This window comes from Ideonella alba, from assembly GCF_018069875.1.
GTDB lineage: Bacteria > Pseudomonadota > Gammaproteobacteria > Burkholderiales > Burkholderiaceae_C > Ideonella > Ideonella alba.
In genome coordinates this window covers 113,023-224,847 of sequence record NZ_JAGQDF010000006.1, presented here as the reverse complement: position 1 = coordinate 224,847, position 111,825 = coordinate 113,023, and the positions used below count along the sequence as shown (strand labels likewise).

General features: G+C 70.9%; 103 protein-coding genes and 1 tRNA gene (2 of these 104 cut by a window edge). 62 read left to right on the top strand and 42 right to left on the bottom strand.

The genetic code is table 11. The features are described from left to right. Window positions 1–176: the beginning of an ABC1 kinase family protein gene (locus KAK07_RS12615; protein ID WP_210854707.1), read on the bottom strand. The gene continues 1,522 nt to the left of window position 1, outside the view; only the first 176 of its 1,698 coding nucleotides appear in the window; it begins with the start codon at window positions 174–176; the stop codon falls past the left edge of the window. Window positions 177–274: 98 nt separating this feature from the next. Between KAK07_RS12615 and KAK07_RS12610 the strand changes: the two genes are divergently transcribed. Continuing rightward, window positions 275–2,116, top strand: coding sequence for a sensor histidine kinase (locus tag KAK07_RS12610; RefSeq protein ID WP_210861095.1), 1,842 nt, complete (start codon window positions 275–277; stop codon window positions 2,114–2,116). Here the strand turns inward: KAK07_RS12610 and lspA are convergent. The 7 genes from lspA to KAK07_RS12575 form a co-directional block, all read right to left on the bottom strand. After that, complete coding sequence (gene lspA, locus KAK07_RS12605) at window positions 2,093–2,608, bottom strand: signal peptidase II (RefSeq protein WP_210861093.1); 516 nt, start codon at window positions 2,606–2,608, stop codon at window positions 2,093–2,095. The two genes, KAK07_RS12610 and lspA, sit on opposite strands and share 24 nt — an antisense overlap. Then, window positions 2,608–5,541 carry an isoleucine--tRNA ligase gene (ileS, locus tag KAK07_RS12600; protein ID WP_210861091.1) on the bottom strand — a complete coding sequence of 978 codons (2,934 nt, stop codon included), beginning with the start codon at window positions 5,539–5,541 and terminating at the stop codon, window positions 2,608–2,610. Before ileS ends, lspA begins: the two co-directional genes overlap by 1 nt. A gap of 203 nt (window positions 5,542–5,744) precedes the next feature. Then, entirely contained in the window at window positions 5,745–6,719 is a 975-nt protein-coding gene (locus KAK07_RS12595) for a bifunctional riboflavin kinase/FAD synthetase (RefSeq protein ID WP_210861089.1), read from the bottom strand. A gap of 8 nt (window positions 6,720–6,727) precedes the next feature. Further along, complete coding sequence (locus KAK07_RS12590) at window positions 6,728–8,524, bottom strand: ATP-binding protein (RefSeq protein ID WP_210861088.1); 1,797 nt, start codon at window positions 8,522–8,524, stop codon at window positions 6,728–6,730. Next, window positions 8,525–9,226 carry a pseudouridine synthase gene (locus KAK07_RS12585; RefSeq protein WP_210861086.1) on the bottom strand — a complete coding sequence of 234 codons (702 nt, stop codon included), beginning with the start codon at window positions 9,224–9,226 and terminating at the stop codon, window positions 8,525–8,527. Between the two features lie 98 nt (window positions 9,227–9,324). Next, a complete protein-coding gene (locus tag KAK07_RS12580; RefSeq protein ID WP_210861084.1) occupies window positions 9,325–10,458 on the bottom strand; it encodes an acyl-CoA dehydrogenase family protein in 1,134 nt (377 codons plus the stop codon). 1 nt (window position 10,459) lies between these two features. Beyond that, complete coding sequence (locus KAK07_RS12575) at window positions 10,460–11,653, bottom strand: acyl-CoA dehydrogenase family protein (protein ID WP_210861082.1); 1,194 nt, start codon at window positions 11,651–11,653, stop codon at window positions 10,460–10,462. Window positions 11,654–11,844: 191 nt separating this feature from the next. Between KAK07_RS12575 and KAK07_RS12570 the strand changes: the two genes are divergently transcribed. After that, window positions 11,845–12,672: an HDOD domain-containing protein gene (locus KAK07_RS12570; RefSeq protein WP_210861080.1), complete on the top strand. Its 828-nt coding sequence runs from the start codon at window positions 11,845–11,847 to the stop codon at window positions 12,670–12,672. A 24-nt stretch (window positions 12,673–12,696) separates the two neighbouring features. Here the strand turns inward: KAK07_RS12570 and KAK07_RS12565 are convergent, their stop codons facing one another. Further along, window positions 12,697–13,584 (bottom strand): hypothetical protein, encoded by an 888-nt coding sequence (locus KAK07_RS12565; protein WP_210861078.1) that lies wholly within the window; start codon window positions 13,582–13,584, stop codon window positions 12,697–12,699. Window positions 13,585–13,587: 3 nt separating this feature from the next. Next, entirely contained in the window at window positions 13,588–14,082 is a 495-nt protein-coding gene (locus KAK07_RS12560; RefSeq protein WP_210854696.1) for a YajQ family cyclic di-GMP-binding protein, read from the bottom strand. A gap of 41 nt (window positions 14,083–14,123) precedes the next feature. On the opposite strand from KAK07_RS12560, the gene murB reads away from it, so the two are divergent. Then, on the top strand, window positions 14,124–15,140 hold the full coding sequence (gene murB, locus KAK07_RS12555; RefSeq protein ID WP_210861076.1) for a UDP-N-acetylmuramate dehydrogenase: 1,017 nt from the start codon (window positions 14,124–14,126) through the stop codon (window positions 15,138–15,140). A 1-nt stretch (window position 15,141) separates the two neighbouring features. Here the strand turns inward: murB and KAK07_RS12550 are convergent, their stop codons facing one another. Then, window positions 15,142–17,433, bottom strand: a complete 2,292-nt coding sequence (locus tag KAK07_RS12550; protein ID WP_210861075.1) for an ATP-binding protein — start codon at window positions 17,431–17,433, stop codon at window positions 15,142–15,144. A gap of 216 nt (window positions 17,434–17,649) precedes the next feature. On the opposite strand from KAK07_RS12550, the gene KAK07_RS12545 reads away from it, so the two are divergent. Continuing rightward, window positions 17,650–19,365 carry a long-chain fatty acid--CoA ligase gene (locus KAK07_RS12545; protein WP_210861073.1) on the top strand — a complete coding sequence of 572 codons (1,716 nt, stop codon included), beginning with the start codon at window positions 17,650–17,652 and terminating at the stop codon, window positions 19,363–19,365. Here KAK07_RS12545 and KAK07_RS12540 read toward each other — a convergent pair whose 3' ends face one another. Genes KAK07_RS12540 through dapC form a run of 7 tightly spaced genes read right to left on the bottom strand, consistent with a single transcriptional unit; the run spans window position 19,366 to window position 27,333 of the window. Beyond that, window positions 19,366–19,956 (bottom strand): GNAT family N-acetyltransferase, encoded by a 591-nt coding sequence (locus KAK07_RS12540; protein WP_210861071.1) that lies wholly within the window; start codon window positions 19,954–19,956, stop codon window positions 19,366–19,368. After that, window positions 19,949–22,018, bottom strand: coding sequence for an ABC-F family ATP-binding cassette domain-containing protein (locus tag KAK07_RS12535; protein ID WP_210861069.1), 2,070 nt, complete (start codon window positions 22,016–22,018; stop codon window positions 19,949–19,951). Before KAK07_RS12535 ends, KAK07_RS12540 begins: the two co-directional genes overlap by 8 nt. Further along, window positions 22,015–22,899, bottom strand: a complete 885-nt coding sequence (prmB, locus tag KAK07_RS12530; protein ID WP_210861067.1) for a 50S ribosomal protein L3 N(5)-glutamine methyltransferase — start codon at window positions 22,897–22,899, stop codon at window positions 22,015–22,017. The genes KAK07_RS12535 and prmB overlap by 4 nt, the downstream gene beginning before the upstream one ends. Then, window positions 22,896–24,041 carry a succinyl-diaminopimelate desuccinylase gene (dapE, locus tag KAK07_RS12525; RefSeq protein WP_210861066.1) on the bottom strand — a complete coding sequence of 382 codons (1,146 nt, stop codon included), beginning with the start codon at window positions 24,039–24,041 and terminating at the stop codon, window positions 22,896–22,898. The genes prmB and dapE overlap by 4 nt, the downstream gene beginning before the upstream one ends. Before the next feature lie 10 nt (window positions 24,042–24,051). Further along, window positions 24,052–25,239 (bottom strand): PilT/PilU family type 4a pilus ATPase, encoded by a 1,188-nt coding sequence (locus tag KAK07_RS12520; protein WP_247661175.1) that lies wholly within the window; start codon window positions 25,237–25,239, stop codon window positions 24,052–24,054. A gap of 44 nt (window positions 25,240–25,283) precedes the next feature. Continuing rightward, window positions 25,284–26,114: a 2,3,4,5-tetrahydropyridine-2,6-dicarboxylate N-succinyltransferase gene (gene dapD / locus KAK07_RS12515; RefSeq protein ID WP_210854688.1), complete on the bottom strand. Its 831-nt coding sequence runs from the start codon at window positions 26,112–26,114 to the stop codon at window positions 25,284–25,286. A gap of 25 nt (window positions 26,115–26,139) precedes the next feature. Next, the gene (gene dapC / locus KAK07_RS12510; protein WP_210861063.1) at window positions 26,140–27,333 is read right to left on the bottom strand and encodes a succinyldiaminopimelate transaminase; all 1,194 of its coding nucleotides are present in this window, start codon (window positions 27,331–27,333) and stop codon (window positions 26,140–26,142) included. Between the two features lie 331 nt (window positions 27,334–27,664). Between dapC and KAK07_RS12505 the strand changes: the two genes are divergently transcribed. The 3 genes from KAK07_RS12505 (at window position 27,665) to KAK07_RS12495 (ending at window position 31,001) form a co-directional block, all read left to right on the top strand. Further along, window positions 27,665–28,735 (top strand): 6-phosphofructokinase, encoded by a 1,071-nt coding sequence (locus KAK07_RS12505; RefSeq protein ID WP_210854686.1) that lies wholly within the window; start codon window positions 27,665–27,667, stop codon window positions 28,733–28,735. Window positions 28,736–28,850: 115 nt separating this feature from the next. Next, window positions 28,851–29,009, top strand: coding sequence for a DUF3149 domain-containing protein (locus tag KAK07_RS12500; RefSeq protein ID WP_210854685.1), 159 nt, complete (start codon window positions 28,851–28,853; stop codon window positions 29,007–29,009). A gap of 270 nt (window positions 29,010–29,279) precedes the next feature. Continuing rightward, window positions 29,280–31,001 carry a diguanylate cyclase domain-containing protein gene (locus KAK07_RS12495; RefSeq protein WP_210854684.1) on the top strand — a complete coding sequence of 574 codons (1,722 nt, stop codon included), beginning with the start codon at window positions 29,280–29,282 and terminating at the stop codon, window positions 30,999–31,001. A 28-nt stretch (window positions 31,002–31,029) separates the two neighbouring features. Here the strand turns inward: KAK07_RS12495 and KAK07_RS12490 are convergent, their stop codons facing one another. Then, on the bottom strand, window positions 31,030–31,776 hold the full coding sequence (locus KAK07_RS12490; protein WP_210854683.1) for an SDR family NAD(P)-dependent oxidoreductase: 747 nt from the start codon (window positions 31,774–31,776) through the stop codon (window positions 31,030–31,032). A gap of 32 nt (window positions 31,777–31,808) precedes the next feature. Here KAK07_RS12490 and KAK07_RS12485 point away from each other — a divergent pair, with 32 nt between their 5' ends. Next, window positions 31,809–32,561 (top strand): hypothetical protein, encoded by a 753-nt coding sequence (locus tag KAK07_RS12485; RefSeq protein ID WP_210854682.1) that lies wholly within the window; start codon window positions 31,809–31,811, stop codon window positions 32,559–32,561. Window positions 32,562–32,591: 30 nt separating this feature from the next. On the opposite strand, the gene KAK07_RS12480 is transcribed toward KAK07_RS12485, so the two are convergent. Both KAK07_RS12480 and KAK07_RS12475 read right to left on the bottom strand, forming a co-directional pair. After that, window positions 32,592–33,146: a flavin reductase family protein gene (locus KAK07_RS12480; RefSeq protein WP_210854681.1), complete on the bottom strand. Its 555-nt coding sequence runs from the start codon at window positions 33,144–33,146 to the stop codon at window positions 32,592–32,594. A gap of 10 nt (window positions 33,147–33,156) precedes the next feature. Then, window positions 33,157–33,789 carry an RluA family pseudouridine synthase gene (locus KAK07_RS12475; RefSeq protein ID WP_210861061.1) on the bottom strand — a complete coding sequence of 211 codons (633 nt, stop codon included), beginning with the start codon at window positions 33,787–33,789 and terminating at the stop codon, window positions 33,157–33,159. A gap of 38 nt (window positions 33,790–33,827) precedes the next feature. Here KAK07_RS12475 and KAK07_RS12470 point away from each other — a divergent pair, with 38 nt between their 5' ends. From KAK07_RS12470 to KAK07_RS12330, 29 genes are all read left to right on the top strand, one after another. After that, window positions 33,828–34,295 (top strand): YeeE/YedE family protein, encoded by a 468-nt coding sequence (locus KAK07_RS12470; protein ID WP_210861059.1) that lies wholly within the window; start codon window positions 33,828–33,830, stop codon window positions 34,293–34,295. A gap of 2 nt (window positions 34,296–34,297) precedes the next feature. Continuing rightward, on the top strand, window positions 34,298–34,708 hold the full coding sequence (locus tag KAK07_RS12465; RefSeq protein ID WP_210861057.1) for a DUF6691 family protein: 411 nt from the start codon (window positions 34,298–34,300) through the stop codon (window positions 34,706–34,708). 144 nt (window positions 34,709–34,852) lie between these two features. Continuing rightward, a complete protein-coding gene (locus KAK07_RS12460) occupies window positions 34,853–35,647 on the top strand; it encodes an enoyl-CoA hydratase-related protein (protein ID WP_210861055.1) in 795 nt (264 codons plus the stop codon). A gap of 2 nt (window positions 35,648–35,649) precedes the next feature. Further along, window positions 35,650–36,111 carry a hydroxyphenylacetyl-CoA thioesterase PaaI gene (gene paaI, locus KAK07_RS12455; protein WP_210799756.1) on the top strand — a complete coding sequence of 154 codons (462 nt, stop codon included), beginning with the start codon at window positions 35,650–35,652 and terminating at the stop codon, window positions 36,109–36,111. A gap of 26 nt (window positions 36,112–36,137) precedes the next feature. Continuing rightward, window positions 36,138–37,457, top strand: a complete 1,320-nt coding sequence (paaK, locus tag KAK07_RS12450) for a phenylacetate--CoA ligase PaaK (RefSeq protein WP_210861053.1) — start codon at window positions 36,138–36,140, stop codon at window positions 37,455–37,457. A gap of 3 nt (window positions 37,458–37,460) precedes the next feature. Next, a complete protein-coding gene (locus KAK07_RS12445) occupies window positions 37,461–38,126 on the top strand; it encodes a TetR/AcrR family transcriptional regulator (RefSeq protein ID WP_210854675.1) in 666 nt (221 codons plus the stop codon). A gap of 41 nt (window positions 38,127–38,167) precedes the next feature. Then, the gene (locus KAK07_RS12440) at window positions 38,168–39,280 is read left to right on the top strand and encodes an ABC transporter substrate-binding protein (protein ID WP_210861229.1); all 1,113 of its coding nucleotides are present in this window, start codon (window positions 38,168–38,170) and stop codon (window positions 39,278–39,280) included. Window positions 39,281–39,372: 92 nt separating this feature from the next. Further along, window positions 39,373–41,049, top strand: coding sequence for a diguanylate cyclase domain-containing protein (locus KAK07_RS12435; protein WP_210861051.1), 1,677 nt, complete (start codon window positions 39,373–39,375; stop codon window positions 41,047–41,049). Between the two features lie 223 nt (window positions 41,050–41,272). Next, window positions 41,273–42,355: a hydrogenase small subunit gene (locus KAK07_RS12430; protein ID WP_210861043.1), complete on the top strand. Its 1,083-nt coding sequence runs from the start codon at window positions 41,273–41,275 to the stop codon at window positions 42,353–42,355. Between the two features lie 39 nt (window positions 42,356–42,394). Then, on the top strand, window positions 42,395–44,251 hold the full coding sequence (locus KAK07_RS12425) for a nickel-dependent hydrogenase large subunit (protein ID WP_210854672.1): 1,857 nt from the start codon (window positions 42,395–42,397) through the stop codon (window positions 44,249–44,251). A 20-nt stretch (window positions 44,252–44,271) separates the two neighbouring features. Further along, the gene (locus KAK07_RS12420) at window positions 44,272–44,838 is read left to right on the top strand and encodes a HupE/UreJ family protein (RefSeq protein ID WP_210861041.1); all 567 of its coding nucleotides are present in this window, start codon (window positions 44,272–44,274) and stop codon (window positions 44,836–44,838) included. Window positions 44,839–44,866: 28 nt separating this feature from the next. Next, complete coding sequence (gene cybH / locus KAK07_RS12415; RefSeq protein WP_210854670.1) at window positions 44,867–45,598, top strand: Ni/Fe-hydrogenase, b-type cytochrome subunit; 732 nt, start codon at window positions 44,867–44,869, stop codon at window positions 45,596–45,598. Between the two features lie 95 nt (window positions 45,599–45,693). Continuing rightward, complete coding sequence (locus KAK07_RS12410; RefSeq protein WP_310738612.1) at window positions 45,694–46,011, top strand: HigA family addiction module antitoxin; 318 nt, start codon at window positions 45,694–45,696, stop codon at window positions 46,009–46,011. 14 nt (window positions 46,012–46,025) lie between these two features. Beyond that, window positions 46,026–46,709, top strand: coding sequence for a HyaD/HybD family hydrogenase maturation endopeptidase (locus KAK07_RS12405; RefSeq protein ID WP_210854668.1), 684 nt, complete (start codon window positions 46,026–46,028; stop codon window positions 46,707–46,709). Between the two features lie 8 nt (window positions 46,710–46,717). Next, a complete protein-coding gene (locus tag KAK07_RS12400) occupies window positions 46,718–47,020 on the top strand; it encodes a HypC/HybG/HupF family hydrogenase formation chaperone (RefSeq protein WP_310740727.1) in 303 nt (100 codons plus the stop codon). Window positions 47,021–47,031: 11 nt separating this feature from the next. After that, on the top strand, window positions 47,032–47,490 hold the full coding sequence (locus KAK07_RS12395) for a thioredoxin domain-containing protein (protein ID WP_247664347.1): 459 nt from the start codon (window positions 47,032–47,034) through the stop codon (window positions 47,488–47,490). 17 nt (window positions 47,491–47,507) lie between these two features. Further along, window positions 47,508–48,395, top strand: a complete 888-nt coding sequence (locus KAK07_RS12390; protein WP_210861037.1) for a hydrogenase expression/formation protein — start codon at window positions 47,508–47,510, stop codon at window positions 48,393–48,395. Then, entirely contained in the window at window positions 48,392–48,625 is a 234-nt protein-coding gene (locus KAK07_RS12385) for a rubredoxin (protein ID WP_310738611.1), read from the top strand. Before KAK07_RS12390 ends, KAK07_RS12385 begins: the two co-directional genes overlap by 4 nt. Further along, window positions 48,622–49,143, top strand: coding sequence for a [NiFe]-hydrogenase assembly chaperone HybE (hybE, locus tag KAK07_RS12380; RefSeq protein ID WP_210854665.1), 522 nt, complete (start codon window positions 48,622–48,624; stop codon window positions 49,141–49,143). Before KAK07_RS12385 ends, hybE begins: the two co-directional genes overlap by 4 nt. Next, window positions 49,140–50,273 (top strand): hypothetical protein, encoded by a 1,134-nt coding sequence (locus KAK07_RS12375; protein WP_210854664.1) that lies wholly within the window; start codon window positions 49,140–49,142, stop codon window positions 50,271–50,273. Before hybE ends, KAK07_RS12375 begins: the two co-directional genes overlap by 4 nt. Then, the gene (locus KAK07_RS12370) at window positions 50,261–50,644 is read left to right on the top strand and encodes a hydrogenase maturation nickel metallochaperone HypA/HybF (protein ID WP_210854663.1); all 384 of its coding nucleotides are present in this window, start codon (window positions 50,261–50,263) and stop codon (window positions 50,642–50,644) included. The genes KAK07_RS12375 and KAK07_RS12370 overlap by 13 nt, the downstream gene beginning before the upstream one ends. Before the next feature lie 2 nt (window positions 50,645–50,646). Beyond that, window positions 50,647–51,603, top strand: a complete 957-nt coding sequence (gene hypB / locus KAK07_RS12365) for a hydrogenase nickel incorporation protein HypB (protein ID WP_210854662.1) — start codon at window positions 50,647–50,649, stop codon at window positions 51,601–51,603. Further along, a complete protein-coding gene (locus tag KAK07_RS12360) occupies window positions 51,596–52,750 on the top strand; it encodes a Kae1-like domain-containing protein (RefSeq protein ID WP_210854661.1) in 1,155 nt (384 codons plus the stop codon). Before hypB ends, KAK07_RS12360 begins: the two co-directional genes overlap by 8 nt. A gap of 6 nt (window positions 52,751–52,756) precedes the next feature. After that, entirely contained in the window at window positions 52,757–52,996 is a 240-nt protein-coding gene (locus KAK07_RS12355) for a HypC/HybG/HupF family hydrogenase formation chaperone (protein WP_210854660.1), read from the top strand. Further along, complete coding sequence (gene hypD / locus KAK07_RS12350) at window positions 52,993–54,252, top strand: hydrogenase formation protein HypD (RefSeq protein ID WP_210854659.1); 1,260 nt, start codon at window positions 52,993–52,995, stop codon at window positions 54,250–54,252. Before KAK07_RS12355 ends, hypD begins: the two co-directional genes overlap by 4 nt. Further along, window positions 54,249–55,307, top strand: coding sequence for a hydrogenase expression/formation protein HypE (hypE, locus tag KAK07_RS12345; RefSeq protein ID WP_210854658.1), 1,059 nt, complete (start codon window positions 54,249–54,251; stop codon window positions 55,305–55,307). Before hypD ends, hypE begins: the two co-directional genes overlap by 4 nt. 31 nt (window positions 55,308–55,338) lie before the next feature. Continuing rightward, window positions 55,339–55,833 carry a hypothetical protein gene (locus KAK07_RS12340; RefSeq protein WP_210854657.1) on the top strand — a complete coding sequence of 165 codons (495 nt, stop codon included), beginning with the start codon at window positions 55,339–55,341 and terminating at the stop codon, window positions 55,831–55,833. Continuing rightward, a complete protein-coding gene (locus KAK07_RS12335; protein ID WP_210854656.1) occupies window positions 55,833–57,533 on the top strand; it encodes an enoyl-CoA hydratase-related protein in 1,701 nt (566 codons plus the stop codon). Before KAK07_RS12340 ends, KAK07_RS12335 begins: the two co-directional genes overlap by 1 nt. After that, on the top strand, window positions 57,530–59,011 hold the full coding sequence (locus tag KAK07_RS12330; RefSeq protein ID WP_210861035.1) for a sigma-54-dependent transcriptional regulator: 1,482 nt from the start codon (window positions 57,530–57,532) through the stop codon (window positions 59,009–59,011). The genes KAK07_RS12335 and KAK07_RS12330 overlap by 4 nt, the downstream gene beginning before the upstream one ends. On the opposite strand, the gene KAK07_RS12325 is transcribed toward KAK07_RS12330, so the two are convergent. Continuing rightward, complete coding sequence (locus tag KAK07_RS12325) at window positions 59,012–60,400, bottom strand: GGDEF domain-containing protein (RefSeq protein WP_210861033.1); 1,389 nt, start codon at window positions 60,398–60,400, stop codon at window positions 59,012–59,014. 68 nt (window positions 60,401–60,468) lie between these two features. Here KAK07_RS12325 and KAK07_RS12320 point away from each other — a divergent pair, with 68 nt between their 5' ends. The 10 genes from KAK07_RS12320 to KAK07_RS12275 all read left to right on the top strand — a co-directional run bounded on the left by KAK07_RS12320 (window position 60,469) and on the right by KAK07_RS12275 (window position 75,151). Beyond that, window positions 60,469–61,470, top strand: coding sequence for an NADH-quinone oxidoreductase subunit B family protein (locus tag KAK07_RS12320; RefSeq protein ID WP_210854653.1), 1,002 nt, complete (start codon window positions 60,469–60,471; stop codon window positions 61,468–61,470). Then, on the top strand, window positions 61,467–62,942 hold the full coding sequence (locus KAK07_RS12315) for a nickel-dependent hydrogenase large subunit (protein WP_210854652.1): 1,476 nt from the start codon (window positions 61,467–61,469) through the stop codon (window positions 62,940–62,942). Before KAK07_RS12320 ends, KAK07_RS12315 begins: the two co-directional genes overlap by 4 nt. Window positions 62,943–62,993: 51 nt before the next feature. Beyond that, a complete protein-coding gene (locus KAK07_RS12310) occupies window positions 62,994–64,100 on the top strand; it encodes an HD-GYP domain-containing protein (RefSeq protein ID WP_310738610.1) in 1,107 nt (368 codons plus the stop codon). Window positions 64,101–64,106: 6 nt separating this feature from the next. Continuing rightward, window positions 64,107–67,514, top strand: coding sequence for a response regulator (locus KAK07_RS12305; protein ID WP_210854651.1), 3,408 nt, complete (start codon window positions 64,107–64,109; stop codon window positions 67,512–67,514). 11 nt (window positions 67,515–67,525) lie between these two features. After that, entirely contained in the window at window positions 67,526–68,905 is a 1,380-nt protein-coding gene (locus tag KAK07_RS12300; RefSeq protein ID WP_210861031.1) for a sensor histidine kinase, read from the top strand. 363 nt (window positions 68,906–69,268) lie between these two features. Further along, window positions 69,269–70,666 carry a tyrosine-type recombinase/integrase gene (locus KAK07_RS12295; protein ID WP_310740726.1) on the top strand — a complete coding sequence of 466 codons (1,398 nt, stop codon included), beginning with the start codon at window positions 69,269–69,271 and terminating at the stop codon, window positions 70,664–70,666. A gap of 1,353 nt (window positions 70,667–72,019) precedes the next feature. Beyond that, window positions 72,020–72,358: a hypothetical protein gene (locus KAK07_RS12290; protein WP_210861027.1), complete on the top strand. Its 339-nt coding sequence runs from the start codon at window positions 72,020–72,022 to the stop codon at window positions 72,356–72,358. Window positions 72,359–72,497: 139 nt separating this feature from the next. Then, window positions 72,498–73,349, top strand: a complete 852-nt coding sequence (locus tag KAK07_RS12285) for a plasmid recombination protein (RefSeq protein ID WP_210861025.1) — start codon at window positions 72,498–72,500, stop codon at window positions 73,347–73,349. An 88-nt stretch (window positions 73,350–73,437) separates the two neighbouring features. Further along, window positions 73,438–74,145 (top strand): hypothetical protein, encoded by a 708-nt coding sequence (locus KAK07_RS12280; RefSeq protein ID WP_210861024.1) that lies wholly within the window; start codon window positions 73,438–73,440, stop codon window positions 74,143–74,145. A gap of 166 nt (window positions 74,146–74,311) precedes the next feature. Then, on the top strand, window positions 74,312–75,151 hold the full coding sequence (locus tag KAK07_RS12275; RefSeq protein WP_210861022.1) for a DUF3800 domain-containing protein: 840 nt from the start codon (window positions 74,312–74,314) through the stop codon (window positions 75,149–75,151). Between the two features lie 321 nt (window positions 75,152–75,472). Here the strand turns inward: KAK07_RS12275 and KAK07_RS12270 are convergent. From KAK07_RS12270 to prfB, 6 genes are all read right to left on the bottom strand, one after another. Then, window positions 75,473–75,548, bottom strand: a tRNA-Thr gene (locus tag KAK07_RS12270). Between the two features lie 11 nt (window positions 75,549–75,559). Next, the gene (locus KAK07_RS12265; RefSeq protein WP_210854649.1) at window positions 75,560–76,312 is read right to left on the bottom strand and encodes a hypothetical protein; all 753 of its coding nucleotides are present in this window, start codon (window positions 76,310–76,312) and stop codon (window positions 75,560–75,562) included. 59 nt (window positions 76,313–76,371) lie between these two features. Next, window positions 76,372–77,385, bottom strand: coding sequence for a class 1 fructose-bisphosphatase (locus KAK07_RS12260; RefSeq protein WP_210854648.1), 1,014 nt, complete (start codon window positions 77,383–77,385; stop codon window positions 76,372–76,374). Between the two features lie 25 nt (window positions 77,386–77,410). Then, complete coding sequence (pepN, locus tag KAK07_RS12255; RefSeq protein WP_210854647.1) at window positions 77,411–80,086, bottom strand: aminopeptidase N; 2,676 nt, start codon at window positions 80,084–80,086, stop codon at window positions 77,411–77,413. A gap of 5 nt (window positions 80,087–80,091) precedes the next feature. Beyond that, on the bottom strand, window positions 80,092–80,787 hold the full coding sequence (locus KAK07_RS12250; protein ID WP_310738609.1) for an HAD family hydrolase: 696 nt from the start codon (window positions 80,785–80,787) through the stop codon (window positions 80,092–80,094). Next, window positions 80,784–81,888, bottom strand: a protein-coding gene (prfB, locus tag KAK07_RS12245) for a peptide chain release factor 2 (protein ID WP_210854646.1) whose coding sequence is annotated in 2 segments (ribosomal slippage) — window positions 80,784–81,806 and window positions 81,808–81,888 — 1,104 coding nt in all. Because the reading frame shifts where the segments join, the coding sequence is not laid out codon by codon here. The genes KAK07_RS12250 and prfB overlap by 4 nt, the downstream gene beginning before the upstream one ends. 168 nt (window positions 81,889–82,056) lie before the next feature. On the opposite strand from prfB, the gene KAK07_RS25305 reads away from it, so the two are divergent. The 3 genes from KAK07_RS25305 to KAK07_RS12235 are packed head-to-tail and all read left to right on the top strand — an operon-like array spanning window position 82,057 to window position 84,633. Further along, a complete protein-coding gene (locus KAK07_RS25305; RefSeq protein ID WP_247661173.1) occupies window positions 82,057–82,299 on the top strand; it encodes a hypothetical protein in 243 nt (80 codons plus the stop codon). Beyond that, complete coding sequence (locus KAK07_RS25300) at window positions 82,296–82,547, top strand: sodium/substrate symporter small subunit (RefSeq protein ID WP_310738608.1); 252 nt, start codon at window positions 82,296–82,298, stop codon at window positions 82,545–82,547. Before KAK07_RS25305 ends, KAK07_RS25300 begins: the two co-directional genes overlap by 4 nt. Continuing rightward, a complete protein-coding gene (locus KAK07_RS12235) occupies window positions 82,534–84,633 on the top strand; it encodes a sodium:solute symporter family protein (RefSeq protein WP_210854645.1) in 2,100 nt (699 codons plus the stop codon). Before KAK07_RS25300 ends, KAK07_RS12235 begins: the two co-directional genes overlap by 14 nt. Here the strand turns inward: KAK07_RS12235 and KAK07_RS12230 are convergent. Further along, entirely contained in the window at window positions 84,622–85,536 is a 915-nt protein-coding gene (locus tag KAK07_RS12230; protein WP_210854644.1) for a DMT family transporter, read from the bottom strand. The genes KAK07_RS12235 and KAK07_RS12230 overlap by 12 nt on opposite strands. 98 nt (window positions 85,537–85,634) lie before the next feature. On the opposite strand from KAK07_RS12230, the gene KAK07_RS12225 reads away from it, so the two are divergent. Next, window positions 85,635–86,627, top strand: coding sequence for a quinone oxidoreductase family protein (locus tag KAK07_RS12225; RefSeq protein ID WP_210854643.1), 993 nt, complete (start codon window positions 85,635–85,637; stop codon window positions 86,625–86,627). Between the two features lie 2 nt (window positions 86,628–86,629). Here KAK07_RS12225 and KAK07_RS12220 read toward each other — a convergent pair whose 3' ends face one another. From KAK07_RS12220 to KAK07_RS12210, 3 genes are all read right to left on the bottom strand, one after another. Continuing rightward, window positions 86,630–86,905 (bottom strand): GNAT family N-acetyltransferase, encoded by a 276-nt coding sequence (locus KAK07_RS12220; protein ID WP_210854724.1) that lies wholly within the window; start codon window positions 86,903–86,905, stop codon window positions 86,630–86,632. A gap of 5 nt (window positions 86,906–86,910) precedes the next feature. Beyond that, window positions 86,911–88,992: a prolyl oligopeptidase family serine peptidase gene (locus KAK07_RS12215; protein WP_247661172.1), complete on the bottom strand. Its 2,082-nt coding sequence runs from the start codon at window positions 88,990–88,992 to the stop codon at window positions 86,911–86,913. A 142-nt stretch (window positions 88,993–89,134) separates the two neighbouring features. After that, entirely contained in the window at window positions 89,135–89,689 is a 555-nt protein-coding gene (locus tag KAK07_RS12210; protein ID WP_210854641.1) for a YaeQ family protein, read from the bottom strand. A 121-nt stretch (window positions 89,690–89,810) separates the two neighbouring features. Here KAK07_RS12210 and KAK07_RS12205 point away from each other — a divergent pair, with 121 nt between their 5' ends. Further along, window positions 89,811–91,871, top strand: a complete 2,061-nt coding sequence (locus KAK07_RS12205; RefSeq protein WP_210854640.1) for a M3 family metallopeptidase — start codon at window positions 89,811–89,813, stop codon at window positions 91,869–91,871. Here KAK07_RS12205 and KAK07_RS12200 read toward each other — a convergent pair. The 3 genes from KAK07_RS12200 to KAK07_RS12190 all read right to left on the bottom strand — a co-directional run bounded on the left by KAK07_RS12200 (window position 91,790) and on the right by KAK07_RS12190 (window position 95,195). Continuing rightward, entirely contained in the window at window positions 91,790–93,505 is a 1,716-nt protein-coding gene (locus KAK07_RS12200) for a DEAD/DEAH box helicase (RefSeq protein WP_210854639.1), read from the bottom strand. The genes KAK07_RS12205 and KAK07_RS12200 overlap by 82 nt on opposite strands. Window positions 93,506–93,816: 311 nt before the next feature. Next, window positions 93,817–94,719 carry an aminoglycoside phosphotransferase family protein gene (locus KAK07_RS12195; protein ID WP_210854638.1) on the bottom strand — a complete coding sequence of 301 codons (903 nt, stop codon included), beginning with the start codon at window positions 94,717–94,719 and terminating at the stop codon, window positions 93,817–93,819. Then, the gene (locus KAK07_RS12190) at window positions 94,716–95,195 is read right to left on the bottom strand and encodes a retropepsin-like aspartic protease family protein (protein ID WP_210854637.1); all 480 of its coding nucleotides are present in this window, start codon (window positions 95,193–95,195) and stop codon (window positions 94,716–94,718) included. Before KAK07_RS12190 ends, KAK07_RS12195 begins: the two co-directional genes overlap by 4 nt. Before the next feature lie 102 nt (window positions 95,196–95,297). On the opposite strand from KAK07_RS12190, the gene KAK07_RS12185 reads away from it, so the two are divergent. Together KAK07_RS12185 and KAK07_RS12180 are read left to right on the top strand one after the other, a co-directional pair. Continuing rightward, window positions 95,298–97,496, top strand: a complete 2,199-nt coding sequence (locus tag KAK07_RS12185) for a TonB-dependent receptor plug domain-containing protein (protein WP_210854636.1) — start codon at window positions 95,298–95,300, stop codon at window positions 97,494–97,496. 63 nt (window positions 97,497–97,559) lie between these two features. Further along, complete coding sequence (locus tag KAK07_RS12180) at window positions 97,560–99,854, top strand: ATP-binding response regulator (protein ID WP_210861020.1); 2,295 nt, start codon at window positions 97,560–97,562, stop codon at window positions 99,852–99,854. A gap of 12 nt (window positions 99,855–99,866) precedes the next feature. Here the strand turns inward: KAK07_RS12180 and KAK07_RS12175 are convergent, their stop codons facing one another. The 4 genes from KAK07_RS12175 to KAK07_RS12160 are packed head-to-tail and all read right to left on the bottom strand — an operon-like array spanning window position 99,867 to window position 102,578. After that, window positions 99,867–100,502 (bottom strand): response regulator, encoded by a 636-nt coding sequence (locus tag KAK07_RS12175; protein WP_210854634.1) that lies wholly within the window; start codon window positions 100,500–100,502, stop codon window positions 99,867–99,869. Next, window positions 100,502–100,723, bottom strand: a complete 222-nt coding sequence (locus KAK07_RS12170) for an RNA-binding S4 domain-containing protein (protein WP_210799822.1) — start codon at window positions 100,721–100,723, stop codon at window positions 100,502–100,504. Before KAK07_RS12170 ends, KAK07_RS12175 begins: the two co-directional genes overlap by 1 nt. Before the next feature lie 26 nt (window positions 100,724–100,749). Then, the gene (locus KAK07_RS12165) at window positions 100,750–101,322 is read right to left on the bottom strand and encodes a peroxiredoxin (RefSeq protein WP_210854633.1); all 573 of its coding nucleotides are present in this window, start codon (window positions 101,320–101,322) and stop codon (window positions 100,750–100,752) included. A 2-nt stretch (window positions 101,323–101,324) separates the two neighbouring features. Then, entirely contained in the window at window positions 101,325–102,578 is a 1,254-nt protein-coding gene (locus KAK07_RS12160) for a M20/M25/M40 family metallo-hydrolase (protein ID WP_210861018.1), read from the bottom strand. A 78-nt stretch (window positions 102,579–102,656) separates the two neighbouring features. Between KAK07_RS12160 and KAK07_RS12155 the strand changes: the two genes are divergently transcribed. Both KAK07_RS12155 and KAK07_RS12150 read left to right on the top strand, forming a co-directional pair. Further along, the gene (locus KAK07_RS12155; protein WP_210861016.1) at window positions 102,657–103,559 is read left to right on the top strand and encodes a DUF808 domain-containing protein; all 903 of its coding nucleotides are present in this window, start codon (window positions 102,657–102,659) and stop codon (window positions 103,557–103,559) included. Window positions 103,560–103,692: 133 nt separating this feature from the next. Further along, window positions 103,693–103,917, top strand: a complete 225-nt coding sequence (locus tag KAK07_RS12150; RefSeq protein ID WP_310740725.1) for a hypothetical protein — start codon at window positions 103,693–103,695, stop codon at window positions 103,915–103,917. A gap of 10 nt (window positions 103,918–103,927) precedes the next feature. Here the strand turns inward: KAK07_RS12150 and KAK07_RS12145 are convergent, their stop codons facing one another. Beyond that, on the bottom strand, window positions 103,928–104,659 hold the full coding sequence (locus KAK07_RS12145; RefSeq protein ID WP_210861014.1) for an aspartate/glutamate racemase family protein: 732 nt from the start codon (window positions 104,657–104,659) through the stop codon (window positions 103,928–103,930). Window positions 104,660–104,836: 177 nt separating this feature from the next. Between KAK07_RS12145 and KAK07_RS12140 the strand changes: the two genes are divergently transcribed. Genes KAK07_RS12140 through KAK07_RS12120 form a run of 5 tightly spaced genes read left to right on the top strand, consistent with a single transcriptional unit; the run spans window position 104,837 to window position 109,695 of the window. Further along, window positions 104,837–105,859 carry an ABC transporter ATP-binding protein gene (locus KAK07_RS12140; protein WP_210861012.1) on the top strand — a complete coding sequence of 341 codons (1,023 nt, stop codon included), beginning with the start codon at window positions 104,837–104,839 and terminating at the stop codon, window positions 105,857–105,859. Between the two features lie 45 nt (window positions 105,860–105,904). Beyond that, entirely contained in the window at window positions 105,905–107,203 is a 1,299-nt protein-coding gene (locus KAK07_RS12135) for an ABC transporter substrate-binding protein (RefSeq protein WP_210854628.1), read from the top strand. 13 nt (window positions 107,204–107,216) lie between these two features. Beyond that, window positions 107,217–108,113 carry an ABC transporter permease gene (locus KAK07_RS12130; RefSeq protein ID WP_210861010.1) on the top strand — a complete coding sequence of 299 codons (897 nt, stop codon included), beginning with the start codon at window positions 107,217–107,219 and terminating at the stop codon, window positions 108,111–108,113. A gap of 2 nt (window positions 108,114–108,115) precedes the next feature. Continuing rightward, on the top strand, window positions 108,116–108,994 hold the full coding sequence (locus KAK07_RS12125; protein WP_210861008.1) for an ABC transporter permease: 879 nt from the start codon (window positions 108,116–108,118) through the stop codon (window positions 108,992–108,994). Further along, on the top strand, window positions 108,976–109,695 hold the full coding sequence (locus KAK07_RS12120) for a GntR family transcriptional regulator (RefSeq protein WP_310740724.1): 720 nt from the start codon (window positions 108,976–108,978) through the stop codon (window positions 109,693–109,695). The genes KAK07_RS12125 and KAK07_RS12120 overlap by 19 nt, the downstream gene beginning before the upstream one ends. Window positions 109,696–109,726: 31 nt before the next feature. On the opposite strand, the gene rarD is transcribed toward KAK07_RS12120, so the two are convergent. Continuing rightward, window positions 109,727–110,569 carry an EamA family transporter RarD gene (rarD, locus tag KAK07_RS12115; RefSeq protein WP_210861006.1) on the bottom strand — a complete coding sequence of 281 codons (843 nt, stop codon included), beginning with the start codon at window positions 110,567–110,569 and terminating at the stop codon, window positions 109,727–109,729. A gap of 37 nt (window positions 110,570–110,606) precedes the next feature. Next, window positions 110,607–111,323, bottom strand: coding sequence for a pseudouridine synthase (locus KAK07_RS12110; protein WP_310740723.1), 717 nt, complete (start codon window positions 111,321–111,323; stop codon window positions 110,607–110,609). A 137-nt stretch (window positions 111,324–111,460) separates the two neighbouring features. Between KAK07_RS12110 and KAK07_RS12105 the strand changes: the two genes are divergently transcribed. Further along, on the top strand, window positions 111,461–111,825 hold the 5' portion of the coding sequence (locus tag KAK07_RS12105; RefSeq protein ID WP_210854623.1) for a hypothetical protein. 16 nt of this gene lie beyond the right edge of the window; 365 of the gene's 381 nt are visible here — the first part of the coding sequence; its start codon is at window positions 111,461–111,463; its stop codon lies off the right edge, out of view.

The following is a 111,825-nucleotide window of genomic DNA, read 5'->3' as shown; positions in this document are numbered from 1 at the left end:
GGCAGCCGGGCCAGCTCGGCGGTGCGCTCCAGGCGCATGTGGTGGCCGGCTTTCTCCAGGGCCTCGGTCCAGCCCATGCGCTGGACCAGATCGCCCAGGCCGTGGCGGGTGAGCACCCCCACGATGTCCACCAGGCGACCCAGGTCGCGGGCGGAGACCAGTGCGTCGATCAGCATGGGCCCAGTCTAAGGCAACGCTGAACAAGTCCCACGCGGCGTGCGCACCGAAGCGGCTACCATCGCGGCGCCGCTGCGCCGCGTGCCCCTGCCGCTCCATGCTTCAACGTCTGCTCTTCCGCTCGCTGCTGCGCCTGGCGCTGGCCCTGGCCGGGCTGGGCACGCTGCTGCCGTGTGCCGCCGAGCCGGTGCGCGAGATCGACCACGCCTGGGCCCGGCTGCAGCCCGATGGCGCGGCGGTGGTGGAGGGTGAGCGCGACCTGGGCCGGCGCTGGGACCTGGACTTTCCGGGCCTGGGCGGGCGGGCGCTCTACCGCGTGGTGCTGCCGCCGCGCACCCGCGACGACATGGCCCTGCTGTTCTCGCGCCTGGGCAACCAGGCGGAGATCCGTCTCAATGGGGTGACGCTGCGTCGCCTGGGCGTGCTGGACGATCCGACCTACGACGCGTCGAAGGCGCCGCAACTGCTGCAACTGCCGGCCGCGCTGCTGAGGGCCGACGGACCCAACGAGCTGATGATCGAGGTGAGCATCCAGCGCCAGCGCTGGGGTGGCCTGTCGGTCATGCACTACGGCCCCGAGGCCGAGGTGCGGCCGATGTTCGACCGGCTGCAGGACTGGCGGCAGACCTCGTCCACCGTGTTCGCTGCCAGCCTGGCCATCATGGGCGGGCTGGCCACGCTGCTGTGGTGGCGCCAGCGCGACGCGCTGTACGGCGTGTTCGCGCTGTCGGCCTGGCTGGGCATGGTGCGCAACATCGACCAGATCCAGCCCGAGCCCTGGCTGCCCTGGCCTGTGTGGGGCGCACTGGTGGCCGCCAGCTATGCGGCGCACCTGGCGCTGATCTGCCAGTTCACGCTGATGGCGCTGGGCCGGCTGACAAGGGCCATGACCTGGGGCGTGTGGGGCGTGCTGGGCAGCGCGGCGCTGCTGGCCGCGGCCTCGTTCGCCTGGGCCGAGCCGCTGCTGTGGACGCTGGGTCTGGCGGCGCTGGTGCCGCTGGGCGTGGTGACGGTGATCATCGTCGCGCAGGAGGCCTGGACCAGCCGCCGCACGATCGCGCTGGTGCTGGCCGCGGCCGGCGTGCTGGCGGTGGTGGCGGGCGTGCACGACCTGCTGTGGGTGCGCAGCGTGCACTCCACCGGCCTGCGCCTGACCTGGATGACCCATGTGGTGTTCTGCTTCGCGCTGATCATGGCCGGCCTGGTGGCCGACCGCTTCAGCCGCAGCGTGGCCGCGCTGCGCGCCTCCAGCGACGAGCTGGCCGCGCGCGTGCGCCAGCGCGAGGCCGAACTGCGCAGCGCCTTCGACGCGCTGGAGGTGCAGCAGCGCCAGCGCGCCGTGGCCGAGGAGCGCCAGCGCATCATGCGTGAGCTGCACGACGGCGTGGGCGCCCACCTGGTGGGCCTGATGCACCTGGTGCAGCGGCCGCAGGTCGACCGCGGCGAGGTGGAGCAACTGGCCCGCACCGCGCTGGACGACATGCGCGTGGCGGTGGATTCGCTGCAGGGCGCCGAGGGCGACCTCACCACCGTGCTGGCGATGCTGCGCCATCGCCTGGAGCCACGCCTGAAGGCTGCCGGCCTGAGCCTGGCCTGGGAGATGGGCGACCTCCCCGAGACCGATGGCCTGTCGCCGCAGAGCGTGCTGCACGTGCAGCGCATCGTGCTGGAGGCGGTGACCAACGTCATCCGCCATGCGCAGGCGCACAGCGTGACGATCCGTGCAGAGACCGACCTGCTGGGCGCGGTGGTGCTCAGCGTGGTGGACGACGGTGTCGGGCCCGGCCGCGCCGAAGGCGGCCTGGGCGTGCGCAACATGCGCAGCCGCGCCCAGGCGCTGGGCGCGCAGCTCGACATCGAGCCGGCCTCGCCCGCCGGCACCCGGGTGCGGCTGCGCTGGCCGCGGCCGGCGAACTCAGCTGCGCCGCACGCGCCGTAGCTCGTCCAGCACCAGCAGCACGGCACCCAGCGTGATCGCGCTGTCGGCCAGGTTGAAGGCCGGGAAGTAGCCCTGCGTGAACATCGGCGCCAGCCAGCTCCAGTGGAACTGCAGGAAGTCGATCACATACCCATGCCACAGGCGGTCGATCACATTGCCCACCGCCCCGCCCAGGATCAGGCTGATCGCCAGGCAGAACAGCGTCTGGCCGGCATGCTGGCGCAGCAGGAAGATGATCACCACCGCCGCCACCGTGCCCAGGCCGGTGAAGAACCAGCGCTGCCAGCCTGACGCGTCGGACAGGAAGCTGAAGGCGGCACCGTGGTTGTGCGCCCGCACCACATCGAAGAAGGACGTGACGGTGTGCACCTCGCCCAGCGCGAAGTTGCCGACGATCAGCACCTTGGTGAACTGGTCGAGCAGCAGCACCACGCCGGCCAGGCCCAGCCAGCCGAACAGGCCGGCGCCACCGCCCGCAGAGCGCCGCGCCATCAGGCCACCGAGCGGGCTTCGCCCGCGCCGTGCAGGTTGCTGACGCAGCGGCCGCAGAGGGTGGGGTGCGCAGCGTCGGCGCCCACGTCCTCGCGGTAGTGCCAGCAGCGCTCGCACTTGGCGGCGCTGGCCGGCGTGACGCGGATCGCCAGTTCAGCACCATCGACGACCGTGACGGCCGAGGTGATGGTGACGAACTTCAGGTCCTCGCCCAGCGAGCGCAGCAGCGCGGCGTCGTCGGCGCCGGCGGTGATGGTCAGCGTGGCCTGCAGCGAAGCGCCCACCTGGCCGGCGGTGCGCACCGCCTCGATCTCCTTGTTGGCCGCGTCGCGGATGGCGCGGACGCGCGCCCACTTGGCCAGCAGCGCCTCGTCGGGCGTGGTGAACTTCCAGAAGGTCTCGAAGAAGATCGAGCCCTGGTTGGCCGCGCCGGCCAGCACCGGCCAGGCCTCCTCGGCGGTGAAGCTCAGGAACGGCGCCATCCAGCGCAGCATCGCCTGGGTGATCTGCCACAGCGCCGTCTGTGCGCTGCGCCGCGCCAGGCTCTTGGGCGCGGTGGTGTACAGGCGGTCCTTCAGCACGTCCAGGTAGAAGGCGCCCAGATCCTCGGAGCAGAAGACCTGCAGCTTGGCCACCACCGGGTGGAACTCGTAGATGTCGAAGTGGCGCAGGATCTCGGCCTGCAGCTCGGCCGCGCGGTCCAGCGCCCAGCGGTCGATCTCCAGCAACTGCGCGGGCGGCACGGCGTCCACCGCGGGGTCGAAATCCGAGGTGTTCGCCAGCAGGAAGCGCAGCGTGTTGCGGATGCGGCGGTAGCCGTCCACCACGCGGGCCAGGATCTTGTCGTCGATGTTGAGGTCGCCCGAGTAATCGGTGCTGGCCACCCACAGGCGCAGGATCTCGGCGCCGAGCTTGTCGGTCACCTGCTGCGGCACCACGGTGTTGCCCAGGCTCTTGCTCATCTTGCGGCCCTGGCCGTCGGTGGCAAAGCCGTGCGTGAGCAGGCCCTTGTAGGGCGCGCGGTCATAGATGGCGCAGCCCAGCAGCAGCGAGCTGTGGAACCAGCCGCGGTGCTGGTCGTGGCCTTCCAGGTAGAGGTCGGCCTCGGGGCCCTGGGCATGGAAGGCGCCGTTGGGGTAGGCCTGGGCGTGGCTGCCACGCAGCACGTGCCAGAAGGTGCTGCCCGAATCGAACCACACCTCCAGGATGTCGGTGCTCTTGACGTAGTGCTGCGCGTCCTCGGCCCCCAGCACCTCTTCAGCGGTGGTGCGGCTCCAGGCCTCGATGCCGCCGCGCTCGACGATGTCGGCGGCCTGGTCCAGGATCTCCATCGTGCGCGGGTGCAGCTCGCCGGTGGCCTGGTGCAGGAAGAAGGGCAGCGGCACGCCCCAGCTGCGCTGGCGCGAGATGCACCAGTCGGGCCGGTTGGCGATCATGTCGCGCAGGCGGGCCTTGCCGTTCTCGGGGTAGAAGGCCGTGTGGTCGATCGCGTCCAGCGCCAGCTGGCGCAGCGTGCGCGGCGCCTTGTCCTTGGTGAACACGCCCTCGCCCTCGTCCATGCGGACGAACCACTGCGCCGCGGCGCGGTAGATCACCGGCGTCTTGTGGCGCCAGCAGTGCGGGTAGCTGTGGGTGATGCGCTGGGTGGCGAACAGGCGATCGCTCTGCGCCAGCACCTCCAGGATGCGCGGCACGGCCTTCCAGATGTGCTCGCCGCCGAAGAAGGGCAGCTCGTCCACATAGACGCCATGGCCCTGCACCGGGTTGAGGATGTCGTCGTAGGCCAGGCCGTGGGCCACGCAGCTGTTGAAGTCGTCCACGCCATAGGCCGGCGCCGAGTGGACGATGCCGGTGCCGTCGCTGGCGGTGACGTAGTCGGCCAGGTACAGCGGGCTCAGGCGCCGGTAGCTGTACTTGCCGCCCTGATCGGCCGTGACGGTGTCGTGCAGCGGGTGGCGGAACACCAGGCCTTTGAGCGCTTCGCCCTTCGCAGTGGCGATGACCGTGCCCTCCAGGCCGTAGCGCTGCAGGCAGGCCTCGACCAGCGACTCGGCCAGCAGCAGCACGCCGCGCGGCGTGTCGACCAGCGCGTAGCTCAGCTCGGGGTGGGCGTTGAGCGCCTGGTTGGCCGGGATGGTCCAGGCGGTGGTGGTCCAGATCAGCACGAAGGCCTTCTTGGCGCCCGAAGCCAAGGACTCCGGCATCGCGGCCAGGCCAAAGGCGCGCGCCAGCGCCGCCGGGTCGTCGGCCTCGAAGGCCACGTCCAGCGTGTCGCTCTGCTTGTCGGCGTACTCGATCTCGAACTCGGCCAGCGAGCTGCCGCAGTCGAAGCACCAGTAGACCGGCTTGAGGCCGCGGTAGACGAAGCCGCGCTCGATCACGCGCTTGAAGGCGCGGATCTGCCCGGCCTCGTTGGCCGGGTCCATCGTGCGGTAGGGCCGCTCCCAGTCGCCCAGCACGCCCAGGCGCTTGAAGTCGGCGCGCTGCTGCTCGATCTGCTCGGTGGCGTAGGCCCGGCTCCTGGCCTGCATGTCGTCACGCGTGAGCTTGCGGCCGTGCAGCTTCTCGATCGCGTTCTCGATCGGCAGGCCGTGGCAGTCCCAGCCGGGGATGTACTGGGCATCGAAGCCGGCCAGCTGGCGCGACTTGACGATCATGTCCTTGAGCACCTTGTTCAGCGCATGGCCGATGTGCAGCTGGCCGTTGGCATAGGGCGGGCCATCGTGCAGCACGAACAGCGGTGCGCCGCGGCGGGCCACGCGCAGGCGCTGGTACAGGCCGCCGGCATCGCCAGCCTGGTTCCAGTCGGCCACCCAGCCCGGTTCGCGCTTGGGCAGGTCGCCGCGCATCGGGAACGGGGTGTCGGGCATGTTCAGCGTGGCGCGGTAGGCGCCGCCGTCGGCGTCACGCTTGGGGGAGGTCTTGTCGTTCATGGCGGGGGGCGGCACGCGGCGGGCGCGCGCTGGGCGGAAACGGGGAGGGCACCGGCGGCCGCCGGCGGGGCAGGGCGCGGCCGCGGGCCACGCGCAGGGCATCAGCCGCGGCGAATTCGGTCGCGCGTGGTCTGGCGGCGCGTGCAGGCGTGCACGCACGGCAGGTGGCGGGAGGCGAGCTTCGGGCCCATGGTGGCCCGATTCTACCGCCCGGGGCCGCCGGCGCGGGCGAACCAGTCGCGCGCGTCGGCCACGTCCTTGGCAATGCCCGCCTGCAGCGCTTCGAGCGAGGGGTAGCGCAGCTCATCGTGCAGCTTGTGCAGCAGGTCGACCTGCAGGATGCGGGCATAGCCGCCATCGATGGCCACGCCGGCCGGCCACTCCAGGCAGTGCACTTCCAGCAGCACCCGGCCGGCGTCCTCCACCGTGGGCCGCACGCCCAGGCTGGCCACGCCGGGCAGCGGCTTGTCGGCCAGGCCATGCACCTGCACGACGAAGATGCCCTGGGCCGCCGGCAGCCGCGAGGGGAAGCGCAGGTTCAGCGTGCGAAAGCCCAGGTCGCGGCCCAGCTTGCGGCCATGCACCACATGGCCGGTGATGGCGTAGGGCCGGCCCAGCAGCCGGGCAGCGCGGGTCATGTCGCCGGCGGCCAGGGCCTCACGCACGGCCGAGCTGGACACGCGCAGGCCATGCACCTCGTAGCTCATCATCCGTGCCACGTCAAAGCCCAGGCGGCTGCCCTCGGCATCCAGCAGCGCGTAATCACCGGCACGCTTGGCACCAAAGCGGAAATCGTCGCCCACCAGCACGTAGCGGGTGTTCAGGCGGCGCACCAGCACGTCCTCGATGAAGGCCAGCGGCGGCATGCTGGCCAGCGCTTCGTCGAAGCGCAGCAGCACCACCTCGTCAACGCCGCAGCGCTCCAGCTCCTGCAGCTTGTCGCGCAGCGTGGCGATGCGCCGCGGTGCCAGCTCGGGCTGCCCGGCGCGGGCGGCGAACCAGTCGCGCGGGTGCGGCTCGAAGCTCATCACCACGCTGCGCAGGCCGCGGTGGCGCGCCTCGTTGTTGAGCAGGGCCAGCATGGCCTGGTGACCGCGGTGCACGCCGTCGAAGTTGCCGATGGTCAGCGCGCAGCCGGCGCCGGCGGGGTCAGGGATGTGGCCGCGGTGGACTCGCATGCCGCGGATTATCCCCGGCGCAGGTGGCGCGCCACGACCAGCGCAAGGCGCTCGCGGGTGAAGGGCTTGGAGAGGTAGTCGTCCATGCCGGCGGCCAGGCAGACCTCGCGGTCACCGGCCACCGCATTGGCGGTGAGGGCCACCACGGGCACCCGCAGCAGGCGGTTGGCCAGCTCGATCTGGCGCCAGCGCCGGGTGGCTTCCCAGCCGTCGAGCTGCGGCATCTGGCAGTCCATCAGCACCAGGTGGGGCCGTTGCTGCTGCAGCGCCTGCAGGGCCTGGACGCCGTCGCGGGCTTCGCGCACCGTCAGGCCCAGGCTCTCCAGCATGCCGCGGGCCACCAGGGCGTTGACCTCGTTGTCCTCGACCAGCAGCACCTCGCCGCGCAGCAGGCTGGGCGCCTGCGGGTCGGTGACATCGACCGGCGTCTGGCCGTCCACCGGCGGTGCGTCCAGCGTGAAGTGGAACTGCGCGCCCTGGCCGGGGCGGCTGCTGGCGACCAGGTTGCCGCCCATCGCGCGCGCCAGCTGCCGCGAGATGGTCAGGCCCAGGCCGGTGCCCGCGGCGCGGCCGTCCTCGCCGCGCTCGAAAGGGTCGAAGATGCGCTCCAGCAGCGCCGGTGCGATGCCGCGGCCGCTGTCGCTGACGGTGAACTGCAGCTGGTCGCCGCGCTGGCTCAGTGTGACGCGGACCTCGCCCTGGTCGGTGAACTTGAGCGCATTGCCGACCAGGTTGTGCAGCACCTGGCGCACCCGGGGCGCGTCGAGCATCAGGCACGCCGACACGCCGGGCTCGATGCTGCACAGCAGGCGTAGGCCACGTGCCGCAGCGATCGGCTGCAGCAGGCCGGTGACCTCGTGCACCAGCAGCGCCGGCTCGGCCGGCTCCGGGTGCAGCTCGAAGCGGCCGAACTCGATGCGTGAGACGTCCAGCAGGTCCTCGATCAGCGTCAGCAGGTGGCCGGCCGACTGCTGCACCACCTGCAGCCGTTCGCGGCGCGCGGGCTGGGGCTCGGCGTCCATCAGCAGCTCGGTCATGCCCATGATGCCGTTGAGGGGCGTGCGCAGCTCGTGGCTGACGGTGGCCAGGAAGCGGCTCTTGGCGCGGCTGGCCTCTTCCACGCGGCGCAGCGCGGTCTCGCGTTCGTCGGCGATGGCGGCGTTCTCGAAGCGCAGGCGCAGCAGTTCGGTCTTGTGCACATAGGCCCGGCGCGACTCGCCCAGCAGCACCGCGAAATAGATGAAGATGCCACCGGTCATCAGCCAGGTCACATCACCGCGGTCCTGCCACAGCTCATGGGCGACGATGGGCAGCAGCACGCCGCTGAGGTAGAGCACCACATGGCTGGCGTGGCTGGTCAGCGTGAAGACGCCGATGGCCGCCACGCCCACCAGACCGGCCAGCAGCGAGCCGTCGAGCATCAGGTTGTTCGAGGGCACGAACAGCGGCCAGGCCAGGCCCCAGGTCAGGCCGTCGACCACCACGCCGGCCAGGTGGCGGTGGTGCCACACGCGGGGCTGGGCGCGGCGGTCGGGCGAGCGCATGTACAGCCAGGCGTCCAGCGCGCGCAGACCGATGATCAGGGTCTTGGCCAGCAGCCAGCCGCCGGCCAGCCAGGTGCCGGCGCCCGGCTGGAAGGCCCAGGCCAGCAGGGCAGCAAACAGCACGCCGCCGGCCAGCGCCTGGGGCGTGTTGGCGTACAGGGTCTCGATGCGGTCGGCTTCGATCAGGCGGTCGATCTCGGCCGTGTCCACCGGGGTGGAGGCCACGCTCTGCGAAGGCTGGAAGCGGGGCGGCTGCAGCATTCAGCGCTCCGGCGCCAGCACGGTGGCGGCGTCGGTCCAGGTCCAGCCGCCGGGCGGCAGCTCGGGCGGCAGCACCTGGCCACCGAAGCGGCTGCGGTGCAGGCCTTCCACCCGGTTGCCCACCGCGGCCACCATGCGCTTGACCTGGTGGTACTTGCCTTCGGTCAGCGTCAGCCGCAGCGCGTGGCTGCCGCTGGCCTCGCAGGCGGCAGCGCGCACCGGCGCCGGGTCGTCGTCCAGCACCACACCGGCCAGCAGGCGCGCCACCATCGCCTCGTCCACCGGGTGCTTGCAGGCCACCTCGTAGACCTTGGGCACATGGTGCTTGGGGGAGGTCAGCCGATGGATCAGCGCGCCGTCGTCGGTGAGCAGCAGCAGGCCGGTGGTGTCCTCGTCGAGCCGGCCGATCGGCTGCACGCCGCGCTGGCGCAGCGGCGCCGGAAGCAGGGTCATCACGCTGGGGTGATGGCGCGGCTTCTGCGAACACTCGTAGCCGATCGGCTTGTGCAGCAGGACCAGCGCCTTGGCGTGGAAGGGCCAGGGGCGGCCCTCGACCTCCAGCACCAGAGCGTCGGTAGGCAGGTCTTCGGCGGGGTCGTCCAGCACCCGGCCCTGGTGGCGCACCAGGCCAGCCCAGACCAGGCCTTCACAGGCGCGCCGGGTGCCGAAACCCTGGCTGAACAGGATCTGGGCGAGTTTCATCCGGGCCTCGCACAGGCGGGCCGGAGGGCAGGGAGGGGCGCGTGCCGATCGGGCATGCGCCGATGCTAATGCGAATCGGCGCCCCTGCCCGGTAACGATCAGGCAAAGACGCCTGCGCTGTCCTGCATTCTTGACGAGACCTCGCCCAGGTGGTGGAGGGTGTCGCCGAACTGCATCTCCAGCATGGCCAGGCGCTTGAAGTAGTGGCTGCCCACGTACTCGTCGGTGACGCCGATGCCGCCGTGCAGCTGCACGCACTGCTGACCGATGAAGCGCGCCGACTGGCCGATCTGCACCTTGGCCTGGCTGATCGCGCGGCGCCGTGCCGCGGCAGGCTCGCCCAGCTTGAGGCTGGCGAAGTAGCTCATCGAGCGCGCCAGCTCCAGCTGCATCTTCACGTCGGCGATGCGGTGGCGCAGCGCCTGGAAGCTGGCCAGCGTCACGCCGAACTGCTTGCGCGTGTTCATGTACTCCACGGTCAGCGCGGTCAGGCGCTCCATCAGGCCCACGCCTTCGGCGCAGACCGCGGCGATGCCGATGTCCACCGCCCGGCTCAGCACACCGAAGCCATCGTCGGTGACCAGCGCGGCGGGGGTGTTGCTCAGCGTCAGCTCGGCGGCGCGGGCGCCGTCCTGCGTGGGGTAGCCGCGCACCGCCAGCCCGGCAGCGCCGCGTTCGACCAGGAACAGGCCGATGCCGGTTTCGTCGGATGCACCCCCGGCGATGCGGGCCGGCACGATGAAGGCGTCGGCCTCGTCACCGGCCGGCACCACGCTCTTGGCGCCGCTGAGCATCCAGGCCTCGCCCTGGCGGCTGGCGCGCGTGTCCACGCGCTGCAACTGGTAGCGCGCGGCGCGCTCCTGGTGCGCCAGCACCACCAGCGCCGAGCCGTCGGCGACGCGCGGCAGCCAGTCGGCTTGCAGCGCCTCGGGGGCGGCGGACAGCAGGGCCGGCGCCACCAGCGCGCCGTGCACCAGCGGCGCGTTGACCAGACCACGGCCCAGCTCTTCCATCACCACCATCGCCTCGACCGGGCCGAAGCCCATGCCGCCCATCGCTTCCGGCACGGCCAGACCGGTCAGGCCCAGCTCGGCCAGTTCGGCGTAGACCGCGCGCGTCGCGCCACCCGCCTTGGCCAGCGCGTGGCGGCGATCGAACGAGAAGCCCTTGTCCACCCAGCGGGCCACGGCCTCGCGCAGCGCGTTCTGGTCGTCGGTGAAGTCGAAATCCATGTCAGGCTCCCAGAACCGTTTGCGAGACGATGTTGCGCTGCACTTCGTTGCTGCCGCCGTAGATCGTCGTCTTGCGGGTGTTGAAGTAGACGCTGGCCAGCGGCGCGCAGTGGGCGGCGCCGACGTGGTCGCCCTGCCAGCCGGCCTCCATCGCCTCGTGGATGAAGGGCAGGCTGTAGGGGCCGGCGGCCAGCATCATCAGCTCGGTGTAGCGCTGCTGGATCTCGCTGCCGCGGATCTTCAGCAGGCCGGCGATGTCCAGGCTCTGCTTGCCGCTCTTCTCGGCCGACAGCACCCGCAGCACCAGCATCTCCAGCGCCACGATGTCGACCTCCAGCAACGCGATCTGGTCGCGCAGACGCACATCCTCGTAGACACCCTCGGCCTTCGCGATGCGCTTGAGCCGCTCCAGCTCGCGCTTGGCGCGGTTGACGTCGGCGATGTTGGTGCGCTCATGCGCCAGCAGGTGCTTGGCGTAGGTCCAGCCCTTGTTCTCCTCGCCGATCAGGTTCTCGGCGGGCACCTTCACGTTGTCGAAGAAGACCTCGTTGACCTCGTGCTCGCCGTCGAGCGTGATGATCGGTCGCACCGACACGCCCGGGCTCTTCATGTCGACCAGCAGGAAGCTGATGCCGGTCTGCGGCTTGCCTTCGTTGCTGGTGCGCACCAGGCAGAAGATCCAGTCGCCATGCTGGCCCAGCGTGGTCCAGGTCTTCTGGCCGTTGACCAGGTAGTGGTCCCCGCTGTTGTCATGGACACGTTCGGCCCGCGTCTTCACCGACGCGAGGTCCGAGCCCGAGCCCGGCTCGGAGTAGCCCTGGCTCCACCAGACGTCGCCGCTGGCGATGCCGGGCAGGAAGCGCTGCTGCTGCTCGGGCGAGCCGAAGGCCATGATCACCGGCGCCACCATCACCGGCCCGAAGGGCACGATGCGCGGCGCGCCGGCCAGCGCGCATTCCTCTTCGAACAGGTGCTTCTGCACCGCGTTCCAGCCGGGGCCGCCGAACTGCTTGGGCCAGCCGTAGCCCAGCCAGCCCTGGGCGCCCAGGATGCGGGCCCAGCGCTGCATGTCGTCCTTGGACAGGCGCAGCGCATTGAGCACCTTGTGGCGGATGTCGTCGGGCAGGTGGGTGGCCACCCAGTCGCGCACCATCTGCCGAAAGCCCAGTTCTTCGGGCGTGAAATTGAGGTCCATGGCCGGTCTCCAGTTCAGCCCCGGTTTTTAGCACGATCGTTCGATTTGGTCTTGTCCCGACCGTGACAGGCCAAGGGGCGGGTTTGCCCGCGGATCGGCTCAAGTCGTCGGGCGGGCCGCCGACATGCACTGAAAGACGCTCAGCCTCCGAGGCGCCGAGCCGCGCGCCGCACCGTCCCTGGAACTGATCCATGCCGACAAGCGACAAGTACTTCGCCGATCCTGCTGCCTTGCCGTCGATGCCCGAAGTGGCGCACCGCCTGTTGGAGTCCTTCGAGCGCGAGGACCTGGGCATGCAGCAGCTGGCCGACCTGATCGCCCAGGACCAGGGCCTGTCGGTGAAACTGCTGCGCCTGGCCAATTCAGCCCGCTACAGCCCGCGCCATGCAATCGCCACGATCAAGGACGCGGCGATGGTGATCGGCCTGGGCGGCCTGCGCGACATGGCGCTGGCCGCCTGTGTGGCGGGCGCCTTCCCCAAGGTCGACGGATTCGATCGCCTGAAGTTCTGGCGCCAGTGCCTGGCCACTGCCGGCCACGCCCGCATGCTGGCGCCGTCCAGCGATGTCGACCCCGATACCGCCTACCTGGCGGGCCTGGTGATGCGCACCGGTGAGCTGCTGATGCTGATGTCCGACCCCGAGGCGGTGGCGCTGGCCGAGGCGCGCGCCCTGGCGCCCGACAGCCTGCTCGACCACGAGCGCGCGCTGCTGCACTGCACCCACCTGGAGGTGACGTCCGAGCTGGCACGCCGCTGGCGCTTTCCGGACCAGCTGGTCCATGGGCTGCGTGCCGCCGAGGACCCGCTGTCGGTCAAGCCCTTCTCGCGCCTGGGCGCCGTGCTGCGCCTGGCCAGCGTGATGGCCGAGGCCGGCGAGAGCGGCCTGCCGCCGCTGACCACGCTGGTCGAGACCCAGGGCCGGCTGGTCGAGCACCTGCACCTGGACCTGGAATGGCTGGGCCACCGCATGGCCCCGCACGACACGCTGACCCAGGGCGTGGAGCAGCTGCTCCACTGACGGCACCGGCGCCGGGCCAGCGCCTCAGAGCGCGGCGTCGATCAGCGCGAGCTGCTCGCGCGCGTACTGCTGGTCGCCGGCGTCGCTCAGGTGTCCGGCGCGCTCGGCCATCGCGGTGCGCGCCAGCTGCGCGGCCGCCCGGTCCTGCGCGGCCAGCGCCGCGAAGGCCATCGCCTGCCAGGCGAAGCAGAACTCGAAATCGTCGCCGCCATGCACCTGGCAGGCGGCCAGCGTGGCCTGCGCGTGGTGCAGCGCCTCGCGGCCCAGGCCGGCCGAGGCGTGGCACATGGCCAGCAGCCAGTCGGCGCGCTCCACCTCGAGCCAGCCGCCCACCTCGGCCCAGGCGGCGCGCGAGCGGGTGGCTGCCTCCAGCATCAGCGCCACTGCCGCCGGGTCGGGCGGGGCCTGCAGCGTGTCGCGGATGTCCGAGGCGAGGTTGTTGGCCAGCGCGGCGATCGCGCGGCGCACCGGTGGGTCGGTGTCGGCCTCGGCGGCGCGGGCGGTGGCCAGGTCCAGCAGGCGGCGGGCGCCCTCGATGTCGCCCTGACGGGCGCGGCCCAGCGCCGGATTGGCGTGGGCACGCACCCGTTCGGCCGGCGGCAGCAGGGCCAGGTCGGGGTCCTCGCCCGCCAGCAGCGCCAGCGCCGCCTCGCCCCGCGCCAGGGCCACCGCCAGCGACGGCGCCCGGGCCTGCTGCGGCGCGACCAGCGCCATCATCCGGCGCACCCAGTCGCCGTCGGCCAGGTGGCCCAGGCCGATGTGCTCGATCGCCCGCAGCGCGGACTCCAGCGAGCCGCTGTCGGCCTGGTCCAGCGTCGCCGGCAGGCCATCGGCGAGCAGGGCCGCGGCGGCGGCGGCGTCCTGGGCGTGGATCGCGAAGGCGCGGTCGGTCAGCTGGCTCAGGGCGTCCATGGCTCAGTCGCGGAAGTTCTGGAACTTCAGCGGTTGGTCGGCAAAGTCCTTCTTCAGCAGCGCGATCGCCTGCTGCAGGTCGTCGCGGTTCTTGCCGGTGACGCGGACCTCATCGCCCTGCACACTGGCGGCCACCTTGAGCTTGCTGTTCTTGATGGCGCCGGTCAGCTTCTTGGCCAGCTCGGCCTCGATGCCGGCCTTGATCTTGTAGGTCTGGCGCACCTTGTCGCCGCCGATCTTCTCGATCTTGCCGCTCATGTCCAGGTAATTGATCGTCACGCCCTGCTTGGTGAGCTTGCCCACCAGCACCTGGCTGACCTGCTCGATCTGGAAATCGGAGTCGCCCAGCAGCTCGATCTGCTTGTCCTTCTCCTTCAGCTCCAGCGCGGCGGCGGTGCCCTTGAAATCGAAGCGGGTGCCGATTTCCTTCTGGGCGTTGGCCACCGAATTCTTGATGGCCACCATGTCGGGTTCGAGGACGGCGTCGAAGCTGGGCATGATTGTTCTGAACGGTCAGGAAAAACGCGGAAAATTCTGCCATGCAATTCGAGACCGCCGTATCCCTCAAGCCCTACAACAGCTTTGGCCTGCCGGCCCAGGCGGGGCGGCTGGTGCGCATCCGCAGCGATGCCGATGTGCGCGCGGTGGTCGACCACCCCGACATGGGCCGCGCGCCGCGCTTCATCCTGGGTGGCGGCACCAATGTCATCCTGACCCGCGACATGCCCGAGTTGGTGCTGAAGGTCGAGGTGCCGGGCCTGCGCCTGCTGCGCGAGACGGCCGACGACTGGATCATCGAGGCCGGCGCCGGCGTGCCCTGGCACACGCTGGTGGCCTGGACGCTGGACCAGGGCTGGCCGGGCCTGGAAAACATGGCGCTGATCCCCGGCACCGTGGGCGCCGCGCCGGTGCAGAACATCGGCGCCTACGGGCTGGAGCTGAAGGACCGTTTTGAATCGCTGGACGCGGTGGACCTGGTCACCGGCCGCACCGTGACGCTGCGCCAGGAGATCTGTGCCTTCGGCTACCGCGACAGCGTGTTCAAGCGTGCGCTGGCCGGCAAGAGCCTGATCACCCGCGTGCGCCTGCGCCTGCCCAAGGCCTGGCAGCCGATGCTGGGCTACCTGGACCTGAGCCGCAAGGCCGAGGAAACCGGCATCACCGCGCCCGACGCCCGCACCATCTTCCAGTGGGTCTGCGACATCCGCCGCGCCAAGCTGCCCGACCCGGCGCAGATCGGCAATGTGGGCAGCTTCTTCAAGAACCCGGTGGTCAGCGCCGAGCAGTGCCGCGACATCATCGCCCGCGACCCGCACATCGTGCACTACCCGATGGATGACGGCAGCTTCAAGCTGGCCGCGGGCTGGATGATCGATGCCTGCGGCTGGAAGGGCAAGTCGATCGGCCACGCCGGCGTCTACGAGAAGCAGGCGCTGGTGCTGGTCAACCGCGGCGGCGCGGTGGGTGCCGAGGTGCAGACGCTGGCCCGGGCAATCCAGGAGAGCGTCTACGGCCGCTTCGGCATCCGGCTGGAGCCCGAGCCGGTGATCGTCTGATTCAGCCGGCCGCCGGCACCGCCGCCAGCAGGCCCAGACGCTGCGCCAGCGCGCGGCTGTCGCGGCGCAGCGCCTGCAGGCGCTGGCGGTGCTCGGCGGCGCGGGCGGCGTCCAGTTGCGCGGCCTCGACCTCGATCAGCTCGGCCGCCTCGGCCAGCGCGCGCAGGCCCAGCAGGTGGGCGGCGCCCTTGTACTGGTGGGCCTGGTAGGCCAGGGCCTGCGGGTCCAGCGTCTGCAGCGCGGCGTCCATCAGGGCCTGGCTGCCCATGTCGTCGGCCAGGAAGTCGCGCAGCAGCGGCGCGTAGCTGTCCACGCCCAGCAGCTGGGTCAGCTCGCGCATCGAGGCCAGTCCCAGCGATTCGTCGGTGGTGCGGCTGCTGTCGGCCGACGGCGGACGCGGCGCCGGCGGGTCGGTCAGCGGGGCCGGGCCGGTGGTGTCCAGCGGGCTGCCGCCGTGCCGGGCCAGCAGCTGGGCCAGCTGCTCCCAGCGGAAGGGCTTGGGCAGGAAGTCGTCCATGCCGGCCTCCAGCGCCCGCTCGCGCGCCGGGCCCAGCGCATCGGCGCTCAGCGCAATGATGCGCACCCGGGCCAGCGGGCCGCTCTTCAGGCGGATCAGGCGCGTGGCCTCCAGGCCGTCGATGCCGGGCATCTGCAGGTCCATCAGGATCAGGTCGGGCGGCTTGCGCTCGGCCTCGCGCACCACCGATTCGCCGTCCACCGCAAAGCGCGCCTGGTGGCCCAGCCGGGTCAGCAGCGCCGAGACGTAGATGCGGTTGATCGCATGGTCCTCGGCCACCAGCACGTCCAGCGGGCGGTCGGTGATCGGGTGGCTGGGCAGGCCGGCCGGCGTGGGTTCAGGGGGCGGCGCCGAGGTGGGCGGCAGCGGCAGCTGCACCTCGAAGCGGCTGCCCTGGCCGGGGCGACTGACCACGGTGATGTCGCCGCCCATCAGGCGCGCCAGGGTGCGCGAGATCTCCAGCCCCAGGCCGGTGCCGCCGTAGCGCCGGGCGATGCTGGCGTCGGCCTGGGTGAAGCGCTGGAACAGGCGCGACAGCGTGGCCGCGTCCATGCCGATGCCAGTGTCCTCCACCGAGATCAGCAGCCCGGCGCCCGGGCCGGGGGCGGTGCGCACCTCCAGGTCGATGCGGCCGCGGGCGGTGAACTTGATCGCGTTGGACAGCAGGTTGAACAGGATCTGTTTGACCCGCCGCGCATCGGCCAGCCGCCACTCAGGCAGGCCGGGCGCGTTGCGCACCGTCAGCGTCAGGCCCTTGGCGCGTGCCGGCGGGCCCATCACGGTGCGCACCTCGTCCATCAGGCGCGGCATGTGGACGGGTTCGGGGTGGATGTCGAGCTTGCCGGCCTCGAGCTGCGACAGGTCGAGGATGTCGTCCAGGATGGCCAGCAGGTGCTGGGCCGAGTCGCGCGCGGTGCGCACGAAGCCGGTCTGCTCGGCATCCAGCCGGGTGTCATCGAGCAGCGAGAGCATGCCCAGCAGGCCGTTGAACGGCGTGCGCAGCTCGTGGCTCATCGTCGCCAGGAAGGCGCTCTTGGCCTGGTTGGCGCGGTCAGCGGCTTCGCGCGCGGCCTGCAGGCCCTCGGCCAGCGCAGCCAGTTCGCGCTCGCGCCGCGCCGCGGTGCGCCACAGGTGCACGACGATCAGGCCGAAGACCAGGGTCATCAGGCTCAGGAAGCCGGTCAGCCCGATGCCCAGGTGCAGCCGGTCGCGGATGGTCTGGCCGCGCTCGACGTTGTGCTGCGCCACGCGCAGCGTCGCGGCCTCGGCCAGCTCGTGCAGCGCGGGTGACAGCGGGGTCAGCTCGCCCAGCAGCTCGCGCAGTTCCTCCACCGCCAGCGGTTCGCGGTTGAGCCACTCGTCGCCATGCTGGACCACGCGCAGCAGCGTGGCCCAGGTGTGCATCGGGCCGGGGTCGTCAGGGGAGATGCCGGGCGGCGGAATGGCCGGGTCGGCGTCGGACTGCAGCGACCGCACCCGGGCGGCGAAGGTGGCCTGCAGGCGCCGCAGCGTGCGGGCGTGTTCGGCACTGGGCTGGTCGATCATGGCGCGCAGGGATTCGCGCAGCTGCAGGTAGTCGGTTTCCAGCTGCAGGTAGACCCACGAGGCCTGCTCGTCGGCCTGGCGGACCTGCGAGCCCACCTGGTCGAACTGGCGCCACTGCACCCAGGCGACCGCGGCGAAGGTGGCCACCAGCACGGCGCCCAGCAGCGCCACCCAGCGGCCGCGTCCCAGCGGGCCGCCACCGGCGCCAGGCAGCAGGCGACCGTGGCTCATGGAGCGGGCGCCCGACAGCTGGGCGGAACGGCAGGAACGCGGGGCATGGCAGGCACTCGGGGCACTTCGGGGCACGTCAGGGCGACGGGGGCCCTGAAACTGCCGGGCGCGATTCATTCTAGGTTCTGTCTCCGACGGGACAGCGGGTGCGGGTGGAACCGTATCGCCGAGGCGCCCTGTCACGGCTAGCCTGCGGGTCATGCAAGGAGCCTGAGCATGCCGTCTGCCGATCGTCCCTACCAGCCCCCTCATCTGGCCCATTGGCCGCGCCGTCTGCCGCGTGAGCTGATCGTCCCCGAGACCACGCTGTGGTTCAACGCCGAGGTCTCGGCCGCGCGCTACCCGGACAAGGCCGCCTACCTGTTCTTCGGCGAGGCCCTGACCTACCGTCAGCTCAAGACCCGGGCCGAGGCACTGGCCGGCTGGCTGGAAGCCCAGGGCGTGCAGCGCGGCGACCGGGTGGCCATCTTCCTGCAGAACTGCCCGCAGTTCATCGTCGCCTTCTACGCGGTGATGCGCCTGGGCGCGGTGGTGGTGCCGGTCAACCCGATGAACCGGGTCGAGGAGTTCGGCCACTACATCACCGATCCCGACACCCGGGTGGTGGTCTGTGCCGCCGATGGCGCCGAGATCGTCGCCCAGGCCAACGCCGCGCTGCCCGAGGCCCAGCGCCTGCGCGCCATCCTGGTGACCCGCTACGCCGACGCGCTGCCCGCGATCATCGAGCCCGACCTGGTGCCCGCGCCCGCGGTGGAGGCCTGGCTGCGCGCCGATCCGCCGCTGCCCGCCAGCCCCACGCCCATCACCCGCTGGAGCGACGCGCTGGCCGCGGGCCTGGCGCCTGCCCAGCCGCACGCCGGCAGCGCCGACGACCTGGCGCTACTGCCCTACACCTCGGGCACCACCGGCCTGCCCAAGGGCTGCATGCACACCCACCGCACGCTGATGCCCAATGTCATCGGCGGCGGCCTGTGGGGACACACCAGCGCCGAAACGATCAGCCTGGGCGTGGTGCCGATGTTCCACATCACCGGCATGCTCTACAACGTGCTGGGGCCGGTGTATGGCGGCACCACCGTGGTCATCCTGCCGCGCTGGGACCGCGAACTGGCCGGGCGGCTGATCTCGCGCTACCGGATCACGCACTGGACCTGCATCCCGACGATGATCATCGACCTGTTCGCCAGCCCGAACTACAAGAGCTTCGACCTGTCCAGCCTGAGCTTCCTCAGTGGCGGCGGCGCCGCGATGCCGCAGGCGGTGGCCGAGCGGCTGCAGGCCGAGTTCGGCATCACCTTCGCCGAGGGCTACGGCCTGACCGAGACCGCCGCGCCCAGCCACGCCAATCCGCCCGAACGCGCCAAGCTGCAGTGCCTGGGCATGCCGATCTACGGCGTCGACAGCCGCGTGGTCGACCCCGAGACCCTGCAGCCCATGCCGATCGGCGAGTCCGGCGAGATCGTCACCCACGGCCCGATGGTCTTCAAGGGCTACTGGAAGCACCCCGAGGCCAGCCGCGCCGCCTTCATCGAGATCGACGGCAAGCCCTTCTTCCGCACCGGCGACCTGGGCCGCATGGACGAGGACGGCTACTTCTTCATCACCGATCGCTTGAAGCGCATGATCAACGCCAGCGGCTACAAGGTCTGGCCCAGCGAGGTGGAACTGCTGCTGTACCGCCACCCGGCGGTGGCCGAGGCCTGCGTGATCGCGGCCAAGGACGCCTACCGCGGCGAGACCGTGAAGGCGGTGGTGGTGCTGCGGCCCGATGCGGTGGGCCGGACCACCGAGCAGGACATCATCACCTGGGCCCACGAGCACATGGCCGCCTACAAGGCACCGCGGGTGGTGGAGTTCGCCCAGGCCCTGCCCAAGTCGGGCTCGGGCAAGGTGATGTGGCGGCTGCTGCAGGAAAAGGAAAGCGCGGCCTGATCAGGGCAGGTCGGAGCCCGGCTGATCGCGCGGGACCCGGGCCAGGTAGTCCTCGATGCCCGCCTCGCCCAGGGGTTTGAGCATCGCCCACAGCGTGTTGACACGCCCGCCGGTGTCCACGCCCTCGCGCACCCGCAGGCGCTGGTAACCCAGTTGCGTCCAGAAGCGCGTGGCGCGGGTGTTGGCCTGCACCACGCCCAGGCGCAGCCAGCGGGCGCCCTGGCGCCGCGCCCAGGCCTCATAGGCGGCGTGCCAGCGCTGGCCGATGCCCCGGCCGTGCAGCGCGTCCACCAGCCACAGCAGGCCCAGGTGGCAGCAGCCGGGCGTGCCCAGGTCTTCGGTGATCACCGCGGTGCCTTGCAACCGGCCGGCCGCATCGAACAGGCCCAGCACATGCTGGGCGCGCCAGCTCAGGTGCGGCGGCGGGCGCTCGTCGAACTCCTGCTGCGCTTCATCGGGCAGCGCGTCGCGGCCGTTGACGGTGCGGAAGTAGAACGGGTGGGTGCTGAACAGCGCCTGCAGCGCCGGCACCTCGTCGGCGCGCAGGGGCCGCGCCGCCAGGTCGGCCGACGCGAACAGGGGCTCAGCCACCCCCTGCCTCGGCGCTCATCGCCTCGATCTGCTCGGACAGCTCCAGCCAGCGCTCCTCCAGCATCGCCACCTCGGCGGCCACGTGGTTGAGCTGCCGGCCGGCCTCGGCCAGCTCAGGCCCGCTGATCGAGCCATCGACGATGCCTGCTTCCAGCTTGGCGCGCTCGGCGGCCAGCTTCTCCATCTTGGCGTCGATCTGCGCCAGCTCGTTGCGCAGCGGCCGGGTCTTGCCGGCCAGCGCCTGGCGGGCGGCGGCGGCGGCCTTGCGGTCCTCGCGCTGGTTGATCGGCGGCGGCGGCGGCGCGGCCACCGGCGCCGCCGCGGCCTTCTTCGGCTCGGGCTGGGCGGGCTTGCCGGCGGCGATGCGCGCGGCCTCGCGGCTGCGCTCGACCAGCCAGCGCTGGTAGTCGTCCAGGTCGCCGTCGAAGGACTTGAGCGCACCGTCGGCCACCAGCCAGAACTCGTCGCAGGTCTCGCGCAGCAGCGCGCGGTCGTGGCTGACCAGCATCACCGTGCCCTCGAACTCGTTGAGCGCCATCGACAGCGCCTCGCGGGTGGTCAGGTCCAGGTGGTTGGTGGGCTCGTCCAGCAGCAGCAGGTTGGGCTTTTGCCAGACCAGGCTGGCCAGCACCAGGCGGGCCTTCTCGCCACCGCTGAGCGTGCCCACCGACTGGTGCACCATCGCGTCCAGAAAGCGGAACTGGCCCAGGAAATTGCGCAGCTCCTGCTCGGTGCCCGACGGGCCGGTGGTGCGCGCCAGCCGCACCATGTGCTGCAGCGGTGTGTCGTCGGCGTGCAGCAGGTCCATCTCCTGCTGCGCGAAATAGCCGATTGCCAGGCCCTTGCCCTCGGTCACCGTGCCGCCCAGCGCCGGCTGGGCGCGGGCGATGGTCTTGACCACGGTGGACTTGCCCTGGCCGTTGGCGCCCAGGATGCCGATGCGCTGGCCGGCCAGCACGGTGCGGTCGATGCCGTGGACGATGGGCTTGGGTTGCAGGCGGACATCGTCCGCGAATCCGGCGCCGGGCCGCCCCAAGCCGGATTCGCCAGCCCCCTTGGGGGGCGCGTCGCCGTACTCGGCGGCGCGGGGCACCATGTAGCCGCAGACCACGTCGCGCATCGCCAGCATGGGATTGGGCAAGGACGGCGGTTCGCGGAACTCGAAGTTGAAGTCGCTGGCCGTCAGCACCGGCGCCAGCTTTTCCATCCGCGCCAGCGCCTTGACGCGGCTTTGCGCCTGCTTGGCCTTGGTGGCCTTGGCCTTGAAGCGGTCGATGAACTTCTGCAGGTGGGCGATGCGGTCCTGCTGCTTGGCAAAGGCCGCGGCCTGCTGCTCCAGCCGCTCGGCACGCATTTCCTCGAAGGTGGTGTAGTTGCCGCCGTAGCGCAGCAGCTTGGCGTCTTCCAGGTGCAGCGTGACGGTGGTGATCGCGTCCAGGAATTCGCGGTCATGGCTGATCACCAGCAGCGTGCCGGGGTAGCGCTTGAGCCAGGCCTCCAGCCAGACCAGGGCGTCCAGGTCCAGGTGGTTGGTGGGCTCGTCCAGCAGCATCAGGTCGGCCGGGCACATCAGGCAGCGCGCCAGCTGCAGGCGCATGCGCCAGCCGCCTGAGAAGCTGTTGACCGGCGCATCCAGCTGCTCGCTGGTGAAGCCCAGACCCAGCAGCAGCGCCTGCGCGCGGGCGCGGGCGTCAAAGGCGCCAGCCTCTTCCAGCGACACATGGGCATGGGCCATGGCCTCGCCGTCGTCAGCGGCCTCGGCGGCCTCCAACTCGGCCTGCGCCTCCATCAGCCGGGTGTCGCCCTGCAGCACGAACTCGGTGGCCGGGGTGTCGACCTCGGGCATGTGCTGCGCCACCTCGCCCATGCGCCACTTCGGCGGGATCTCGGCGTCGCCCGCGTCGGCATGCAGCCGCCCGGCCAGCAGCGCGAACAGGCTGGACTTGCCGGCGCCGTTGCGACCCACCAGGCCAATCTTCTCGCCGGGGTTGAGCGTGACGGTGGCGCTGTCCAGCACCACCTTGACGCCGCGGCGCAGCGTGAGGTTGCGCAGGGTGATCATCGGGCGGCCTCCAGTGCGGCGCGGGTCAGCAGCAGCACCTGGTCATCGCCCGCACTGGTGGGCAGCCACACCGCCTCCAGGCGCGGGAAGGCGGCCTCGAAGAAGGTCCGCTCGTGGCCGATCTCCAGCACCAGCACGGCGTCGTCCGTCATGTGATCAGCGGCCTGGGCCAGCAGCGGGCGGATGAAGTCCATGCCGTCGGTGCCGCCAGCCAGGTTGCCGCTCAGCGCCATTTCCGGCTCGGCACGGTACTCGGGCGGCAGGGCGGCCATGGACTCGGCGTTGACGTAGGGCGGGTTGCACAGGATCAGATCAAACCGCCGGCCGGCCACGGCGGCCAGGCCGTCACCCTGGACCAGGGTGATGCGGTCAACCAGCTCATGGCGCCGCACATTCAGCGTGGCCACGGCCAGGGCGTCGGCGCTGAGGTCGGCGCCGGTGACCTGCACGTCGGGCCAGGCCATCGCGGCCAGCACGGCCAGGCTGCCGTTGCCGGTGCACAGGTCCAGCACCTGCTGGGTGCGGTCGCTGAGCCAGGCGTCGATCGTGCCGTCGGCCAGGCATTCGGCGATCAGGCTGCGCGGCACGATGACGCGCTCGTCCACGGTGAAGGGCACGCCCTGCAGCCAGGCTTCGCCGGTCAGGTAGGCGGCGGGGCGGCGGGTGGCGATGCGCTGTTCCACCAGGTCCAGCGCGCGCTGCTCGGCGGCAGCGGGCATGGTGGACTCGGCCACGTCTTCCAGCGCGTCCAGCGGCTGCTTCATGGCCCACAGCACCAGCCAGGCGGCTTCGTCGAAGGCGTTGGTCGTGCCATGCCCAAACGAAACGCCCGCCTCCTCCAGGCGGGCGCTGCAGCGCTCGATCAGTTCGATCACGGTCATGTCAGAAGCGCCTCCAGCGTGCGCCGGTAGATGTTCTTCAGGGGCTCGACCGCATCGACCGCGACGTGTTCGTCGATCTTGTGGATCGTCGCATTGACCGGGCCGAACTCGACCACCTGCTCGCAGATGCGCGCGATGAAGCGGCCGTCCGAGGTACCACCAGTGGTGGACAGCTCGGTGCTCAGGCCCGTCTCGGCCTGGATGGCGTCGCGCAGGGCCGCCACCAGCGATCCTTCAGGCGTCAGGAAGGGCGAGCCGCCCAGCGTCCAGTCGATGCGCCACTGCAGCTGCTGGCGGTCGAGGATGCGGGCCACGCGGGCCTTCAGGTCCTCGGGCGTGGAAGCGGTGGAGAAGCGGAAGTTGAAGTCCACCACCAGCTCGCCCGGGATCACGTTGGTGGCGCCGGTGCCGGCGTGCAGGTTGGAGATCTGGAAGGTGGTGGGCGGGAAGTAGTCGTTGCCGGCGTCCCAGGTGGCAGCAGCCAGCTCGGCCAGCGCCGGCGCGGCCAGGTGCACCGGGTTCTTGGCCAGCTGCGGGTAGGCCACATGGCCTTGCACGCCGGTGACGGTGAGCTTGCCCGACAAGGAGCCGCGGCGGCCGTTCTTGATCATGTCGCCCAGGCGGCTGACCGAGGTGGGCTCGCCGACGATGCAGCAATCGAGCTGTTCGCCGCGCTGCTGCAGCCACTCGACCACCTTGACCGTGCCGTCCACCGACGGGCCTTCCTCGTCGCTGGTCAGCAGAAAGGCGATGCGGCCGGCGTGGCCGGGGTGGGCCTGCACGAATTCCTCGACGGCCACCACCATGGCGGCCAGCGAGGTCTTCATGTCGGCGGCGCCGCGCGCGAACAGCTTGCCGTCGCGGTAGCTGGGCACGAAGGGGTCGCTGGTCCAGTGCGCCAGCGGGCCGGTGGGGACCACATCGGTGTGGCCGGCGAAGACCACGGTGGGGCCGGGTCGCGGGCCGGGGCGGGCGGCCCACAGGTTCTGCACCCGGAAGGTGTCAGGCCCGAAAGGCAGGTGGGTGGGCGTGAAGCCGGCGGCCGACAGCCGCTCGGCGATCAGGGCCTGGCAGCCGGCGTCATCGGGGGTGACGGAGGCGCGGGCGAGCAGGTCCTCGAGCAGGCGCAGCGTGTCGGACATCGGGGCAGGGTCAGCGCGTGCGCGCGGAAATCAGGGGCTTGGGCTGGCGGGCGCCTTCGGGCACCACATCCAGCGTGATCTCGGTGAACGAGGGGCTCTCGGGCTCGGGCTTGGACGGCGGCGTGCGCGAGACCGGGCCGTTGTCGTTCTGCAGACGCCACAACAGGTTGGTGGGCGAATCGGCGTGGATCATGCCCTCTTCCTGCGACACCACGCCTTCAGTGATCAGGCGCGCCAGGTCCTGCTCGAAGGTCTGCGAGCCCTCGGCCAGCGAGCGCTCCATGGCCTCGCGCACGCCGCCGAAATCGCCAGCCTCGATCATCTCGGAGATCAGCTTGGAGTTCAGCAGCACCTCGACCGCCGGCAGCCGGCCGCCGGCATTGGCCTTGAGCAGGCGCTGCGACACCACCGCCTTGGTGGCCGCGGCCAGGTCGGCCAGCAGTGCGGGGCGCGCCTCGGGCGTGTAGAACGAGACCACGCGGTTGAGCGCGTGGTAGCTGTTGTTGGCGTGCAGCGTGGCCAGCACCAGGTGGCCCGACAGCGCGTAGGACAGGGTCTGCGACATCGTCTCGCGGTCGCGGATCTCGCCGATCATGATGCAGTCGGGCGCCTGGCGCAGCGCGTTCTTCAGGCCGATGTGCAGGCTGGCGGTGTCGCGGCCCACCTCGCGCTGGTTGACCACCGAGCGCTTGTTGGTGAACAGGAACTCGATCGGGTCCTCGATCGTGAGGATGTGGCCGGTGAGGTGCTGGTTGCGCCACTCCAGCATCGAGGCCATCGTGGTGCTCTTGCCGGTGCCGGTGGCGCCCACCATCAGGATCAGGCCGCGCTTTTCCAGCGCCAGCGTGGCCAGCGTGGCGGGCAGGTTCAGCGTGTCGATCGACGGGATCTTGATCGGGATGCAGCGGATCACCGCTGCAAAGGTGGCGCGCTGCTTGAAGGCCGACAGGCGGAAGCTGCCGACCTTGGGCACGCCGATGCCGATGTTGAGCTCGCCCTGCTGCTCCAGCTCTTCCATCTGCAGCGGCGTCAGGATCTCGGCCAGCATGCTGCGCGGGTCGCCCGGCGCCAGCACGTGGTCGGTGATCGGGACCATCTGCCCGTTGATCTTCAGCAGCACCGGCGCATTGGCCGACAGGAAGACGTCGGAGGCGGCCTTCTGGGCCATCAGGTTCAGCACGCGTTCCATCGCGATCATGGGCAGGCCTCCGGTGGGTCGGGTTGACGCTGGGCGGGGAAAGATCAGTCGCGCAGCAGCTCGTTGATGCTGGTCTTCGAGCGGGTCTGGGCATCCACGCGCTTGACGATGATCGCAGCGTACATGCTGTAGTCGGCGCCGTTGGCGGCCTTCTTGGGCAGGTTGCCGCTGACCACCACCGAGCCCGAGGGCACGCGGCCGTAGCTGATCTCGCCGGTGGCGCGGTCGAAGATGGGGGTGGACTGGCCGATGTAGACGCCCATGCCCAGCACCGAGTGCTCTTCAATGATGACGCCTTCGACCACCTCGGAGCGCGCGCCGATGAAGCAGTTGTCTTCGATGATGGTGGGGTTGGCCTGCAGCGGCTCGAGCACGCCGCCGATGCCCACGCCGCCCGACAGGTGCACGTTCTTGCCGATCTGCGCGCAGGAGCCCACGGTGGCCCAGGTGTCGACCATCGTGCCTTCATCGACGTAGGCGCCGATGTTGACGTAGCTGGGCATCAGCACCGCGCCCTTGGCGATGTAGCTGCCGCGGCGCGCCACGGCCGGCGGCACCACGCGCACGCCGGCGGCGGCGACCTCGGACTCCTTCATGTGCGAGAACTTGGTGTCGACCTTGTCGAAGTAGGTCAGGTCACCGGCGCGCATGACCTTGTTGTCGTTCAGGCGGAAGGACAGGAGCACGGCCTTCTTCAGCCACTGGTGCACGGTCCACTGGCCCACGCCTTCGCGGGTGGCCACGCGGCGGCGGCCGGCATTCAGGTCGGCGATGACCTGGTTCACCGCCTCGCGCACCTCACCGTGGGTGCTGGCGTTGATGGTGGTGCGCTGTTCCCAGGCGGCGTCGATCAGGGCTTGCAGTTGGTCGCTCATGGCGTTGTCTCTTGGAGGTGGGTGTTCAGGGGCGCCAGGCGCGGGTGAAGGCGACGATGCGCTCGGCGGCCTCGACGCATTCGTCGACACCGGCCACCAGCGCCATGCGGATGCGGCCGGCACCCGGATTCACGCCATGCGCGTCGCGCGCCAGCAGGCTGCCGGGCAGGACGGCCACATTGTATTGAGCCAGCAGGTCCTGGGCGTAGCGCACGTCGTCACCCCCGGGCACGCCGGCCCACAGGTAGAACGCGGCGTCGGGCAGGCGCACGTCCAGCACCTCGGCCAGCATCGGCGTGACGCGGTCGAACTTCAGGCGGTACAGCGCCCGGTTGGCCTCGACATGCGCCTCGTCGTTCCAGGCGGCGATGCTGGCCATCTGCACCAGCTTGCTCATCGCGCTGCCGTGGTAGGTGCGGTAGAGCAGGTAGGGCTTGATGATCGCGGCATCACCGGCCACGAAGCCCGAGCGCATGCCCGGCACATTGCTGCGCTTGGACAGGCTGGACAGCATCACCAGGTTCCTGAAGCCGCGGCCCAGGGCCTGTGCGGCCTGCAGACCGCCCAGTGGCGCCTGGTCGTTGAAGTAGATTTCGGAGTAGCACTCGTCGCTGGCGATGACGAAGCCGTAGCGATCGCTCAACTCGAACAGGCGCTGCCACTCGCCCAGCGGCATTACCGCGCCGGTGGGGTTGCCCGGCGAGCAGGCATAGACCAGTCGGGTGCGGGCCCAGGTGGCCTCGTCGATGGCCGACCAGTCGCAGGCGAAGTTGCGCGCCGGGTCGGAGTTGGCGAACACCGGCTGGGCGCCGCCCAGCAGCGCCGCACCCTCGTAGATCTGGTAGAACGGGTTGGGGCAGACCACCACGGCGTCGCGCTCGGCCGGGTCCAGCACCACCTGCGCCAGCGAGAACAGCGCCTCGCGCGAACCCAGCACCGGCAGCACCTCGGTGGCCGGGTTCAGCGCCACGCCATAACGCCGCTGCACCCAGCCAGCGATCGATTCGCGCAGCGCCGGCTCGCCGATGGTCGGCGGGTAGTTCGACAGCCCGTCCAGGTTCCCGCACAGCGCACGCTCCACCAGCGGCGGCGCCGGGTGCTTGGGCTCGCCGATGCCCAGGCTGATCGGCCGCATCGCCGGATTCGGGACGATGCCCTTGGTGAGTTCGCGCAGTCTTTCGAACGGGTAGGGGTTGAGCGAGCCGAGCAGCGGGTTCATCGCAGCATTATCAGGGGTCAGCTTCCTGCCCACAGCGGCCGCAGGCCGCTGTGGGCAGAGCCCTATTCCGTTGAGCTCCCCCCAGCCCCCCTCCAAGAAGGGGGCTCCAGCATGAGCTTCGGGCCGGCCTGCCGGCCGGCGTGGCGCTGGCACGCTTGGCGCACCACCTTTTGTGGTTCTGACTGGAGCCACCCTCTCGGAGGGGGGCTGGGGGGAGCCCAACGTTCGGGGCCTTGGCCCACAGCGGCCTGCGGCCGCTGTGGGCAGCCAGCTGCCACTTGGGCGGTGTAGGCTATGCGACGACATCAGGACCACCAAAGGACTCCTCTCCATGCACATCGGCATCCTCACCGGCGGCGGCGACTGCCCGGGCCTGAATGCGGTGATCCGGGCGGTGACGCTGGCGCTGATCAACGAGTGCGGCGCGCGGGTCACCGGCATCGAGCGGGGCTTTCTGGGGCTGCTGACGCGCAGCGTGCGGCCGCTGGGGCTGCGTGAGGTGCAGGGCATCCTGGCCCAGGGGGGCACGATCCTGGGCACGCACAACCGCTGCGATCCGTTCCACTACTTTGGCGCGGACGGGGCGGACTGTTCGGCGCAGGCTCTGGCCTTCGCCCGTGAGCTGGGCCTGGACGGGCTGGTGGTGATTGGTGGCGACGGCACGATGAGCATCGCCCACCGCTTCGAGCCGCTGGGCCTGCCGGTCGTGGGGGTGCCCAAGACCATCGACAACGACCTGGCGCACACCGACCGCACCTTCGGCTTCGACAGCGCGGTGGCCGTGGTCGCCGAGGCGCTGGACCGGCTGGAGACCACCGCGCGCAGCCATGGCCGGGTGATGATCGCCGAGACCATGGGCCGCTACGCCGGCTGGATCGCGCTGGAGGGCGGCATGGCGGGGGGCGCCGACATGATCCTGCTGCCCGAGCTGCCGTTCTCCGTCGAGGCCGTCGCCCGGCTGTGCGCCGAGCGCGAAGCCGGCGACGGATGCACCCTGATCTGCATCGCCGAAGGGGCGCGTGCCGCCGGCCGCGAGCTGACCGTGCGCGCCACGCTGGCCGACAGCCCCGACCCGATCCGCCTGGGCGGCGTGGGCCAGTGGCTGCAGCAGCAACTGCAACCGCTGCTGTCCAGCGAGGTGCGCACCACGCTGCTCGGGCATGTGCAGCGCGGCGGCTCGCCCACGCCCTACGACCGCGTGCTGGCCACCCGCTTCGGCTACCACGCGGCACAACTGGTGCGCCGGGGCGAGTGGGGCCGCATGGTCACGCTCCACGGTGAGGACTGCGCCAGCGTGCCGCTGTCCGAGGTGGCCGGCAAGAGCCGCAATGTGCCGCTGGATCACCCGCTGCTGGCGGTGGCCCGCGGCCTGGGCGTGTCGCTGGGCGAGGCGCACCGCTGATCTGCGTCAACGTCGCGCGCGCGGCGGCGGCCAAGCTTGCGTTTTCTCAACCGGTCCGGGGCGGCAGTGGCGTCTGATCATGGCATCGCCGCAACGATCCTGAGAGGAGAACACCATGCATGCTCTGCGCGACTTCTTCACCACCGACTATGGCCTGCTGAGTGCCGGCGTGATCGCCTTCACGCTGGGCATGGGCTGGTTCTACGTCAACTACTTCATCAAGCACATCCGCGAGGATGAGGCGCGCGCCCGCGCCGCCGGCCTGATCAAGTGACTCCCGCAGCCCCGGCGCTGCACCCGCCTGGCGACCCGAGCAGGTGGGCGCCACGGGGCTGGCTGCATTTCGTCACACCGCCGAAAGGCGGTTTTTCACTTTCTGTGGCGAAAACTGTCTCCAAAAAGCATCTTTGTTGTGATGCATAGTTGATTCAAGGCGCCGACCCCAGGGGATCAAAGTCATCGGCCCTGTCTACACTGACCCCACCAATCAAAAAGAAGGACTTCCGGCCCGAGGGACAGGGAGTCCGGTGCTCCGGAGTCGGTGATGGCGTTCTTTCGCAGCCTCAGCCTGCGTCAACTGCTGACCGTGCCCTATGTGGTGCTGGTGCTGCTGCTGGCGATCATGATCGGGCTGCTGTCCTACCGGGCCGGGCGCGAGGCCGTGGACTCGCTGTCCGGACAGTTGCTGGGTGAGACGGTGGGTCGCATCTCCCAGGCGGTGGAGAAGCATGTCTTCGGCTCGGCCGCGGTGCTGGAGGTGGCGTTCCCCGAGGGTCTGACTGCCCCGGTGCGCCTGGCCGATGAGGTCGATGCCTTGCGCACCCGCTTCTGGCAGGCCACCTCGGTCCACCGCGAACTCAACAACTACGCCTATTACGGCGACGAGCAGGGCCATTTCTTCGGCCTGTGGCGCGACTCTGCCCAGGACGCCCAGGTGCGCCTGCGCACCGAAGGCAGCGGTCCGCGCACCCTGTACAAGGTCCATGGCATCCGCGGGGCGCTGGTCGATCCGGTGGTCGAGGACAAGGTCTTCGAGCCGCGCGAGCGACCCTGGTACCGCGCCAGCCGCGACAGCGGGGCCGAGATCTGGACGTCCATCTACATCGACTTTCGCACCCAGGGCCTGGTGGCCACGCGGGCGCGGCGCGTGCCCAATGCCGACGGCGGTCTGGGCGGCGTGGTGGCCACCGATGTGTCGCTGCAGTCGCTGAGCGACTTCGTGCGCTCGCTGCCGCTGTCGCCCAATGGCCTGGCCTTTGTGGCCGAGCCCGACGGCAAGCTGATCGCCACCTCGCGCGGCAGCTACCTGCGCCAGGGGACGAGCGGGCGCAGCGAGCGGCTGGACGCCGAGCAGTCCGACGACCCGCTGCTGGTGGCCACCCACCGGGCGGTGCGCGAGCTGATCGCGCTGCCGGGCGACCACGGCGCCACCCGCACCGTCAAGATCAGCGGGCCCGACGGCGCCGCGGTGCAGGTGGCCTGGGCGCGCATCCGCGATGACGCCGGCCTGGACTGGGTGATCGCGGTGGCGGTGCCGCGCTCGGACTTCCTGCAGCGCATCACCGACAACGTCTACCGCACGCTGGCACTGGCGGTGCTGGCGGCGCTGCTGGCCATCGGCATCGGCCTGGCCAGCCTCAGCGTGGTGGCGCGCGACCTGCGCCAGCTCAGTGTGGCCGCGCGGCGCGTGGGCGAGGGCGACTTCAGTGCCCCGCTGGGCATCCGCCGCGGCGACGAGATCGGTGACCTGGCCAAGAGCTTCCAGGCGATGACGCAGCGCCTGACCACCGACCGGCTGACCGGCCTGGCCAACCGCGAGGCGGTGCTGCGCCGGCTGGAAGAGCGCATGGCGCGGCAGCGCCGCTCGGCCGACGGCGGCATGTTCGCGGTGCTGTTCCTGGACCTGGACCGCTTCAAGGAGGTCAACGACCGCTTCGGCCATGACGCCGGTGACCGCGTGCTGGTGGCACTGGGTCAGCGCCTGCAGGCGCAGCTGCGCGAGGGCGACATGGTGGCGCGCTGGGCCGGTGACGAATTCCTGGTGCTGCTCGACCAGATCAGCACCGAGGCCGATGCCCGCCATGTGGTGGACAAGCTCAAGCGCAGCATGGAGCTGCCGCTGCAGACCCCGGGCCTGGGCCAGGACGTGGAGCTGAGCCTGTCGGTGGGCGTGGCCATCTACCCGCGCGACGGTCAGGACGTCGACACCCTGGTACAGCGCGCCGACGTGGCGATGTACCGCGACAAGCCGGGGCAGGGCGGCTGATCGACCGCGGCTGACGAGGCTGGGCGGGTCAGCCCCGCACGTCGGCCACCGGCTGCTCGCCGAAATCGGCGCGCGCCAGAAAGGCCAGGATGCGCGCGGCCGCCGCCTCGGGGCTGAGCAGCTGGCCGTTGTCGTGCATCGCGACGAAGTTGCCACGGTCGGCGAACTCGGCCGGGTCGGCGCCGCGCAACTGCACCTGCATGTCGGTGGCGATCACCCCCGGCGCCAGCGACACCACCCGCGCGCCGTTGGGCCGTGCGGCCTCTTCCAGCGCCAGGCAGCGGCTCAGGTGGTCCAGACCCGCCTTGGCGGCGCAGTACGAGGCACTTCCGGCCATGGCCCGCCGGCCCAGGCCCGACGAGATGTTCAGCAGCTTGCGCGGCACCGCCCAGCCGGCCGTGGCGGCCAGGAAGGCGGCCGAGAGCAGTGCTGGCGCCTCCAGACCCACCCGCAGCGCGTGCACGGTGTCGGCCGCGTCGATGCGGGCCAGGTCGCGCAGCGGGGCGATCACGCCGGCGTTGTTGATCAGGGTGACGCCTGCCAGAGCGGCCGGGGTCTGCGATTGCAGCCAGTCGCGCAGGCGCTGCGCCACCGGCGCCGCGTCGGCCAGGTCGGCCGGCCACTGCTCGGCGCCGGCCGCTGCCAGCGCGGCGCTGTGCCCGCGCGACAGGCCCAGCACCTGATCGCCGCGCGCCGCACAGGCCAGCGCGATGGCCTCGCCCATGCCGCGCGAGGCGCCGGTGACGATGGTGATGCAGGTCAGTTTCGGGGCCATGGCGAGTCCTTCCGGGCAGCGACAATCGGGGGATGAGTGAAGCATTGTCCCCTTCCGCGCCGATCACGCCCTGGTGGCGCCGGCCCCTGGTCGTCTCGGTTCTGGTGGTCCTGCTGGTGGTGGCCGGCACGATCGGCTGGTCGATGTACGCCGGCCTGAAGGACGGGGCGCGACGCGGGCTGGAACACGGCCTGCCCTGGCAGGTCGAGACCCTGGCCGATGGCGGCAGCCGGGTGTTCGGCCTGCAGCCCGGCGTCGACACGCTCGACAGCGTGCAGTCCCGGCTGGGCGAGGACATGAACGTCGGCCTGATCGTGGCTGGCGAGGCGCCACCGGCGCTGGAGGGCTTTGTCGAGAGCCTGCGCGCCGGCTTCATCACCGGCCGTCTGGTGGCCGCCTTCGAGGCCGACGATGGCTGGCTGCAGCGCGCCCGCGAACGGGCCGTGTCCAGCGACTACGGCGAGGGCGGCCGCAGCCGCCGCTACACACTGGCCGCCGACGACCGCCACCAGGCCGGCGGCAGCCGCCTGCTGGCCCTGGCCTACCTGCCGGCGGTGAAGCTGGACGCCGAGATGGTGCGCCAGCGCTTCGGCGAGCCGGCCGAGCGCATCACCGGCCCGCAGGGCGAGTCGCAGTGGCTCTACCCCGACCGCGGTGTGGCCGTGGTGCTGCCGCCCGAACAGGGCGAGGCCGCGAAGGCGCGGGCGGTGATCCAGTACGTGGCGCCGCGCGACTTCGAGGCGCGGCTGCGCGCGCCGCTGCAGGCCGCCTCGGCGCCGCGCTGAGCGTCGTCCGGCGCGCGGCGCGCCGGCAACTCATTCCACCGGATCGCCAATCGCCAGGTAGTGGCCGCCGGCCACATGGTGCAGGGTGCGCAGCGCGGCCGGCGCACGGTCGAAATGCCAGCGGCCGGCGTCGAACACCCGCGCGTCGGCCCAGGCGCCGGTGATGCGGCCGACGAACAGGTCGTGGCGCTGCTCCACCTCGGGCTCGGGGATGTGCACGCCATCCAACCAGGCCACGCAGCCGGCCACCAGCGGTGAGCGGGCGGCGGGCTCGTCGAGCAGGGGTACCGCGTGGTCGGCCAGCTTGTCGGTCTCGCGGCCGCTGTGGCTGCCCAGCGCGGTCACCATGCGCGCCTGTGCAGCGCAGGGCACGCTGATCGCGAAATGCCCCGAGGCCAGGATCAGCTCGCGCGTGAAGGTGGCCTTGTCCAGCACCAGCGCCACCTTGGGCGGGTCGAAATCCAGCGCCATCACCCAGGCCGCGGCCATCACATTGCTGCGCCCCGCGTGGCGGGCCGAGACCAGCACGGTCGGTCCGTGGTTGATCAGGCGGTAGGCCTTGGGCAGGTCGACGGCGGTGCGCATGGCGGGGCTTTCAGAAGGGGGCAGGCGATTCCACCACGATCGTCGCGCCGCTGACCGGGTGGGGCAGGGCCAGCCGGCAGGCATGCAGCAGCAGCCGCGGCGCGGCGGCGTGGTCGGCGGGTGGGGCGTAGAGCTCGTCGCCCAGGATCGGGTGGCCGATCGCCGCCAGGTGCACGCGCAGCTGGTGCGAGCGGCCGGTGACCGGCATCAGGGCCAGGCGGCTGCGGCCACCGGCGGCATCGCGCGCGAGCACCTGCCAGCGGGTCAGCGCAGGGCGCCCCAGCTGGGCGTCGACCATCTGCCGCGGCCGCCTCGGCCAGTCGGCGCGCAGCGGCAGCGCCACCTCGCCGGCATCGGCCTCGGGCAGGCCGGCCACCCAGGCCTCGTAGCGCTTGTCGCTCAGGCGCTGCTCGAAGGCGCGCGACAGCGCCCGCTGCGCCGCCGGGCCGCGTCCGAAGACCAGGATGCCCGAGGTGCCCATGTCCAGCCGGTGCACCACCAGCGCGTCCGCGACGCGCTGTTGCAAGCGGGTGATCGCGCAGTCGGCCTTGTCCGGCCCGCGGCCGGGCACCGACAGCAGGCCGGCCGGTTTGTCGACGGCCACCAGGGCCTCGTCGCAGTACAGGATGCGCAGCTCGTCCATCGGCGGCCACTCTACCCGCGCTGGCTACACTGGCCGCGATGAATGCACTGTTCCCCCTGGGCTGGGCCCACTACCTGGGCGGCGGGCTGCTGATCGGGCTGGGCGTGGCCTGGCTGTTCCTCAGCACCGGCCGCATTGGCGGCATGAGCACCGTCTTCACCTCGACTTGGTCCTACCTGTCGCGCGCGCCGTACTTCCACCTGCCGCGCTTCACCGAAAGCCGCCAGTGGCGCCTGGTCTATGCCGCCGGGCTGGTGCTGGGCGCCTTCCTGTGGTGGCGCTGGCTGGGTCCGGCCGCACCCCTGCGCAGCGGCTTGCCCTGGTGGCAACTGCTGCTGGGCGGCGTGCTGGTGGGCTATGGCGCCCGGCTGGGCAATGGCTGCACCTCGGGGCACGGCATCTGCGGGCTGGGCTCGCTGCAACTGCCGTCGCTGGTGGCGGTGCTGACCTTCATGGCCACGGGCTTCGCCACCGCGAACCTGGTGCTGGCCTGGCGGGGGGCCTGAGCATGCGCGCATCGCAGGTGTTGTCGGTGGCGCTGGCCGGCGTGTTGTTCGGCTTCGGCCTGGCGCTGTCCACGATGATCCAGCCGCAGGTGGTGCTGTCCTTTCTGCGTTTCCAGGATGCCGGCCTGCTGCTGGTGATGGGCGGCGCGATGGGTCTGACGCTGCTGGCTTACCAGCTGCTGCCGCGCTGGCGCCGGCAGCCCTTGTTCGAGCACAGCTTCGGCCACCATGTGGCGACGCTGGACCGCGACACCGTGCTGGGCGCGGCGATCTTCGGCATCGGCTGGGGCCTGTGCGGGGTCTGCCCCGGCCCGGCCATCGCCGGCCTGGGCGCCGGCAACGCGGACCTGCTCTGGGCCTTGGCAGGCACCGCCGCCGGGGCCTGGCTGCACGGGGTGCGCCGGCCAGCCTGATCCCCGGCCATTGGTGAAACCCCCAGGGCTGTCTGCAGGCTCTTTGCCTTGCGTCAATGCACGCGGCTGCCTATGATTTACCGACCGGTTGGTTAAGTAATTCATGAGGTGTCGCGGGCCGGGGCGATGCAGGAGATTCCTTCGATGGCCGAGCCCCTGGTCCTGGTGACGCAATCCGGTGCCGTGCGCACCCTGGCGCTGAACCGCCCCGCCGCGCTCAACAGCTTCACCGGCGAGATGCACCGCCAGCTGCTGGCGGCGCTGGAAGCCGCCGCGGCCGATGCCGCGGTGCGCGCCGTGATCCTGACCGGCTCCGGCCGCGGCTTCTGTGCCGGACAGGACCTGAACGACCCCGAGATGGCCCCTGACGCCGACGGCAACGTCGACATCGGCCGGCTCATCGACGCCTACTACCAGCCGCTGGCGCTGCGCGTGCGCAGCATGCCGATCCCGGTGGTGGCGGCGGTCAACGGCGTGGCCGCCGGCGCCGGTGCCAACCTGGCGCTGGGCTGCGACATGGTGGTGGCCGCCCGCTCGGCCAGCTTCATCCAGGCCTTCAGCAAGATCGGCCTGGTGCCCGATTGCGGCGGCACCTGGCTGCTGCCGCGTCTGGTGGGCCGCGCCACCGCGCTGGCGCTGGCCTTCACCGGCGACAAGCTGATGGCGGAAGATGCCCAGCGCATCGGCCTGATCTGGCAGTGCGTGGACGACGCCGCGCTGGCCGACAGCGCCCAGGCCCTGGCCGCGCGCCTGGCGGCCTTGCCGGTCAAGGCCCTGGCCGAGACCCGCCGGGCGATCGATGCCGCGATGGGCATGGACCTGCCCGAGGCCCTGGCCATCGAAGGCCGCCTGCAGCGCATGCTGGGCCGCGAGCACGACTACCGTGAAGGCGTCGCCGCGTTCCAGAACAAGCGCGCGCCGCAGTTCAAGGACCGTTGACGATGAGCACCGCCTCCCCCGCGCTCGACCCCCAGCGCGTGGCCGAAGCCGCGCGCGATGCGATGTGGGCCAACGACCACGCCTGCCAGGCCCTGGGCATCCAGGTGGTGGCGGTGGGCCCCGGCACCGCCACGCTGACGATGACCGTGCGCCAGGACATGGTCAACGGCCACGACATCTGCCATGGCGGCCTGATCGCCACGCTGGCCGATTCGGCCTTCGCCTACGCCTGCAATGCCTACAACGAGGTCACCGTGGCCTCGGGCTTCGCGATCGACCTGCTGGCCCCGGCGCGCCTGGGTGAGCAGCTCACCGCCCGCGCCCATGAGGTGGCCAAGGGCGGCCGCACCGGGGTCTACGACATCGAGGTCAGCAACCCGGCGGGTCAGCGCATCGCGGTCTTCCGCGGCCGCTCGCACACCGCCCGCGGCAAGCACCTGGTCGACCCCGCCACGCTGGCCTGAACCACAAGACACTGGAGACACCGCCCATGAGCAAGGCCCCCCGGCCCGAGGAACTCGACCCGATCGAGCGCGCCAGCCGCGACGAGATCGAGGCCCTGCAGTTCACCCGCCTGAAGGACACGCTGCAGCGCTGCTACGCCAACGTGCCCCACTACCGCCGCGCCTTCGACGAGAAGGGCGTGCACCCGGACGACCTGAAGACGCTGGCCGACATCGCCAGGTTCCCGTTCACCACCAAGCACGATCTGCGCGCCAACTACCCCTTCGGCATGTTCGCGGTGCCGCGCCAGCAGGTGGCGCGCATCCACGCCTCGTCGGGCACCACCGGCAAGCCCACGGTGGTGGGCTACACGTTGAACGACATCGACAACTGGTCCACGCTGGTGGCGCGCTCGATCCGCGCCGCGGGCGGCCGCCCTGGTGACATCTGCCACGTGGCCTACGGCTATGGCCTGTTCACGGGCGGTCTGGGCGCCCACTACGGGGCCGAGAAGGCGGGCTGCACGGTGATCCCGATGTCGGGCGGCCAGACCGAGAAGCAGGTGCAGCTGATCCAGGACTTCAAGCCCGACATCATCATGGTCACCCCCAGCTACATGCAGGTGATCATCGAGGAGTTCCGCCGCCAGGGGCTGGACCCGCGCGAGATGTCGGTGCGCATCGGCATCTTCGGCGCCGAGCCCTGGACCGAGCAGATGCGCCGCCAGATCGAGGCCGATGCCGGCATCGACGCGGTCGACATCTACGGCCTGTCCGAGGTGATGGGCCCGGGCGTGGCCAACGAGTGCGTCGAGACCAAGGACGGCCCGGTGATCTGGGAAGACCATTTCCTGGCCGAGATCATCGACCCCGAGACCGGTGACGTGCTGCCCTACGACCCGGCCAGCGGCACGCCCGAGGGCGAGCTGGTCTTCACCTCGCTGACCAAGGAGGCCTTCCCGATCGTGCGCTACCGCACCCGGGACCTCACGCGCCTGCTGCCGCCCACCGCGCGCAGCATGCGGCGCATGGGCAAGATCGTCGGCCGCTCGGATGACATGCTGATCATCCGTGGTGTGAACATGTTCCCCACGCAGATCGAGGAACTGGTGCTGCAGACCGACGGCCTGTCGGGCCAGTACCAGATCGTCGTCAGCCGCGAGGGCACCCTCGACGAGGTCGACGTGCTGTGCGAGGTGCTGCCCTCGGCCGCCGGCGCCGACCGCGGCGCGATCGCCAAGCACCTGGCCCACCGCATCAAGACGCTGATCGGCGTGTCCACCCGGGTGCAGGTGGGCCTGCCCGACACGATCGAGCGCACGCTGGTGGGCAAGGCCCGCCGCGTCATCGACAAACGACCCCGGTAATCCATGGCCCGACCGCGTTCCTCCGGCTACGACGACCAGCGCGACCTGATCCTGGGCCACGCCGCCGCGCTGTTCGCGCAGCAGGGCTATGTGGCCACCTCGATGAACCAGGTGGCGGCGGCCTGCGGCGTCTCCAAGGCCGCGCTCTACCACTATGTGCGCGACAAGAATGAGCTGCTGGCGCTGGTGGCCGAAGGCCATGTGCAGCGCCTGGCGCAGGTGGTGGCCGAGGTGCTGGCCGAGCCACTGGAACCCGATGCGCGCCTGCGCGCGCTGATCACCCGCTTCGTGCAGGAGTACGCCAGCGCCCGCAACGAGCACCGCGTGCTGACCGAGGACGTCGACCTGCTCGACCCCGAGCGCCGCGAGCGCGTGCTGGATGTGCAGCGCGGCGTGGTGGCGGCCTTTGCCGATGCGGTCTGCGATGTCCGTCCCGCGCTGCGCGACACCGATCTGCACAAGCCCATGACCATGCTGCTGTTCGGCATGATCAACTGGATGTTCACCTGGTTCCGCCCCGGCGAGCCGCTGACCCACGAGCAGGTGGCGCCGATGGTGGCCGACCTGTTCCTGGGCGGCCTGGGCGCGGTGCAAGCCCCCACGAGTTCCAACACAGCGCCCACCAAGGTGCGTGCCCCCCGCCGATCCACCAAGGAGACCACGACGTGATCGCTCGCAAGCTCATCCATTCCCTCATCGCCTCGGCCGCGATGCTGGCCGCCGCCGGCGCCGCCTGGGCCGACATCAACGTCGGCGTCACGGTGTCGGCCACCGGCCCGGCGGCCTCGCTGGGCATTCCCGAGAAGAACACGATCGCGCTGATGCCGCAGACCATCGCCGGCCAGAAGATCAACTACATCGTGCTGGACGATGCCTCGGACACCACCAAGGCGGTCACTAACACCCGCCGCCTGATCACCGAGGACAAGGTCGACATCGTGCTGGGCAGCACCACCACGCCCAACTCGCTGGCGATGATCGACGCGGTGGCCGAAGCCCAGGTGCCGATGATCTCGATGGCCGCCTCGGCCCGCATCATCGAGCCGATGGACGCCAAGAAGCGCTGGGTCTTCAAGACGCCCCAGAACGACATCATGATGTCGCTGGCCATTGCCAGCCACATGGCCGATGCGGGCGTGAAGACGGTGGGCTTCATCGGCTTTGCCGATGCCTACGGCGAGGGCTGGTTCCAGGAGTTCAGCAAGGCCGCCGGCCTGAAGGGCCTGAACATCGTCGCCAGCGAGCGCTACAACCGCAATGACGCCTCGGTCACTGCCCAGGTGCTGAAGCTGGTCGGCGCCAAGCCCGACGCCATCCTGATCGCCGGCTCGGGCACGCCGGCCGCGCTGCCGCAGACCGGCCTGGTCGAGCGCGGCTACGCCGGCAAGGTCTACCAGACCCATGGCGTGGCCAACAACGACTTCCTGCGTGTGGGCGGCAAGGCGGTGGAGGGCACCTACCTGCCGGCCGGCCCGGTGCTGGTGGCGGCGCAGCTGCCGGCCAACCACCCGCTGAAGAAGAGCGCGATGGAGTACATCACCAAGTACGAGGCCGCGCACGGCAAGGGCTCGGTGTCCACCTTCGGCGCCCACGCCTGGGACGCCGGCCTGCTGATGTCCGCCGCGGTGCCGGTGGCGCTGAAGAAGGCCCAGCCGGGCACGCCGGCCTTCCGCGCCGCGCTGCGGGACGCGCTGGAGCAGATCAAGGAACTGCCCGGCGCCCACGGCATCTTCAACATGTCGCCCGGCGACCACCTGGGCCTGGACCAGCGCGCCCGGGTGATGGTCAAGATCGAGGGCGGCACCTGGAAGTACCAGCCCTGAGGCCGGTCTGGCCATAAGCGTCGAAAGCCGGGCCTGGAGCCCGGCTTTTTTCCGACCATCTTCGTGGGGCTTTGGGGTAGGCTTGCCCTGCCATGTCCGTCCGGCCCCGCTCCCTGTCCTCCGCCTGGTGGCCGCTTGCGCTGGCCGTGGGGGTGGTGGCCGCGATGGTGGTGCTGCTCGCGGCGCTGGCGCTGCGGCAGGAACATGAACGCCGGCTGGCCTATGCCCAGGGCGTGACGCGCAACCTGGCGCTGCTGATCGAGGCCCAGCTGGCCGGCGTGCTGGCCCGCGCCGATCTGCGACTGACGCAGATGGGCGCGCAAGCGGCCGGCGAGCCCGGCGGCTGGCAGGCGGCCCACCCGACCCCGGCGCCGGGCCTGACGGTGAGCGGCCCCGAGCGCGATGCGCGTGGCACCTGGGTGATGGTGCTGTCGCGCCCGTCGGCGCAGCCCGGCAAGCCGCCGGTCAGCCTGTCCATCCCGGTGGACCAGTTCGGTGCGGTGCTGGACCGCGTCTCGCTGGGCACGCTGGGGGCGGCGACGATCCGCACCACCGACCTGGCCCTGGTCTACCGCCATCCGCTGCCGCCCGGCGGCCTCACCCAGATCGGCAGCCGGGAAGTGTCGGCCGGCCTGCGTTCGGCGGTGGCCCTGGCGCCTGAGGCGGGCGACTTCAACGCCCCCACGGCGCTGGACGGCATCGCCCGGCTCAACGCCTACCAGCGGGTCGACGGCTACCCCTTCTATGTGATCGTCGGCCTGCCCGAGCAGGACTTTCCCCGCGGCTGGAGCCGCATGGACCTGGCGATGATCGCAGTGGCCGCGGTGTCGCTGCTGGCCACGCTGCTGGGCGGCTGGCTGCTGCACCTGGGCGCGCGGCGCCAGATCGACCAGATGCAGCGCCGCCATGCGGCCATCGTCGAGTCCTCGACTGACGCCATCCTCAGCAAGACGCTGGACGGCGTGGTCACCAGCTGGAACCGCGGCGCCGAACGCATCTTCGGCTGGACCGCGCAGGAGATGGTCGGCCAGCCCTTGCGGCGCGTCGTGCCGGACGACCTGCTCGACCAGGAACAGGACATCGTCCAGCGCCTGCAGCAGGGCGAGGAGATCACCGCCCTCGAGACCGAACGCCTGTGCCGCGATGGTCGGCGCCTGCCGATGTCGCTGACGATCTCGCCGGTGCGCGACGCCCAGGGCCGCATCACGGGCGCCTCCACCATCGCGCGTGACATCTCTCGCCAGAAGGCCCTGGAGGCCGAGATCCGGGCGCTCGCCTTCCTGGACCCGTTGACCCAGTTGCCCAACCGCCGCCTGCTGCGCGATCGCCTGCTGCAGGCGCAGCAGGTCAGCCGCCGCAGCGGCCACTGGGCGGCGGTGATCTACCTGGACCTCGATGGCTTCAAGGGCCTGAACGACACCCACGGCCACGACGTGGGCGACCTCTTCCTGGTCGAGGTGGCGCGGCGCCTGAAGGCGGCGGTGCGTGAAACCGACACCGTCGCCCGCCTGGGGGGCGACGAGTTCGTGGTGCTGTGCGCCGAACTGGGGGCGTCGCAGGGCACGGCCACCGAGGCGGTGCTGGCGATCGAGGCCAAGATCACCCACGCCGTCGAGGCGCCCTGGCAACTGCGCGACCTGCACCTGGGGCCGCGCGTCAGCCTGGGCCACCGGCTGTTCCTGGGCGTCGAGGACGAGGTCGACCTGATCCTGCGCGACGCCGACAGCCGGATGTACGCCGACAAGCAGCGCCGCCGCCAAGGCCGCTGATCACACCCCTTCCGGTGCCCTGACCGGATCGGCAAGCCACTGACCACCTGTGGGTGGCGGGGCGGCCAGCGGCTTGCGCTGGCTCAAGAATTCCCTTTCCCCGACAAGCACTTGCGCAGGCCACATGGGGCTTTCCCTGGCCCGGCCGCAGTGGGCACGCGCCTTGTAAACAGCTGGTCACACGCGCCGCGCCCGGCGTGTGCCGATGTCTGGAGGAGACCCCATGGAAAGCTTTTACGAGGTGATGCGGCGGCAGGGCATTTCCCGCCGCAGCCTGATGAAGTACTGCTCGCTGACCGCCACCTCGCTCGGTCTGGGGCCCGCCTTCGTGCCGCAGATCGCCCATGCGATGGAGAACAAGCCGCGCACCCCGGTGCTGTGGCTGCACGGCCTGGAATGCACCTGCTGCTCCGAGAGCTTCATCCGCTCGGCCCACCCGCTGGCCAAGGATGTGGTGCTGTCGATGATCTCGCTCGACTACGACGACACGCTGATGGCTGCCGCCGGCCACCAGGCCGAGGCGATCCTCGACGAGATCATGACCAAGTACAAGGGCAACTACATCCTGGCCGTCGAAGGGAACCCGCCGCTCAACGAGGACGGCATGTTCTGCATCCAGTCGGGCAAGCCCTTCATCGAGAAGCTCAAGCACGTCGCCAAGGACGCCAAGGCGGTGATCGCCTGGGGCTCGTGCGCCTCCTGGGGCTGCGTGCAGGCCGCCAAGCCCAACCCCACGCAGGCCACGCCGATCCACAAGGTGATCACCGACAAGCCGATCATCAAGGTGCCCGGCTGCCCGCCGATCGCCGAGGTGATGACCGGCGTCATCACCTACATGCTGACCTTCGACAAGATCCCCGAGCTGGACCGCCAGGGCCGGCCCAAGATGTTCTACAGCCAGCGCATCCACGACAAGTGCTACCGCCGGCCCCACTTCGACGCCGGCCAGTTCGTCGAGGCCTTCGACGATGAATCCGCGCGCAAGGGCTACTGCCTCTACAAGGTGGGCTGCAAGGGGCCGACCACCTACAACGCCTGCTCCACGGTCATGTGGAACGAGGGCACCAGCTTCCCGATCAAGGCCGGCCACGGCTGCATCGGCTGCTCGGAGGACGGCTTCTGGGACAAGGGCTCGTTCTACGACCGCCTGACCACGATCCACCAGTTCGGCATCGAGGGCACGGCCGACAAGATCGGCGGCACCGCGGCCGGCGTGGTCGGCGCGGCCGTCACGGCGCATGCCGCGGCCTCGGCGATCAAGCGCGTGGCCACCGCCAAGAACGACTCCACCACCACCGGCGCCTGAGCGCCGGCGGCCTGAACCGAACACCGAAGGATCCGAACCATGGGCGTGATCGAAACCCAGGGCTTCAAGCTCGACAACAGCGGCAAGCGCATCGTCGTTGACCCCGTCACCCGCATCGAAGGCCACATGCGCTGCGAGGTGAACGTCGACAAGGACAACATCATCCGCAACGCGGTCTCCACCGGCACCATGTGGCGCGGGCTGGAGGTCATCCTCAAGGGCCGCGATCCGCGCGACGCCTGGGCCTTCGTCGAGCGCATCTGCGGCGTGTGCACCGGCTGCCATGCGCTGACCAGCGTGCGGGCGGTGGAGGATGCGCTGGGCATCAAGATCCCGCTCAACGCGCACCTGATCCGCGAGATGATGGCCAAGACGCTGCAGGTCCATGACCATGCGGTGCACTTCTACCACCTGCACGCGCTGGACTGGGTGGACGTGGTCAGCGCCCTCAAGGCCGACCCGAAGAAGACCTCCGAGCTGCAGCAGCTGGTCTCGCCCAGCCACCCGCTGTCCTCGCCGGGCTACTTCCGCGACGTGCAGAACCGGCTGAAGAAGTTCGTCGAATCGGGCCAGCTGGGCCCCTTCATGAACGGCTACTGGGGCTCCAAGGCCTATGTGCTGCCGGCCGAGGCCAACCTGATGGCCGTGACCCACTACCTGGAGGCGCTGGACCTGCAGAAGGAATGGGTCAAGGTGCACACCATCTTCGGTGGCAAGAACCCGCACCCGAACTACCTGGTCGGCGGCGTGCCCTGCGCGATCAACATCGACGGCAACGGCGCCGCCGGTGCGCCGATCAACATGGAGCGGCTGAACTTCGTCGAGGCCCGCATCAAGGAGATGATCGAGTTCAACCAGAACGTCTACCTGCCCGACGTGCTGGCCATCGGCACCCTCTACAAGCAGGCGGGCTGGCTCTATGGCGGCGGCCTGTCGGCCACCAACGTGGCCGACTACGGCACCTACGAGAAGGTGCCCTATGACTTCAGCACCCACCAGCTGCCCGGCGGCGTGATCCTCAACGGCAACTGGGACGAGATCCACGCGATCGACCCGCGTGACCCCGAGCAGGTGCAGGAGTTCGTCTCGCACAGCTGGTACAAGTACGCCGACGAGACCAAGGGCCTGCACCCCTGGGACGGCGTCACCGAGCCCAACTTCCAGCTGGGCGCGGGCACCAAGGGCAAGCGCACCGCGATCGAGAACATCGACGAGTCGGCCAAGTACTCGTGGATCAAGTCGCCGCGCTGGCGCGGCCATGCGGTCGAGGTGGGCCCGCTGTCGCGCTACATCCTGGCCTATGCCCACGCCAAGAAGGGCAACAAGTGGTGCCAGCGGCCGAAGGAGCAGCTGGAGTTCTCGGCCCAGATGATCAACAGCACCATCCCCAAGGCGCTGGGCCTGCCCGAGACGCAGTACACGCTCAAGCAGATGCTGCCCAGCACCATCGGTCGCACGCTGGCGCGCTGCCTGGAAGGCCAGTACGCCGGCGAGATGATGATGGACGACTTCAAGCAGCTGGTCGCCAACATCAAGGCCGGCGACACCGCCACCGCCAACGTCGACAAGTGGGATCCCGCCACCTGGCCCAAGGAGGCCAAGGGCGTGGGCACGGTGGCCGCGCCGCGCGGCATGCTGGGCCACTGGATCAAGATCAAGGACGGCAAGATCGAGAACTACCAGTGTGTGGTGCCCACCACCTGGAACGGCTCGCCGCGTGACCACAAGGGCCAGATCGGCGCCTTCGAGGCCTCGCTGATGAACACGCCGATGGTCAACCCCGAGCAGCCGGTCGAGATCCTGCGCACCCTGCACAGCTTCGACCCCTGCCTGGCCTGTTCCACCCACGTGATGAGCCCCGACGGCAGCGAGCTGTGCACCGTCAAGGTCCGCTGATGCCCACCCAGGAGACACCCATGAAGAAGATCCTTGCTCTGGTGGCCCTGCTGGCTGCCGCGACCGCCGCGTCCGCCCACACCGGCCACGGCACCCACAGCCTGATGGAGGGCCTGGCCCATCCGCTGGGCGCCGACCATCTGCTGGCGATGCTGGCGGTGGGCGTGTGGTCGGCCGCCGCCTCGGGCCGCGCCCGCTGGGCCGGTCCGGGCGTGTTCCTGGGCGGCCTGCTGGCCGGCGCCCTGCTGGGCGCCGCCGGCCTGGCGCTGCCGCTGACCGAGCGGGCCATCGCGCTGTCGGTGGCGGTGTTCGGCGCGATGCTGCTGGCGGGTGATCGCCTGCCGCGCCAGGCGGGTCTGGCGCTGATCGCGGCGGCGGCCACGCTGCACGGCCTGGCCCACGGCGCCGAGCTGCCCGCGGGCGGCCTGTTCGCCACCTACGCCGCCGGTTTCATCGCCACCACCGCCGTGCTGCACGCCGCCGGTCTGGGCCTGGGCGAGGTGCTGCGTCGTCTGCACGCGGCGGCCTGGCGCCTGGCCGGGGCCTCGCTGGGCCTGGCCGGCCTGCTGCTGCTGGCCCGCGCCTGAGCCGCGCGCTGCTGCAAGGAGACACCGCATGAATGCCACCTCCGCAGAGAAGCTGGCCGATGCCACCGGCATCGACCCCGGCGCGATCGAGCACGGCGCCACCATCAAGTCGGTCTACGTCTACGAGGCGCCGGTGCGTCTGTGGCACTGGATCAACGCGCTGGCGATCACCGTGCTGTGCGTCACGGGCTACTTCATCGGCTCGCCGCTGCCCACGCAGCCCGGCGAGGCCAGCGCCAACTACCTGATGGGCTACATCCGCTTTGCCCACTTCGCCGCCGGCTATGTGCTGGCGGTGGGGCTGATCGGGCGGGCCTACTGGGCGCTGGTGGGCAACCACCACTCGCGCGAGCTGTTCACGCTGCCGCTGACGCAGCCGGCCTACTGGCGCGAGGTCATCACCATGCTCAAGTGGTATGCCTTCCTGATCCCGCAGCCCAGCCGCTATGTCGGACACAACCCGATGGCCCGCCTGGCGATGTTCTTCGGCTACTTCCTGTTCTCGCTGTTCATGATCCTCACCGGCTTCGCCATGTACGGCGAAGGCCTGCAGGCCGGGTCCTGGGCCGACCACCTGTTCGGCTGGGTGATCCCGCTGCTGGGCCAGAGCCAGGACGTGCACACCTGGCACCACTTCGGCATGTGGGGCATGGTGATCTTCGTGACGCTGCACATCTACGCCGCGATCCGCGAGGACATCATGGGCCGCCAGAGCATCGTCAGCACGATGATCTCCGGCTACCGCACCTTCAAGAAGTGAATATGGGCCCCCAAGACGCTTCGCGTCGCCCCCCCGAGGGGGAGCGTTCGGCTTGGGGCGGCCCTGCGCCGAACCTTGCGCGCCGCCCCGAGCCGGTGGCCGCTCATCCGCGCACGCCCCCCAAGGGCGTGCCGACGCGCGCGCCGACGCACCCGGGGCGCTTCCTCGAGAAGCAGTACCTGCTGCCGCTGGGCATCAACCAGACCCGCGCCGCGCTGCTGCTGGGCGTGTCGCGCCGGCGCGTCAACGAGCTGGTCATGGGCCACCGCGCGATGTCGCCCGACACCGCGCTGCGCTGTGCCATCGCCTTCGGCACCAGCGCCACCTTCTGGCTCGAGATGCAGGCCCACTGGGACTGCTACCAGGCCTGGCGCGCGATGCGCGCCCCCGCCGCGGCCGACGCGGCGCACTGACCCCCTGAACGACGATGAACGACCTGACAACTTCCCGCACGCCTGAACCGGGGTGTAACGCGGCTGGTGACAACGACGAGACCATCGTCGTGCTGGGCATCGGCAATGTGCTGTGGGCCGACGAGGGCTTCGGCGTGCGCTGTGTCGAGGCGCTGGACGCGCGCTACCGGTTCGCGCCGAACGTGCGTCTGGTCGACGGCGGCACCCAGGGCCTGTACCTGATCCAGCATGTGCAGGAGGCGGCGAAGCTGCTGATCCTCGACGCGATCGACTACGGCCTGGCGCCCGGCACGCTGCACCAGGTCGAGAACGAGGAGGTGCCGCGCTTCCTGGGCGCCAAGAAGATGAGCCTGCACCAGACCGGCTTCCAGGAGGTGCTGATGCTGGCCCAGCTGACCGAGCGCTACCCCGCCGAGGTGCTGCTGATCGGCTGCCAGCCCGAGCAGCTCGAGGACTACGGCGGCAGCCTGCGGCCGGTGGTCAAGGCGGCGCTGGAGCAGGCCGTGGACCTGGCGGTGGCCCGGCTGCGCGCCTGGGGGGCCGATCCGCAGCCGCGCGAGGCACCGCCGGCCGAGTCCGAATCGGTCAGCGTGCCCACGCTGTCGCTGGCCGCCTATGAGTCGGGCCGCCCCAGCGCCGACAGCGCCTGCCGCGTCGGCGACGAGCGCTTCATCATGACCGCACCTGAGAGGGCCTGAGCATGTGCATGGGCATCCCGATGCAGGTGATGGCGCTGCAGCCGCCGCGCCAGGCCCAGGTGCGGGGCCGCGGCGAGACCAGGACCGTCGACACCGCGCTGCTCGACGGCCTGGCGGTGGGCGACTGGGTGCTGGTGTTCATCGACGGCGCGCGCGAGCGCATCAGCGCCGAGCGCGCCGCCGAGGTGGACGCGACGCTGGACCTGGTCGCCCTGGCCATGGGCGGCGCCCAGGCCGATGGCGACGCGGCGTTCGCGCTGCCCTCGGCGATGAGTGACGAACAACTGCGCGCCCTGACCGGCGCCGTCTGAAGGAGAGAAGCATGAGCGAGACCCTGATGCCCGACGACCTGGATGAGCGCGAGGCGCCGCTGGTGCGCCGCCTGGCCACGCTGCCCGGCTGCGCCTGGGTCGATGGCGCCAGCCACGACGACTTCGTCGCCCGCCCCGGCGACCAGGTGCTGTTCTTCACCGGTGACCCGGTGCGTTTCCCCGAGTGCCTGGACGTGGCGGTGGTGCTGCCCGAGCTGCAGCGCGCCTTTCCCGGCCGCTTCGGCGTGGGGGTGGTGCGCCGCGGCGACGAGGACGCCGTCGCGCGCCGCTGGGGCTCGCAGCGCTGGCCCTCGCTGGTCTTCGTGCGTGACGGGCAGTACGTGGGCACGCTGTCCGGGATGATGGACTGGACCGACTACCTGGCCCGCGTGGCCACGCTGCTGGACACCCCGGCCAGCCGTCCGCCGATCCCGCTCATGGGCGCCCAGTCCGCGTCCGCCTGCCATTGAACCGGAGCCCCACCGCGATGAACACCACCTCCCGTCCCTTTCCGATTCCCGTGATTGCCCAGACCCCGGGCGGCCTGCCGGTCGACGATGGCCTGGAGTACCTGAGCATGCCGCGCGGCATGGACACCTACCAGCCGCCAAGCCTGCCCGAGCCGGAGGAACTGGCCGGCCACGACGGCGCGCGCCAGGCCCTGCACGCGGTGCTGGCCGCGCTGCGCCAGGCCGCCGCCGGCGAGGCCGCGGCACCGGTGTCGCTGCAGGGCCTGTCGGCCGACGACCTGGCGCTGATCCACCAGGTGCTGGGCGAGGGCGAGGTCAGCGCCCAGGTGCTGGCGGCGCCGGGCGATCTGTCACGCCCGGGCGTGCTGCAGGTGCAGGAGTCGGTGTTCGCCGGCGTCTGGCGCGTCATTGGCGACCGTGGCGACGGCACGCTGATCGACCATGTCGAGGCCGGCCCGATCCCCGCGCTGCTGATCAGCGCGGCACGCGAGGATGCGCGCCTGGCGCCGGCGGCCATGCCGCTGCCGGCCGAGGCCTCGAACGCCCAGGCGGTGCTGGTCGAACTGGCCGAGCACCGCCAGCACTGGCGCGCCGGTCGGCCGGCCGAGGTGGTCAACCTCAGCCTGCTGCCGCTGTCCGCGCTGGACATCGGCCTGATGGACGCGCAGATCGGCACCGGCCGCGTGCTGATCCTGTCGCGTGGCTACGGCAACTGCCGCATCACCAATGCCTGCGTGCCCAATACCTGGCGCGTCGTGTACTACAACTCGCAGGACACGGTGATCCTGAACTCGGTCGAGGTCTGCGCCATCCCCGAGGTGGCCTGTGCCGCGCCCGAGGACCTGCAGGACTCGGTCGAGCGCCTGGCCGAGGTGCTGGAGTGGGTGGACGGAGCCGGCGCGTGAGCCTGCCCGACATCCGCTTCGAAGGCAGCTACCTGGGCGACGCCAGCCGTCTGCCGGCCCAGGCGCGCCTGGAGTGCAAGATCTGCTGGTGGGTCTACGACCCCGCCGAGGGCGACGCGCAGTGGCAGGTGCCGCCGGGCACGCCCTTCACCGAACTGCCGGCGCACTGGCGCTGCCCGCAGTGCGACGGGGACCGCGAGCAGTTCATGGTGCTGGGAGACACGGCGTGAGCCAGGCGCAGGCGGTCGCCGATCGGGTGCAGGCGCTGGAGCAGCGCTTCGCCGCCATCGAGCGCGAGCGCATGGCCGGTCTGCCCTTCCTGCACCCGGGTCTGCGCGTGCAGGCCATTGGCGTGGCACCGCTGGCGGCCGAGCCCGCGGTGCTGACCGGCATCCTGCTGACGCCCTGGTTCATGAACCTGGTGCGGCTGCCGCTGCGTCCGCTGGATGCGCTGGCGGGTCTGGCCAGTGGCTGGGCAGGGGTGGGGTTGCGGGTGTCGCGCCGCATCGGCCAGCAGCCGCTGGACATGCTGGGCGGTGTCGAGCCCGGGCTGGGGGTGTTCGAATCCGCGTCGCTGTTCTCGCCCATGGGCGAGTTCGTCGACCAGGCCGCGGCCGTGGCGGCGGCGCTGGAGGTGCTGCACCAGTTGCACCGACCCACACCGGCCCCGACCGCGCCGCTGCCCACGCCGGCCGCGCCCTCACGCCGGGGCTTCCTGATGGGCCGATCGGCCGGGGTGGCGCGGTGATCGGCTCGGCCGTGGACCTGGTCGGCCGGCTGCGCCTGTTGCCCGGGCGCCAGCCGGCGCTGGACAGCTCCCGCCGCGACTGGCTGCCGGCCCTGGCTGCGGGACGCCTGGCCGCCGATCTGCCGGCGCTGGTGGGTGCGCTGTTCAGCCTGTGCGGCCACGCCCACCGCTGGGCCGCGCAGGCGGCGGTGCAGGCCGCTGCCGGCCAGGCCCCGGTGCCCGACGTCGCCACCCGCCGCGCCCACCGCGCGGCCACGCTGAAGGACCAGCTGCTGCGCCTGTACGGTGACTGGCCGCGCTGGCTGCCGGATGCGCCGCAGGAGCAGGCGGCCGCGCTGGTGCTGCGCGGCTGCCCGCTCTGGCGCGAGACCGCCCCGCTGGAGGAGCGCCTGGCCGAGCTGCCGGGCTGGCTGGCCACCCAGGCCCTGGGCCGCCCGCTGGCCGAGGTGCTGCTGGACAGCCAGAGCGACCCGGTGGGCTGGGCCTGGCACTGGGCCGCGCAGGGCCGCACGCCGCTGGCGCGGCTGCTCGACAGCCAGCGCCCGGCCCGGCAACTGGCCACGCCCGGCCCGGCGCTCGACCTGCTGGCCGATGCCGCGACCACGCTGCCGCGCCTGGCCACGCTGATGCGCGAGCCCGGCTTCGCGATGCGGCCGCACTGGCAGGGCGCGGTGCCGGACACCGGGCCGTGGTCGCGCCTGGGCGCACCGCTGCCAGCGGCCAGCGCCGGTGACCGCCTGGTGGCCCGCCTGGTCGAGACCCTGCGCCTGGCCGGCCCGCAGGGCGAGGCCATGCTGTCGATGGGCGCCCTGACCCTGGGCCCGCACGAGGGCCTGGCCTGGGTGGAGATGGCCCGCGGTCTGCTGGTCCACCGGGTGCAGCTCGAGCCGGGTGCCGACGGCCCGCGGGTGGTCGACGCACGCGTGCTGGCACCCACCGAATGGAACGTCCACCCCCAGGGAAACCTCGCCTGCGCGCTGGCGCAGCTCGACCCGGCCGATGCGCGCTCGGCCGCCCGCCTGGCGGTCGCCTTCGATCCCTGCGTGGCTTTCGAGGTCCAGCCGCCCATGGGCCCTCACAATCGACCCAGGGCAAGCAGCCCGGACGAGGACAAGCGATGCATGAGCTGAGCCTGGCGGGGGGGGTGTTGCGGCTGGTCGAGGACGCGGCCCAGCGCGAGGGCTTCGCGCGCGTGTCGCGCCTGCAGCTGGAGGCCGGTGCGCTGTCCGGTGTCGAGGTGCGTGCGCTGCGCTTCGGCCTCGATGCCCTGCGGCCCGGCACCGTGCTGGCGGGGGCGGAGATCGTCATCGACGAGCCGCCCGGCACCGCCTGGTGCCTGCCCTGCGCCCAGAGCGTGGCCATCCGCAGCCGGGCCGATGCCTGTCCGCGCTGCGGCGGCCACCAGATCCAGCCCACCGGCGGCACCGAACTGCGTGTGGTCGACCTGTGGGTGCATGACGACCCGGCGCCCGAGACGGCGTCGACGAACGAGGAGTCCTGAGCATGTGTGTGGTGTGCGGATGCGCCGGTGATGGCGCGCAGAAGACCGAGGGCCATGTGGCGGTGGATCCGGCCACCGGCGACCTGCACTACGGTGCCGGCGCCGCGCGCGTGTCGGTGCCGGGCATGAGCCAGGCGCGGGCGATCAAGCTGGAGGCCGACGTGCTGGGCGAGAACAAGCGCCTGGCCGAGCTCAACCGGGCGCACTTCGCGTCGCACGGCGTCACGGCCTGGAACCTGGTCTCCAGCCCGGGCTCGGGCAAGACCACGCTGCTGTGCGCCACGATCGAGGCGCTCAAGGCCCACGCCCCCGGCCGCGCGGTGGCGGTGATCGAGGGCGACCAGCAGACCTCCAACGACGCCGACCGCATCCGCGCCACCGGCGCACCGGCGATCCAGGTCAACACCGGCAAGGGCTGCCACCTGGATGCGCAGATGGTGGCCGATGCCTTTGGTCGCCTGGACCTGCATGGCCACGCCCATGGTGAGCACCACCACCACGGTCACGACCACGACGATCACCACCACCACGCTGACGGCCCGCTGCTGTTCATCGAGAACGTCGGCAACCTGGTCTGCCCGGCGATGTGGGACCTGGGCGAGGCGGCCAAGGTGGCGATCCTGTCGGTCACCGAGGGCGAGGACAAGCCGATCAAGTACCCCGACATGTTCGCCGCCGCCCGGCTGATGGTGCTCAACAAGATCGACCTGCTGCCGCACCTGGACTTCGATGTGCCGAAGTGCATCGAGTACGCGCGCCGCGTGAACCCGGGCATCGAGGTGCTGCTGGTCTCGGCGAAGACCGGCCAGGGCATGGACGCCTGGCTCGACTGGCTGCTGCAGCCGGCCGCTGCCGTGCCCGCCGCGCTGGCGGCCGCCGCGGACACCGAGGCCGCGCTGCGTGCCCGCATTGCCGAACTCGAGGCCCGGCTGGCCGCCGCCACCCACCCCCATGGCTGAGTTGCGCCTGCACCGCCTGCCGCAGCCCGCGCCGACGCGCGTGCTGGCGCTGGGGGCCTACCTGAAGAACAGCGCCGTGCTGCTGCAGGGCGACGCCTGCTGGTGGTCGCCGGTGCACGGCGACCTGGGCGAGCCCGGCGCCTGCGAGGCGCTGGAGACCAGCGCGCAGGCCTTGCTGGCGCAGGCCGACGGCCCCGTCGCTGCCGTCGCCCATGACCTGCACCCCGACTTCCACAGCACCCGGCTGGCGCAGCGGCTGGCCGGCGAGCTGGGCGTGCCCGCGGTGCCGGTGCAGCACCACCATGCCCACATCGCGGTGGTGCAGGCGGAGCAGGCGATCGACGGCCCGGTGATCGGCCTGGCGCTCGACGGGGTCGGCCTGGGCACCGATGGCCTGGCCTGGGGCGGCGAGCTGCTGTGGCTGGCCGATCGCCCCCGCGCCCAGCGCTGGCAGCGCCTGGCCCACCTGCCGATGATCGCGCTGCCGGGCGGCGACGTGGCTGCGCGCGAACCCTGGCGGCTGGCCGCCGCCGTGCTGCACAGCCTGGGCCGCGCCGACGAGATCGCGCCGCGCTTCGCGTCGCAGGTGGGCGAGGGCGCCGTGAATCTGCTGCGGCAGATGCTGGACCGCGGCCTGAACTGCCCGCCATCCACCGGCGCAGGCCGCTGGTTCGACGCCGCCGCCGGCCTGCTGGGCCTGAGTGTGAAGCAGCAGCATGAAGCCGAGGCAGCAATGGCGCTGGAGCAGGCGGCCACGGCCTACCTGGCGGCCCATCCGGGCCTGCAGGGTGCGTGGCCTTCGCTGGACCTGCGCCCGCTGCTGGCCGAACTGGCTGACGAGACCGCGCCCCACCTTGACGAGGCCGCCCGCCGCGACGCCCAGGGCCGTGGCGCCGCGATGTTCCACCTGGCCCTGGTGGCCGGGCTGGCGCACGCGGCGATACGCGCGGCTGCCGCGCAGGGCGCCACCACCGTGGTGCTCGGCGGTGGCTGCTTCTTCAACCGCATCCTCAAGACTCGCCTGAGCGCGGCGCTGCAGGCCGCCGGCCTGACGGTGGCCGCGCCGCGCGATGTCTCCTGCGGCGATGCCGGACTGGCCCTGGGCCAGGCCTGGATCGCCGGCTGTACCGTGATGAACAAGGACTGAATCACCATGTGCCTCGCATTACCCGCCCGCGTGGTGGCCCTGCTCGACGGCGACCAGGCCCAGGTCGACCTGGGTGGCGTGCGCAAGAGCATCTCGATCGCCCTGACGCCAGGCGCCGGTGTGGGCGACTACGTGATCGTCCACGTCGGCCACGCGATCGGCCTGGTCGACCCCGAGGAGGCCGAGCGCACGCTGGCGCTGTTCGCCGAGATGGCGGCGCTGGAGCAGGGGGGCGCTGCCGCATGAAATACATCGACGAGTTCCGCGACGGCGAGCTGGCCCAGGGCATTGCCCGGCGCATCGCCGCCGAGCTGCAGCCCGATCGCCGCTACGCCTTCATGGAGTTCTGCGGCGGCCACACCCACGCCATCTCGCGCTACGGCATCGCCGAGCTGCTGCCCGCTGCGGTGCGCATGATCCACGGCCCGGGCTGCCCGGTCTGCGTGCTGCCGATCGGTCGCGTCGACCAGGCGATCCAGCTGGCGCTCGAGCGCGGTGTGATCCTCTGCACCTACGGCGACGTGATGCGGGTGCCGGCAAGTCAGTCCTTGAGCCTGATGAAGGCCAAGGCGCGAGGCGCCGATGTGCGCATGGTCTATTCCGCCGCCGACGCGCTGAAGCTGGCGCAGGCGAATCCCGAGCGCGAGGTCGTGTTCCTGGCCATCGGCTTCGAGACCACCACGCCGCCCACCGCGCTGGTGCTCAAGACCGCGCGCAGCGCCGGCGTGCGCAACTTCAGCGTGCTGTGCAACCACGTGCTCACGCCCAGCGCGATCACCCACATCCTGCAAAGCCCCGAGGTGCGCGACTACGGCACGGTGCCCATCGACGGCTTCATCGGCCCCGCGCATGTGAGCATCGTCATCGGCTCCGACCCGTATGTGCATTTCGCCGAGGAATACCGCAAGCCGGTGGTGATCGCCGGCTTCGAGCCGCTGGACGTGATGCAGGCCATCCTGATGCTGGTGCGCCAGGTCAACCAGGGCCGGGCCGAGGTCGAGAACGAGTTCACCCGCGCCGTCACGCCCGAGGGCAACCTGGCCGCGCAGGCCGTGGTCGCCGAGGTGATGGAGCTGCGCAGCAGCTTCGAGTGGCGCGGCCTGGGCGAGGTGCCCTACAGCGCACTCAAGCTGCGGCCCGACTACGCCGCCTTCGACGCCGAGCAGCGCTTCGGCCTGAGCTACCAGCCGGTGCCCGACCACAAGCAGTGCGAGTGCGGCGCCATCCTGCGCGGCGTCAAGCGGCCCACCGACTGCAAGCTCTTCGGCACCGTCTGCACCCCCGAGAACCCGATGGGCTCGTGCATGGTGTCCAGCGAAGGTGCCTGCGCCGCGCACTACTCCTATGGCCGTTTCCGCGACGTCAATCAACCCCCACGCTCCCTTCCGGTCGCTGCCCCCCGAGGGGGCTCTGGCAGCGGCCCGGCGGAGCCGGCTCCGCGCCGGGCCCTTGATGGCAGCGCCTCGGCTGCCTGCTGCCAACCCAGCCGGACCCCGACATGACAGTCAAGAAGGACTACATCCGGCCGCTGGACCTCAGGCAGGGCCGCGTCGACATGAACCACGGCGCCGGCGGCCGCGCCGGCATGCAACTGATCGACGAGGTCTTTGCCCGCGCCTTCGACAATGAATTCCTGCGCCAGGGCGATGACGGTGCCGCACTGCCCGCGCCGCCCCCCGGCCACCGGCTGGTGATGGCCACCGATGGCCATGTGATCTCGCCGCTGTTCTTCCCCGGCGGCGACATCGGCGCGCTGTCGGTGCACGGCACGGTCAACGACGTGGCGATGATGGGCGCGCAGCCGCTGTACCTGTCGGCCAGCTTCATCCTGGAAGAGGGCTTCGCGCTGGCCGACCTGAAGCGGGTGGTTGACTCGATGGCCGCCGCCGCCCGCGAGGCCGGCGTGCCGGTGGTCACCGGTGATACCAAGGTGGTCGAGCGCGGCAAGGGCGATGGCGTCTTCATCGCCACCACCGGCGTCGGTGCGCTGCCGCCGGGCCGGCGGCTGTCGGGGGCGCTGGCGCAGCCGGGCGACGTGGTGATCGTCTCGGGCACGATCGGCGAGCACGGCGTGGCGGTGCTGTCGCAGCGCGAGTCGCTGGAGTTCGAGACCGCGATCGTCTCCGACACCGCCGCGCTGCACGGCCTGGTGGCCGACCTGCTGGCGGCCGTGCCCGAGGGCGCGGTGCGCTGCCTGCGCGACCCCACGCGCGGGGGCCTGGGAACCACCCTCAACGAGATCGCCCGCCAGTCCGGTGTGGGCCTGCTGCTGGAAGAAGCGGCGATTCCGGTGCTGCCGCAAGTCGACGCTGCTTGCGAACTGCTGGGACTGGATCCGCTGTACATCGCCAACGAGGGCAAGCTGGTGGCCATCGTCGCCCCCGAGGCGGCCCAGGCCGCACTGGCCGCGCTGCACGCCCATCCGCTGGGGCAGCGTGCGGCGCGCATCGGCGTCGTGCAGGCCGACGACCACCGCTTCGTGCAGATGACCACCCGCTTTGGCGGACGCCGTGTGGTCGACTGGCTCAGCGGCGAGCCGCTGCCGCGCATCTGCTGAACCGGTCCCGCCATCGCGCCAGGCCTCTGCGATGTCCCGATCCGCCGAGCTCATCTACCGCAAGACCGCGGCCGGCCAGGCCGAGCTGATGCAGCGCCAGGCCGGCCTGGGACCGCGCGAGCGGGCGCTGCTGGTGATGGTCAATGGCCAGGAGCCGGTGCAGCGTCTGGTCGATCGCCTGGGAGAGCGCGTGCTGGACACGCTGTCGCTGCTGCGCCAGCGCGGCCTGATCGAGCCGGTCGCGGCCGAGCGCCCGGCGCGCACCCCGCCACCGCCGCCGCGCCCTGCCGAGCCGCCTCCTGTGGCCGCAGGCCTGGACCCGCAGCGCCACCGCCAGGCCGCGCAGGCCCTGGTCGCCCTGCTTCTGCCGTACTTCGGGCCCGACGCGCCGCGCATCGCCGACAAGGCCTTGCGCGCCCGCAGTCCACAGGAGTTCAACGACGGCGTCACCGCGGTGGCCGAGCGCCTGGCCATCCACCTGGGCCGGCGGCGGGCGGCCGAGGCCACCGACCCGCTGCGCTGGTGATGCGCATCCTGCTGCTGTGCCACGCCTTCAACGGCCTCAGCCAGCGCCTGCACACGGCGCTGCGCGAGGCGGGGCACTGGGTGACGGTGGAACTGGACATCGCCGACAGCGTCACCGACGAGGCGGTGCGTCTGGCGCAGCCCGATCTGCTGATCGCGCCCTTCCTGAAGCGCCGCATCCCGGAATCGGTCTGGCGCGCCGTGCCCTGCTGGGTGGTTCACCCGGGCCCGCCGGGCGATGGTGGTCCGAACGCGCTGGACTGGGCGGTGGCGCGCGGCCTGCCGCGCTGGGGCGTGACGGTGCTGCAGGCCGATGGCGACTTCGACAGCGGCCCGGTGCAGGGCCACGCCGCCTTCGCGATGCGCGCCGCCACCAAGGCCAGCCTGTACCGCCATGAGGTCAACGCGGCGGCCACCGCGGCGGTGATGGCGGCGCTGGGTCGCTGGCAGCAGCCGCCCCCGGCCGTGCCGCGCGAGGGCACCTGGCAGGACGCCTTCCGGCGCGAGCAGCGACTCATCGATTGGGCGCGCGACGACACCGACACCGTGCTGCGCACCGCCCGCGCCGCCGACAGCGCCCCCGGCGCCCTGGCCAGCGTGGCGGGGGAGGCGCTGCGCCTGTTCGACCTGCACCCCGCCACGCCAGAGGCGCTGGCCGATGGCGAGCGCGCCGCGCCCGGCACCGTGCTGGCGCGCCGCGGTCCGGCGCTGCTGCTGCGCACCCGCGACGGCGCGGTCTGGGTGGGCGCGCTGCGCCGTGGCGAGGCGGGGCTGAAGCTGCCCGCCACGCTGGCCTGTCCGGACCTGGCCGCGGCGGTGCCCGAGCGCCCTGTGCCCCTGCAGCGCCCGCGGGACGAGTACGACGAACTGCACTTCACCGAGACCGGCGCGCCCGGCGCCCGCGTCGGCTGGCTGCGCTTTGCCTTCCACAACGGCGCCATGGGCACGCGCGCCTGCCGCCGGCTGCAGCAGGCGTTGCAGGACCTGCGCCAGCGACCGCTGGCGGTGCTGGTCCTGGCCGGCGGGCCGGACTTCTTCAGCAACGGCATCCATCTGCACGAGATCGAGCATGCCGCCAGCCTGCCCGGCGACAGCGCTGCCGATGCCTCGATGCGCAACATCGAGGCGATGGACGACGTCTGCCTGGAGGTGCTGACCCGCACCGACTGCCTCACCGTGGCCGCGCTGCGCGGCAATGCGGGTGCTGGCGGCTGCTTCCTGGCGCTGGCGGCCGACGAGGTGTGGGCTCATGACGGCGTGGTGTTGAACCCGCACTACAAGAACATGGGCAATCTCTACGGCAGCGAGTACTGGACCTACACGCTGCCGCGCCGGGTGGGGCCCGAGCGCGCCCGCCAGATCACCCAGGGCCGGCTGCCGATCGGCGCCGCCGAGGCCCGCCGCCTGGGCCTGCTCGACGCGGTGCTGGGCGCCCACGCCACGGCCTTCGACCACCTGGCCGCCGAAGCCGCGCAATCCCTGGCCTGCGACAGCGGTCTGACCGCTAGACTGCAGGCCAAGGCCGCGCGCCGCGCCGCCGACGAGGCCCAGCGCCCGCTGGCCGCCTACCGCGCCGACGAACTGCAACGCATGCGCCGCAACTTCTACGGCTTCGACCCCAGCTACCACGTGGCCCGGCACCACTTCGTGCACCGCGTGGCGCATGCCTGGACGCCGCGCCACCTGGCCCTGCACCGATGAACGCCCCCGAACCGCTGCGCCCCGGCCCGGCCGACCTGCCCACCGTGCTGCTGGTCGATGATGAGGTGCGCTCGCTCGATGCGATGCGCCGCACGCTGGACGAGGACTTCGGCATCCTCACCGCCGAGTCGGCCGAGGCCGCGCGCGATCTGCTGGCCCGCCAGGAGGTGGCGGTCATCCTGTGCGACCAGCGCATGCCGGGCCAGACCGGTGTCGAGTTCCTGAAGGAGGTGCGCGAGCGCTGGCCCGACACGGTGCGCATCGTCATCAGCGGCTACACCGACAGCGAGGACATCATCGCCGGCATCAACGAGGCCGGGATCTACCAGTACATCCTCAAGCCCTGGGTGCCCGACCACCTGCTGCAGACAGTGCGTACCGCGGTCGAGGCCCGGCTGCTGCAGCAGGGCCTGAGCCGGCTGGAGCTGGACCTGCGCAGCGGCGCGCCGCTGCTGCGCGTCCGGCGCCAGCAGCGCCTGGGCGAGGCCCGCGCGGCCTTCGATTTCGAGCGCATCGTGCGCGCCCCGGGCAGCCCGATGGACGGCGTCTGCGCCACCGCGGCCAAGCTGGCCCGCTACGACCTGCCGGTGCTGATCGGCGGTGAATCGGGCACCGGCAAGGAGTTGCTGGCCCGCGCCATCCACTACGCCAGCCCGCGCGCCGACGGCCCCTTCGTGCTGGAGAACTGCGCCGCCATTCCCGACACCCTGCTGGAGAGCGAGCTGTTCGGCCACAAGCGCGGCGCCTTCACCGGCGCCTTCGAGGACCACGTCGGCCTGTTCCAGCGCGCCCATGGCGGCACGGTCTTCCTGGACGAGATCGGCGAGACCTCGCCGGCCTTCCAGGTCAAGCTGCTGCGCGTGCTGCAGGAGGGCGAGCTGCGCCCGGTGGGCTCCACCCGGGCGGTGCCGGTGGACGTGCGGGTGCTGGCCGCCAGCCACCGCCGACTGGACGAGGAGGTGCGCGCCGGCCGCTTCCGCGAGGACCTGTACTACCGCATCGCCGGCGCCACGCTGCACATGCCGGGCCTGCGCGAACGCCGCGGCGACATCCAGCCGATCGCCCAGCACCTGCTGGGCCAGGTGGCGCAGGAGCTGGGCCGCCCGGGCATGCGCTTCGGCGAGGGCTGTCTGCGCTGCCTGGTGTCCTACGACTGGCCCGGCAACATCCGCGAACTGCGCAACGAGATTGCCCGCGCCGTGGCCCTGGCCGATGGCGACACGCTGGGACCTGACTGCCTGTCGCTGAACCTGCGCCAGGGCCGCAGCGCGATGGCCGCCAGCGCAGCCGGCGCGCCGGCGGGCCTGCCTGCCAGCGGCACGCTGCAGGAGCGCCTGGACGCGGTGGAGGCCATGGTGCTGCGCGAGGCGCTGGAGCGCCACCGCTGGAACAAGACCCGCGTGGCCGCCGAGCTGGGCCTGTCGCGTGTGGGCTTGCGGTCCAAGCTGCTGCGCCTGGGCCTGGAGGACCGGTCGTGATCAGTCGCTGGCCAGCACGCAGCGGTTGCGGCCCTCGGCCTTGGCCCGGTAGAGCGCGCGGTCGGCCTGCTCGATCAGGCGCTGGTAGTCCGGATGTCCGTCATGCACCGCGACCCCGATACTGACGGTGGTGGTCAGGCGCTGGCCGCCCGTCAGCAGGATCGACTCACCCGCCGCCGACTGGCGGATCTTCTCAGCCAGTTGCAGGGCCTGCGGGGCGTTCACCTCGACCACCAGCAGCAGGAATTCCTCGCCGCCATAGCGGAACACCGAGTCGCCGCTGCGCACGCAGGCCACCAGCACGTTGGCCAGGTGCTGCAGCACCCGGTCGCCGGATTCGTGGCCATGGCTGTCGTTGATGCCCTTGAAATGGTCGACGTCGACCATCAGCACCGCAAACGACGGCCCGCCCCGCCGGCTCAGCTCGACCTCCCGGCCCAGCACGGCCGGCAGGAAGCGGCGGTTGAGCAACTGGGTCAGCGCGTCGCGGCCGGCTTCCAGGTCCACCAGGCGATCGAACAAGGTGTCGACCAGGTAACGCGCCTGCCCGACTTCGCCCAGCACGGCGCGCAGCCGGCGTCGCAGTTCCTCGCCGCCCGCGGCGATCTCGCGTTGGCACAGCGGCAACAGCGCGGTGTCGATGTGGGTGATGCATTCATGGAGCGCCGCCAGCTCGCCCGCCTGCGCGAAGATCGCTGGCGCCTTGTGGCGCACCCACAGGCCGAACGAGGACTGTCCCAGCGGCGGGAGCTCCAGCCCGACCGGTGCCGTCATCACCTCCTGCAGCAGGCGGTTCTCCCAGTCGAGCAGCGCGCTGCGCTGGCGCTCGCGCTCGAGCGACATGTTCAGGCTGCTGGCGAAACTGCGGTAGGCCTCGTCGGTGCGGGTGGCCATGTCGTGCGCGTCCACGTACTGCGCCGACATCACCTCGATCGCCATGTCCAGCAGGGCCTGGCCGGTGTGCGCCGCCTCGACCCGCACGGCCAGCGTGGCGACGTCGCTGTCGAGCAGCAGCCGCGTCAGGGCCAGCTTCAGCAGACGCGCTCCCCGCATCACCAGGTCCACGCGCAGCCGGATGCGTGCGTGCACCAGGCCCACGTGGCGCTGCACCGCGATCTGCTCGCGCACCCGCTCGGCATCCCAGCTGCAGGCCAGCTCGCGCACCCAGCGCTCCATCGACGGGCGCAGGCGCTGGTCGACCACCGCATGGTCCAGGTAGCCCCGCGCCAGCGGGTCGTCCATCATGCCGTCGTAGAAGTGGCGCGCCAGCGCGGGCGCAGCGGCGCTGGCGGTGCCCGACAACAGCGCGCGCGCCTCGGTCGAGGTGGACTCGATCAGCTGGCGCCACTGGCGCTCGATCGTCGGATCGGTGATGGCGGTCTCGGACATGGGCACACGCGGCACGGGGACGGAGCGGCCAAAGGTAGCATGACGGCCAGCATGGCCAGGAGCACACGATGAGTCTGAACGTCCTGTGGCTGCAAAGTGGCGGCTGCGGTGGCTGCAGCATGTCGCTGCTGAATGCCGACGTGGCCGACTTTCCCGGCTGGTGGCGGCAGGCCGGGCTGAACCTGCTGTGGCACCCGTCGCTGTCGCTGGCGGGCGGTGCGGACGCGCTGTCGGTGCTGCAGGACTGCCTGGACGGCCGAGTCGCGCTGGATGTGCTGTGCCTGGAGGGTGCGCTGCTGCGTGGCCCCCAGGGCACTGGCCGCTTCCACCTGCTGGCGGGCACCGGCCTGCCGATGACGCAGTGGGTCGAGCGCCTGGCGGGGGTGGCGCGCCATGTGGTGGCGGTGGGCAGCTGCGCGGCCTTCGGCGGCGTCAGCGCCACCGGCCCCAATCCGGCCGAGGCCTGCGGGCTGCAGTTCGAGGACGACCGCCCCGGCGGCCTGCTGGGCGCCGCCTTCCGCGCCCGCGGCGGCCTGCCGGTGGTCAACGTGGCCGGCTGTCCCACCCACCCGGGCTGGGTCACCGACACGCTCTCGGCACTGGCCGCCGGTCTGCTGGGGCCGGATGACCTGGACAGCTTGCAGCGCCCGCGCTTCTATGCCGACCAGCTGGTCCACCATGGCTGCACCCGCAACGAGTACTACGAGTTCAAGGCCAGCGCCGCCAAGCCTTCCGACCTGGGCTGCATGATGGAGAACATGGGGTGCAAGGGCACCCAGGCCCACGCCGACTGCAACATCCGGCTGTGGAACGGCGAAGGCAGCTGCACCCGCGGCGGTTACGCCTGCATCAGCTGCACCGAACCCGGCTTCCAGGACCCGGGCCATGCCTTCCATGCCACGCCCAAGCTGGCCGGCATCCCGATCGGTCTGCCCACCGACATGCCCAAGGCCTGGTTCGTCGCGCTGGCCTCGCTGTCCAAGAGTGCCACCCCCAGGCGGGTCAAGCACAACGCCACCGCCGACCACATCATCGTGCCGCCCGTCGCGCGGCGCACCCGGCTGAAATGAGCGCGCCGCGCCAGCTGCTGCTGGGTCCGTTCAACCGCGTCGAGGGCGACCTCGAGGTGCGCCTGGACATCGCCGACGGCGTGGTCCGCGAGGCGCGGGTCACCGCCACCATGTACCGCGGCTTCGAGCAGATGCTGCCCGGGCGCGACCCGATGGATGCGCTGGTGATCGTGCCGCGCATCTGCGGCATCTGCTCGGTGTCGCAGTCGGTGGCGGCCGCCCGCGCTCTGGCCGACCTGGCGGGCGTGCAGGCGCCGCCCAATGGCGAGCGGGTGATCAACCTGATGCTGGCCTGCGAGAACCTGGCCGACCACCTGGCGCACTTCTACCTGTTCTTCATGCCCGACTTCACCCGCGCCGACTACGCCGGCCGGGCCTGGTTCGCCGAGGCGCAGCGCCGCTTTGCCGCGCTGGATGGCTCGGGCGGTGGCGAACACGCGCGTGCGGCGGTGCTGGCGCGCCAGCGCTGGTTCCGGCTGATGGGCCTGCTGGGCGGCAAATGGCCCCACACCCAGAGCGTGCTGCCGGGCGGCAGTTCGCGCCCGGTGGAGGCCAGTGAGCGGCTGCGCCTGCTGGGCTGGGTGCGCGAGTTCCGCCAGTTCCTGGAACAGCAGCTGTTCGGCGACACGCTGGAGGCGGTGACCGCGCTCGACACCGAGGCCGCGCTGGCCGCCTGGGTGGATGCCGCCCCGGGCCAGGGCGACCTGCGCCTGTTCCTGGCCATCGCGGCTGACCTGGGCCTGGACCGCCTGGGGCCGGGGCCGGGCCTGAGCATGAGCATCGGCGCCTACCCGGTCGAGGGCCGCATGGCGCTGGCGCCGGGCCTGTGGGACGCGGCGACGGGCCAGCGCTGCGCGGTGGACCTGGACCAGGTCCGCGAAGACGCCTGCCACGCCTGGCTGGCCGACGAGGGCGGTCCACGCCACCCCTTGCAGGGCCTGACCCAGCCCCAGGCCGACAAGCCGGCCGCCTACAGCTGGAACAAGGCGCCGCGCCTGGCGGGGCGGGTACTGGAAACCGGTGCGATGGCCCGTCAGCTGGCCGACGGCCAGCCCCTGGTGCGCGCCCTGGTGGCCCGCGCCGGCGCCAGCGTGCAGGCACGGATCCTGGCGCGCCTGCTCGAGATGGCGCGGGTCCTGCCCTGGATGGAGGACTGGCTCACCGGCCTGCGCCCGCGCGAACCCTTCCACCAGGTGCACCTGCTGCCCGACGAAGGGCAGGGCAGTGGCCACACCGAGGCCGCCCGCGGCACGCTGGGCCACTGGCTGCGTGTCGAGCAGGGGCGGCTGGCCTCGTACCAGATCGTCGCGCCCACCAGCTGGAACTTCTCGCCGCACGATGCCCAGGGGCTGCCCGGCGCGCTGGAAGCCGCGCTGGTCGGCCTGCCGGTGCCCGACGGCGAGACCGCGCCGGTGGCCGTGCAGCACATCGTGCGTTCCTTCGATCCCTGCATGGTCTGCACGGTGCACTGAACTTCAGGTAGGCTCCGCACCAGCGCTTCCCTTCCCGAACGAGCGACCTGCGTGTCCCCGCCCGGCCTGCCCAACGCCCGCGTCCTGATCGTCGATGACGTACCCGAGAACCTCGCGGTGCTGGGTGAGCTGTTGCAGCACGAGGGCTACCAGGTCCAGGTGGCCAATGGCGGCGCGGTGGCGCTGCGCCTGGCGGTGGGCCCGCCGGCACCGGACCTGATCCTGCTCGATGTCACCATGCCCGGCATGGATGGCTACGAGGTGCTGCGGCGACTGCGCGCCGATCCGCGCACCGCGGCGCTGCCCGTGCTGTTCCTGACCGCCCGCGGCGATCCCGGCGACGAGGAGTACGGCCTGCTGCAAGGGGCCGAGGACTACCTGACCAAGCCGATCCGCCCGGCGCTGGTGCTGGCGCGGGTGCGCAACCAGCTGCAGGCCAAGCGGGCGCGCGATGTGCTGGCCAACCAGAACGCGCTGCTGGAGGCCGAGGTGCGCCGGCGCATGGAGGACAACGACCGCATCCAGCGCGTCACGATCCGCGCGCTGGCCCACCTGGCCGAGACGCGCGACCCCGAGACCGGCAACCACATCCTGCGCACCCAGTCCTACATGGGCCTGCTGGCGCGCCGCCTGGCCAGCCATCCGCGCCACGCCGCGGTGCTGGACGAGGCGATGATCGAGCAGCTGGTGCGCTCGGCCCCGCTGCACGACATCGGCAAGGTCGGCATTCCTGACCACATCCTGCTCAAGCGCGCGCCGCTGGCGCCCGATGAATGGGAGGTGATGAAAACCCATGCCCGCCTGGGCGCCGAGGCCATCGAGCAGGCCGAGCGCGACATCGACCAGCCCGTGCCCTTTCTGCAGGTCGCGCGGCAGATCGCCCGCTGGCACCACGAGCACTGGGACGGCCGGGGCTACCCGGACGGCCTGGTCGGCGAGGCCATCCCGCTGTCGGCGCGCCTGATGGCGGTGGCCGATGTGTTCGATTCGCTGGTGTCGCCGCGCGTCTACAAGCGGCCCTTCGATGTCGAGCGGGCCCGCCAGGCCATCGTCGACGGCCGCGGCACGCAGTTCGACCCCGACGTGGTCGACGCCTTCTGCGCGGGTTTCGACGATTTCGTCGCCGTGGCGCGCAGCCACGGCCTGCCGGTGGGATGACCCCCCGTGGACAGCGCCACCCCGCCCGTTGTTCGGCGCCGGTCCACGCTGCGACATCTGGTGCCGCTGCTGCTGGCCGCCGGCCTGTGGGTGGGCCTGTCCGAGCGGCTGCTGACCCATTGGTCGCCCACGGCAGGCATGGCCACGCTGGCCCGCATCGGCGCCGGCCTGGTGCTGGCGCTGGGCGTGCTGTGGTGGCAGCGCCAGTCGCTGCTGGCCCCGGCTGAGGAGCCCGGCAGCGCCGCGCGCGCACCCTGGGCCTGGTGGATCGCCGTGCTGGCGCTGACGGCCCTGGGCGTGACCGCCAACTTTGCCCAGCACCGCCGCACCGAGGCCGCACGGCTGCAGGCGATTGCCGATGCCAAGTCGGCCCAGGTCCACGAGTGGCTGACCGAGCGCCTGCGCGACCTGGGCCTGGCCGGCCGCCTGCTGGCCCAGGACCCGCGCCTGGCGGCCTCGGCAGCCGACCCCGCCACCCTGGATCCGCTGCGTGCCCAGCTGGCCACGCTGGCCGACGGGCAGGGCTTCGACGCGGCGATGCTGCTGGCCCCCGACGGCCACCTGCTGGTCGGCTGGGGGCCGCCGGTGCTGCTGCAGCCGCTGCCGCGGGCGGAGCTGGTGCGCGCGGTGATCGCCACCGGCGAGCCCACGCTGCTGTCGATGGACACCGACGGCAATGGCCAGCTGCTGCTGGACCTGGCGACGCCGCTCAACCGGGCGGCACCGCTGCTGCTGATGCGCGCTCGGCCGGCCCGCCATCTGCAGCAGTTGCTCTCGGGCTGGCCGGCACCCACCTCCAGTGGCCAGGCGGTGCTGTTCCGCGCGGCGCCCGATGGCGTGCTCTACATTGCCCGCGCCGGCGCCGACACCCGCGATGCACCGGCCTCGATCCAGGCCAACGAGCGGCCGCAGGCGCTGTCGGTGCAGTTGCTGGCCGAGCCGCAACGCCAGGGCGAGCTGCTGCAGGGCACCGACGGGTTGGGCCGCTCGGTGATGGGTGTGGGCCAGCCGGTGGGCGGCACCGACTGGCAGCTGGTGGCACAGGTCTCGCGCGCCGAGTTCCTCGACACGCTGGCCAGCGACCTGGCCTGGACGGTGATGGCGGGCGCGTTCGGCCTGGCCCTGGTCAGCGCGCTGCACTGGCAGCGCCAGCAGCGGCGTCAGCTGCAGGCGGCGCGCCAGGCCGGACTGCGGCAGCAGCGCCAGATCGAGTCGCTGCGGGTGCTCAAGGCCCTGGCCGACAGCACCGACGACCTGGTGATCGCCCAGGACATCCAGGGACGGTTCGTGCTGTTCAATGGCGCCGCCGAGCGCCTGACCGGCCGCAGCGCCGACCAGGTGCTGGGGCGTGACGAGCGCGTGGTCTTCCCGCCGATGCAGGCCCAGCAGCTGATGCGCAGCGGCCAGCAGGTGCTGGCCGGCGGCGAGGTGCAGCACGTCGAGCAGCGCCTGGACACGGTGCAGGGCCCGCGGCTGTTCCAGCTCACCCGCGGTCCGCTGCGCGACGAGCGCGGCGGCGTCTTCGGCAGCTTCGGCATTGCCCGCGACGTGACCGAGCGCCAGCGCATGATCGACGAGCTGGAGCACTACCGCGCCGGCCTGGAGGTCCGTGTGGCCGAACGCACGGCCGAGCTGGCCGAGGCGCGCGAACGTGCGGAAAGCGCCAACCGGGCCAAGAGCGCCTTCCTGGCCAACATGAGCCACGAGATCCGCACACCGCTCAATGCCATCACCGGTCTGGTGCGCCTGCTGCGCGATGCCCACCCCACCGAGCAGCAGGCCGAGCGGCTGGGGCGCATCGACCTGGCCGCGCAGCACCTGCTGGTGATCCTCAACGACGTGCTGGACCTGTCCAAGATCGAGGCGGGCCGGCTGGACCTGACGTCGTCGGACTTCCTGCTCGACACCCTGGTCGACGACGTGCGCGGCCAGATCGCTGCCCAGGCCGGCGAGCGTGGGCTGCAGGTGCGCGTCGAGCTGCAGCCGCCGGGACAGTGGTTGCGCGGCGACGCGGTGCGCCTGCGCCAGGCGCTGCTGAACTACGCCGCCAATGCGGTGAAGTTCACCGAGCGCGGCAGCGTCTCGCTGCGGGCGGGCGTGGTGCGCGAGGACGGCGAGCGGCGCCTGCTGCGCTTCGAGGTCGAGGACACCGGCATCGGCCTCAGCGAGGACAGCCTGTCGCGGCTGTTCACGCCCTTCGAGCAGGCCGATGCGTCCACCACCCGCCGCCATGGCGGCACCGGGCTGGGCCTGGTCATCACGCGTCGCCTGGCAGGCCTGATGGGCGGCGACGCCGGGGCCGAGAGCCGGCTGGGCGCTGGCAGCCGCTTCTGGTTCACCGCCTGGGTCGAGCAGGGGCGGCCGGTGGCGGCGGTGCCGACGCGCCTGGTGGCGCCGCCGGCCGAGCGCCTGCGCGCGCGCCGGGTGCCTGCGCGCGTGCTGCTGGTCGACGACAACGCGGTCAGCCTGGAGGTGGTGCGTGAACTGCTGGCCAGCGTCGGCCTGCAGGTGTTCACCGCCACCGATGGTGCCCAGGCGGTGCAGCAGGTGCGCGCCCATCCGGTCGACCTGGTGCTGATGGACCTGCAGATGCCGGTGATGGACGGCTACAGCGCCACCCGCGAGATCCGCCGCCTGCCCGGTGTCGGCTCGCTGCCCATCGTGGCGCTGAGCGCCAACGCCTTCGACCAGGACCAGCGCGAGAGTGCGCTGGCTGGCATGAACGGTTTCATCGGCAAGCCGGTCGATCCCGACCAGCTCTACGAGGCCGTGCTGACCTGGCTGCCCGAGGAGTCGGTGTCGCCCATGGCGGTGCCGGAGCCGGTGCCGGCTGCGCTGCCGGCCGGGCTGTCCGCGCTGGCCGGCGACGACCTCCTGGATGTCGAGCGCGGCCTGCGCCTGGTCAACGGCGACGCGCGGCGCTACCGCGAGGTGCTGACGATCTTCGCGCGCACCCACGGCAGCGACGCCCAGACGCTGCGCGACCTGTCGCCGGACGACCCGGTGTGGCGTCGTACCGTGCACAGCCTGCGCGGCGCCGCCGGGGCCGTCGGGGCGATGGCGCTGGCCCAGGCGCTGCGCCGTGCCGAGCAGGACCCGCTGGGCCAGTCATCGGTGGCCGTCGGGCTGCTGGAGCGCTTGCTCGACGCGCTGGCGCCGGCCCTGGCCGGCGAGGTCGATCCGCCCCCGCCGGCCGATCCTGCGTCCGGGCAGCCACCCGATCAACTGCTGGCCGACTGGCTGCCGATGCTGCGCCAGGGTGATCTGGCCGCGTCGTCCTGGGCCACCGCCCACCATGCCGACCTGGCGGCCGCGCTGGGCCGCCCGCTGGCCGATGCGCTGCGCGAGCTGGCCAGTCGCTTCGACTACGATGGCGTCCTGGTCCTGCTGCAGCAGCATGGCCACCTCGGATGACCTGCGCCGGCATGCACGACGACCTTCCCCCGCCCGCCCACGCCGCCTTGGCGGCGCGGCTGCCGATGACGCCGCCCGAGCTGGAAGGCGTCGACGAATCCACCTGGCTGGACGTGATCCAGAAGATGGACGAGGTCTACTCGCAGCTGGTCGCCGACGAGATCGCGCTGGAGCAGAAGAACACCGAGCTGGAACGCAGCCAGCAGTTCATCTTCAGCCTGCTGTCGGCCATGAGCGACGTGCTGGCCGCCTGCAACGAGGCCGGCCAGATCGAGGAAACCAACGCCGCGCTGTGCGAGCTGGTGGGCCGCAGCGACGCGCAGTTGCGTGGCAGTGCGCTGGCCGCGCTGATGGCCGACGACACCAGCGCCGCGCGCATCCGCCACGTGCTGGAAACGCCGGCGCTGCAGCGCGGCGGCACCGTCGTCGAGGTCGAGCTGCAGGGCGAGGCCGGGCAGCGCGTGCCGGTCGACTTCAACTGCACACCCCGCCTGGATGCCGACGGCCGGCGCGTCGGCCTGGTCTTCGTCGGTCGGCCCATGGGCGAGCTCAAGCGCGCCTACCACCAGCTGCGCGAGGCGCACGAGGCGCTCAAGCGCACCCAGCAGCAGCTGCTGCACTCCGAGAAGATGGCCTCGCTGGGCCGCCTGGTGGCCGGCGTGGCGCACGAACTGAACAACCCGATCAGCTTCGTGCTGGGCAATGTGCACGCGATGCGCCGCTACAGCGAGCGCCTGCGCCAGTACCTGGGCGCGATCCATGGCGGTGCCAGCCTGGCGCAGCAGGACGAGCTGCGAGCGCAGCTGCGCATCGACCATGTGCTGGCCGACCTGCCCTCGCTGATGGAGGGCATGCTCGAGGGCGCGCACCGCACCGCCGACATCGTCAACGGCCTCAAGCGCTTTTCCGCGGTCGACCGCGAGGAACGCGTCGAGGTCGACCTGGGCGGCGTGGTCGAGCGCGCGATCCACTGGGTGCGCAAGGGCACGGCGCCGGTCTTCCAGGTCGAATGGCAGGGCGGCGAGCCCTGCAGCGTGATGGGCAGCCCGGGCCAACTGCTGCAGGTGGTGATGAACCTGGTGCAGAACGCCTACGACGCCGCCGGCAGCCGCAGCGGCGTGGTGCCGCTGCTGCGGGCCACGCTGGCGCGCCAGGACGGCCAGGCGGTGCTGCGCCTGCACGACAACGGCCCGGGCATCGCGCCCGAGCACCTGCACCGCATCTTCGACCCCTTCTTCACCACCAAGCCGGTGGGCAAGGGCACGGGCCTGGGCCTGTCGATCAGCTACGGCATCGTCGAGCAGCACGGCGGCTCGCTCAGCGCCGACAACCACCCCGAGGGCGGCGCGGTGTTCACGCTGCGCTTGCCGCTGGCCAGCGGCACGGCCTGACCCGCTGCGCCGGAGAGCACGCCCCGCCGGATCCGCTTCGGGGACCGATGAGCGCGCAGCTGCCTTTGAGCTGGCCCGCGACCCCAAGAAAAACGCCCCGACATGCGGGGCGCTGAGTGTGGTGCCTGAGTCTTTGAAGCGCTCAGGCTTTTTGTTGGTGCCGGTGAAGAGAGTCGAACTCCCGACCTTCGCATTACGAATGCGCAGAAAGTAGTGTTTGCACCCGTTGATGGCTATGCATACACTCTATGTAAATCAACGCTTTAGCGGTCATCTGCTGGACACCTATCCAGCCAGAGCGTTGATGCTGATTCGCCAAAATGGACGCCAAATGGCTACATGGTGGCTACATGGAGTGGCATCGTGGCAAGACGCAAGGCAGGAGAAGCGGTTTCGCTGGAGTCAGCGCAGGAGCTGACAGCGGGTCTGATTGCGGCCCTCAAGTGCCCCGCGGGCAAGGCGCAGGCCTTCCTGCGCGACACCAAGGCGCCCGGCCTGCGCGTGCGCGTGACGGCCAACGGCGCGAAGGCCTTCGTCTTTGAAACCAAGGTGAACGGCAAGACGCTTCGCCGCACCATCGGAAGCCCGGTGGCATGGACCATCGAGGCCGCGCGCATCGAAGCCAACCGCCTGCGCGTGCTGACCGACACCAAGACCGACCCGCGCGAGCTGGAGCGCCAGCAGGCCGCACAGCGCGCCGCCGAACTGGCCGCAGAGCAGGTGCGAGCCCAAGAGCAGGCCGCGCAGCAACAGGCCGAATCGGTGACCGTGGGCAGCGCCTGGGCGCGGTATGTGGTGGAGGGTTCGCCCAAGCGGCGCGATGCCTGGAAGCCCCGCTATGTGGCCGACATGGCGAAGATGGTCGCGCCCGGTGGCGAGCCGAAGAAGCGCGGGGCCGGGCTGACGATGCCGGGCCATCTGTTCCCGCTGCTGGCTTGGCGATTGGTGGACGTGAACGAGGATTCGCTCGCCGCATGGTTCAAGACCGAGAGCCGGCGCAGCAAGCATCAAGCAACCCGGGCGCTGATGATGTTCCGGGGCTTCCTGCGCTGGTGTGCCGCTGTGCCGGAGTACCGCGCGCTGGTGGACCGCGACGCAGGCAAGGCGCCCGCCATCATGGACAACTTGCCAGAAACCAAACGGCGCACCGATGCGCTAGAGGCCGCCCAGGTGGCGGGCTGGTGGACCGCTGTCGAACAGTTGCCCAACCCCATTGCATCTGCCTACCTGCGCGCGCTGCTGCTGACCGGCGCGCGGCGCGAAGAAATGGCCGCGCTGCGTTGGGATGCGGTGGACTTCCGGTGGCGCAAGCTGACCATTGCCGACAAGGTGGGCGACACCCGCACCTTCCCGCTGAGCGACTACATGGCGCATCTGTTGGCGAGCCTGCCGCGCCGCATGGGCGCCGATGGCAAGCCCAGCCCCTTCGTGTTCGCCAGTGTCAGCAAGTCAGGCCGCATTGCCGACCCGCGCGCCAGCCACGATAGGGCCCTCTCGGAAGCCGGCATTGCGGCGCTGACGCTGCATGGCCTGCGCCGCTCGTTTTCGCTTCTTGGCGAGGCTGCTGGGGCGCCTGCTGGTGCCATCGCGCAGGTGATGGGGCATCGCCCTAGTGCAACGGCCGAAGGCTATCGGCCGCGCAGCGTGGACGCACTGCGCCCATTCCTGCAGCGCATCGAGGCTCACATTCTGAGCTTGGCGGGTGTGACGTTCGATGCGACGGCAACGCTGAATCGCCCAAGGCTGGTAAAGACTGCATAGACTTGAATCGCCCCAGCTAGGCCCGGTCGCAAACCGGACCGAAAGCCGCGACCCCCCGAAGTGGTCCGCTGGGGCATCTTTCAGTCGGGGTGCATCGGGGGATGCAATGGACCAACAGGAACCGAAGCCCGAAGACCCTATTGCGGCGCAGGCTGACCGCATCGAAAGAGCCCTAGCAGACTTGGAAGTCAGGAAGCGAGAAGCTGAAGCCTTACGGGCAGCGAACTCATCATCTATGGCGCGCCTGACAGCGGCACAGGCCAGATTAGATGCGCTTCCGCCGAGTGAGCGCCGTGAAGTCTTGGACGCGCTCGGTATGCACCGGATATCGGCCGCGCCTAAGCCAATCAAACCTATTGTTGGCAGCGGGTCTGTAGGCGCGTCACCGTTACCACAGTCACATGCGCCCCGTTGGTCGCTGTGGCACGCGGTTCCGCATCTAGAGCTTTGGCAAGCGGTGCTGCTAACGCTCGGGATTGAGCCCAGCGAGACATATCGGGCCGCAGCATGCGGCGCAGAGCCGCGTAGCCACCTTGACCGCCGAGGTCTATCCGAGGACTTCTTCGATAGACGCAGATGCTGCATCAGTGCGCTCAGCTCTGATGGTCCTATCCGCCCGCAAGGTCCGCTCCATCGTGGCACGTTGGGTGACGCCAAGTGCCGGGTCTTGCTGGTTGAGGTCTCTGCGTTTCTCGTCCGTGCCGGGTTCGATGTACCCAACGAGACTTTGCCTTCGGGTGCTGGTGAACCCAAGGCATCGGAGAGCGCTACGGATAGGCAAGACCGCCGTTTGCAGGCCTGCATTGACGCGGGATTGGATATGCCGAAGAGTCACCATGGGCGCTTGCCAAATGGCGTAGGTGAGTTGGCAACTGAAGAAGGTGTCTCCCGGCAGGCCTTTAGCGATGACGTACGGGCCGCGCTGAAGCGAAGGGAGGCGCTTCAGAGAGCTGGCGAGATGCGCTAGGTTGCCTGCAATGCCTGCATTTGAGGTTCGCATCTCATAGGTGTCGAACAGATGCAGGCGCCTGCGCAGGCAAATGCAGGCAGGCGCATGCATTCCATTCCATATCGCCGCATCGTTGCGGTGCATCTGGAGTGTTGAATCATGCGAACTGCGACAAGCCAAGTCATGGACGAGGCTAGCTCCTTCGTGTCGGTCCAGCCTGTGCCGCTCGAAAGCGAGACGCGCGCGGCGGTGGACACCGAAACTGCCGCATACCACCTAAGCCGCGAGCCACAGACGCTCAGGGTGTGGGCATGCAGAGAAAACGGGCCACTTCGTCCCCTGCGCGTGAATGGGCGTCTAGCCTGGCCGGTAGCTGACCTGCGACGCCTCTTAGGGGTGGCAGCATGAGAAAGGCCCTGCACACCGTCCAAAGCGAGCAGGGCCAGCAGTTGTCGTTTCTGCCTGTGCCTGAGTTTAGCCCGGCCCTGCCGGCGCGCCATACCCTCGAATGGCAAGCCCTGGTGTTGATGCTGGAAGGCGAATCCATCGAGCAGCCCGAATGGCTCAAGATAACGGGCAGTTGGCGCCTAGCTGCGACCATGAAGGCCCTCGACTACCTGGGCTGGCCTGTCCAGTCCCTGCCGGTTCACCGCAAGGGCTTCAAGCGCCCGATTGCCCGGTACTCGTTGCCCTGGAGTGCCATCCAGTTTGGGCGCGAGCTGGTGGCAAAGGAGGCGGTATGACTACGCCGCAATGGCTGACCGACTTGGAGGCCCTGGCGGCCCGCTATGGCGCGGGGATACCCGCAGACCTTGGGGCAATGGCATTGGCTGACCTGTGGGGCTTGTATCGCTTCCTGCGGGCCCTCGCGGAGCGTGCAACATGAGCGCCGCTGCCTTTATGCGCGCCAAGAAGCTGGCCGCCAATGGACATGTCCTGGCGGCTGCCAGACACAACCGGCGCACCATCGCGGCCGAACGTGGGGCGGGCAGCAACATAGACCCGACCCGCAGTCACTTGAACGTGACCCTAGAGGGGCCGAAAAGCCCCGAGGGCGTGGCAGCCCTGGAGCGGTGGCTGGTGGCCGAGGCTGGCATCACCAAGGTCAGGCGGGATGCGGTGCGAGCCATCGAGGTGATATGTAGCCTGCCGCGCGGTGCGCCTGTCGATGCCCTGGCCTATTTCGCCAGTTGCGTTGAATGGTCGCGCGGGACCTTTGGCCCTGTCTTGTCGGCCGACATACACCACGACGAGGCAGCGCCCCATGTGCATGTGCTTTGCCTTCCCTTGGTCGATGGCCGGTTGAGAGGGTCTGACCTGATGGGAGGGCGTGAGAGGCTGCGCCATCTTCAGTCGAACTTCTTCGACAAGGTGGCGAAGCCCTTCGGTCTGAAGCGCGGGCTAGGTCCGCTCAAGGGAAAACCGAAGGCAAGTGCCGCAGCGGCAGTGATTGCCTCATTGCACGCCGATGGCGACCCGGCCCTGCGGTCGCTGCTGTGGCCTTTGTTGCGCGACACGATAGAGCGAGACCCCCGACCCTTTGCTGATGCCCTAGGGTTTGCGGTTGAGGACTTCAAGGCAGACACGCCGGGGAAGTTCGCCCACATCATGACGAGTCGCGGCAAGGGCGCGAAGACGCACGCTGAAGAAGCAAGGCGCAATCGGGCGCTGATTCACTCAAGGCCTATAGGGGTTGCAGGGCCCCGCGGTGGCCTGCCCGACCGTGAACCCTAGGACTCTGTAGGGTTTGCCTCCCGAGCCGACCCCAATCGAGCAGCGCTAACGCATCCCCAAGCCAACCGACAAGGCACGACAACACAGCATGACCAAGCCAGCAAGACGAACGAATCGACCCAGCGCGGATACGCCACCGCCCCCTGAGCCTCAGAAGCCGAAAGCGTGGTGCCTGGAGCTGAAAGCCGAGGAGGGCAAGACGCGCGATGAGTTGATGGCGCAGGTTGCAGCGGATGGCATCGTTGGCAACGCCCGCACTATGGCGAGCTTCGGCGCGCCGACCTTTGGCGACCTGTCGCTGACCGAGTGCGCCATGGTCTTGACCAAGACGGCGCAGGAGTTGGACAAGGGCGACATGTCGGCGTCGGTGCGTCTGCTGTCAGCGCAGGCCATCGCCCTAAACGGCATCTTTGGCGAGCTGGCGCGCGTGGGGCAGTTGAACATGTTCAATCACCCCGACTATGCGGAGCGCTACCTTCGTCTGGCCTTCAAGGCCCAAGCCCAAAGCCGGGCGACCTTGGAGGCAATCGCCACCATCAAGAATCCGCCGGTGGTCTTCGCGAGGCAGGCGAACATCAACAACGGCGGACAGCAGCAGGTGAACAACGGTGCCCCGGTCAGTGGGCAGGGCGCTTCGCCCGCGTACGCGGAAGAAACGCAAAGTCGGCCAAACGAACTATTGGGGGTGACTCATGGGCAAGGGCTGGACCTTGGAGCGCAGGCAGCGGCAGGCGGAATTAATCAGGCAGTGGAAACCGTGGGAGCGGTCAACAGGACCGAAAAGCGATTTAGGTAAGGCTAAAGCGGCACTCAATGCATGGAAGGGGGGTGTCCGTACCGGGCTAAGGGGAGTCGCTAGGCAGTTGGCCGAGGTTGCGCTCAGGCTCGGCTAGCTGCCGTGTCGAGGCATCCACGGTTGCATTCCTGTCGTAGGCATGTGGCGAGTGCACAATCCACTGGCAATGAATCATTTCCTCTTCTATGTTGATGACTCGGGACCTAAGCATCCCGACCATGCGCCGCCGACCGAAAGAAGGGCGAGGGATTGGTTCGGCCTAGGTGGCGTTCTGATTCGCGAGCAGGACAAGGCGAGCGCTGAACAGGCGTACGACACGTTCTGTTCTCGCTGGCCGGAGTTGGATGGATGCCCTCTGCATTCGGTGGAGATTCGCCATTGCAGCAAGGCCTTCAGGTGGCTGGCCCATGATGCGGTCAAGAGGGAAAGATTCCTTGGCGAACTCACCGACCTTATCAATCAAATGCCGATTGTTGTCCACGCTTGCGTGATTGACAGGCCGGGGTACAACCAACGCTATCAGCCGGTGTATGGGGAAAAACGGTGGTCACTCTGCAAGACGGCGTTCACTATTGCTGTAGAGCGGGCTGCAAAGTTCGCTCGTGCCCATGATGCCCGCCTGCGGGTCTACGTTGAAAGAACGGACCGGAGGACAGAGCGCAGACTTAAGACCTACTTTGACGAGCTCAGAGCGAATGGTTTGCCGTTCAACGCCGATAGGTCGGCGAAGTACGGCCCACTAGAGGCTGGAGACTTGCAAAAGACTCTGCTTGAATTCGGTGTCAAGACAAAGCAGTCTAGGTTGATGCAGGTCGCAGACTTGGTTTTGTGGCCGATGTGTATGGGTGGGTACGACGCCGGAAACCGGGCACTGGCGTCACTGCGGGAGTCCGGACGACTCATTGACGTCCACTGCACGAAAGAGAACGGCCTGCTTGGCGTTAAGTACAGCTGTTTTGATGGCGGCACTTCGCAAGTTGCAGGCGAGGCTCCGGCATCAGCCTAGCAACAGCAGAAATACAAGAGCCCGCGGGAGCGGGCTCAGGGGCGGCCACCAAGAGTGGGTGACCTCGTAGGCTATGCCTGCGCGAGATTCTGCTTGAACTACATCGCACATGCAATGCAATTCCCTGTAGCCAAGTGAGACTTCTTGCTCAGTGCGTTTGCCGATGTGTGTGTCTCAGCAGCGGGCGCATAGAGTCCACTGACAAGACAGCCGCTACATGGTGGCTACATGGCCCCTCGCAGTACTCGGAAAAAGAAAACGCCCCGACATGCGGGGCGCTGAGTGCGGTGCCTAAGTCTTTGATGCGCTTAGGCTTTTTGTTGGTGCCGGTGAAGAGAGTCGAACTCCCGACCTTCGCATTACGAATGCGCTGCTCTACCAACTGAGCTACACCGGCGAAAACGCGGATTATAGCGGATCCAACCGGCGCGGGGCGGAGGGCGCGGCGAGCGAGCGCACCCGGGCCTGCAGCGCGCGCACCCGCTCGATCATCGTGGCGTCGCTGAGCTTGATGTCGCCGTGGAACAGCAGGTTGCGGTAGCGGGCCAGCTCGCTCAGGTCGGCGTAGAGCTCGTCGCCGATGGCCTCGGCCTGCAGCAGCGCATCGGCCAGGCGGCGCAAGGAGGCGCCGCGCAGGGCGGTCTCGTCGGCGTTGTCGCTGTCCTGGCGGCGCAGCAGCTCGCGCAGCTGGCGCTCCAGACGGCGGAAGGCGCGGAAGAACTCGGCCGCGGGCACGCCCGGGCGCTCATCGGCGGCGCCGGCGGCGCCGGCGCGGGCCTCCAGCGCGCGTTCGGCCGCCTTCTGGTATTTGTCGGGGTCGATGATGGCGACCACGAAGGCCAGGCCGGCCACCATGGCCACGCCGTCCATCGCGCCGGCCAGCCACAGCAGCGGGCCGGGGGTGGGTTCGTTGCTGCGGTTGATCCACACCACCAGCAGGCTCAGGCCCACCGCCAGCGCGGTCAGCCAGGCGAGGCCGGTCAGGCGCGCGTGGTAGCTCTTGCGCAGCGCGGCGTGGATCTCCTGCAGCGAGTCGTCGTTCTCGCGCGCGGCCTCGATCTGCGACAGCACCAGGGCATAGCCCGTCAGCAGCAGTGCGACGAAGGTCGACACGCACTGCGCGGCTGCGGTGAAGGTCCAGTAGATGTAATCCGTGTTCACATCGCACCTGGGCTGCAGCGGCCGTCAGCCGGCGCGGGCAGGCGGGCCGGGTGGGGCTGTCAGGTCGGGCTGGCGAGATGGTAGTCGGTCACGCGCTGGACCTCGTTCTTCGAGCCCAGCACCACCGCCACGCGTTCGTGCAGTTTGCCCGGGACCACGTCCATGATGCGCTGGCGCCCGTTGGTGGCCAGGCCGCCGGCCTGCTCGACCAGGAAGGCCATCGGGTTGGCCTCGTACATCAGGCGCAGCTTGCCGGGCTTGTCCGGGTCGCGCTTGTCCCAGGGGTACAGGAAGACGCCGCCGCGGGTCAGGATGCGGTGCACATCGGCCACCATGCTGGCCACCCAGCGCATGTTGAAGTCCTTGCCGCGCGGGCCTTCCTTGCCGCTCAGGCACTCGTCGATGTAGCGCTTGACCGGGGCGTCCCAGTGGCGCATGTTCGACATGTTGATCGCGAACTCCTTGGTGTCCTCGGGGATCTGCACCTGGTCTTCGGTCAGCACCCAGGAGCCGGTCTCGCGGTCCAGCGTGAACATGGCCACGCCTTCGCCCACGGTCAGCACCAGCGTGGTCTGCGGGCCGTAGACGCAGTAGCCCGCGGCGGCCTGCTGCTTGCCGGGCTGCAGGAAGTCCTCCTCGCTGATGCCGCGCTGGTTGTTGACCTTGCGCAGCACCGAGAAGATGGTGCCGATCGACACATTGACGTCGATGTTGCTGCTGCCGTCCAGCGGATCGAACAGCAGCAGGTACTCGCCCTGCGGGTAGCGGTTGGGTACCACGTGGATGCTGTCCATTTCCTCGGAGGCCATGGCCGCCAGGTGGCCGCCCCATTCGTTGGCCTCGATCAGCACCTCGTTGGAGATGATGTCGAGCTTCTTCTGGATCTCGCCCTGCACGTTCTCGGAGGCCGCCGAGCCCAGCACCTCGCCCAGGGCGCCCTTGTTGACCGAGATGGCGATGCTCTTGCAGGCGCGGGCGACCACCTCGATCAGCAGGCGCAGCTGGGCCGGGATGTGGCCGTGCTCGCGCTGCTGCTCGACCAGGTAGCGGGTGAGGGAGATGCGTGAACTCATGGGTGGATCCTCGTGAGACGTGAAATCAGGCGGCGTCCAGCGCGCGGGTGACGATCTCGCGCACGTCGCCGCTCAGCCGGGTGCTCGCGGCCACGCGGGCGATCGCCTCGCGGGCGGCACTGCGGTAGGGCTCGGCCAGTGCGGTCCAGCGGTCCAGCGCACGGGCGATGCGCGAGGCCAGCTGCGGGTTGGCGGCGTCCAGCGCGATCACCATGTCGGCCCACAGCACATAGCCGGCAGCATCGCTGCGGTGGAAGGCGGCCGGATTGAACATCACCAGCGAGCTCAGCACCGACCGTGCCCGGTTGGGGTTGGACAGCGTGAACTGCGGGTGCTGCAGCAGCTGGCGCACGCGGGCGAAGACACGGCCGTCCTTCTCGGCGGCGCGGGCCTGCACCTGGAACCACTTGTCGACCACCAGCGCGTCGTCGCCGGCCAGCGCCAGGAAGCGCTCCAGTGCCGGCTGGGCCAGTTCGGCGTGGGCGTTCACCAGGGCTTCGAGGGCGCCCAGGCGGTCGGTCATGTTGGTCGCGTCCTTGAAGCGCTGGAAGGCGCGGCCGGGCCACACCGGATCGCCTGCGGCCACCGCCTGGCGCACCAGCATCGCCAGCGCCAGGTTGGCCAGCGCGCGCCGGCCGCTCTGCGCGGCATCGGGGCGGTAGCCCTCGCGCACCTGCATCGCCTCGAAGGTGGTGGCCCAGTCGGCCTGCAGCCGCGCTGCCAGCTGGTCCTGCCACGACTCGCAGGCGGCGTGGATGCGCTGCGGGTCGACCGGCGTGATCAGCTCGGCCAGGTAGGTCTGCACCGGCAGCTGCAGCGCACGGGCCTTGAAGGACGGGTCCAGGTCCGGGTCCAGCAGCAGGGCCCGCAGCGCCGCCAGGTGGGTGTCGTCGATCTGCACCGCGCCGCCGTCCTGCACGGCTGCGCGCAGGCGCTGGACCGCCAGGCGCTGGCCGGCTTCCCAGCGGTTGAAGGCGTCGGCGTCGTGGGCCAGCAGCACCAGCAGCTCAGCATCACTCAGGCCATCGTCCAGCAGCACCGGCGCCGAGAAGCCGCGCAGCAGCGACGGCACGACCGCCTGCGTCACGCCGGTGAAGACGAATACCTGCTCGGCCTCGGTCAGCACCAGCACGCGCTCGGTGCCGCTGGCGCTGTCCTCGCCCTGCAGTTGCAGCGCCACGGCCTGACCGTCGTGGCCGACCAGGCCCATGCGCACCGGCAGCAACTGCGGCTGCTTGTCGTGCTGGCCCGGCGTGGCCGGGGTGTGCTGGCGCAGCGTCAGGGTGTAGGTGGCGCTGGCGGCGTCCCAGCTGCCGCGGGCCTGCAGGCGCGGCGTGCCGGCCTGGCTGTACCAGCGCTTGAACACCTCGAGCTGGGTGGCCAGCGTGCTGCCGGGGTTGGCGTCGGCGATGGCCTGCGCAAAGTCGTCGCAGGTCACGGCCTGGCCGTCATGGCGCTGGAAGTAGAGCTTCATGCCGGCGGCAAAGCCGGCGCGGCCGACCAGCGTGTGCATCATGCGCACGACCTCGGCCCCCTTCTCGTAGATGGTGGGGGTGTAGAAGTTGTCGATCGCCTGGTAGGCGTCGGGGCGCACCGGGTGGGCCATGGCGCCGGCGTCCTCGGTGAACTGGCGCTCGCGCAGGCTGCAGACATCGGCGATGCGGCGCACCGCGCGCGCGCTGGCGCTGCCGCTCATGTCCATGCTGAATTCCTGGTCGCGGAAGACGGTCAGGCCTTCCTTGAGCGACAGCTGGAACCAGTCGCGGCAGGTGATGCGGTTGCCGGTCCAGTTGTGGAAGTACTCGTGGCCGACCACGCTCTCGATGCCGTCGAAGTCCTCATCGGTGGCGGTGGCCGGGCTGGCCAGCACGAACTTGGTGTTGAAGATGTTCAACCCCTTGTTCTCCATCGCGCCCATGTTGAAGTCGTCGACGGCGACGATCATGAAGCGCTCCAGGTCCAGCGGCAGGCCGAAGCGGTGCTCGTCCCAGATGATCGAGGCGATCAGCGAGTTCATCGCGTGCTCGGTCTTTTCCAGGTCGCCGCGCTTGACGTAGATCTGCAGCAGGTGCTCCCTGCCGCCGCGGCTGGTCACGCGCTGCTCGCGGCGCACCAGGTCGGCCGCCACCAGCGCGAACAGGTAGCAGGGCTTGGGGAAGGGGTCGTTCCAGACGGCGAAGTGGCGGCCGCCATCCAGATCGCCCTGCTCGACCAGGTTGCCGTTGGACAGCAGCACCGGGTACTTCGCCTTGTCGGCGCGCAGCGTCACCGTGAAGGTGGCCATCACGTCGGGGCGGTCCAGGAAGTAGGTGATGCGGCGAAAGCCTTCGGCCTCGCACTGGGTGAACAGGCCCGAGCCGCTGGCGTACAGGCCGCTGAGCTGGGTGTTCTTCTCGGGCGCGATGGTGTTGCGGATCTCCAGCGTGAAGGCGTCGGCCTCGGGGGCGTCGATCACCAGCTGGCCGTCCTCGTGGCGGAAGGACACGCTCTGGCCGTCGACCAGCACGCGCAGCAGGTTCAGGTCTTCGCCGTGCAGGCGCAGGGGCTGCTTGTCCTGGGCGGTGTCGCGCTGCACGCTGAGCTTGCTGGCGACGATGGTCTTGGCGGCGTCCAGGTCGAAGCACAGCTCGGCCTGGCGGATGGTGTAGGCCGGCGCGGTGTAGTCCTCGCGACGGATCAGGGGGGCAGAGCCTTCACGCATCAACATCATGGTGGGCATCCTTGGGGTCCATTGAACAGCAGGGCCGGATCCAGGGCGGTGAAGTCGCTCACCGTGGCGATCCGGTTCGGGAAGGCGCTGAACGCGTCGGCGTCCAGCGTGGTGGTCAGGGCGACCGCGGCCATGCCGGCGCGGTGGGCGGCCTCCAGGCCCAGCGGGGCGTCCTCGAAGACCAGACAGGTCTCGGGCGGCACCGCCAGGCGCTCGGCGGCGGCCAGGAAGATGTCGGGGTGGGGCTTGCCGCGCAGGCCGTCGGCCGGGCTGCTGACCACCGTCACCCAGTCGGCCAGGCCGAAGCGCTCGAAAGCCAGGGCGATGTTGTCCGGCGGCGCGGCGGTGCACACCGCCAGACGCTTGCCGGCGGCATGGGCGCGCTGCAGCAGGGCCTGCGCGCCGGCCACCAGCTGCAGCTCCTGCCGGGCCATCGCCCGGTAGACCTGCTCGCGCTCGTCGGCCATGCGCTCGATCTCGGCCGGCGAGGCGGTGGGGAACATGTCGGCCAGGATCTCGGGGCCGCTGCGGCCGGCGGTGCTGGCGAAGTGCGCCGGGTCGTCCGACAAGGGCCGGCCGACCGTGGCGCCCCACTGCACCCAGGCGCGGGCGTGCAGCGGCATGCTGTCGATCAGCGTGCCGTCCAGGTCGAACAGCAGGGCGTCGAAACCCCGGCGCGGGCTTGGCTTCACAGGCCCTGCTTCAGGCTGGCGGCGATGAAGGTGTCCAGATCCCCGTCCAGCACCTTCTGGGTGTTGGAGATCTCGACGTTGGTGCGCAGGTCCTTGATGCGGCTCTGGTCCAGCACGTAGGAGCGGATCTGGTGGCCCCAGCCGACATCGGTCTTGGTGTCCTCGAGCTTCTGCTGCGCCTCCATGCGCTTCTTCATCTCGTGGTCGTACAGGCGCGAGCGCAGCCGGCGCCAGGCGACGTCGCGGTTGCTGTGCTGGCTGCGGCCGTCCTGGCACTGCACGACGATGCCGGTGGGGATGTGCGTCAGGCGCACCGCCGAGTCGGTCTTGTTGATGTGCTGGCCGCCGGCGCCGCTGGCGCGGAAGGTGTCGGTGCGCACGTCCGAGGGGTTGATCTCGATCTCGATCGAGTCGTCGATCTCGGGGTAGACGAAGAGCGAGGCGAACGAGGTGTGGCGGCCGCCGGCCGAGTCGAAGGGGCTCTTGCGCACCAGACGGTGCACGCCGGTCTCGGTGCGCAGGTGGCCGAAGGCGTAGTCGCCCTCCACCTTGATCGTGGCGCTCTTGATGCCGGCCACGTCACCCGGGGTTTCGTCCTCCAGCGTGGCCTTGAAGCCCTTGCGCTCGCAGTACTTCAGGTACTGACGCAGCAGCATGCCGGCCCAGTCGCAGGCCTCGGTGCCGCCGGCGCCGGCCTGGATGTCGATGAAGCAGTTGCTCGGGTCGGCCGGGTTGCTGAACATGCGGCGGAACTCGAGGCGCTCGACGATCTCGCGCAGGCTGGCGGCCTCGGCCTCGATGGCCTCCAGGCCGTCGACATCCTCGTCGGCCTTGCTCATCTCGAAGAGCTCGAGGTTGTCCGACAGGTTGCTGCTGAGGTGGTCGATCGTGCCCACCACCTCGTCCAGGGTCTTCTTCTCCTTGCCCAGCTCCTGCGCCCGCTTGGGGTCGTTCCAGATGTCGGGGTTCTCGAGGGTGGCGTTGACTTCGGTCAGCCGCAGCGATTTGCGGTCGTAGTCAAAGATACCCCCGTAGCGCTTCGGTGCGGGCGCTGAGGTCGGACAGGGTGGTGCCAATGGCGTTGATGCGTTCGATGTCCATGGGGCGGCCTCGGGTGATGGGCGGTGTTCGGTAAAGCCGCGGATTTTCGCATGCGCCGCCCCCGGGCGCAGCCCCCGGCCGGGGCTGCCACAATCGGGCACCGACCCAACAGGCCGACCTCCCATGCCGAGGGCGGCCACGACGAGGAGACCCCAGGACGTGCTCTGGGTGGCGACGAGCCTGAAACTGGTGTGCGAGGTGGCGCTGATGGCCGCGCTGGGCCGCGCCGTGCTGCGCCGGCTGCCGGGTGTGGATGCCGCGGCCAACCCCTTTGTGCGCCTGCTGGACTGGCTGGTGCGTCCAGCCGAGCAGTTGGCCGGCCGGGCGATGGTGCCGGCGCTGCTGGGCCTGTGGCTGCTGGCCACGGCGGCCAAGATCAGCCTGTGTCTGGGCCAGGGGGGCTGCCGGTGAGCGACGCCCAGCGACGCTACTGGCGCTCGGTGCGCTGGCTCACCGCCGTGCTGCTGGCGCTGTGGCTGGTGGCGGCCTTCGGCGTGGTCTATTTCGCGCGCACGCTGTCCTTCGGCTTCTTCGGCTGGACCTTCGGCTTCTGGTGGTCCGCCCAGGGCGCGCTGCTGGTGTTCGTGGCGCTGGTCGTGGTCTACCAGGTGGCGGCGCGGCGGCTGGACGAACGGGTGGCGGTTGATGAAGCCGATTGACGCGCCCAGCGGCGAGGGTGACAGCGGCCTGCGCCGGCGCCTGCACCTGTTCTACGCCGCCTACACGGTGTGCTTCCTGGTCTTCATCGGCGTGATGATGGCGCTGGAGCGCATGGGCCTGCCGCGGGCGGCGATCGGTTTCGTGTTCCTGTCGGCGCCGCTGGTGATCTATGCGGTGGTGGGCGTGCTGAGCCGTACCACCGATGCCGACGAATACTACGTGGCCGGCCGGCGGGTGCCGGCGGTCTACAACGGCATGGCCACCGCGGCCGACTGGATGAGCGCCGCCTCGTTCATCGGCCTCGCGGGCACGCTGTACATGAGCGGCTACGAGGGCCTGGCCTTCATCCTGGGCTGGACCGGCGGCTACTGCCTGGTGGCCTTCCTGCTCGCGCCCTACCTGCGGCGCTTCGGCCGCTACACCATCCCCGACTTCCTGGGCGAGCGCTACGAGGGCCACCTGACACGGGTGATCGGCCTAGCGGCGGCCATCCTGGCCTCGTTCATCTACGTGGTGGCGCAGATCTACGGCGTGGGCCTGATCACCACCCGGCTGACCAGCATCGCCTCGTTCGAGATCGGTGTCTTCCTGGGCCTGGGCGGCATCCTGGTGTGCTCGTTCCTGGGCGGCATGCGTGCGGTCACCTGGACCCAGGTGGCGCAGTACATCGTGCTGGTGATCGCCTACCTGGTGCCGGTGGCCTGGCTGGCCTGGGAGCAGACCGGCGTGCCGGTGCCGCAGGCGGTGTACGGCTACCAGCTGCAGAAGCTGGGCGAGGCCGAGCGCGCGCTGAAGGCCGACCCGCGCGAGCGCGAGGTCATCGCCGTCTACCGCGCCCGGGCGGACGAGCTGGGCCGCAAGCTGCAGCACGTGCCTCAGGCGCTGGCCGCCGACCGCGCCGAGGCCCAGCGGCGCATCAGCGACCTGAAGCAGGCCAATGCACCGCAGCGCGAGATCCAGGCCGCCGAGCGCGCGCTGACCCTGCTGCCGAAGAACGAGGCTGCCGCGGCCGAGGCCTGGCAGCGCGAGCGCCTGCGGCTGGAGATGAAGGCGCGCCCGCTGGCCGGCATGCCCGACCACGCGCTGCCCTTTGCCGGCAACCCCGAGGGCACGGTGGACGAACGCCGCGAGTTCGACCTCTCGCGCCGCAACTTCCTGGCCCTGGTGTTCTGCCTGATGGTGGGCACCGCCGCGTTGCCGCACATCCTGACGCGCTACTACACCACGCCCACGGTGCGCGAGGCGCGCGAGTCGGTGAGCTGGTCGCTGCTGTTCATCGTGCTGCTCTACCTGACGGCGCCCGCGCTGGCGGTGCTGGTCAAGTTCGAGGTCTTCAGCCAGCTGGTGGGCACGCCGATCGACCTGCTGCCGGCCTGGATCGCCCACTGGAGCAAGGTCGACCCGTCGCTGCTGTCGGTGGAGGATGTCAACCGCGACGGCATCCTGCAGCTGGGCGAGCTGACCATCGGCAGCGAGATCATCGTGCTGGCCATGCCGGAGATCGCCGGCCTGCCCTATGTGATCTCGGGCATGGTGGCCGCAGGCGGCCTGGCGGCGGCGCTGTCCACCGCCGACGGCCTGCTGCTGACCATCGCCAACGCGCTGTCGCACGACGGCTACTACCACATGGTGGACCACCGGGCGAGCACCGCACGGCGGGTGATGCTGGCCAAGGTCATCCTGCTGGCGGTGGCGCTGGCGGCGGCCTTCGTGGCGGCGCAGAAGCCGGCCAACATCCTGTTCCTGGTGTCGGCGGCGTTCTCGCTGGCAGCCTCGGCCTTCTTCCCGGCGCTGGTGCTGGGCATCTTCTGGCAGCGCGCCAACAAATGGGGCGCGGCCAGCGGCATGCTGGCCGGCCTGGGCCTGTGCTTCTGGTACATGGCCACCACCGACCCCTGGTTGAGGGGCCTGTTCGGCATGACCGCGCCGGTGCGGCTGTGGTGGGGCATCCAGCCGATCTCGGCCGGTGTGTTCGGCGTGCCGCTGGGCTTCGTGGTGACGGTGGTGATCAGCCTGCTGACGCCCAGGCCGTCCGAGGCGGCGCGGCAGTTGGTGCTGCGGCTGCGTCGCGGCTCAGCGTCGTGAGGAGATGACGATGCCGGCGACGATGGCCACGAAGGCCACGCCGTGGTACCACTGCGGCCACAGGCCCAGCAGCGCGGCCGACATCAGCGCCGCGAACAGTGGCGTCAGGTTGCCGAAGAAGCCCGCCACCGCCGGTCCCACCGTGGCCACGCCCAGGCCCCAGCAGCGGTAGGCGATCAGCGCCGGACCGACCGCCACATACAGCAGCAGCGGCACCAGCCAGGGTGTCCAGTGCCACTGGGCGTTGTCAGCCAGCAGCAGCTCGGCGCCGGCGCTCAGGCCGCAGAAGGGCAGGCCAAAGCCGATCTGCACCAGCAGGAATTCGGCCCAGTTCCAGGCCGGCCGCTGCTCGCCCTGCATCGACGCCGGTGGCCGCGCCAGCATCCAGCTGTACAGCGCCCAGCTGACGATGGCCAGCAGCATCAGCAGATCGCCCGGCACGAACTGCAGGCTCAGCAGCCGCGCCGGCCGCCCCTGGGCCAGCACCAGCAGCACGCCGGCCATCGAGCAGGCGGCGCCCAGCAGGTCCTGCGGGCGCGGGCGCACGCCATACAGCAGCCGCCCGATGGCCAGCATCCACACGGGCATGCTGGCGGCGATCAGCGTGACGTTGAGCGGCGTCGAGGTGTGCAGCGCCATGTACTGCAGCGCGTTGTAGCTGCCCATGCCCAGGATGCCCAGCAGCGCCAGGTGGCGCCAGCGCGGGCGCAGCGCCGCGCGCTGGGCCAGGGCCGCGCGGCCCAGCGGCCACAGCAGTGCGAAGGCGATCAGCCAGCGCACGAAGTTCAGGGCCAGCGGCGGCACCGTGCCCACGGCCAGCCGGCCGACCACCGCGTTGCCTGCCCAGAGCAGCGGGGGCAGGGTCAGCAGCAGGGCGATCTTGGGGCTCAGGCGTGTGGTCATCGGCAGACAGGGCAAAGGCCCGACGCCAGCGGTCAGGCCCAAAGGGTGGCACGATAGCCGAGTTCTGAATGCCGACCACGACCCCCAGGAGACAGCCCATGAGCCTGCGCAGCCGCGCGATCCAGATCGACGCCTTCGGCGGACCCGAACAACTCCGGCTCGTCGAGCGCGAGGTGGGCGAACCCGGCCCGGGCGAGATCCGCATCCGCCACCACGCGGTGGGCCTGAACTTCATCGACATCTACCAGCGCACCGGCCTGTACCCCAACGCGCTGCCGCTGGCCCTGGGCATGGAAGGCGCCGGCGTGATCGAGGCGGTGGGCGAGGGCGTCAGCCACCTGGCTGTGGGCGACCGGGCCGCCTACGCCAGCCAGCCGCCCGGCGCCTACTGCGAGCGCCGCGTGATGCCGGCGCGCAGCGTGGTGCGGCTGCCCGAGGCGATTGACTTCGAGACCGGCGCGGCGATGATGCTCAAGGGCCTGACGGTGCAGTACCTGCTGCGCGGCACCCAGCCGCAGGGGGGGCTGCAGCCTGGCGACACCATCCTGTTCCATGCCGCGGCCGGCGGCGTCGGCCTGATCGCCTGCCAGTGGGCGCGGGCGATGGGTCTGGTGCTGATCGGCACCGCCGGCAGCGACGAGAAGTGCGCGCTGGCCGCCGAGCATGGCGCCGCCCATGTCATCAACTACCGCCGCGAGGACTTCGTCGCCCGGGTCAAGGAGATCACCGGCGGCAAGGGCGTCAAGGCCGTTTACGACTCGGTCGGCGCCGACACCTTCATGAAGTCGCTGGACTGCCTGGCGCCCTTCGGCCTGCTGGCCAACTTCGGCAATGCCTCGGGCAAGGTGCCGCCGCTGGATGTGGGCATCCTGGGGGGCAAGGGCTCGCTCTACGTCAGCCGGCCCACGCTGTTCACCCACATCGCCACGCGTGAGCGCACCCAGGCGATGGCCGACGACCTGTTCGGCATGGTGATGTCGGGCCAGGTGAGCATCCGCATCGACCAGCGCTATCCGCTGGAGCAGGTGGCGCAGGCGCACCGCGACCTGGAAGCGCGCAGCACCACCGGCTGCAGCGTCCTCACGCTGTAGGCTCAGCGGGCCTCGAGCAGGTCCTGCGTCTCGGGGTGGCGGCGCATGTAGACCGCCACATAGCTGCACAGCGGGCGCACGCGCCAGCCCTGGGCGCGCGCATGCGCCAGCGCCGCCGACACCAGCTGGGCCGCAATGCCGCGGCCTTCCAGCGCGCGAGGCACGCCGGTGTGGGTCATGACCATCACGCCGTCCTGCAGACGGTAGTCGGCCTCGCAGCGCTGGCCCTCGACGATGGCCTCGAAGCGGCCGATGTCGGCGTGGTGGGTGATGGCCAGGCCACTCACGGCGCCGGCCCCAGCTGCTGCCACAGGAAGGCGAACTCCAGCGCCATGCGGTCGGCGTGCTGGGCGTTGTCGGCGCCGGCACCGTGGCCGCCCTCGATGTTCTCGTAGTACAGGACCTCATGGCCCTGCTCGATCATGCGCGCCGCCATCTTGCGCGCATGACCCGGGTGCACGCGGTCGTCGCGGGTGCTGGTGACGAACAGCAGCTTGGGCATCTTCACGCCGGCCTTGACGTTCTGGTAGGGGCTGTAGCGCGAGATGAAGGCCCAGTCCTCGGCCTTGTCCGGGTCGCCATATTCGGCCATCCAGCTGGCCCCAGCCAGCAGCGTGTGGTAACGGCGCATGTCCAGCAGCGGCACCTGGCAGACCACGGCGTTGAACAGGTCGGGTCGCTGCACCATCACCGCGCCCATCAGCAGGCCGCCGTTGCTGCCGCCCATGATGCCCAGGTGGCGCGGCGAGGTGACCCGGGTGGCGACCAGGTCCTCGGCCACGGCGATGAAGTCGTCGTAGCTCTTCTGCTTGCCCTCGCGCACCGCGGCCTGGTGCCAGGCGGGGCCGAACTCGCCGCCGCCGCGGATATTGGCCACCACCAGCACGCCGCCCTTGCCGTACCAGGCGGTGCCGAACCCGCCCGAGTACCAGGGGTTCATCGACACCTCGAAGCCGCCGTAGCCGTACAGCAGCGTGGGGTGCTGGCCATCGGCCCGGGCATCCTTGGGCCAGACGATGAAGTAGGGCACGCGGGTGCCGTCCTTCGAGGTGGCGAAGCGCTGCTCCACGCGCATGCCGCTGGCATCGAAGAAGGCCGGCCGGGCCTTGATCGCCTGCAGCGCACCGCCGCCGGCATCGCCCTGGTACAGCGTGTCGGGGGTGAGGAAATCGGTGTAGCTGGCGAAGAAGCCCTCGGCCAGCGGGTCGCTGGCCACCTGCGGGTCGTGCAGGCTGCGGGTGGACAGGGTGCCGGGGAAGGGGGCCTGGATCTCGCGCCGGCTCCAGCCGCCGGGGCCGGGTGTCCAGGCCTCGGCGCGGCCGGCGACGTTGTCGAGCACGTCGATCAGCACCCGGCTGCGGGTGGTGGAGTAGCCGGCCAGCGAGCGGGTGGCGGTGGGCGTGAACAGCGCGGTGAACTGGCGCTTGCCGGCCAGGTAGGCGGCCGCGTCGCCCACCAGCAGCGAGCCGGCGGGCCAGCGCTGGCCACTGATGGTCCAGTCGCTGCGCAGGCGCAGCAGCACGCGCTCCTTCCAGAAGCTCAGGTCGGCATCGGCCGGCTTGTCCAGGCGCTGCAGCGCGCCGCGCTCCCACAGGAAGAGCTCGTTGCGGTAGAAGTCGATCGCGCGCTGGAACATCACCCGCTCGAAGCCCGGGGTGTGGTCGACGATCGCGTCGGCCGAGACATCGGTGGGCTGCGCTTCGAAGACGCGCTGCGCCTCGGCCAGCGGCTGGCCGCGCTTCCACAGCCACATCACGCGCGGGTAGCCCGAGTCGGTCAGGCTGCCCGGGCCGGTGTCGGTGCCGACCAGCACCTGCTGCTCGTCGATCCAGGACACGCTGGACTTGGCTTCGGGCAGGCGGAAACCGTCGGCCACGAAGGCGCGCGTGGCCAGGTCGAATTCGCGCACCACGGTGGCATCGGCGCCGCCGCGCGACAGCAGCAGCAGACAGCGGCTGGAGCGGCCGCCCAGGCACTGCGCCCCCTTCCAGACCCAGTTCTCGCCCTCGCTGCGCGCCAGGGCGTCCAGGTCCAGCAGCAGCTCCCATTCGGGCTGCGGCTGGGCGTAGCGGTCCAGCGGCGTGCGGCGCCACAGACCCCGCGGGTGCTCCGCGTCCTGCCAGAAGTTGTAGAAGTGCTCACCGCGGCGGCTGGCCGAGGGGATGCGCTCCTTCGAGTCCATGATCGCCTTCAGGCGCGTGCGGTTGGCGGCAAAGTCCGGGTGCGCCTCGAGCACGGGCCGGCTGGCGGCATTGCGCTGCCGCACCCAGTTCAGCGCGGCATCGCCGCTGACGTCCTCGAGCCACAGGTGGGGATCGGGGGCGGGGGTCTGGGCCGGTGCGTTCATGGTCAGGGCGAGCGCCATCAGGGGCGCCGCAAGCAGGCGGAGGGCAAGAGACATCGTCGTCGGGGCGCCGGTGGGCGGTCAGGGGATGCCAGGGGACGCAGCGCCGGGTTGGCGCCGCGCGACGCCGGCCATCATAGGCGAGCGCCGCCGCCCGCGAACCTCATGCGGGCATCAGCCGCCGCGGCTCGAAGTCGACGGTCTCCTGGCCGTCGCCCACCCAGATCTGGCCGTCCTGCACCGTGACCTGCAGCTGCATGCTGCGCTGGGCCAGGCCGGCCAGCGCCTTGCTGGCCTCGGCCGGCACCTGCCAGACCGTCAGGCGGTCCAGCCGCGCCACCTTGGGTGCCAGGGCCTGCCACCAGATCGGCGTCGAGCTGCCATAGGCGAACAGCAGCACCCGCTCGGCGCGCGAGCAGGCCTTGGCCAGCCGGCGGTCATCGGGCTGGCCCACCTCGATCCATTGCACCAGCTCGCCCGTCAGGTCCTTCTGCCAGAGGTCGGGGACCTCGGTGTCGGACAGGCCGGCGGTGAACTCCAGGCGGCCGCGCAGCTCATCGGCGGGCACCGCCAGCGCGAAGGCCAGCAGGCGCATCATCAGGCGCTCGTCGTTCTCGGAGGGGTGGCGGGCCAGCGTGAGGGCGTGGTCGGCATAGACCGAGCGGTCCATGTCGGCGATCTGCAGCTGGGCCTTGAAGATGGTGGACTTGAGGGCCATGGTGGGCCGGGAGTGTACGGGCCCCGTCCGGATCAACCCTGACAGGCCTGCAGTCAAGGGCCTTGCTGGCATCATCCGGCCCTCACCTCCGACACCGCCCGCGCTGCCGGCGGGCCTGCGCATGACCCAGAACGACAACCCCCTGCTGAACGACTGGCATGGCCCGTTCGGCCTGCCCCCCTTTGACCTTCTGCGCGCCGAGCACTTCGAGCCGGCCCTGCACGAGGCGATGCGCCGACACCGCGAGGAGCTCGATGCGCTGGCGGCCCAGGCCGAGCCGGTGGACTTCGACAACACCGCCGCCGCGCTCGACCGCTCCGGCGAACTGCTCTACCGGCTGGATGCGCTGCTGGGCAACCTCACCGCATCGCACACCTCGCCCGAGCTGCAGGCGGTGCAGCGCGCCGTGGCCGGACCGATGGCGGCCCACGACACCGCGGTGCGCACCCACCCCGGCGTGTTTGCCCGGCTGGACCAGCTGCACCAGCGGCGCGAGCAACTGGGCTTGAGCCCGGAACAGCGCCGGCTGGTCGAGCGCCTGCACACCGATGCGCTGCGCGCCGGCGCGCGTTTTGCGCCCGCCCAGCGCCAGGCGTACCAGGAACTGGTGGCCGAGCTGGCCGAGCTGAACGCCCGCTTCGGGCAGAACGTGCTGGCCGACGAGAACGGCCATGGCCTGCTGCTGGACGGCGAGGCCGACCAGGCCGGGCTGCCCCACTTCTTCCGAGAGGCCTGTCGCCAGGCGGCGATCGATCGCGGCCTGCCCGAAGGCAGCCGGCTGGTGACGCTGAGCCGCTCGATGGTCGTGCCCTTCCTGACCTTCAGCGAGCGGCGCGACCTGCGCGAGACGGTCTGGCGTGCCTGGGTGGCGCGCGGCGAACACCCCGGCGAGCACGACAACCGGCCGATCGCCGCCCGCATCCTGCAGTTGCGCCAGCGCCAGGCGGCGATGCACGGCCAGGCCAGCTTTGCCGACCATGCGCTGACCGACGCGATGGCCGGCCATCAGGGCGCGGTGCGCGAGCTGCTGGGCGAGGTCTGGCGCCGCGCGCGCAGTGCGTTTGACGGCGAGCGCGCGCTGGTCGAGGACTGCATGCGGCAGCACGGCGCGGGGCATGCGCTGCAGGCCTGGGACTGGCGCTTCTGGGCCGAGAAGGTGCGCGCCGAGCGCTATGCCCTGGACGAAGCGGCGGTCAAACCCTATCTGTCGCTGGACCGCCTGGTCGAGGCGATGTTCGACTGCGCGCAGCGTCTGTTCGGCGTGCATTTCGAGCGCCGCGCCGACATCGCCGGCTACCACCCGGACGTGGTGGCCTGGGAGATGTTCGATGCGGCGGGCGAGAGCCGCGGCCTGTTCCTGCAGGACAACTTCGCGCGACCCACCAAGCGCTCAGGCGCCTGGATGAGCGATTTCCAGTACGGCTCGCGCAACCGCGGCGCGTTGCGCCCGGTGATCCTGAACAACTGCAATTTCTCGCGCGCTGCGCCGGGCGAGCCCACGCTGCTGTCGCTGGACGACGCGCGCACGCTGTTCCACGAGTTCGGCCATGGCCTGCATGGCCTGCTGTCGGTCACCGGCTACCACCGGCTGGCCGGCACGCAGGTGCTGCGCGACTTCGTCGAGTTGCCCTCGCAGCTCTACGAGCACTGGCTGATGGAGCCGGGCGTGCTGCAGCGCCATGCGCGCCACTGGCAGACCGGCGAGCCGATTCCGCGGGCGATGGTGGACAAGCTGCAGGCGGCCGAGCGCTGGTGCCAGGCCTACGAGACGCTGCGCTACACCGCCAGCGCGCTGGTCGATCTGGAGGCCCACGCGGCGGCCGAGCCGCCGGCGGACATCACCGCCTTCGAGGCGCAGGTGTGCGAGCGCATCGGCCTGCCCGAGGTGGTGGGCATGAACCACCGGCTGTGCCACTTCCAGCACCTGTTCGCCGGCGGCGGCTATGCCGCGGGCTACTACGTGTACCTGTGGGCCGAGGTGCTGGACGCGGATGCGTTCAACGCCTTCGTCGAGGCCGGTGATCCATTCGATCCGCAGGTGGCGCAGCGGCTGCTGCGCCATGTCTATGCGGCGGGCGACTCGGTCGCACCGCAGCAGACTTACATCGACTTCCGCGGACGACCGGCGGGCATCGAACCCTTGCTGGCCCAGCGCGGCTTGCTCGAGCCGGCGTCGGCCTGAGGACGCGGGCCGCCCGCGTGGTGGCGCGGCGCGGCGCCGTCGCCCTCGCGGCGCGGGCCGCGGTGCTCGAACGGGCGGCCGCCGGGGGTGGGGCGCTCGTCGCGGCGCTCGAATCGGGGCGCGTCGTTGCGCTCGAAGCGCGGGGCCTCGCCGCCACGGTCGAAACGCGGGTCGAAGCGGGTGTCGTCGCGGCGGTCGTTGCGCGGCTCGCCACGGCGCTCCCAGGGCGCGGCTTCGCGGCGCTCGTGGTTGGTGCGCTCGTGCGGGCCCTGGCCGAAGGCGTCGTCGCGGCGCGGGCCGCGCTGGCCCTGGCCGGGCTGGCCGTGCGGGCCATGGCTGCCGCGGCCGCCGAAGTGGCCCGGACGCTCATTGGCAAAACGGCCGCCACCTTGCTGGCCGCCGTAGTTGCGGCTCTGGCCGCGCGGTGCGCCGCCCCGCGGCGGGCGGCCGACCAGATCAGGCGCCGGGCGCTGGGGCTCCAGGCCCACCACCGTGCCGACCGGAATGGCCTGGGTGGTGTAGTGCTGGATGCGCTTGATCATCGGCACGTCGCGGCGCTCGGCCAGCGTCACAGCCCGGCCCGAGCGGCCGGCGCGGCCGGTGCGGCCGATGCGGTGCACATAGTCCTCGGCCTTGAGCGGCAGGCCGTAGTTGATGACGTGGGTGATGGTGGGCACGTCAATGCCGCGCGCTGCCACATCGGTGGCGACCAGGATGCGCAGGTGGCGCGAACGCAGGCCCTGGAGCACGCGGTTGCGGCGGCCCTGGGGCATGCCGCCGTGCAGCGCGGCCACCGAGTGACCCATCTCGCCCAGGCGGTCGGCCAGGCGGTCGGCGTCGATCTGGGTGCTGGTGAAGACCACGGCCTGGTCGACTTCGCGCTCGGTCAGCAGATGGTCCAGCAGCGCATGCTTGTGGTCCAGGTCATCGGCCCACATGATCTGCTGGGCGATGTTCTCGTGCTTTTCGGTGTGCGCGGCGATCTCGATGCGCTCGACGTCTTCCTTCTGCAGGCGCTGGGCCAGACGGCCGACTTCACCGGCGAAGGTGGCACTGGCCATCAGGGTCTGACGGTGGCGCGGCAACTGCTCGGCGATGTGCTCGATGTCCTCGATGAAGCCCATGTCCAGCATGCGGTCGGCTTCGTCGAGCACCAGCATCTCGACATTCTCCAGCACGGCCTTGCCGCTCTGGATGTGGTCGATCAGACGGCCGGGCGTGGCGATCAGGATGTCCAGCGGGCCGCGCAGCGCCTTGAGCTGGGCCGGGTAGGGCACGCCGCCGACCACGCTGGTGACGCTCAGCCACTGCACGTAGCGGCCATAGTTGGAGGCCGCCTTGGCCACCTGCATCGACAGCTCGCGGGTGGGGACCAGCACCAGGATGCGCGGGCCTTTGACTTCACCCTTCTTGGGCTTGTTGGCCGGATCCTTGCGGGCGGCGATGACCTTCATCAGTGCGGGCAGCACGAAGGCGGCGGTCTTGCCGCTGCCGGTGTTGGAGCACACGCGCAGGTCCTTGCCGGCCAGCGCGGCGGGGATGGCCTGGGCCTGGACGTCGGTGGGCTTTTCGTAGCCGGCGGTGGTCAGTGCGCGGACCAGGGCCTCGTCGAGGCCGAGCGATTCAAAACTCATGATTTCTTGGCAAAAAGGCGACCGGCGTGGCCCATCGGTGGGACACGACGCGGAGCGCGGTGGGGCTCAAAACTACATTGCCACCGACCACGCCTGCGATCACCGCGGCGGGCGTCGTCAGGCCTTCAATGCACTGCACTGGTGTGAACCAGACAGCCACAAAACCAGGGGGAGGTCAGGGGAAATGCGCGAATCAGCAACGAGGAAAGTGCTGACCGGCGGTGGCACCGCCACTCGAGGCCTGGCCGCAAGACGGCAGGCTCGGTGAGGTGATGGATCCGACAGGACTTTTTTCAGTGCAGTCCGCCATTCTAGGACAAACCCGGATTTTTTGCACGCAGCCATTGCAGGCGCCCCGCCAGCCGGGGCGCACGCAGGGGATCGTTGGGGCCCAGCCACCAGATCCAGGCGCAGACGAACGCGGTGCGCGCCTCGATGCAGTCGGCCAGCAGCGCCTCGTCCACCGGCCGGCCGACGCTGCGCCAGCCGGCCAGCGCGGCCTCGGGCCAGTCGCCCTCCTGGCCCAGCACGCGGCTGGCCGCCACCAGACCGGCCAGGTCCCACTCCAGCGGACCCAGGCAGGCGTCTTCCCAGTCCAGCCAGAGGGCGCCGCCCGTGCCCTGGCGCACGTTCTGCCGGTGGGCGTCGCCATGCAGCCACTGCAGCGGCGCCGGGTGGGCGCGCAGTCGCTCGGCCAGGGCCTGCAGGCGCTGGCCCACCAGGGCCAGGTCAGGCGCTGCGGCGCGCTGGCGCACCAGCGGGTGCGCCAGCAGGCGCAGGGCCTCGTCCAGCGGGGCCCAGGGCCGGTCGTCGTCACGGCCGCGGTGGGGCAGGGCGGCCAGCTCGGCGTGGCACTGCGCCAGCGCGCGGCCGGCGGCCTGCGGCTCGGGCGGCTGCGGCGCCAGCGCCAGCAGCGGCCACAGCGTCATCGACCAGCCGTCCACCCGGTGCGGCCCGGCCAGCGCGCGCGGCGCCGGGGGCAGTGCCGGGGCACCGCGCTCGGCCAGGTGGCGCAGCAGACGCAACTCGCGCTCGGCATGGCCGCCCTGGGCGCGCGGCCCGGCGGTGCCGGTGGCCACCCGCAGCACCCAGGGGCTGGGCGCCAGGTGCACCACCAGGTTGCTGTGGCGACCGATCACCTGCGGCTGCACGGCCCCCAGACCGAGCGTGGCCGCCAACCGGCGGCATGCCGCCAGCAGCGCCGCCTCGTTCATGGCAGGCTGGCCTGCAGCGTGGCGCCGTCCTGCACCAGGCGCAGGCGTTTGAGCACATCCATGCCCAGCAGCGGCGGGCCGTTCATGCGGTCGATCACGGTGACCGTCAGGTTGCTGAAGCGCAGCCCGCCGGCCAGGCCCACCTCGGCGCGCGCCTGCCAGGCCATGACCGTGCCGCCGGCGGTCTGCGATTGCAGCGTACCCTCTCGCCGCAGCCCCAGCTGGGCCGCCAGTGCGCCGGGCAGTGCGGTGGTCGTGGCGCCGGTGTCGACCAGGAACACCACCTCGCGCCCGTCCACGGTGCCGGGCCAGTGGAAATGGCCGTCCGGGCCGCGCTGCAGCGTGACCTGGCCGCCGTTGATCGTCAGCCGCGGGCGCTGGCGCTCGTGCAGCAGCGCCTGGACACCCAGGAAGACCAGGGTGCCCAGCAGCAGCCAGATGGTCAGCAGTTTCAGCGTGCGCGGGAACTCGTTCACCGCCCGATGGTAGCGGGCGGAACTTTGCCCCGGCGGCTGGAACACAATGGGTCGCCCCATCCTTCCCTCCCCGTCACGAGTGCCGCCCCCGCGGCGAACTGCATGCCCCGTCCGTGTCCCACACCCTGGCCGCTGGCTTCCCTGGCGCTGCCGCTGCTGTCGTCCACCGCTCTGGCCCAGTCAGTCCCCCAGCCGGCCCCGGCCGCCAGTGCGGTGCAGCAGGTCGAGGTGCAGGCGGCACGCCCTGAGGACCTGGAGGCGCGCCGGCGCTCGACCGCCTCGAAGATCGTCGTCGGCCGCGACGAGATCGAGCGCTATGGCGACAGCACCCTGGGCGAGCTGCTCAAGCGCCTGCCCGGCGTCACGCTGGATGGCCGCAGCGGTCGCGGCGGCAACATCCGCATGCGCGGCATGGGCGGCGGCTACACCCAGATCCTGCTCGACGGCGAGGCGGTGCGCGGCGGCCTGTCGCTGGACCAGCTGGACCCGGACCAGGTCGAGCGCATCGAGATCATCCGCGCCCCCACCGCCGAGACCGGCGCCCGCGCGATCGCCGGCACGATCAACGTGATCACGCGAGAGGGCTACCGCAAGCGCCTGAACGACCTCAAGCTGGGCCTGGGCACTGAAGCCGGACGCTGGGGCGGCAATGTTTCGTGGTCGCGCGATGACCGCATCGATGAGGACCTCACCTACAGCGCCTCCGTCTCGCTGTGGAACGCGCGGCGCTACGACGCCGGCAGCACCGAGACCAGCGCCACCGGTGAGCAGTGGCTCGAAGACAGCCAGAGCGATGGCCGCCGACGCGGTGTGTGGAGCAACGCGCGCCTGCAGTGGAAGCTGCCCGGCGGCGACCAGCTGATGCTGATGCCTTCGGCCATGGTGGCCGGCAATGACAGCCTGCGCCAGAGCCAGTTGCAGGTGCTGCGCGACGACAACGGCGATGCGCCACGCTACGCCACCAGCCTCACCGACAGTGACTTCACCCACCGCATGCTGCGCCTGAACGGCCAGTGGCGCCAGAACCTGGCCAGCGGTGGGCGCATCGAGTGGCGTGGCGGCGTGGGCCTGAACACCAGCCAGAGTCTGTCGCAACGCCAGGAGTTCAAGGCCGATGGACAGCTGCGGCGCACGCTCGACGAACGCAGCGACAGCCGTGAGCGCAGCCAGCACCTGAACGCCAAGTTCAGCCAGTTGCTCGAGGGCGACCATCAGCTGGTGGCCGGGCTGGAGCTGGAGGGCGCCCAGCGCAACGAGGAGCGCCAGACGCTGCAGGATGGCGTGCCGCAGCTCAAGACCCTGGGCACCGAACTCAGCGCGCGCTCGCTGCGCACCGCGGCCTATGTGCAGGACGAGTTCAACCTGAACCCGAACTGGGCGCTGTCCGGCGGATTGCGCTGGGAAGGCATCACCACCCGCGGCCAGGACATCGGCGGCGGCGACCCGGAGAACCGCTCCTCGGTGTGGACGCCGCTGCTGCATGCGGTCTGGAAGCCCGACCCCAAGGGACGCGATCAACTGCGCATCAGCATCACCCGCAGCTACAAGGCGCCCCAGCTGGGACAGCTGATGGCCCTGCCCAACCTGTCGAACCGCTACCCGGTACCCGGGCCCAACACCCCGACCAGCCCCGACCGCGCCGGCAACCCGAACCTGCAGCCCGAACTGGCGTCGGGCATCGACATCGCGCTCGAGCGCTACCTGCCCGCGGGGGGGCTGCTCAGTGCCAACCTGTTTCACCGCCGCATCAGCGGCCTGATGCGCACGCTGACCACGCTCGAAACCGTGCCCTGGTCGGACCAGCCGCGCTGGGTGGCCCGGCCGGCCAATGTGGGCGACGCCTGGACCACCGGGCTGGAGCTGGAGGCGCGAGGCAGCCTGCGCACCTGGTGGCCCGACGCGCCCGCCGTGGACCTGCGCGCCAACGCCAGCCTGTTCCGCTCGCAGGTGGACGGCGTGCCCGGGCCCGACAACCGGCTGGACCAGCAGCCCGGCGCCACGCTCAATGCCGGCGCCGACTGGCGCATCGCCGGCACGCCGCTGACGGTGGGCGCCAGCGTCAACTGGACCCCCGGCTACGCCACCCGCCTGGACGAGCGGCAATGGGTCAGCCAGAACCGCAAGCAGTCGGTCGATGCCTACCTGCTGTGGCAGATCGCCCCGTGGGCCCGGCTGCGCCTGAGCGCCGCCAACCTGGCCGCCGAGGATGCGCTGAACCGCAGCACCAGCTTTGGCGAGACCAGCCTGTCGCGCAACGAGACCTACCTCAGTCTGCGCTCCCAGCTGGAGTTGAAGCTCTAGAGCGCGCCCGCCTCACCCATCGGGCCGATGGCCCGCGGGGCGCCTGCGGCGCACAATCCCGGCATGAACCGGGCAGGCCTGCAGGGCTGGTGCAGCGCCTGGGTGCTGGTGCTGGCGGCGCTGATGTGGCCGCTGATGGCCTGGCCCCAGGCGGTCGAGGCGCCGTCGGGACTGCAACTGCTGCAGGCCGAGCAGCGCCATGGCCAGGACGATTGGCAGCCGGTGGCGCTGCCGCTGCAGTGGCGCGCCGGCCAGGCCGAGCGCATCGAGCTGCGCCTGTCGCTGACGCTGCAGGCCCAGCCCCAGGGCCTGTGGGCCCTGCGCTTCGACCGCCTGCCCACCGAGCATGAACTGCTGATCAACGGCGAGCGGGTCAGCGGCCGCGAGATCGGCCGGCGCCCGGCGCTGCCCCGCACCGTGAGCTCGCGCTGGATCAGCGTGCCGTCCGGCCTGCTGCGGGCCGGGCCCAATGAGATCCTGCTGCGCGCCGACCTGCACCGCTCGGCCGCCGGCCTGAGCGCGCCCTGGGTGGGGCCGGCCGAGCAACTGGAGCCGCTGGATCGCCGGATGCGCTGGTGGCGCGAGTCGCTGCCCTATGCGATGAACCTGGCGGTCAGCGGCCTGGCGCTGTTCACGCTGCTGGTCTGGTGGCTGCGGCGCGACGAGCGGCTGATGGGCTTCTTCGGCCTGCTGATGCTGATCGTGTCGTTGCGCAACCTGGCCTACTACGGTGAAGCCAGCGCGCAGCCGTCGATGCTGGGCTCGCTGGGCTTCTTCCTGGCGCAGGGCACCTCGGTGGCGCTGATCGTCGCCTTCGCCTGGGTGGCCAGCCAGCCACCACCCCATCGGCGCGCGCTGCGCGTGGTGGTGCTGACCTGGGCGCTGTACGCGCTGGCCGGTGTGGCGGGCACGCTGAGCGGTCGGCTCGACGAGCTGCGGATCTGGATGTACCCGCCCGCGATCGTGCTGACCGCGCTGTCGGCCTGGCGGCTGTGGTCGCTGGTGCGGCGCATGCCGCCCTGGCCACGCCGGGTGATCGAAGCAGCGCTGGCGCTGCTGCTGCTGTCGGCCGGCCACGACTACCTGTACTACGCCGGCTGGCTGTCGCCCGACGACGGCTTCTGGCTGCCCTACCTGACGCCGGTACTGATGGCCGGTGTGGCGCTGGTGCTGCTGCGCCGCTTCGTGCACGCGCTGGAGGTGGCCGAGCGCCACGGCGAACAGCTGGAGCTGCGGGTGGCCGAACGCACCCGCGACCTGCAGGCGGCCAACGCCGCCAAGACCCGCTTCATCGCCGCCGCCAGCCACGACCTGCGCCAGCCGGTGGCCAGCATCGGCCTGCTGGCCGGCCTGATGCGCGAGCGCGAGGACATCGATGCCGGGCAGCGCAGCCTGCTGGACCGCCTGGCCGCCTCGGCCCAGGCGCTGGAGCGGCTGCTCAAGGGCCTGCTGGATCTGTCGCGCTTCGACGCCGGGCAGGTCGAGTCGCGGCCCCGTGCCGTGCCGCTGCAGGCCCTGGTCGAGTCGGTGCTGGCCGACGAGGCCGCGGCCGCGCAGTCCCGCGGCCTGCGCCTGCGCGCGCGCGCCGGTGGCTGGACGGTGCAGGCCGATCCGGTGCTGCTGGAGCAGATCCTGCGCAACCTGGTGGGCAATGCGGTGCGCCACACCGCGCAGGGGGGGGTGCTGGTGTCGGCGCGGCGGCGCGGCTCGGCGGTGCTGCTGCAGGTCTGGGACACCGGCGTGGGCATTGCGCCCGAGCGCCAGGCCCAGGTCTTCGAGGAGTTCGTCCAGCTTGAACCGGGCCAGGGCCATGCCGGCGGCCTGGGCCTCGGGCTGGCGCTGGTGCGGCGCGCGGCGGCGCTGATGGGCACGTCGGTGGACCTGCGCTCGGCGCCGGGTCGCGGCAGTTGCTTCGGGTTGCTGCTGCCGCTGGTCGGTGCGCCACCGGCGCCGCCCGTGCCGCAGCGCCTGTCGGTGCGCAGCCTGGGCGGCCGCCGGATGGTGGTGGTGGACGACGACGACACACTGCGCGAAACCCTGCGCCTGCGCCTGGAGCGCTGGGGGGCGCTGGTGCAGGCCTACCGCGACCTGGGCGCGCTGCGGGCGGCGCTGGGTCGGGGCGCGCTGAACGAGGCGCCGGCGCTGCTGCTGACCGACCAGCGCCTGCCCGACGGTGACAGCCGCGCGGTGGTCGACTGCCTGGCGACGCGCCACGCCGATGTGCCGGTGCTGGTGATCACGGGGGACACCGCACCCGCCGATCTGGCCGTGCTGGAGGCCCTGGGCTGGCCGGTGCTGCACAAGCCCTTCGGCACCGACGCCCTGTTCTCGGCCGTGGTGGCGGCGCTGCGGCGCTGAGGCCGCCCCGGCTCAGGGCAGCCAGCCCATGCGGGCGGCGTGCAGCACCACCTGGGCGCGCGAGGTCACGCCCAGCTTGTCGAAGATGGCCTGCACATGCGTCTTGACGGTGGAGTCGGACAGCGCCAGCTCACGCGCGATCAGCTTGTTCGACAGGCCGCCGACCAGGCAGCGGAAGACATCCATCTGGCGCGCGGTGAGCGGCGGCAATTCACTGCCGCTGGCGCTCTCGGCGCTGCGCGTCAACGCCGGCGGCACATGGACACCGCCGCCCAGCACCGTACGCAGCGCCTGGTCCAGCGCGGAGGCATCGGCGCTCTTGGGAATGAAGCCGCTGGCGCCGCCGTCCAGGGCAGCCATCACGGTCTCTGCGCGGTCGTCGGCCGACAGCACGATCACGCGTGCCATCGGCGCCGCCTCGCGCAACTGGGCCAGGGTGTCCAGGCCGCGGCTGTCGGGCAGGTTCAGGTCCAGCAGCACCAGGCCGATGTCCGGCGCCTGACGCAGCTGCTCCAGCGCACCGGACAGGCGGTTGGCCGTGCTGAGCTGCGCCGTCGGGTGGCGGTGGGCGATCAGCAGACCGAGGGCATCGGCAAACAGCGCATGGTCATCGACCAGCAGGCAATGCACGCCCTGGGACATCGGCATCAGGCCTCTCCGCGCACGCTGACCCGCACATCGCCCAGGCTGACCTGCTGGCCGGCGCGCAGCTTGCGGGTCTTGCGCAGCTCGGTCTGGCCGTCCACGCGCACCTGGCCGTCGACGATCAAGGCACGCGCCTGCCCGCCGCTGTCGGCCAGGCCGGTGGCCTTGAGCAGGGCATCGAGCGGAATGTGGTCACCGCGCAGCTGAAAGTCGATCTCGTCCATCGCCCCGATTGTGCGCGAGGCCGGGCTCAGCGCTTGCCCTGGCGGGCCTGCCAGGCCTGGACGGCGGCCATCGCCGCGCCCACATGGCCGTCCGGGTCCATGCTGGCGTGCACCGCCAGCACCCGGCCCGGCGGCTCGATCACGTAGGAGATGCGGTCGGCCACGGCGGGCGCCAGCGTGAAGCCGGCGTCGAACTGCTTGATCACCTTGCCGCCCTCGTCGGCCGCCACCGCGAACTGGCCGCGGCAGGCCTCGACCGAGAAGCGCTGCTGGGTGGCCAGGCTGTCGTTGGACACGCCCACCACGGTGGCGCCCAGGGCCTTGAACTTCGCCGTGGCCTCGGAGAACTGGTGGGCCTCGACGGTGCAGCCGCTGGTGAAGGACTTGGGGTAGAAGTACAGCACCACCGGGCCCTGGCGCAGCGCTTCGGACAGCGTGAAGCGGAAGGCCTTGCCGCCCACCGCCGCGTCCAGCGTGAAGTCGGGCGTGGCGGCGCCCACGGCCAGCGCGGCCTGGGCCGGGCCAGTTGCCAGTGCACAGGCCGCCAGCGCCGCCAGGGCGACGCGACGGAAGGACGACAGGGCAGGGGTGTGGTGCATGCTCAGTTGGCCAGTTCCACCGCGAAGGCCACGGCCAGCCGGGCGAACTTGGCGGCGTGCGCCGCCTGGTTGCCGCTGTTGGCCAGGGTGTCGTTGGTGGTGTGGATGAAGGGGCTGTGGTGGTTGAAATCGGACTCGAACGGGAACGAGGCCGGGTAGCCGCGGTTGAACCAGGACGCGTGGTCGGAGCAGGCGTAGCCGCAGCGGTCGGTGGACACCGTCAGGTCGGGCAGGTAGGTGGCGGCCAGCCGGGCCACGAAGTCGTTCTGCGCCGCGCTGGTGTAGTCGGTGTAGAGGTAGATGTCGCGCGTACCACCCTTGTAGTTGGTCATGTCCAGCTGCAGCACGCCGGTCACCTTGCGGCCCTTGGCCAGGTAGTCGGCGGCGATCGCCGACGAGCCGCGCAGCCCCACCTCTTCGGCGGCATAGGCCATGAACTGGATCGTGCGCTGGGGACGGTGTCCGCTGGCCAGCAGCACGCGCAGCGCCTCGGTCAGGCTGGCGATGCCGGAGGCGTCGTCGTCGGCGCCGGGGGCCCGGCTGGTCTCGGTGGTGCCGCCCGAGAGGATGGAGTCCAGGTGGCCGCCCAGAATGACGTGCTGCTTGGGCTTGGTGGTGCCCTGGATCGTCAGGATCACCGACTTCTGCGGCCAGCTCGGGTGGCTGAACTGGCTGACCGACACGTCGCTGCGCCCGGCAGCCAGCGCCGCCCACTGCGCGGCAATCGTGTTGGAGGCGTTCACGCCGTGGCTGGTGGTGTAGTAGCGGTTCTGGATCGCCGACAGGCTGTCGATGGTCTGCAGGATCAGGCTGTCCTGCACCGCCGCCACCATCGGCTGCACCAGCGCCTGCTGGTTGATCAGGTAGGTGCCGCCGGCCACGGCTTCGGGCTGCAGCGCACGCGTGCGCACCTGCTGCACCGCCGCGCGCGCGCTGCTCAGCGAGTCGTGGACGATGAAACCGCCGCAGCGGTGCAGGTCGCGGTGCACGGCGTCGGACAGCGCGGGCAGCCAGTCCTCATCGACCTGCACCACGTGCACCCGGTCCTGGGCGGTGGCCCCCAGGCGCCCGACGCGCACGGGCACGCTCACCTCGGTGACGCTGACGGCCTGGGGTTGGGCGGCGCGCAGCAGGCGGTAGGCATCGTCGCCCAGCGAGATCCACAGCCGCTCGCCGGCCAGGCTGGCCGTGGCGCTCAGGGCCAGCAGGCTGGCGGCGGTGGAGAGGCGCCAGGGGGCGCGGGACAGGCAGGTCATGGTGGCATTCTCCAGAGTGGGTGGACCCGGGTGGCGGGTGGGGTCTTGTGGACCGCAGCGATAGGCTATCGTCAGGCCATGCCTGCCGCCAGCTTGTTTGCCCTGATCGACGACATCGCCACCGTCCTGGACGACGTGGCCCTGCTCAGCCGGGTCGCCGCCAAGAAGACCGCCGGGGTGCTGGGTGACGACCTGGCGCTCAACGCCCAGCAGGTCACCGGCTTCGCCGCCGAGCGCGAGATCCCGGTGGTGCTGGCGGTGGCGCGGGGGTCGCTGATCAACAAGGCCATCCTGGTGCCGCTGGCGCTGGCGATCAGCGCCTTCCTGCCCTGGGCGATCACGCCGCTGCTGATGATCGGCGGCCTGTACCTGTGCTTCGAGGGGGTGGAGAAGCTGGCCCACCGCTGGCTGCACCACGACGAGGCCGAGGCCCATGACGCCGAACTCCGCGCCCACGTGGCCGACACCGCGGTGGACCTGGCCACGCTCGAGCAGGAGCGGGTGAAGGGGGCGATCCGCACCGATTTCATCCTCTCGGCCGAGATCATCGTCATCGCGCTGGGCACGGTGGCCGGCGAGCCCATGCTGACCCGGGTGCTGGTGCTCTCGGGCATCGCGGTGCTGATGACGGTGGGCGTCTACGGCCTGGTGGCGGGCATCGTCAAGCTCGACGACCTGGGCCTGCACTGGCAGCGGCGCACCGGCGACGGGGCGCTCTCGCGCCTGCTGCGCGGGCTGGGCGGCGGCCTGCTGGCTTTCGCCCCCTGGCTGATGAAGGCCCTGGCGGTGGTCGGCACGGTGGCGATGTTCCTGGTCGGCGGCGGCATCGCGCTGCACGGCTGGGAGAGCCTGCACCACGCCTTGCTGCACGCCTGGCCGCTGGGCGACCACGCCACCTGGGTGCTGGACGGCCTGTTCGGCGTGGTGGCTGGCGCGGCGGTGCTGGCGGTGGTGGAAGGCGCGCGGCGCCTGCGCCGCTGACAACCGAGCGAGCCCGTCAGGCGTTTTCTGACAAGGCACGGCGCCAGGCGCCGACAGTGCAAGCCGGTGTTCTCCGGCTGCGCCGTCGGGCCCATCGGCGCAGCATGGTGACCGTGCATTCCAGGAGATCGCCGTGCACCACGCCTACCAGAGCCAGACGCTGCCCGCCGACGCGGGCTTCGAGCTGCGCTTCCAGTCGCTGTTCCACCAGGGCCGCGCCATGGCTTTTCCCTGCGACGCCGAGGGCCATGTGGACCTGGACGCGCTGAGCGAGCGCGCCCGCGAGAACTACCTCTACGCCCGCGCCGTGGTCGGCCGCGAATACGCGGTGCCCGCGGTCTGCCACAGCCAGCGCTGAGCGCTGGTCCTCACCAGCCCAGCGCGCCGGCCCAGCCGAGGTAGCGCTTGGGCAGCGGGGTCGCGTAGTCGCCCTGCTTGCTGGTTCGCAAGCCCAACTGCACCAGCGCCTCGGCCAGCACCACGGCCGCCGCCACGCCATCGATCACCGGCACCCCCAGGCGGCGCTGCAATTCGGCGCTGACGGACGCCATGCCGCCGCAGCCCAGCACGATCGCGCCGCTGCGGTCGCGCGCCAGGGCGGCGCGGCAGGCGTCCTCCAGGGCCGGCACGCAGGCCAGGCCGTCGTCCTCCTCCAGCGCCAGCACCGGGATGTCGGTGCCGTGCACGCCGCGGCAGCGGCGCTCGTAGCCGTACTTCAGCACCAGGTGCTCGGCGATCACGCAGGTGCGCACCAGCGTGGTCACGACGGAGAAGCCGGTGCTGACGAAGGACGCCGCATGGAAGGCCGCCTCGGCGATGCCCAGCACCGGCGCCTCGGTGGCCTCGCGGGCGGCGTCCAGGCCGGGGTCGCCAAAGCAGGCCAGGACCACCGCGTCTGCCCCCGTGCCGGCCTGCCGCACCTGTTCCAGCACGCCGGCCGCGGCGATCACCTCGTCATGGTGGCCCTCGATCGACACCGGCCCGAAGCTGGGCTGGACCGCGGTGATGCGGGTGTCGGGCCGGGCCACGCGGCGGGCGGCCTCGGCCATCGAGCGGGTCATGCTGGCGGTGGTGTTGGGGTTGATCAGCAGCAGGTTCATGTTGGTGCGCTTTGCATACAAAACGGCGGGGTGATCCGGCGGACTTTGGTGCGCGGCGCCAGATGCTGGTGCATCGATCCGCCCCGCGCCATGTCTGGCAGCACTGCTGCAAGAGACGGGCCGCAGGTGGCGGCGGTGTGGTGGGACTTGGCACATGCATTGCATACACGCCGCGGCATGAGTGAGCCCACCGACCTGGCCCTGACCGGCCTGAGCAAGCACTACGGCGAGGCCGTGGCGGTGGCCGGCATCGACCTGGCGATGCCCGCCGGCGCCTATTGCTGCCTGCTGGGGCCGTCGGGCTGCGGCAAGACCTCGACGCTGCGCATGATCGCCGGCCATGAGCAGCCCACCGCCGGTCAGGTGCTGCTGGGCGGTCGCGACATCACGCCCTTGTCGCCGGCCGAGCGCGGCACGGCGATGATGTTCCAGAGCTATGCGCTGTTCCCGCACCTGAGCGTGCTGGACAACGTGGCCTTCAGCGCCCGCATGAAGGGCGTGGCGCGCGAGGAGCGGCTGGCCCAGGCGCGTGCGCTGCTGGACCTGGTGGCGATGCAGCCCTACGCGCAGCGCCTGCCCGCGGCGCTCTCCGGCGGTCAGCAGCAGCGCGTGGCGCTGGCGCGCGCGCTGATGACCCGCCCGCGCGTGCTGCTGCTGGACGAGCCGCTGTCGGCGCTCGACCCCTTCCTGCGCATCCGCATGCGGGCCGAGCTGCAGCGCTGGCACCGCGAACTGGGCATGACCTTCGTCCATGTGACCCACTCGCAGGAAGAGGCGATGGCGCTGGCCGACCTGGTGGTGGTGATGAACCACGGCCGCATCGAGCAGGCCGGGCCGCCGCGCGAGGTCTTCGAGCGCCCGCGCACCGAGTTCGTTGCCCGCTTCATCGGCGCCCACAACGTGTTCGCCACGCCCGGGGGGCGCATCGCGGTGCGCAGCGACCGCTGCACGCTGGCCGCACCTGAAGAGAACGGACTGGCCGTGCAGGTGCGGGCCGTGGAGTACCAGGGCCAGCAGGTGCTGGTCCACCTGGTCCCCCCGGGCGACCAGCCCGCCACGGACGAGGCCGACGACGAGGCCACGCCGCCGGCCTGGGTGGCCAGCCTGCCCGACGACCTGTACCACCGCCAACCCCTGGAACCCGGCCAGCGCCTGAGCCTGCGCTGGCATGAGGCCGACGCCCACCTGCTGGTGGGCTGAGCACTCTACCCATCCCGTCCACCACCACGCCACGAGGAGCCTGCCATGAGCGCGATCGATCCCACCCCCGAGAAGCCCGAAGCCCCTGCCGCCGGCGACCGCCGCGGCTTTCTGCGCCAGGCCGCCAGTGTTGGCGTGGCGGCCACCGGCATCACCGGTTTCCCCTTCGTCCATGCGCAGGAGAAGATCACGCTGCGCTACCTGGGCACCGCGGTGAACCAGGACAAGAAGATCGCCGAGAAGTTCGAGGCCGACACCGGCATCAAGATCCAGTACATCCCGGTCACGACCGACGACGTCACCAAGCGCGCGGTCACCGCGCCCAACAGCTTCGACCTGATCGACACCGAGTACTTCTCGCTCAAGAAGATCCTGCCCACTGGCAACCTGCTGGGCATCGACACCCGGCGCATCAAGAACGCCGACAAGATCACCACCCTGTTCACCAAGGGCGAGGTGGCCGGCAAGAAGGTGGGTGACCAGGGCACGGCCCCGAAGAAGGTGATGTACGTGGCCAACCCCACGGCCAAGGACTTCGCCAAGGAGCCCACCCAGTTCATGACCCTGATTCCCACGGTCTACAACGCCGACACGCTGGGCATCCGGCCCGACCTGATCAAGCGCCCGATCGAGAGCTGGAAGGAACTGCTCAACCCCGAGTTCAAGGGCAAGGCGGCGATCCTGAACATCCCCTCGATCGGCATCATGGACGCGGCGATGGTGGTCGAGGCCATGGGCCTGTACAAGTACCCCGACAAGGGCAACATGACCAAGGCCGAGATCGACCTGACGATCAAGACCCTGATCGAGGCCAAGAAGGCCGGCCAGTTCCGCAGCCTCTGGAAGGACTTCAACGAGTCGGTCAACCTGATGGCCTCGGGCGAGGTGGTGATCCAGTCGATGTGGAGCCCGGCCGTCACCGCGGTGCGCACCAAGGGCATCCCCTGCGTGTTCCAGCCGCTGAAGGAGGGCTACCGCGCCTGGGCCGCCGGCTTCGGCGTGCCCAAGACCGTGACCGGCCGCAAGGCCGATGGCGTCTACGAGTTCATCAACTGGTTCCTTGACGGCTGGGCCGGCGCCTACCTGAACCGCCAGGGCTACTACAGTGCGGTGCTGGAGACTGCCAAGGCCAAGATGGAGGCCTACGAGTGGGCCTACTGGATGGAGGGCAAGGCCGCCACCAAGGACATCCTGTCGCCCAACGGCGACGTGCTGGCCAAGGTGGGCGCGGTGCGCGACGGCGGCAGCTACGAGCAGCGCATGGGCGGCATCGCCTGCTGGAACGCCATCATGGACGAGAACGCGTACATGGTGCAGAAGTGGAACGAGTTCGTCGCTGCCTGAGCACCGCGCCGTGATGTCGAAGGCCCCGAACTCCTCCGTGCTGGCGTGGCTGCAGGCGGCCCCGCTGGCGGCGGTGTTCGTGGTCTTCTTCGTCGTGCCGCTGGGGCTGATCGTCGCGGTCAGCTTCTGGCAGGCCACCGACTACGAACTGATCCCGGCCTTCAGCGCGCAGAACTACCTGGACGTGTTCCGCGGCTGCGGCAGCAGCCTGGTCACGTCGGGCGAGGACCTGTGCGTCACCCTCAAGACCTATGGCTCGACGCTGCGCTTCAGTCTGCTGACCTGGGCCATCACCGCGGTGCTGGGCTTTGCGATCGCCTACTTCCTGGCCTTTCATGTGCGCAGCCAGTGGATGCAGACGCTGCTGTTCATCGTCTGCACCGTGCCCTTCTGGACCAGCAATGTGATCCGCATGATCTCGTGGGTGCCGCTGCTGGGCCGCCACGGCCTGGTCAACCAGGGCCTGCAGGCCGCGGGTCTGGTGGACGCGCCGCTGGAGTGGCTGCTGTTCTCGGAGTTCTCGGTGGTGCTGGCCTTCGTGCACCTGTACACGATGTTCATGATCGTGCCAGTCTTCAACTCGATGATGCGCATCGACCGCAGCCTGATCGAGGCCGCGCGCGACAACGGCGCCAGCACCTGGCAGACCGTCTGGCATGTGGTGCTGCCGCTGTCGCGCACCGGGCTGATCATCGGCTCGATCTTCGTGCTGGCGCTGGTGATGGGTGACTTCGTCACCGTGGGCGTGATGGGCGGACAGCAGATCGCCTCGGTGGGCAAGATCATCCAGGTGCAGACCAGCTACCTGCAGTTTCCGCTGGCGGCCGCGAATGCGGTGATCCTGCTGGCGGTGGTGCTGATGATGATCGTGGCGCTGCTGCGCCTGGTCGACCTGCGGCGGGAGCTCTGAGCATGGCCAGCGCCGCTCGCCGCGAACCGCGCGCCCCCGGCTTCTGGCCTCTGGCCGTGGTGTTCGTCGCCTTCGTGCTGTTCCTCTACGGGCCGATGCTGGCCATCGTGGTGCTGAGCTTCCAGGGCCCCGAGGGCGGCCTGACCTTCCCGATGCGCGGCTGGTCGCTGCACTGGTTCCGCCAGCTGTGGGAGGGCATCGGCGTGATCGACATCGGCGCCGCGCTGCGACGCTCACTGCTGCTGGGCACGGTGGTGATGGCGCTGACGGTGCTGCTGTCGCTGCTGGCCGGCCTGGCCTACCGCAAGCGCCTGCCCGGCGGCACGCCGCTGTTCTACGTGGTGGTGGCCAGCCTGATCATGCCCAGCATCATCGTGTCGTTGGGCATCGGGCTGATGTTCCGGCTGCTGGATGGCGGCGTGAAGTGGGCGCTGGAAGCCTGGGCGCCCGAGGCGCTGGAGGGCTTCACCACCACGCTGGGCATGTTCAGCTCGGGCCTGGGCGCGCAGCTGACCTGGACTCTGCCCTTCGGCCTGCTGATCATGTTCGCGATCTTCAACCGCTTCAACCCGGCCTACGAAGAGGCGGCGCGCGACCTGGGCGCCAGTGCCTGGCAGACCCAGCGCCATGTGGTGCTGCCGCTGATCGCGCCCAGCCTGGTGGGCATCGGCATGTTCGGCTTCACGCTCAGCTGGGACGAGATCGCGCGCAGCTCGCAGGCCATGGGCGACCTCAACACCCTGCCGCTGGAGCTGCAGGGCCTGACGACCACGGTGACCACGCCGGTCATCTATGCGCTGGGCACGGTGACCACGGCCATCTCCTTCGCCGTGATGGGCCTGAGCCTGGCCCTGGTGGCGCTGTGGCGGCGACGCGGCTGAGGCGGGAGCGGTCGGCCGACACCGCCACCGACCGGGTCTACCAGGGCATCTACCAGGCGATCGTCGAGCACCGCCTGGCGCCCGGCCTGCGCCTGCGCGAAGAAGAACTGGCCGAGAGCTTTGGCGTCTCACGCACCGTGGTGCGCCAGGCCTTGCAGCGCCTGGCGGCCGACCAGGTGATCGAGCTGCAGCACAACCGTGGCGCCCAGGTGCCGCAGCCCGACCTGGCGCAGGCGGCATCGGTGTTCGCGGCGCGTCAGGTGGTGGAATGCGAGATCGCGCGCCAGCTGGCGGGCCGGCTCACACCCGCGCAACTGGCGGCCCTGCGCGCCTTGGTGGCGGCCGAGGCCCAGGCGCTGCAGCGCGGCGACCACGCCACCGCGGTGCGGCTGTCGGGCCAGTTCCACCGTGAACTGGCGGCGCTGGGCGGCAACCCGGTCTTCCTGCGCTGGATCGACGAGTTGCTGCCGATCACCTCGCTGCTGATCATGCTTTACCAGCGCCACGGCCACCCGGGCTGCGTGGCGCACCGGCACGAGGACCTGGTCGAGGCGCTGGCCAGCGGGCCGCCGGCGCGCGCGGCGTCCGAGATGCGCCGCCACCTGCAGGAGCTGGCCCGCTCGCTGGCCCAGGCGCCGGCCGCGGCGGCGCTGCGCGATGTGTTCGCGGCCTACCGCGAGCCGGCGGCGGCCGCACGCTGATCAGCGCCGCCAGACCGGCGCTGCGTGACGATCAGCGCCGCCAGGCCGCCGCGGTGTAGACCGCCAGCGCCGCCCAGATCAGGCCGAACCCCAGCAGCCGCGCCGGCTGCAGCGGCTCGTGGAAGACCCACAGGCCCAGCATGAACTGGATCGACGGGCCCAGGTACTGCAGCAGGCCCAGAGTGGCCAGCGTGATCTGCCGCGCGCCGTGGGCGAACAGCAGCAGCGGCACGGCGGTCAGCGGGCCGGCCAGCACCAGCCAGAACCAGTCGGCGGGCGCGTGGGGTGCGCCGCCGCTGGCCACCAGCCAGGCCAACGCCGGCACGGCCAGCGGCGCCAGCAGCATGGTTTCCAGCGCCAGGCCTTCCACCGCACCCAGCGGCGCCGTCTTGCGCAGCAGGCCGTACAGGCCAAAGCTGGCCGCTAGCCCCAGCGCGATCCAGGGCGGCGCGCCGGCCGTCCAGCCCAGCCACAGCACGCCCAGGCCGGCCATGGCCACGGCCACCCACTGCATCGGCTTGGGGCGCTCGCCCAGCACCACCATGCCCAGCAGCACGTTGAACAGCGGGTTGATGAAGTAGCCCAGGCTGGCTTCGAGCACGCGGCCCTGCTGCACCGCCCACACATAGAGCAGCCAGTTGGCGGCCAGCAGCGCGGTGCTGGCGGCAAAGGCCCCCATGGCCCTGGGCGTCAGCTGGCGCAGCCAGGCCCAGCGCCGCTGCCAGACCAGCAGGCCCAGCACCATCACCAGCGACCAGACCGAGCGGTGGCCCACCATCTCCAGTGGCGGCACCGAGGCCAGGCGGTGGAAGTACAGCGGAAAGAGGCCCCAGATGATGTAGGCGGTGGCGGCACTCAGCAGACCGGGCGGCATGGGCAGGCCGCAAGGTCGGCGGCAGAACAACGGGCCCCTATTGTGGCGGTACGGCCGCGCCCAGGTCGGGCAGGGACTTCCACTCCGGACCGGCCGCGGCCAGCCACTGCTGCGCCGGCCAGTCGTCCAGGGCCGGGACGGCCAGCGACAGCGCATGCAGCCACAGCCGCTGCACCCCCAGCCAGTCGGCCAGCGCGCGGTTCAGCGGCCCTTTGCCATGCGTGCTGTCGCCGATCAGCGGATGGCCCAGGTGCTTCAGGTGGCGGCGGATCTGGTGGCGCCGTCCGGTTTCCGGCCAGGCCTCGACCAGCGCGACGCGGGTGCCGTCGAAGCCCGGCCGGGTGGACAGCGGCCACTCGGCCCGCGCCAGCGTGCGGCCCCGCGTGCAGGCATCCAGCATCGGCTGGCCAAGGCTGGGGCGTTCGGGGTCGCGCGCCAGCGGGTGGTCGACGGACCATTCATCCGCCGGCCAGCCGCGCACCAGCGCCAGGTAGCGCTTGCGGCACTGGCCGGTCTCGAAGGCCTGGCCCAGCGCCCGGGCGGCATCGGCCTGGCGGGCCAGCACCAGCACGCCCGAGGTGCCCTTGTCCAGCCGGTGCACCGGCGACAGCGGGCCCCACGCGGGGCGCAGGCGGTCGAGCACGGTGTCGGTCTCGTGGGCGTCCAGGCCGCTGCGGTGCACCAGCAGACCGGGGGGCTTGTCGACGACCAGCAGCGCCTCGGTCGCGCACAGCACCACCAGGTCGTGGCGCACGGGCGACAGTGCAGCGCCAGCCTGTCCCACAGGCTGGGGATGCCCCGATGAACTGGGGAGGGCGCTGATCACGGGTCTTTTTGAAAAATGCCTGTCATCGAACCGCGGCACCATGACCGCGCAAGGAGGGACCGACCATGCCTCAGACCTATTATCTCGGCGGCCGCACGCCGCTCGTGACCTGGACCGCCTGCCTGCTCTGGGCGCTGGCCACCGTGCTGGCCGCCTGGGTGGGGTGGTGGGGCAGCACCGCGTCCGCGTGGTGGATCGCGGCCGCCGGCGTGACAGCCGCGCTGTTCTCGGTCACCGGTGCCGGCCTGTGGTGGCGTCTGGAGTGGGCGCGCCGGGCCAGCATGGCCTGCCTGCTGGCCGCGGGCGCGGGCAGCGCCGCCCTGGTCTGGCTGTTGGCCGGCCAGGCGCTGTGGGCCCTGCTGGCCGCGCTGCCGGTGGCCGCTGCGCTGGCCTGGCTGGCGCGCCGGCTGGCGGCCGACGCGGTGCGCGA

Excerpts from the sequence above, each read along its gene's own strand:
- KAK07_RS12550 (WP_210861075.1), bottom strand. The coding sequence starts at position 17,433 with ATGAGCCACGGTCGCCTGCTGCCTGGCGCCGGTGGCGGCCCGCTGGGA.
- KAK07_RS12575 (WP_210861082.1), bottom strand. The coding sequence starts at position 11,653 with ATGGACCTCAATTTCACGCCCGAAGAACTGGGCTTTCGGCAGATGGTG.
- KAK07_RS12145 (WP_210861014.1), bottom strand. The coding sequence starts at position 104,659 with ATGAACCTGCTGCTGATCAACCCCAACACCACCGCCAGCATGACCCGC.
- KAK07_RS12475 (WP_210861061.1), bottom strand. The coding sequence starts at position 33,789 with ATGGACGAGCTGCGCATCCTGTACTGCGACGAGGCCCTGGTGGCCGTC.
- KAK07_RS12460 (WP_210861055.1), top strand. The coding sequence starts at position 34,853 with ATGGCCGAGCCCCTGGTCCTGGTGACGCAATCCGGTGCCGTGCGCACC.
- hypB (WP_210854662.1), top strand. The coding sequence starts at position 50,647 with ATGTGTGTGGTGTGCGGATGCGCCGGTGATGGCGCGCAGAAGACCGAG.
- KAK07_RS12335 (WP_210854656.1), top strand. The coding sequence starts at position 55,833 with ATGCGCATCCTGCTGCTGTGCCACGCCTTCAACGGCCTCAGCCAGCGC.
- KAK07_RS12360 (WP_210854661.1), top strand. The coding sequence starts at position 51,596 with ATGGCTGAGTTGCGCCTGCACCGCCTGCCGCAGCCCGCGCCGACGCGC.
- rarD (WP_210861006.1), bottom strand. The coding sequence starts at position 110,569 with ATGCCGCCCGGTCTGCTGAGTGCCGCCACCGCCTACATCATCTGGGGC.
- KAK07_RS12325 (WP_210861033.1), bottom strand. The coding sequence starts at position 60,400 with ATGTCCGAGACCGCCATCACCGATCCGACGATCGAGCGCCAGTGGCGC.
- KAK07_RS12445 (WP_210854675.1), top strand. The coding sequence starts at position 37,461 with ATGGCCCGACCGCGTTCCTCCGGCTACGACGACCAGCGCGACCTGATC.
- KAK07_RS12290 (WP_210861027.1), top strand. The coding sequence starts at position 72,020 with ATGAGAAAGGCCCTGCACACCGTCCAAAGCGAGCAGGGCCAGCAGTTG.
- KAK07_RS12545 (WP_210861073.1), top strand. The coding sequence starts at position 17,650 with ATGCCGTCTGCCGATCGTCCCTACCAGCCCCCTCATCTGGCCCATTGG.
- pepN (WP_210854647.1), bottom strand. The coding sequence starts at position 80,086 with ATGCGTGAAGGCTCTGCCCCCCTGATCCGTCGCGAGGACTACACCGCG.
- KAK07_RS12435 (WP_210861051.1), top strand. The coding sequence starts at position 39,373 with ATGTCCGTCCGGCCCCGCTCCCTGTCCTCCGCCTGGTGGCCGCTTGCG.
- KAK07_RS12400 (WP_310740727.1), top strand. The coding sequence starts at position 46,718 with ATGGGCATCCCGATGCAGGTGATGGCGCTGCAGCCGCCGCGCCAGGCC.
- KAK07_RS12585 (WP_210861086.1), bottom strand. The coding sequence starts at position 9,226 with ATGAAACTCGCCCAGATCCTGTTCAGCCAGGGTTTCGGCACCCGGCGC.
- KAK07_RS12465 (WP_210861057.1), top strand. The coding sequence starts at position 34,298 with ATGCGCGCATCGCAGGTGTTGTCGGTGGCGCTGGCCGGCGTGTTGTTC.
- KAK07_RS12215 (WP_247661172.1), bottom strand. The coding sequence starts at position 88,992 with ATGGCGCTCGCCCTGACCATGAACGCACCGGCCCAGACCCCCGCCCCC.
- dapC (WP_210861063.1), bottom strand. The coding sequence starts at position 27,333 with ATGAACCCGCTGCTCGGCTCGCTCAACCCCTACCCGTTCGAAAGACTG.
- KAK07_RS12440 (WP_210861229.1), top strand. The coding sequence starts at position 38,168 with ATGCTGGCCGCCGCCGGCGCCGCCTGGGCCGACATCAACGTCGGCGTC.
- KAK07_RS12390 (WP_210861037.1), top strand. The coding sequence starts at position 47,508 with ATGAACACCACCTCCCGTCCCTTTCCGATTCCCGTGATTGCCCAGACC.
- KAK07_RS12430 (WP_210861043.1), top strand. The coding sequence starts at position 41,273 with ATGGAAAGCTTTTACGAGGTGATGCGGCGGCAGGGCATTTCCCGCCGC.
- ileS (WP_210861091.1), bottom strand. The coding sequence starts at position 5,541 with ATGAACGACAAGACCTCCCCCAAGCGTGACGCCGACGGCGGCGCCTAC.
- KAK07_RS12595 (WP_210861089.1), bottom strand. The coding sequence starts at position 6,719 with ATGCGAGTCCACCGCGGCCACATCCCTGACCCCGCCGGCGCCGGCTGC.
- KAK07_RS12235 (WP_210854645.1), top strand. The coding sequence starts at position 82,534 with ATGAAGCCGATTGACGCGCCCAGCGGCGAGGGTGACAGCGGCCTGCGC.
- KAK07_RS12170 (WP_210799822.1), bottom strand. The coding sequence starts at position 100,723 with ATGGACGAGATCGACTTTCAGCTGCGCGGTGACCACATTCCGCTCGAT.
- KAK07_RS12300 (WP_210861031.1), top strand. The coding sequence starts at position 67,526 with ATGCACGACGACCTTCCCCCGCCCGCCCACGCCGCCTTGGCGGCGCGG.
- KAK07_RS12490 (WP_210854683.1), bottom strand. The coding sequence starts at position 31,776 with ATGGCCCCGAAACTGACCTGCATCACCATCGTCACCGGCGCCTCGCGC.
- paaK (WP_210861053.1), top strand. The coding sequence starts at position 36,138 with ATGAGCAAGGCCCCCCGGCCCGAGGAACTCGACCCGATCGAGCGCGCC.
- KAK07_RS12330 (WP_210861035.1), top strand. The coding sequence starts at position 57,530 with ATGAACGCCCCCGAACCGCTGCGCCCCGGCCCGGCCGACCTGCCCACC.
- KAK07_RS12480 (WP_210854681.1), bottom strand. The coding sequence starts at position 33,146 with ATGCGCACCGCCGTCGACCTGCCCAAGGCCTACCGCCTGATCAACCAC.
- KAK07_RS12355 (WP_210854660.1), top strand. The coding sequence starts at position 52,757 with ATGTGCCTCGCATTACCCGCCCGCGTGGTGGCCCTGCTCGACGGCGAC.
- KAK07_RS12505 (WP_210854686.1), top strand. The coding sequence starts at position 27,665 with ATGCACATCGGCATCCTCACCGGCGGCGGCGACTGCCCGGGCCTGAAT.
- KAK07_RS12200 (WP_210854639.1), bottom strand. The coding sequence starts at position 93,505 with ATGAGTTTTGAATCGCTCGGCCTCGACGAGGCCCTGGTCCGCGCACTG.
- KAK07_RS12140 (WP_210861012.1), top strand. The coding sequence starts at position 104,837 with ATGAGTGAGCCCACCGACCTGGCCCTGACCGGCCTGAGCAAGCACTAC.
- KAK07_RS12125 (WP_210861008.1), top strand. The coding sequence starts at position 108,116 with ATGGCCAGCGCCGCTCGCCGCGAACCGCGCGCCCCCGGCTTCTGGCCT.
- KAK07_RS12280 (WP_210861024.1), top strand. The coding sequence starts at position 73,438 with ATGACCAAGCCAGCAAGACGAACGAATCGACCCAGCGCGGATACGCCA.
- KAK07_RS12610 (WP_210861095.1), top strand. The coding sequence starts at position 275 with ATGCTTCAACGTCTGCTCTTCCGCTCGCTGCTGCGCCTGGCGCTGGCC.
- lspA (WP_210861093.1), bottom strand. The coding sequence starts at position 2,608 with ATGGCGCGGCGCTCTGCGGGCGGTGGCGCCGGCCTGTTCGGCTGGCTG.
- KAK07_RS12230 (WP_210854644.1), bottom strand. The coding sequence starts at position 85,536 with ATGACCACACGCCTGAGCCCCAAGATCGCCCTGCTGCTGACCCTGCCC.
- murB (WP_210861076.1), top strand. The coding sequence starts at position 14,124 with ATGCAATTCGAGACCGCCGTATCCCTCAAGCCCTACAACAGCTTTGGC.
- paaI (WP_210799756.1), top strand. The coding sequence starts at position 35,650 with ATGAGCACCGCCTCCCCCGCGCTCGACCCCCAGCGCGTGGCCGAAGCC.
- KAK07_RS12590 (WP_210861088.1), bottom strand. The coding sequence starts at position 8,524 with ATGCTGCAGCCGCCCCGCTTCCAGCCTTCGCAGAGCGTGGCCTCCACC.
- KAK07_RS12160 (WP_210861018.1), bottom strand. The coding sequence starts at position 102,578 with ATGACCTGCCTGTCCCGCGCCCCCTGGCGCCTCTCCACCGCCGCCAGC.
- hypE (WP_210854658.1), top strand. The coding sequence starts at position 54,249 with ATGACAGTCAAGAAGGACTACATCCGGCCGCTGGACCTCAGGCAGGGC.
- KAK07_RS12570 (WP_210861080.1), top strand. The coding sequence starts at position 11,845 with ATGCCGACAAGCGACAAGTACTTCGCCGATCCTGCTGCCTTGCCGTCG.
- KAK07_RS12535 (WP_210861069.1), bottom strand. The coding sequence starts at position 22,018 with ATGATCACCCTGCGCAACCTCACGCTGCGCCGCGGCGTCAAGGTGGTG.
- KAK07_RS12130 (WP_210861010.1), top strand. The coding sequence starts at position 107,217 with ATGTCGAAGGCCCCGAACTCCTCCGTGCTGGCGTGGCTGCAGGCGGCC.
- KAK07_RS12320 (WP_210854653.1), top strand. The coding sequence starts at position 60,469 with ATGAGTCTGAACGTCCTGTGGCTGCAAAGTGGCGGCTGCGGTGGCTGC.
- KAK07_RS12185 (WP_210854636.1), top strand. The coding sequence starts at position 95,298 with ATGCCCCGTCCGTGTCCCACACCCTGGCCGCTGGCTTCCCTGGCGCTG.
- KAK07_RS12565 (WP_210861078.1), bottom strand. The coding sequence starts at position 13,584 with ATGGACGCCCTGAGCCAGCTGACCGACCGCGCCTTCGCGATCCACGCC.
- KAK07_RS12520 (WP_247661175.1), bottom strand. The coding sequence starts at position 25,239 with ATGATCGCGATGGAACGCGTGCTGAACCTGATGGCCCAGAAGGCCGCC.
- KAK07_RS12425 (WP_210854672.1), top strand. The coding sequence starts at position 42,395 with ATGGGCGTGATCGAAACCCAGGGCTTCAAGCTCGACAACAGCGGCAAG.
- KAK07_RS12495 (WP_210854684.1), top strand. The coding sequence starts at position 29,280 with ATGGCGTTCTTTCGCAGCCTCAGCCTGCGTCAACTGCTGACCGTGCCC.
- KAK07_RS12210 (WP_210854641.1), bottom strand. The coding sequence starts at position 89,689 with ATGGCCCTCAAGTCCACCATCTTCAAGGCCCAGCTGCAGATCGCCGAC.
- KAK07_RS12205 (WP_210854640.1), top strand. The coding sequence starts at position 89,811 with ATGACCCAGAACGACAACCCCCTGCTGAACGACTGGCATGGCCCGTTC.
- KAK07_RS12260 (WP_210854648.1), bottom strand. The coding sequence starts at position 77,385 with ATGAGTTCACGCATCTCCCTCACCCGCTACCTGGTCGAGCAGCAGCGC.
- KAK07_RS12275 (WP_210861022.1), top strand. The coding sequence starts at position 74,312 with ATGAATCATTTCCTCTTCTATGTTGATGACTCGGGACCTAAGCATCCC.
- KAK07_RS12395 (WP_247664347.1), top strand. The coding sequence starts at position 47,032 with ATGAGCGAGACCCTGATGCCCGACGACCTGGATGAGCGCGAGGCGCCG.
- hypD (WP_210854659.1), top strand. The coding sequence starts at position 52,993 with ATGAAATACATCGACGAGTTCCGCGACGGCGAGCTGGCCCAGGGCATT.
- KAK07_RS12370 (WP_210854663.1), top strand. The coding sequence starts at position 50,261 with ATGCATGAGCTGAGCCTGGCGGGGGGGGTGTTGCGGCTGGTCGAGGAC.
- KAK07_RS12405 (WP_210854668.1), top strand. The coding sequence starts at position 46,026 with ATGAACGACCTGACAACTTCCCGCACGCCTGAACCGGGGTGTAACGCG.
- KAK07_RS12485 (WP_210854682.1), top strand. The coding sequence starts at position 31,809 with ATGAGTGAAGCATTGTCCCCTTCCGCGCCGATCACGCCCTGGTGGCGC.
- dapD (WP_210854688.1), bottom strand. The coding sequence starts at position 26,114 with ATGAGCGACCAACTGCAAGCCCTGATCGACGCCGCCTGGGAACAGCGC.
- KAK07_RS12135 (WP_210854628.1), top strand. The coding sequence starts at position 105,905 with ATGAGCGCGATCGATCCCACCCCCGAGAAGCCCGAAGCCCCTGCCGCC.
- prmB (WP_210861067.1), bottom strand. The coding sequence starts at position 22,899 with ATGACCGTGATCGAACTGATCGAGCGCTGCAGCGCCCGCCTGGAGGAG.
- dapE (WP_210861066.1), bottom strand. The coding sequence starts at position 24,041 with ATGTCCGACACGCTGCGCCTGCTCGAGGACCTGCTCGCCCGCGCCTCC.
- KAK07_RS12340 (WP_210854657.1), top strand. The coding sequence starts at position 55,339 with ATGTCCCGATCCGCCGAGCTCATCTACCGCAAGACCGCGGCCGGCCAG.
- KAK07_RS12560 (WP_210854696.1), bottom strand. The coding sequence starts at position 14,082 with ATGCCCAGCTTCGACGCCGTCCTCGAACCCGACATGGTGGCCATCAAG.
- KAK07_RS12470 (WP_210861059.1), top strand. The coding sequence starts at position 33,828 with ATGAATGCACTGTTCCCCCTGGGCTGGGCCCACTACCTGGGCGGCGGG.
- KAK07_RS12315 (WP_210854652.1), top strand. The coding sequence starts at position 61,467 with ATGAGCGCGCCGCGCCAGCTGCTGCTGGGTCCGTTCAACCGCGTCGAG.
- KAK07_RS12285 (WP_210861025.1), top strand. The coding sequence starts at position 72,498 with ATGAGCGCCGCTGCCTTTATGCGCGCCAAGAAGCTGGCCGCCAATGGA.
- KAK07_RS12195 (WP_210854638.1), bottom strand. The coding sequence starts at position 94,719 with ATGAACGAGGCGGCGCTGCTGGCGGCATGCCGCCGGTTGGCGGCCACG.
- KAK07_RS12500 (WP_210854685.1), top strand. The coding sequence starts at position 28,851 with ATGCATGCTCTGCGCGACTTCTTCACCACCGACTATGGCCTGCTGAGT.
- KAK07_RS12165 (WP_210854633.1), bottom strand. The coding sequence starts at position 101,322 with ATGCACCACACCCCTGCCCTGTCGTCCTTCCGTCGCGTCGCCCTGGCG.
- KAK07_RS12225 (WP_210854643.1), top strand. The coding sequence starts at position 85,635 with ATGAGCCTGCGCAGCCGCGCGATCCAGATCGACGCCTTCGGCGGACCC.
- cybH (WP_210854670.1), top strand. The coding sequence starts at position 44,867 with ATGAATGCCACCTCCGCAGAGAAGCTGGCCGATGCCACCGGCATCGAC.
- KAK07_RS12420 (WP_210861041.1), top strand. The coding sequence starts at position 44,272 with ATGAAGAAGATCCTTGCTCTGGTGGCCCTGCTGGCTGCCGCGACCGCC.
- KAK07_RS12175 (WP_210854634.1), bottom strand. The coding sequence starts at position 100,502 with ATGCCGATGTCCCAGGGCGTGCATTGCCTGCTGGTCGATGACCATGCG.
- KAK07_RS12580 (WP_210861084.1), bottom strand. The coding sequence starts at position 10,458 with ATGGATTTCGACTTCACCGACGACCAGAACGCGCTGCGCGAGGCCGTG.
- KAK07_RS12180 (WP_210861020.1), top strand. The coding sequence starts at position 97,560 with ATGAACCGGGCAGGCCTGCAGGGCTGGTGCAGCGCCTGGGTGCTGGTG.
- KAK07_RS12155 (WP_210861016.1), top strand. The coding sequence starts at position 102,657 with ATGCCTGCCGCCAGCTTGTTTGCCCTGATCGACGACATCGCCACCGTC.